At 48.8% G+C, this 115,343-nt stretch carries 94 protein-coding genes, 6 tRNA genes and 1 riboswitch (1 of these 101 running past the window's edge); of the genes, 88 read left to right on the forward strand and 12 right to left on the reverse strand.

What is annotated here, in order from left to right; genetic code table 11:
• The first annotated feature begins 92 nt into the window (after positions 1 to 92).
• From NE619_RS09690 to NE619_RS09715, 6 genes are all read left to right on the forward strand, one after another.
• On the forward strand, positions 93 to 1,412 hold the full coding sequence (locus tag NE619_RS09690) for a replication-associated recombination protein A (RefSeq protein ID WP_256132220.1): 1,320 nt from the start codon (positions 93 to 95) through the stop codon (positions 1,410 to 1,412).
• Positions 1,413 to 1,517: 105 nt separating this feature from the next.
• Positions 1,518 to 2,570 carry a GGDEF domain-containing protein gene (locus NE619_RS09695; protein ID WP_256132221.1) on the forward strand — a complete coding sequence of 351 codons (1,053 nt, stop codon included), beginning with the start codon at positions 1,518 to 1,520 and terminating at the stop codon, positions 2,568 to 2,570.
• Positions 2,571 to 3,214: 644 nt separating this feature from the next.
• Positions 3,215 to 3,358: a hypothetical protein gene (locus NE619_RS09700; RefSeq protein WP_256132222.1), complete on the forward strand. Its 144-nt coding sequence runs from the start codon at positions 3,215 to 3,217 to the stop codon at positions 3,356 to 3,358.
• 241 nt (positions 3,359 to 3,599) lie between these two features.
• Positions 3,600 to 4,352 carry a GNAT family N-acetyltransferase gene (locus tag NE619_RS09705; protein WP_256132223.1) on the forward strand — a complete coding sequence of 251 codons (753 nt, stop codon included), beginning with the start codon at positions 3,600 to 3,602 and terminating at the stop codon, positions 4,350 to 4,352.
• A gap of 39 nt (positions 4,353 to 4,391) precedes the next feature.
• Complete coding sequence (locus NE619_RS09710; protein ID WP_256132224.1) at positions 4,392 to 5,099, forward strand: DUF5131 family protein; 708 nt, start codon at positions 4,392 to 4,394, stop codon at positions 5,097 to 5,099.
• 230 nt (positions 5,100 to 5,329) lie between these two features.
• On the forward strand, positions 5,330 to 6,223 hold the full coding sequence (locus tag NE619_RS09715; RefSeq protein WP_256132225.1) for a helix-turn-helix domain-containing protein: 894 nt from the start codon (positions 5,330 to 5,332) through the stop codon (positions 6,221 to 6,223).
• Between the two features lie 174 nt (positions 6,224 to 6,397).
• Here the strand turns inward: NE619_RS09715 and pyk are convergent, their stop codons facing one another.
• From pyk to NE619_RS09730, 3 genes are read right to left on the reverse strand one after another with little or no spacing between them, the layout of a single operon-like run.
• Positions 6,398 to 7,828: a pyruvate kinase gene (pyk, locus tag NE619_RS09720; RefSeq protein ID WP_256132226.1), complete on the reverse strand. Its 1,431-nt coding sequence runs from the start codon at positions 7,826 to 7,828 to the stop codon at positions 6,398 to 6,400.
• The gene (locus NE619_RS09725) at positions 7,806 to 8,393 is read right to left on the reverse strand and encodes a class I SAM-dependent methyltransferase (protein ID WP_256132227.1); all 588 of its coding nucleotides are present in this window, start codon (positions 8,391 to 8,393) and stop codon (positions 7,806 to 7,808) included. The genes pyk and NE619_RS09725 overlap by 23 nt, the downstream gene beginning before the upstream one ends.
• A gap of 57 nt (positions 8,394 to 8,450) precedes the next feature.
• A complete protein-coding gene (locus tag NE619_RS09730) occupies positions 8,451 to 8,702 on the reverse strand; it encodes a FeoA family protein (RefSeq protein WP_256132228.1) in 252 nt (83 codons plus the stop codon).
• Between the two features lie 223 nt (positions 8,703 to 8,925).
• Here NE619_RS09730 and NE619_RS09735 point away from each other — a divergent pair.
• The 6 genes from NE619_RS09735 (at position 8,926) to NE619_RS09760 (ending at position 9,585) form a co-directional block, all read left to right on the forward strand.
• Positions 8,926 to 9,002: transfer RNA gene (locus NE619_RS09735), tRNA-Met, on the forward strand.
• Positions 9,003 to 9,007: 5 nt separating this feature from the next.
• Positions 9,008 to 9,083 (forward strand) — tRNA-Val (locus NE619_RS09740).
• Between the two features lie 5 nt (positions 9,084 to 9,088).
• A tRNA-Asp gene (locus NE619_RS09745) sits at positions 9,089 to 9,165 on the forward strand.
• Positions 9,166 to 9,306: 141 nt separating this feature from the next.
• Positions 9,307 to 9,382: transfer RNA gene (locus tag NE619_RS09750), tRNA-His, on the forward strand.
• Positions 9,383 to 9,399: 17 nt separating this feature from the next.
• Positions 9,400 to 9,474 (forward strand) — tRNA-Gln (locus NE619_RS09755).
• 36 nt (positions 9,475 to 9,510) lie between these two features.
• Positions 9,511 to 9,585: transfer RNA gene (locus NE619_RS09760), tRNA-Cys, on the forward strand.
• 708 nt (positions 9,586 to 10,293) lie between these two features.
• Here the strand turns inward: NE619_RS09760 and NE619_RS09765 are convergent.
• Positions 10,294 to 10,950, reverse strand: a complete 657-nt coding sequence (locus NE619_RS09765; RefSeq protein ID WP_256132229.1) for a GntR family transcriptional regulator — start codon at positions 10,948 to 10,950, stop codon at positions 10,294 to 10,296.
• A 104-nt stretch (positions 10,951 to 11,054) separates the two neighbouring features.
• Here NE619_RS09765 and NE619_RS09770 point away from each other — a divergent pair, with 104 nt between their 5' ends.
• From NE619_RS09770 to NE619_RS09850, 17 genes are all read left to right on the forward strand, one after another.
• Positions 11,055 to 12,305 carry a M24 family metallopeptidase gene (locus tag NE619_RS09770; RefSeq protein ID WP_256132230.1) on the forward strand — a complete coding sequence of 417 codons (1,251 nt, stop codon included), beginning with the start codon at positions 11,055 to 11,057 and terminating at the stop codon, positions 12,303 to 12,305.
• A gap of 11 nt (positions 12,306 to 12,316) precedes the next feature.
• Positions 12,317 to 13,606: a M24 family metallopeptidase gene (locus NE619_RS09775; RefSeq protein WP_256132231.1), complete on the forward strand. Its 1,290-nt coding sequence runs from the start codon at positions 12,317 to 12,319 to the stop codon at positions 13,604 to 13,606.
• A 13-nt stretch (positions 13,607 to 13,619) separates the two neighbouring features.
• A complete protein-coding gene (locus tag NE619_RS09780; RefSeq protein WP_256132232.1) occupies positions 13,620 to 15,224 on the forward strand; it encodes an APC family permease in 1,605 nt (534 codons plus the stop codon).
• 58 nt (positions 15,225 to 15,282) lie between these two features.
• Positions 15,283 to 16,164, forward strand: a complete 882-nt coding sequence (locus NE619_RS09785) for an NAD(P)-binding domain-containing protein (protein WP_256132233.1) — start codon at positions 15,283 to 15,285, stop codon at positions 16,162 to 16,164.
• 20 nt (positions 16,165 to 16,184) lie between these two features.
• Positions 16,185 to 17,609, forward strand: a complete 1,425-nt coding sequence (locus NE619_RS09790; protein WP_256132234.1) for a four-carbon acid sugar kinase family protein — start codon at positions 16,185 to 16,187, stop codon at positions 17,607 to 17,609.
• Between the two features lie 1,358 nt (positions 17,610 to 18,967).
• Positions 18,968 to 19,390 carry a DUF2000 domain-containing protein gene (locus tag NE619_RS09795; protein WP_256132235.1) on the forward strand — a complete coding sequence of 141 codons (423 nt, stop codon included), beginning with the start codon at positions 18,968 to 18,970 and terminating at the stop codon, positions 19,388 to 19,390.
• Positions 19,391 to 19,508: 118 nt separating this feature from the next.
• On the forward strand, positions 19,509 to 20,465 hold the full coding sequence (locus tag NE619_RS09800; protein ID WP_256132236.1) for a DNA/RNA non-specific endonuclease: 957 nt from the start codon (positions 19,509 to 19,511) through the stop codon (positions 20,463 to 20,465).
• An 81-nt stretch (positions 20,466 to 20,546) separates the two neighbouring features.
• Positions 20,547 to 21,290 carry a Crp/Fnr family transcriptional regulator gene (locus tag NE619_RS09805; RefSeq protein WP_256132237.1) on the forward strand — a complete coding sequence of 248 codons (744 nt, stop codon included), beginning with the start codon at positions 20,547 to 20,549 and terminating at the stop codon, positions 21,288 to 21,290.
• Positions 21,291 to 21,615: 325 nt separating this feature from the next.
• The gene (locus NE619_RS09810; RefSeq protein ID WP_256132238.1) at positions 21,616 to 22,494 is read left to right on the forward strand and encodes an FAD binding domain-containing protein; all 879 of its coding nucleotides are present in this window, start codon (positions 21,616 to 21,618) and stop codon (positions 22,492 to 22,494) included.
• 17 nt (positions 22,495 to 22,511) lie between these two features.
• A complete protein-coding gene (locus tag NE619_RS09815; protein ID WP_256132239.1) occupies positions 22,512 to 22,994 on the forward strand; it encodes a (2Fe-2S)-binding protein in 483 nt (160 codons plus the stop codon).
• Complete coding sequence (locus NE619_RS09820) at positions 22,994 to 25,432, forward strand: xanthine dehydrogenase family protein molybdopterin-binding subunit (protein ID WP_256132240.1); 2,439 nt, start codon at positions 22,994 to 22,996, stop codon at positions 25,430 to 25,432. The genes NE619_RS09815 and NE619_RS09820 overlap by 1 nt, the downstream gene beginning before the upstream one ends.
• Before the next feature lie 31 nt (positions 25,433 to 25,463).
• A complete protein-coding gene (locus NE619_RS09825; protein ID WP_256132241.1) occupies positions 25,464 to 27,101 on the forward strand; it encodes a DUF2201 family putative metallopeptidase in 1,638 nt (545 codons plus the stop codon).
• 17 nt (positions 27,102 to 27,118) lie between these two features.
• Positions 27,119 to 29,050 (forward strand): leucine-rich repeat domain-containing protein, encoded by a 1,932-nt coding sequence (locus NE619_RS09830; RefSeq protein ID WP_256132242.1) that lies wholly within the window; start codon positions 27,119 to 27,121, stop codon positions 29,048 to 29,050.
• Positions 29,051 to 29,075: 25 nt separating this feature from the next.
• Complete coding sequence (locus NE619_RS09835; protein ID WP_256132243.1) at positions 29,076 to 30,581, forward strand: ATP-binding protein; 1,506 nt, start codon at positions 29,076 to 29,078, stop codon at positions 30,579 to 30,581.
• Between the two features lie 25 nt (positions 30,582 to 30,606).
• On the forward strand, positions 30,607 to 31,065 hold the full coding sequence (locus NE619_RS09840) for a hypothetical protein (protein ID WP_256132244.1): 459 nt from the start codon (positions 30,607 to 30,609) through the stop codon (positions 31,063 to 31,065).
• A gap of 49 nt (positions 31,066 to 31,114) precedes the next feature.
• The gene (locus tag NE619_RS09845; RefSeq protein WP_256132245.1) at positions 31,115 to 32,092 is read left to right on the forward strand and encodes a trigger factor family protein; all 978 of its coding nucleotides are present in this window, start codon (positions 31,115 to 31,117) and stop codon (positions 32,090 to 32,092) included.
• Complete coding sequence (locus tag NE619_RS09850) at positions 32,085 to 33,470, forward strand: MATE family efflux transporter (protein ID WP_256132246.1); 1,386 nt, start codon at positions 32,085 to 32,087, stop codon at positions 33,468 to 33,470. Before NE619_RS09845 ends, NE619_RS09850 begins: the two co-directional genes overlap by 8 nt.
• Here the strand turns inward: NE619_RS09850 and NE619_RS09855 are convergent.
• Both NE619_RS09855 and NE619_RS09860 read right to left on the reverse strand, forming a co-directional pair.
• Entirely contained in the window at positions 33,438 to 34,292 is an 855-nt protein-coding gene (locus tag NE619_RS09855) for a TylF/MycF/NovP-related O-methyltransferase (protein ID WP_256132247.1), read from the reverse strand. The two genes, NE619_RS09850 and NE619_RS09855, sit on opposite strands and share 33 nt — an antisense overlap.
• Before the next feature lie 12 nt (positions 34,293 to 34,304).
• Complete coding sequence (locus NE619_RS09860) at positions 34,305 to 34,835, reverse strand: hypothetical protein (RefSeq protein WP_256132248.1); 531 nt, start codon at positions 34,833 to 34,835, stop codon at positions 34,305 to 34,307.
• Between the two features lie 276 nt (positions 34,836 to 35,111).
• Positions 35,112 to 35,226, forward strand: a riboswitch (molybdenum cofactor riboswitch).
• Positions 35,227 to 35,332: 106 nt separating this feature from the next.
• Here NE619_RS09860 and NE619_RS09865 point away from each other — a divergent pair.
• The 4 genes from NE619_RS09865 to NE619_RS09880 are packed head-to-tail and all read left to right on the forward strand — an operon-like array spanning position 35,333 to position 39,143.
• Positions 35,333 to 36,172 (forward strand): class I SAM-dependent methyltransferase, encoded by an 840-nt coding sequence (locus NE619_RS09865; RefSeq protein ID WP_256132249.1) that lies wholly within the window; start codon positions 35,333 to 35,335, stop codon positions 36,170 to 36,172.
• A gap of 54 nt (positions 36,173 to 36,226) precedes the next feature.
• Positions 36,227 to 37,312: an ABC transporter substrate-binding protein gene (locus tag NE619_RS09870; RefSeq protein WP_256132250.1), complete on the forward strand. Its 1,086-nt coding sequence runs from the start codon at positions 36,227 to 36,229 to the stop codon at positions 37,310 to 37,312.
• A gap of 5 nt (positions 37,313 to 37,317) precedes the next feature.
• Positions 37,318 to 38,358 carry a FecCD family ABC transporter permease gene (locus NE619_RS09875; protein ID WP_256132251.1) on the forward strand — a complete coding sequence of 347 codons (1,041 nt, stop codon included), beginning with the start codon at positions 37,318 to 37,320 and terminating at the stop codon, positions 38,356 to 38,358.
• Positions 38,358 to 39,143 (forward strand): ABC transporter ATP-binding protein, encoded by a 786-nt coding sequence (locus NE619_RS09880; RefSeq protein ID WP_256132252.1) that lies wholly within the window; start codon positions 38,358 to 38,360, stop codon positions 39,141 to 39,143. The genes NE619_RS09875 and NE619_RS09880 overlap by 1 nt, the downstream gene beginning before the upstream one ends.
• 288 nt (positions 39,144 to 39,431) lie before the next feature.
• Here the strand turns inward: NE619_RS09880 and spoVG are convergent, their stop codons facing one another.
• Both spoVG and purR read right to left on the reverse strand, forming a co-directional pair.
• A complete protein-coding gene (gene spoVG / locus NE619_RS09885; RefSeq protein ID WP_256132253.1) occupies positions 39,432 to 39,725 on the reverse strand; it encodes a septation regulator SpoVG in 294 nt (97 codons plus the stop codon).
• Between the two features lie 106 nt (positions 39,726 to 39,831).
• On the reverse strand, positions 39,832 to 40,641 hold the full coding sequence (gene purR, locus NE619_RS09890; protein ID WP_256132254.1) for a pur operon repressor: 810 nt from the start codon (positions 40,639 to 40,641) through the stop codon (positions 39,832 to 39,834).
• Positions 40,642 to 40,780: 139 nt separating this feature from the next.
• On the opposite strand from purR, the gene murC reads away from it, so the two are divergent.
• Genes murC through mfd form a run of 5 tightly spaced genes read left to right on the forward strand, consistent with a single transcriptional unit; the run spans position 40,781 to position 47,910 of the window.
• Positions 40,781 to 42,169, forward strand: a complete 1,389-nt coding sequence (murC, locus tag NE619_RS09895) for a UDP-N-acetylmuramate--L-alanine ligase (RefSeq protein WP_256132255.1) — start codon at positions 40,781 to 40,783, stop codon at positions 42,167 to 42,169.
• A gap of 17 nt (positions 42,170 to 42,186) precedes the next feature.
• A complete protein-coding gene (locus NE619_RS09900; RefSeq protein WP_256132256.1) occupies positions 42,187 to 42,888 on the forward strand; it encodes a UDP-N-acetylglucosamine diphosphorylase in 702 nt (233 codons plus the stop codon).
• Between the two features lie 52 nt (positions 42,889 to 42,940).
• Positions 42,941 to 43,891, forward strand: a complete 951-nt coding sequence (locus tag NE619_RS09905) for a ribose-phosphate diphosphokinase (RefSeq protein WP_256132257.1) — start codon at positions 42,941 to 42,943, stop codon at positions 43,889 to 43,891.
• A gap of 19 nt (positions 43,892 to 43,910) precedes the next feature.
• Positions 43,911 to 44,513, forward strand: coding sequence for an aminoacyl-tRNA hydrolase (pth, locus tag NE619_RS09910; RefSeq protein ID WP_256132258.1), 603 nt, complete (start codon positions 43,911 to 43,913; stop codon positions 44,511 to 44,513).
• On the forward strand, positions 44,491 to 47,910 hold the full coding sequence (gene mfd, locus NE619_RS09915; protein ID WP_256132259.1) for a transcription-repair coupling factor: 3,420 nt from the start codon (positions 44,491 to 44,493) through the stop codon (positions 47,908 to 47,910). Before pth ends, mfd begins: the two co-directional genes overlap by 23 nt.
• 98 nt (positions 47,911 to 48,008) lie before the next feature.
• Here the strand turns inward: mfd and NE619_RS09920 are convergent, their stop codons facing one another.
• Both NE619_RS09920 and NE619_RS09925 read right to left on the reverse strand, forming a co-directional pair.
• Complete coding sequence (locus NE619_RS09920) at positions 48,009 to 48,209, reverse strand: DUF3616 domain-containing protein (RefSeq protein ID WP_256132260.1); 201 nt, start codon at positions 48,207 to 48,209, stop codon at positions 48,009 to 48,011.
• A 111-nt stretch (positions 48,210 to 48,320) separates the two neighbouring features.
• Entirely contained in the window at positions 48,321 to 48,497 is a 177-nt protein-coding gene (locus NE619_RS09925; RefSeq protein WP_256132261.1) for a hypothetical protein, read from the reverse strand.
• Between the two features lie 277 nt (positions 48,498 to 48,774).
• On the opposite strand from NE619_RS09925, the gene NE619_RS09930 reads away from it, so the two are divergent.
• The 23 genes from NE619_RS09930 to NE619_RS10045 all read left to right on the forward strand — a co-directional run bounded on the left by NE619_RS09930 (position 48,775) and on the right by NE619_RS10045 (position 76,186).
• Positions 48,775 to 49,149, forward strand: coding sequence for a metallopeptidase family protein (locus NE619_RS09930; protein ID WP_256132262.1), 375 nt, complete (start codon positions 48,775 to 48,777; stop codon positions 49,147 to 49,149).
• Positions 49,150 to 49,902, forward strand: a complete 753-nt coding sequence (gene dapB, locus NE619_RS09935; protein ID WP_256132263.1) for a 4-hydroxy-tetrahydrodipicolinate reductase — start codon at positions 49,150 to 49,152, stop codon at positions 49,900 to 49,902.
• 60 nt (positions 49,903 to 49,962) lie between these two features.
• Complete coding sequence (locus tag NE619_RS09940; RefSeq protein ID WP_305146613.1) at positions 49,963 to 51,552, forward strand: acyl-CoA dehydrogenase family protein; 1,590 nt, start codon at positions 49,963 to 49,965, stop codon at positions 51,550 to 51,552.
• 172 nt (positions 51,553 to 51,724) lie between these two features.
• Positions 51,725 to 53,068: an MATE family efflux transporter gene (locus tag NE619_RS09950; RefSeq protein WP_256132264.1), complete on the forward strand. Its 1,344-nt coding sequence runs from the start codon at positions 51,725 to 51,727 to the stop codon at positions 53,066 to 53,068.
• Positions 53,069 to 53,202: 134 nt separating this feature from the next.
• Positions 53,203 to 54,084: an acetamidase/formamidase family protein gene (locus tag NE619_RS09955; protein WP_256132265.1), complete on the forward strand. Its 882-nt coding sequence runs from the start codon at positions 53,203 to 53,205 to the stop codon at positions 54,082 to 54,084.
• A gap of 17 nt (positions 54,085 to 54,101) precedes the next feature.
• Positions 54,102 to 55,472 carry an APC family permease gene (locus NE619_RS09960; protein WP_256132266.1) on the forward strand — a complete coding sequence of 457 codons (1,371 nt, stop codon included), beginning with the start codon at positions 54,102 to 54,104 and terminating at the stop codon, positions 55,470 to 55,472.
• Positions 55,473 to 55,503: 31 nt separating this feature from the next.
• Positions 55,504 to 56,400 (forward strand): MerR family transcriptional regulator, encoded by an 897-nt coding sequence (locus tag NE619_RS09965; protein ID WP_256132267.1) that lies wholly within the window; start codon positions 55,504 to 55,506, stop codon positions 56,398 to 56,400.
• A gap of 483 nt (positions 56,401 to 56,883) precedes the next feature.
• Positions 56,884 to 59,997, forward strand: a complete 3,114-nt coding sequence (gene ileS, locus NE619_RS09970; RefSeq protein WP_256132268.1) for an isoleucine--tRNA ligase — start codon at positions 56,884 to 56,886, stop codon at positions 59,995 to 59,997.
• A 2,182-nt stretch (positions 59,998 to 62,179) separates the two neighbouring features.
• Positions 62,180 to 62,785, forward strand: coding sequence for a VanZ family protein (locus NE619_RS09975; protein WP_256132269.1), 606 nt, complete (start codon positions 62,180 to 62,182; stop codon positions 62,783 to 62,785).
• A gap of 252 nt (positions 62,786 to 63,037) precedes the next feature.
• Positions 63,038 to 65,764 carry an Ig-like domain-containing protein gene (locus tag NE619_RS09980; RefSeq protein WP_256132270.1) on the forward strand — a complete coding sequence of 909 codons (2,727 nt, stop codon included), beginning with the start codon at positions 63,038 to 63,040 and terminating at the stop codon, positions 65,762 to 65,764.
• A gap of 40 nt (positions 65,765 to 65,804) precedes the next feature.
• Complete coding sequence (locus NE619_RS09985) at positions 65,805 to 66,197, forward strand: hypothetical protein (RefSeq protein ID WP_256132271.1); 393 nt, start codon at positions 65,805 to 65,807, stop codon at positions 66,195 to 66,197.
• 8 nt (positions 66,198 to 66,205) lie between these two features.
• Positions 66,206 to 67,234, forward strand: coding sequence for a 23S rRNA (adenine(2503)-C(2))-methyltransferase RlmN (rlmN, locus tag NE619_RS09990; RefSeq protein ID WP_256132272.1), 1,029 nt, complete (start codon positions 66,206 to 66,208; stop codon positions 67,232 to 67,234).
• 109 nt (positions 67,235 to 67,343) lie between these two features.
• A complete protein-coding gene (gene modA / locus NE619_RS09995) occupies positions 67,344 to 68,141 on the forward strand; it encodes a molybdate ABC transporter substrate-binding protein (protein WP_256132273.1) in 798 nt (265 codons plus the stop codon).
• Between the two features lie 18 nt (positions 68,142 to 68,159).
• The gene (gene modB, locus NE619_RS10000) at positions 68,160 to 68,807 is read left to right on the forward strand and encodes a molybdate ABC transporter permease subunit (protein ID WP_330640708.1); all 648 of its coding nucleotides are present in this window, start codon (positions 68,160 to 68,162) and stop codon (positions 68,805 to 68,807) included.
• A gap of 2 nt (positions 68,808 to 68,809) precedes the next feature.
• Positions 68,810 to 69,469 carry an ATP-binding cassette domain-containing protein gene (locus tag NE619_RS10005; protein WP_256132275.1) on the forward strand — a complete coding sequence of 220 codons (660 nt, stop codon included), beginning with the start codon at positions 68,810 to 68,812 and terminating at the stop codon, positions 69,467 to 69,469.
• Between the two features lie 64 nt (positions 69,470 to 69,533).
• Complete coding sequence (locus tag NE619_RS10010) at positions 69,534 to 70,553, forward strand: molybdopterin-binding protein (protein ID WP_256132276.1); 1,020 nt, start codon at positions 69,534 to 69,536, stop codon at positions 70,551 to 70,553.
• Between the two features lie 121 nt (positions 70,554 to 70,674).
• Positions 70,675 to 71,097, forward strand: coding sequence for a hypothetical protein (locus tag NE619_RS10015; RefSeq protein WP_256132277.1), 423 nt, complete (start codon positions 70,675 to 70,677; stop codon positions 71,095 to 71,097).
• Positions 71,098 to 71,189: 92 nt separating this feature from the next.
• Positions 71,190 to 72,089, forward strand: coding sequence for a DMT family transporter (locus NE619_RS10020; protein WP_256132278.1), 900 nt, complete (start codon positions 71,190 to 71,192; stop codon positions 72,087 to 72,089).
• On the forward strand, positions 72,070 to 72,711 hold the full coding sequence (locus NE619_RS10025; RefSeq protein ID WP_256132279.1) for an NUDIX hydrolase: 642 nt from the start codon (positions 72,070 to 72,072) through the stop codon (positions 72,709 to 72,711). Before NE619_RS10020 ends, NE619_RS10025 begins: the two co-directional genes overlap by 20 nt.
• Complete coding sequence (locus tag NE619_RS10030) at positions 72,704 to 73,510, forward strand: carbon-nitrogen hydrolase family protein (protein ID WP_256132280.1); 807 nt, start codon at positions 72,704 to 72,706, stop codon at positions 73,508 to 73,510. Before NE619_RS10025 ends, NE619_RS10030 begins: the two co-directional genes overlap by 8 nt.
• A gap of 10 nt (positions 73,511 to 73,520) precedes the next feature.
• On the forward strand, positions 73,521 to 74,603 hold the full coding sequence (locus tag NE619_RS10035) for a BMP family ABC transporter substrate-binding protein (RefSeq protein WP_256132281.1): 1,083 nt from the start codon (positions 73,521 to 73,523) through the stop codon (positions 74,601 to 74,603).
• 112 nt (positions 74,604 to 74,715) lie between these two features.
• Complete coding sequence (locus NE619_RS10040) at positions 74,716 to 75,186, forward strand: sigma-70 family RNA polymerase sigma factor (protein ID WP_256132282.1); 471 nt, start codon at positions 74,716 to 74,718, stop codon at positions 75,184 to 75,186.
• Positions 75,179 to 76,186, forward strand: coding sequence for a hypothetical protein (locus NE619_RS10045; RefSeq protein ID WP_256132283.1), 1,008 nt, complete (start codon positions 75,179 to 75,181; stop codon positions 76,184 to 76,186). The genes NE619_RS10040 and NE619_RS10045 overlap by 8 nt, the downstream gene beginning before the upstream one ends.
• A 68-nt stretch (positions 76,187 to 76,254) precedes the next feature.
• On the opposite strand, the gene NE619_RS10050 is transcribed toward NE619_RS10045, so the two are convergent.
• Complete coding sequence (locus NE619_RS10050) at positions 76,255 to 77,655, reverse strand: citrate/2-methylcitrate synthase (RefSeq protein ID WP_330640709.1); 1,401 nt, start codon at positions 77,653 to 77,655, stop codon at positions 76,255 to 76,257.
• 168 nt (positions 77,656 to 77,823) lie between these two features.
• Here NE619_RS10050 and NE619_RS10055 point away from each other — a divergent pair, with 168 nt between their 5' ends.
• The 6 genes from NE619_RS10055 to NE619_RS10080 all read left to right on the forward strand — a co-directional run bounded on the left by NE619_RS10055 (position 77,824) and on the right by NE619_RS10080 (position 86,160).
• Positions 77,824 to 80,214, forward strand: coding sequence for an ATP-binding protein (locus tag NE619_RS10055; RefSeq protein WP_256132284.1), 2,391 nt, complete (start codon positions 77,824 to 77,826; stop codon positions 80,212 to 80,214).
• A gap of 23 nt (positions 80,215 to 80,237) precedes the next feature.
• The gene (locus tag NE619_RS10060; protein ID WP_256132285.1) at positions 80,238 to 80,903 is read left to right on the forward strand and encodes a response regulator transcription factor; all 666 of its coding nucleotides are present in this window, start codon (positions 80,238 to 80,240) and stop codon (positions 80,901 to 80,903) included.
• Complete coding sequence (locus NE619_RS10065; RefSeq protein ID WP_256132286.1) at positions 80,900 to 81,907, forward strand: sensor histidine kinase; 1,008 nt, start codon at positions 80,900 to 80,902, stop codon at positions 81,905 to 81,907. Before NE619_RS10060 ends, NE619_RS10065 begins: the two co-directional genes overlap by 4 nt.
• Before the next feature lie 174 nt (positions 81,908 to 82,081).
• Complete coding sequence (locus tag NE619_RS10070; protein ID WP_256132287.1) at positions 82,082 to 82,849, forward strand: ABC transporter ATP-binding protein; 768 nt, start codon at positions 82,082 to 82,084, stop codon at positions 82,847 to 82,849.
• Entirely contained in the window at positions 82,839 to 84,863 is a 2,025-nt protein-coding gene (locus tag NE619_RS10075) for an FtsX-like permease family protein (RefSeq protein WP_256132288.1), read from the forward strand. Before NE619_RS10070 ends, NE619_RS10075 begins: the two co-directional genes overlap by 11 nt.
• Positions 84,864 to 85,008: 145 nt before the next feature.
• Positions 85,009 to 86,160, forward strand: coding sequence for an MFS transporter (locus tag NE619_RS10080; RefSeq protein WP_256132289.1), 1,152 nt, complete (start codon positions 85,009 to 85,011; stop codon positions 86,158 to 86,160).
• 97 nt (positions 86,161 to 86,257) lie between these two features.
• On the opposite strand, the gene NE619_RS10085 is transcribed toward NE619_RS10080, so the two are convergent.
• Positions 86,258 to 87,388 (reverse strand): hypothetical protein, encoded by a 1,131-nt coding sequence (locus NE619_RS10085; RefSeq protein WP_256132290.1) that lies wholly within the window; start codon positions 87,386 to 87,388, stop codon positions 86,258 to 86,260.
• A 321-nt stretch (positions 87,389 to 87,709) separates the two neighbouring features.
• Between NE619_RS10085 and NE619_RS10090 the strand changes: the two genes are divergently transcribed.
• The 21 genes from NE619_RS10090 to NE619_RS10190 form a co-directional block, all read left to right on the forward strand.
• Positions 87,710 to 90,931 (forward strand): response regulator, encoded by a 3,222-nt coding sequence (locus NE619_RS10090; RefSeq protein WP_256132291.1) that lies wholly within the window; start codon positions 87,710 to 87,712, stop codon positions 90,929 to 90,931.
• 622 nt (positions 90,932 to 91,553) lie between these two features.
• A complete protein-coding gene (locus NE619_RS10095) occupies positions 91,554 to 91,703 on the forward strand; it encodes a hypothetical protein (RefSeq protein ID WP_256132292.1) in 150 nt (49 codons plus the stop codon).
• Positions 91,704 to 91,871: 168 nt separating this feature from the next.
• The gene (locus NE619_RS10100) at positions 91,872 to 92,888 is read left to right on the forward strand and encodes a virulence RhuM family protein (protein ID WP_256132293.1); all 1,017 of its coding nucleotides are present in this window, start codon (positions 91,872 to 91,874) and stop codon (positions 92,886 to 92,888) included.
• A gap of 20 nt (positions 92,889 to 92,908) precedes the next feature.
• Positions 92,909 to 94,891: an excinuclease ABC subunit UvrB gene (uvrB, locus tag NE619_RS10105; RefSeq protein WP_256132294.1), complete on the forward strand. Its 1,983-nt coding sequence runs from the start codon at positions 92,909 to 92,911 to the stop codon at positions 94,889 to 94,891.
• 11 nt (positions 94,892 to 94,902) lie between these two features.
• Positions 94,903 to 97,740 (forward strand): excinuclease ABC subunit UvrA, encoded by a 2,838-nt coding sequence (uvrA, locus tag NE619_RS10110; protein WP_256132295.1) that lies wholly within the window; start codon positions 94,903 to 94,905, stop codon positions 97,738 to 97,740.
• A gap of 632 nt (positions 97,741 to 98,372) precedes the next feature.
• Positions 98,373 to 99,047, forward strand: coding sequence for a hypothetical protein (locus NE619_RS10115; RefSeq protein WP_256132296.1), 675 nt, complete (start codon positions 98,373 to 98,375; stop codon positions 99,045 to 99,047).
• A gap of 24 nt (positions 99,048 to 99,071) precedes the next feature.
• Positions 99,072 to 100,514: a sodium:solute symporter family protein gene (locus NE619_RS10120; protein WP_256132297.1), complete on the forward strand. Its 1,443-nt coding sequence runs from the start codon at positions 99,072 to 99,074 to the stop codon at positions 100,512 to 100,514.
• A gap of 15 nt (positions 100,515 to 100,529) precedes the next feature.
• Positions 100,530 to 100,760, forward strand: coding sequence for a hypothetical protein (locus NE619_RS10125; RefSeq protein WP_256132298.1), 231 nt, complete (start codon positions 100,530 to 100,532; stop codon positions 100,758 to 100,760).
• The gene (locus NE619_RS10130; protein ID WP_256132299.1) at positions 100,757 to 102,364 is read left to right on the forward strand and encodes an amidohydrolase; all 1,608 of its coding nucleotides are present in this window, start codon (positions 100,757 to 100,759) and stop codon (positions 102,362 to 102,364) included. Before NE619_RS10125 ends, NE619_RS10130 begins: the two co-directional genes overlap by 4 nt.
• Before the next feature lie 24 nt (positions 102,365 to 102,388).
• Positions 102,389 to 103,792, forward strand: coding sequence for a sigma-54 interaction domain-containing protein (locus NE619_RS10135; RefSeq protein ID WP_256132300.1), 1,404 nt, complete (start codon positions 102,389 to 102,391; stop codon positions 103,790 to 103,792).
• Positions 103,793 to 104,229: 437 nt separating this feature from the next.
• The gene (locus tag NE619_RS10140) at positions 104,230 to 105,615 is read left to right on the forward strand and encodes a Na+/H+ antiporter NhaC family protein (protein ID WP_256132301.1); all 1,386 of its coding nucleotides are present in this window, start codon (positions 104,230 to 104,232) and stop codon (positions 105,613 to 105,615) included.
• A 43-nt stretch (positions 105,616 to 105,658) separates the two neighbouring features.
• Positions 105,659 to 106,891: a saccharopine dehydrogenase family protein gene (locus tag NE619_RS10145; protein WP_256132302.1), complete on the forward strand. Its 1,233-nt coding sequence runs from the start codon at positions 105,659 to 105,661 to the stop codon at positions 106,889 to 106,891.
• 33 nt (positions 106,892 to 106,924) lie between these two features.
• The gene (locus tag NE619_RS10150) at positions 106,925 to 108,142 is read left to right on the forward strand and encodes a saccharopine dehydrogenase NADP-binding domain-containing protein (RefSeq protein ID WP_256132303.1); all 1,218 of its coding nucleotides are present in this window, start codon (positions 106,925 to 106,927) and stop codon (positions 108,140 to 108,142) included.
• Between the two features lie 220 nt (positions 108,143 to 108,362).
• A complete protein-coding gene (locus tag NE619_RS10155; protein ID WP_256132304.1) occupies positions 108,363 to 109,334 on the forward strand; it encodes a DMT family transporter in 972 nt (323 codons plus the stop codon).
• Positions 109,331 to 110,764, forward strand: coding sequence for a nicotinate phosphoribosyltransferase (locus NE619_RS10160; RefSeq protein WP_256132305.1), 1,434 nt, complete (start codon positions 109,331 to 109,333; stop codon positions 110,762 to 110,764). The genes NE619_RS10155 and NE619_RS10160 overlap by 4 nt, the downstream gene beginning before the upstream one ends.
• A 280-nt stretch (positions 110,765 to 111,044) precedes the next feature.
• On the forward strand, positions 111,045 to 112,037 hold the full coding sequence (locus NE619_RS10165; RefSeq protein ID WP_256132306.1) for a carboxyltransferase domain-containing protein: 993 nt from the start codon (positions 111,045 to 111,047) through the stop codon (positions 112,035 to 112,037).
• 19 nt (positions 112,038 to 112,056) lie between these two features.
• Complete coding sequence (locus tag NE619_RS10170) at positions 112,057 to 113,043, forward strand: biotin-dependent carboxyltransferase family protein (RefSeq protein ID WP_256132307.1); 987 nt, start codon at positions 112,057 to 112,059, stop codon at positions 113,041 to 113,043.
• Positions 113,044 to 113,056: 13 nt separating this feature from the next.
• Entirely contained in the window at positions 113,057 to 113,818 is a 762-nt protein-coding gene (locus NE619_RS10175; protein ID WP_256132308.1) for a 5-oxoprolinase subunit PxpA, read from the forward strand.
• A 27-nt stretch (positions 113,819 to 113,845) separates the two neighbouring features.
• Positions 113,846 to 114,061, forward strand: a complete 216-nt coding sequence (locus tag NE619_RS10180) for an acetyl-CoA carboxylase biotin carboxyl carrier protein subunit (protein WP_256132309.1) — start codon at positions 113,846 to 113,848, stop codon at positions 114,059 to 114,061.
• 55 nt (positions 114,062 to 114,116) lie between these two features.
• Positions 114,117 to 114,617: a DUF1097 domain-containing protein gene (locus NE619_RS10185; RefSeq protein ID WP_256132310.1), complete on the forward strand. Its 501-nt coding sequence runs from the start codon at positions 114,117 to 114,119 to the stop codon at positions 114,615 to 114,617.
• Between the two features lie 35 nt (positions 114,618 to 114,652).
• Positions 114,653 to 115,343, forward strand: partial view of a response regulator gene (locus NE619_RS10190; RefSeq protein ID WP_256132311.1) — the 5' portion only. It continues 158 nt past the right edge of the window; the window shows 691 of its 849 coding nt (coding positions 1-691); the start codon lies at positions 114,653 to 114,655; its stop codon lies beyond the right edge, outside the window.

Below are 115,343 nucleotides of genomic sequence, written 5' to 3' on the forward strand. Positions count from 1 at the left end.
AGTTTGTAATCTGTTCTGCAAACAACTGTTCGTATCCCGCTTTTTATGATAAAATAAGAGAACGGATAAAGTCCTGAAAGAAAGGGAAGCTTATGGAGCAAATTACATTCTTTGAAAACAATGAAACCCAGCCGCTGGCTGCCAGGTTGCGGCCCCAGTCTCTGGATGAATTTGTGGGGCAGCGCCACCTGTTGGGCAAAGGGAAAATCCTGTATCGTTTAATTGAAAGCGATCAGATCTCCTCTATGATTTTCTGGGGGCCTCCGGGCGTGGGCAAAACGACCCTGGCGCGGATCATCGCAGGCCGTACAAAGGCGGCTTTCATTGATTTTTCGGCTGTGACCAGCGGAATTAAAGAGATTCGGGGCGTTATGCAAAAAGCAGAGGAAAACCGACGCTTTGGCGAAAAGACCATCGTCTTTGTCGATGAGATCCACCGCTTTAATAAAGCGCAGCAGGATGCTTTTCTGCCTTTTGTTGAAAAGGGCAGCATTATATTGATCGGGGCGACGACGGAGAATCCTTCCTTTGAGGTTAACGGCGCGCTTCTTTCCCGCTGCAAGGTTTTCGTGCTGCAGTCCCTGAAAACAGAAGAGCTGAAAGATCTGCTGACCCGTGCCCTGAAAAGTCCCCTGGGATTTGGAGAGCAGCATGTTATTATTGACGATAACATGCTGGAGGCAATCGCTGCCTTTGCAAACGGCGATGCGCGGACAGCCCTCTCCACTTTGGAAATGGTGGTGCTCAACGGAGAAGCGGAGGGCGATTCGATCACAGTTACTAAGGAAACGCTGGAGCAGTGCATTTCCAAAAAGTCGCTGCTCTACGATAAAACCGGCGAGGAGCATTACAACATTATTTCGGCCCTGCACAAATCCATGCGCAATTCCGATCCGGACGCAGCCGTATACTGGCTGGCGAGAATGCTGGAAGCAGGCGAAGATCCGCTTTATGTCGCCCGCAGGGTGACCCGGTTTGCCAGCGAAGATATCGGAATGGCTGATCCGCGGGCGCTGGAAATCGCAGTAGCCGCATATCAGGCCTGCCATTTTATCGGTATGCCCGAATGTACCGTACATCTGACGCAGGCTGTGGTTTATATGTCTCTGGCGCCGAAATCCAATGCCCTTTACACGGCTTACGGCCATGCGAAAAGGGATGCGCTGACCCAGCTTTCCGAGCCTGTACCGCTGGTGATCCGCAATGCTCCCACCAAACTGATGAAAGATCTGAAATACGGTGAAGGCTATCAATATGCCCATGACACGGAAGATAAGCTGACCAACATGCAGTGCCTGCCGGACTCCCTTTTAGGCAGAGAGTATTATCAGCCCACGGAGCAGGGGCTGGAAGCAAAGTATAAGGCCAGGCTGGAGCAGATTAAAGCGTGGAAACGGGAGCACGAGAAATGAAGGGCAGAGGTGAAACGCGGAGCATATTGCCCGGATTGCTGAGGCATAGTATAATATAGAGCGTTGGAGACATGGCTGGAAGGAATCGGACACAGGAGGTAAGAGTTGGTTGAAAAGATCAAAGATATTCTATATATGGATCGCTACATTTTAGAGCGTGAAAGCAGAGCTAGAGATCGAAACCAGCGGGGTATCGCAGTGATCGCGGCTGCGGTGTTTGTGGTTATGAGCCTGCTGAACATTAAACAGCATTCTTCGGTAATGCTGGCCACAACAAGCCTCAGTGCGGTTTTTCTGGTAATCGGGTATTTTCTAAGCAAATATAAAGGTAATTCAAAATTCTTGCGTGGAATGTTCTATCTCATTTTTATGGCGGTCTTTACCTTATATACGGTTATGGGCGGAAATGAAGGGTTTGCGGCCCTCTGGCTGCTGGTCGCCACCTACGCGGTAATGATATCGATTGATTTTCGAGTCGGCTTTATCATCAGCGCGTACCACTTTGTTATGCTGATGCTTGTGTTCATCGGCCCGTTGAACGGGCTGCTTCAATATGCATATAACGAAACCTTTATGCTGCGATTCCCCTTCCTGTTTGTGGCTAATTTTGCCTTTGCCACCTATATTGCCATCCGCATCCGCTCGTACCAGTATGCCCTTTTGTTAAAACAGGAGGAACTGGAGTATTTCAACACCATTGATCTCAGTACCGGACTGTTGAATCGAAATCGTTTTATTAAAGATGTAGAAGCTTTTCAGGCCGGCGATTTAAACACGCTTTCTGCGGTTTTTATCGATGTCAATGGTTTGCATGGAATCAATAATCGCCATGGCCATAGTGCGGGAGATTCCATGCTGCGGGAAATTGCAAATTTGTGCAAAGATTATTTTCCCGATAACGACATTTATCGAATGGGCGGCGACGAGTTTCTGATTCTTTGTAAAAATGAAAGCGAAGAAGCCGTGACCACTGCGGCCCGGTTGCTATATGAAGCGGTAGAACAGGCGGGCTATTCCATTTCTTACGGCGTTGAAACGCAGGACGCTGATTTTGATTTGGACAAGGTGGTGAGAGATGCCGATGAGAAGATGATCGCGTTCAAAAAGGAGTATTACCGGTGCCGCAGGGATGAAGCGGAGCGAGTGAGCAGGAATTAAAGACGCTGCAAAAGCAATGGACAAAGGAGGGTGATAAAAGCCCTTCTTTTTCATAATACAGGAAATATCTAATGCGTGGCATTTCCTATATTTCAAACCAGGTCGCAGCTTTTTTAAGCGATGTACATATTTGTTCAACAGCGGATTCGTTTCGTCTTTGTTGTTGAAGCCTTTTCAAGGGTTGCGGTCTCTACTCCTGTTCAAAGGGGCAGTACCGATTGCGATTCTGCGCTCGCAGGCTCTGTATCCTTGAAAAAGGGTCAACAGAGACGTGATTTTTTGCTGCATGTTGATAAAAATAGGAATTTGTCTTTTGGGCAGTTTTTTCAGCCGTGTTTCTTCCACGGAAAAACGGTAGGTAACGCATCTGAGAGGCTGCTAACATGGATGGCCGCCGACACTTGATACGGTACATCAACTTAAGGGGATTAAAAGTTGAAACCATAGGGCAGCAAAGTTTTATAAACTCGCCCAAATACAAGAAATATGTTATCATAATATCTACATCAATTGTGGTGGCGTACTCAAGAAAGGCAAGAAATATATAATGTAAAATATTTACATTATAGTAAAATAATGATAAACTAATAATTGAGCTGGGTAACAGCTTAATTACTCGGGCAAGCGGGAGAAAGGAAGATAAAATGGAAGAAATGACAAAAGAAGAAATGCAGAGATTTCTAATAAAGGAAGCCCAGCGAGGCAGTACAGAGATAGAGGCATACAGAAACCTTATGGAAATTTTGGGAATTGAGTTTCCAAGTGATAAAGAAAAGTCTGCCGAATAAGCAGAGCAAAAGTTGGCAAGGAGAGCGGGCTTGCCACCGCCCTCCGACGGAGATAGCAACTATAGTTAACCGCTTTTGTGTACGAGACAGACTGTTTGAGCACCGATGCCCACACAAAATTGCCTAAAAACTGTAATTTTGCGCTGCATTGACCCTGGCCACGCAGCCCTGCGGCGCCGCCAAAACAGATCCCCATTTTGTAGAAGAACACAGTCCGGCCAGTGAAAATAAGAGGTATCAAATGAGTAATGATTTTATAAACTTAACAGCAGAAAACCTTGCGGATGAACATTTGAGCTGCATTATACGCACCAGGAAGACCCATCCGGGTATTGAAGCAAAACGGCAATGGCTTTCAGACCGGCTGAAAGAAGGCCACGTCTTTCGAAAGCTAGATGAAAAGGCCACGGTCCTTATTGAATACGCGCCCCTTGAAACCGCCTGGGTTCCCGTAATCGGCGACAACTATTACTATCTGTACTGCTTATGGGTTTTGGGCGCCGCCTACAAAGGAAAAGGGTACGGAAAAGCACTGATGGAGTATTGCTTGGCCGATGCCAAAGAAAAGGGCAGATCCGGCGTTTGCATGCTGGGAGCTAAAAAACAAAAATCCTGGCTTTCGGATCAGGCATTTGCCAAAAGCTTTGGCTTTGAGGTTGTGGATACCACCGACTACGGATATGAACTACTCGCCCTTTCCTTTGACGGAACAACGCCGAAGTTTGCGCAAAATGTCAAAAATCCGGAGATTGAAAGCAAAGAACTGACAATTTATTATGATATGCAATGCCCCTATGTCTACCAAGCCATTGAGCGGGTAAAAAAATATTGTGAAGCCAATGATGTTCCTGCCAATTTCATGCAAGTGGACACGCTGCAAAAGGCAAAGGCGCTGCCCTGTGTATTCAACAATTGGGGCGTGTTTTACAAAGGAAAATTCGAGACAGTGAATCTGCTTGATGCAGCATATTTAAAGAGAATTCTCAAAAAGTAAAGCGCACCGTCAACACACAAAGAAGAAGGGGACATCAACATGGCTATGTGGAATCCGTGGCGGGGCTGCCACAAACACAGCGAGGGATGCAAATTCTGCTACATCCATAAGGGTGACAGCAGAAGGAAAGTTGATACCAACGATATCGTAAAGACGAAAAACTTTTCCGCACCCATCGCAAAGACAAAACAGGGAACCTATAAAATGAAGTCGGGACAGACGGTTTATCTCTGCTTTTCCACCGACTTTCTTCTGGAAGACGCGGACCCGTGGCGGGATGAGTGCTGGCAGATGATCCGGGAGCGATCTGACTTGCATTTTCTGTTTCTGACCAAGCGCATAGAACGATTTGAAGCCTGTATGCCGAACGACTGGGGCGATGGCTATGAGAACGTTACGGTCGGCTGTACCATTGAAAACCAGGATCGAGCCGATTACCGGCTTGCGATTTTCGATCGGCTGCCCATCAAGCATAAAAATATTATCTGTCAGCCCCTGCTCGAGAAAATCGACATAGAAAGCCACCTCCACGGCGTTGAATTGGTGGTCGTTGGTGGGGAATCGGACCGGTACGCCCGCCCGCTGGACTATGACTGGGTCCTGAATATCCGGGAGCAATGCGTCCGAAAACACGTACACTTTCAATTCAGGCAGTGCGGGACTCACTTCATTAAAGACAATAAAAACTACACTTTGAACGTACGCTTACTCTGCAGCCAGGCGAGGAAAGCCGGCATTGACTGCTAGAAAAATTCTGCTGTTTTAAAGCACGAAGGAGTAAAAGTACCGCAGGATTGTCCCCATCATCAGGATGATCCTGTATTTTTTTCGGCGATTATTTTTGCAGCTGGCCGCAGCTGCCTGTGTCAGCGCCCTTGCTAAATTTCTCCGGTAGCGGCACCAACGGCAATATGGCAAAATAAGTCGAGAAAGCAGCGGGCAAACACAGTATCATAAGAAGCATAGGAGGTGGGAACATGCAGGAACAGCGCAAGGCCGTACAGAGAATGCAGGATTATATAGAAAAACATATCGCAGAGACCATTACCCTGGCAGATTTGGCGAAAGTATCGCTCTTCTCTCCCTGGTACTCTTATCGGCTGTTCAAGGATTATACGAACTACACGCCAGCCGATTACATCCGACGGTTAAAACTGTCAAAATCGGCATTGCGACTAAGGGATGAGGGCTGCCGGGTAATTGACGCGGCTTTTGACCTGGGTTTTCAGAGCGCTGAAGGCTACCAGAGAGCTTTTTTTCGTGAGTTTGGATGCAATCCCGGCGAATACGTAAAAAGCCCGGTACCGCTGTATTTGTTCACTCCTTATGGAGTCCTATACAACCAGCTTGGAAAGGAGCGTAAACAAATGAGTGAAGTGAAGAATGTGTTTATTCGTATGATTAAAAGGCCTGAAAGAAAAGTGCTGATCAAACGGGGAAAGGATGCAAAAGACTATTTTCAATACTGCGAGGAGGTTGGCTGCGATGTATGGGGACTGCTGACCAGCGTCTCTTCCATAAGCGGAGAGCCGGTATGCCTGTGGCTGCCGGAAAAATACCGCCGTCCGGGGACTTCGCAGTATGTGCAGGGAGTTGAAGTGTCCTTGGATTTCCAGGGGCCGGTTCCCGAAGGCTTTGATATGATTCAGCTGCCGGAAGCTGACTACATAATGTTTCAGGGAGAACCTTTTTCAGAAGAGGATTACTGTCAGGCGATTGAAGAGGTGCAGCAGGCGATTGAGAAGTATGACCTCAGCACCGCAGGCTATGAAAGAGATCCGGAAAACCCCCGGATACAGCTGGAACCGATCGGCAAAAGGGGATACATTGAGATGCTGGCCGTGAAAGAAAAGCCGGCGGCAGGCAAGTAGGCAATCGAAGAAAAGCGCAGGCTGGAAAAAGGAACTTTGCCCGATCCTGTTCGTATAAAAAAGTTTACCCATATTCTCTTGTTTTCAGGAGAATATGGGTAATTTTGCAATGATCGGAGCGCTTCATTTTTAAAGAACAGGCCATTTAGCAGGAAATGGTTTAAAACAGATATTTTATTTGACTGTTTCTACCCGGATCAGGTTCGTTCTTCCGGTACTCTGCAGCGGAAGGCCGGCGCTGATAACAACCGTATCGCCTTCTTTGACGGCTTTCATTTTCTTTGCTCCGCCTTCAGCCTGCTCAAGCAGCATGTCCCACTGATCCTCATATTCGGTCAGAACCGGGTAAACTCCCCAGGAGAGGGCCAACTGGTGGAATGTTTTCTCCTTTGGCGTAGCGGCGACGATGGGCTGGATCGGCCTGAATTTTGACATCTTTTCCGCCGTATAACCGGATCGGGTAATGGCGATGATTGCTTTGGCCTTTAAATCCTGGGCTGTGGTGCAGGCCGCATGTCCAATGGCGTTGGATTTATCTCTGGCGTCCATTTCGTAATCCATGATTTTGTATAGATTGACATCAAAGGCGTCTCTTTCCGCCTGCTTAACGATTTTCGCCATGACCTTTACGGTTTCCACAGGGTATTTCCCCATGGCGCTTTCGCCGGAAAGCATCACAGCCGAGGTTCCGTCAAATACCGCGTTGGCAACATCGGTGATCTCCGCTCTTGTAGGAGTGGGGCTGGCCACCATGGATTCCAGCATTTGAGTGGCAGTGATGACAATTTTCCCCGCCTGGCAGCATTCCTTGATGAATTTTTTCTGAATACCCGGCAGCTTGGCAAAGTTTACTTCTACACCCATGTCGCCTCTGGCGACCATGATGCCGTCGGAATGGGTGAGAATCTGCTTGAAATTGTCAATTCCCTCCATGTTTTCTATCTTGGAAATGATTTTTATTTTTTCTCCACCGTTTTCACTGAGAAAATTCCGGAGATCGATTACGTCCTGCGGCGTACGAACAAAGGATGCGGCAATATAATCTACGTTATTTTCAATTCCGAAAAGCAGATCCCGTTTGTCGGCTTCACTGAGATATTCCAGATCCAGATGTGTTTTCGGAACGTTTACTCCCTTGCGATTACTGATTTTCCCGCCGTTTGTCACCCGGCAGATAACGTCGTCGCCTTCCGTTCTCTGTACCTTTAGCGCAACCCTTCCGTCATCGATCAGAATTGCTGTGCCGGAAGTCACCTGCCTGGGCAGGTCTTTGTAAGTGATGGTGCTCCGCTCCTGATTACCCAGTACGTCGGCAGCCGTCAGGGTAAAGGTTTGACCATTTTCCAAAACGACGCCGTTCTCCTCAAAATCTCCAAGACGAATTTCGGGGCCTTTGGTATCTAGCAGCACTGCCGCAGGCAGTCCCAGACGGTCTCTTACTTTTCGGAATTTGCGGATCATTTCACCATGCCCCTGATGATCCCCGTGAGAAAAGTTGAGACGCGCCACATTCATGCCGGCCAAAAGCATCTTTTCCAGGACTTCTTCACTTGAACTGGCAGGCCCCAGCGTACATACAATTTTAGTCTTCTTCAAATTCAACACCTCTTTTCAACGTTATAAGCAATATTTCAGGCGGATGGTTTTGCTGGTTGAGCATATTGATATATGCGGCATGATAGATTCGTTGATCCAGGCCGCGGGCCAGCTCCAGGACCTTCCGCTTTTCCTCTTCGCCTCCGGGGTGGCCGCTGTACATGGTAATGCACACCAGCCCGTCCACAGACAGAAGTCGGAGCGCTGCCTTAACGGCTTTTACAGTCGTTTCCCCACAGGTAGCGATCTCCTTTGAAGCGGCAGGTAAATATCCCAGATTGAATACAACCGCTTGAACGTTTCCCTTTATATATGCGCCCATGTTTTCGTGGCTGTCCTGTATCAGATGGATGTTTTCAGAATACAGATTCTCCTTTACAAGGGCGGCTTTGGTGCGTTCGATGGCTGTTTTTTGAATATCGAACGCATAGATATCCTTTGCGCCTGCTCTGGCCAGCGCGACCGTATCGTTTCCGTTGCCGCAGGTGGCATCGACTGCCGTCCCTCCGGGGCGAAGGTATTGGGATACGAAAAACATCGCCAGCTGAGTGGTGCTGCGTATTAGATTTTTCATGAAATTATTATAACACAAGTCAGATCTGTTTAGCATTATATCATAGAAGAAATCAGGCTATAAGGCCTGATTTCCTTTTCGTACTATGATTTTTTCGGCATCTTCGCGCCGCAGCGCAAGTACGGCGCCCATCACTTCGTAAGCTGTGGGATTCTGTGCGGGACTTTTGAACAGCGTTTTGACTTTCAGCGACGGAGCGAAGCCGAGATCTATAAATCTGTCTTTTTCCAGTCCACGGGCATTGATGCTGATGATGGTGCCGCTTGCGCCTACTGGAAGGTGGGACAGAGCAAAAATTTCTGAATTCATATAGTATGTTCTCCTTCTCGAATTTAAAAATTATGTAGAATAAGGAGCCCGTATCCAGGGTAATCTAATATAGTATATGAAGACAAAGGGCTGATTGTCACAGGAGTTTTGAGTGTCGAAAAAGAATAAATAATTTTATCTGATTTTATCTGAAAAAATGTGTTGACATATCGACCACGAAATGGTAATATAACTCTTGCAGTTACTTCGAAAGTACTGATGTGGCGGTGTAGCTTAGTTGGCTAGAGCGTCCGGTTCATACCCGGAAGGTCGGAGGTTCGACTCCTCTCGCCGCTACCACTTTCGGGCGCTTAGCTCAGCTGGGAGAGCATCTGCCTTACAAGCAGAGGGTCATAGGTTCGAGCCCTATAGCGCCCACCATTTGCGGTCCGGTAGTTCAGTTGGTTAGAATGCCAGCCTGTCACGCTGGAGGTCGACGGTTCGAGCCCGTTCCGGATCGCCAATTTTTTAAAAATCAGTATTGCATAAGTAGCTGACGGCATATATAATATATTCACCGGAAAAAACAGCGTTGCTGAAAGGTTGAATATATTGAAACTCGCTGCGACGCAGCTTGCGGGTTATAATATATATGCGTTATGTGGTGGGTATCGTCAAGTGGTTAAGACAATGGGTTGTGGCTCCATTATGCGTGGGTTCGAATCCCACTATCCACCCCAATTTTATAAAACTACGATGGGGTATCGCCAAGCGGTAAGGCAATGGATTCTGATTCCATCATGCGCAGGTTCGAATCCTGCTACCCTAGCCAACAAAATTGGCAAAGCCTTGTGCTTTGCCTACATACGGCGACATAGCCAAGTGGTAAGGCAGAGGTCTGCAAAACCTTTATTCCCCAGTTCAAATCTGGGTGTCGCCTCCAAAGATGAAATTCCAATGTTTTCGGACGTTGGAATTTTTCTTTTTGTCAAAGAATGAAGGGAAAAGGCCGCCGCCGGTAAAGGAAATAAAAATTCTGTATTTTTTTGCATAGCAAAATATACAGAATTTTTTGTTATTAAGACTTGCCTAGCAAGATAGTCTGAGGTATAATACCGGTATACCGGTATGCTGGTTAAAACCAAAATTATAACTTATGAGTTACGTCGAGTAAGTTTCACGTATATTCAACCTTGCGGCGAAGCCGGTTCAATTGGTGAATATCGTATAACTTATGAGCTGTCTGGCAAGGAGACGGCCTGGAGCTTTTTTCTTTGAAATTGGGTCAGAGCGGATAAAACCTGTGGGTTTGCGGGTGTTCCAGGTTTAGTTTTGTGAAATTTCCACTTAAGATTGACCCGCAAAGGTAAGAAAGGTTGAAAAAAGGTCCGCTTTTGTCTGTTTTTTATGAGAAAAGATCCGGAAATAATTTAGCGCGTTACAACGCGAAATTGGATAGACGTTTCTATTTAGTCAAACGCAGTCTAAATACAACAAAATGCAGAGAATGGTTTTGAGTTTGCGACCAAATTTCAAATTTATAAGCAAATCCCGCAACCATTGTCCCCAAAGAGACACCTGGTCGCAGAGCAAATTCGAAAAGAGCCGATTCGGGGGCAAGATCATAACCTGCTATGACCTGGCCCGCAGCTTATACAATATCTTCGAGATTGAGTACTTTAGGATTTTCCATATGGAGCATAGTAATATCATAAATATTTGCCAGATCACCGGATTGCATAGCACTTAGTATAGCCTCATGTTCCTTGATCGTGGCCTGCATCCGGCCCTCGTGTTTCAGCGAGAGGACAGCCAGCCGTTTGATTTGGTAGATAAAGCTTCCGAATAATTGGTTAAAGGCTGAATTACCCGCATAGGCAACTGTTTCGATATGAAACTGATTGTCATAATCGACAAACTGATTGATATCTTTGGAGTTTTCCGCAATCTCCCTCTGCAGCTGTAAGTATCCGTTAAGTTTATCGAAAAGAAGACGGGCATGATCGCTATTATAATTCTGCGTGATTTGGTAAGTACAGTAACCTTCGATCGCAGAGCGTACTTGAAAGGTTTCGATAATGTCCTTATGTGTCAGCTGGTGAAGGCAAAATCCCTTACTGGGGATGATATCAATATATTTTTCCTGCGCCAGACGAAGGAGAGCATCCCTTACAGGGGTGCGAGAGATACCAATTTCTTTCGATAATTTTGTTTCAGAATAAATCTGGTCGTATTGAAATTGGTCGTCCAATATTAAAGCCTGAATATAATCATAAGCCGTTTGTTGTAAAGGTTTTGTATTTTGCATAATGAGTTCCTCTTTTCCGGGTTCATTTTACACTATGCAAAAAACCTTCGCAATACCAATATGAATATTTTGTTAATGCTCATGGAACTGAAAGGAGTTAAAACATGTCGAATCAAAAAGTCCAAGTATTGCCAGAATTGGATGTGGTCTACGAAAACACGCGGCTGCCGTTCCCTCTGGCAGAATATCAGGTGAGGCTCACAAAAATTCGCAGAGAAATGGCCGCACGGGAGATTGATTTGCTTTATTTGAGCTCTCCTGAAAGTATGTATTATGTCAGCGGCCTGAATCTGACATGGTACCGGACAGGGGCATCATCCGCGTGGGACGGGTCAAAAGCTGCAGGAATCGCAGTACATGTAGACTATGATTATTTCATTCTGTTCGAGACGGCGGACGAATATGGGCTGGTATCCGGCTCAACCTGCACTGCGGATGTTCGGATCATGGACGAAAGACCTTTTGAATCCGAGGATAAAGGATCAGATCCTTATGACTTCATCACAGACAACCTGAAAGCGGAGGGGTGGCTTACAGGAAAGGTCGCCCTGGAAATGAGATGCTCCAGACCGCCCAGGCATGTAAGTGATATCATGCGGGCAAGATTTGAACAGAAAGGCTGTTCGGTTACAGATGGCACGGATCTGTTAGTAAAAATCCGCAGAAAAAAATCACCCATGGAACTCAATTATATAAGGAAGGCCAGCGCCATAGCCGATATTGGTCATAAAGCTATAGCTGATCAACTTCGCGCCGGCATGACAGAACTGGAGGCGGCAGGTATCTATACCCATGCGATGATGAAGGCGGGAGGCGAAAGTCCGGCCATTGTGGATATGGTTAAAAGCGGAAAGGGGAAGCTTTGGTGCGGCCATGCCCCTGCCGGAAGAAAGCTCATTATGCCCGGCGAACCGGTCCAGGTCGACCTGGCGGGAGTGTATAACCGCTATCATGCTTATATGGGCCGTTGTTATCATATCGGAAAGCCGGATCAGGATTTTGCCGATACCTGCCATAAGGCAAACGTACTGGTCATGGAGGAAGTAAAACGTATATTAAAACCCAATATGCCAGTAAGAGAATTTTACAAAAAACTGATGAAAGTCTGCGAAGAACTGGGTCTGCGGGAAAGCACCAAAAGGATGGGCGGCTATGAACTGGGCATCGCGTTTCCGCCGGACTGGTGCGGTGAATTTGTCCACGGCCCCGATATGATCTATAAAGAGGAGCGTTTTGAAGCGGGGATGGTTATCGCCTTTAAGACCGGCATGGGTGTGGCAGACACCATTCTTTTTACAGAGCACGAAGCCGAAATCCTGACCAACACCACTCATGAACTGAAGATTATTGAATAGGAGGAAGAGGAATGAGCAAATTGATTGAACCGATGAAAGATCTGACTTTGATCAGCGAAGATATGGAACTGCCATTTCCGCTGTATGAATATAAAAATCGCTTGAATAAAATAAGAAAAAAGATGGAGGAAAAAGGCATAGATACCCTCTATTTGACTTTGCCCGAAAACGTTTATTACGTCAGCGGTCTCAAATTAATCTGGTACAGAGCCAATTCCTCCCCGGTGTGGAATGATACAAAGATTACAGGGGCCGCGATTCATGTCAATTCGGATAAGTTTATGATCTTCGATTGCGTTGATGAAGAGGGAGCCGTATATGGAAGCACATGCTGCACAGATCCGAGAATCAAGAACGATATACCGCAGAATGTGATGATGGGGGAAGAACGGGAATGCCCGGCTGCGGGCGAGGACTTCATGGACCTGGTGGTTAAGGATCTTTACAACGAAGGCTGGCTCAAAGGTGTGGTAGCCCTGGAAATGGGGAGTTACCGCCCGCCCAGAACCGTGAGTGAAATCTTTCAGGCAAAACTGGAAGCAAAAGGAGCGAAAATCGTTGATGGAACGGACATTGTTCTCGATATCCGAACAATTAAGTCGCCTCTGGAAATTAACTGCATTGAGAAAGCAGCGCATATTGCAGATATTGGACATAGAGCCATCCGGGAGAACCTTCATGAAGGGATGACCGAACTGGAACTGGTCGCTGAATACACCTCGGCCATGATGAGAGCGGGCGGCGAGAGCATGTCGCTGGTCGATATGTGCCGTTTTGGAACGGGAAAATATTGGTGGGTTCATTCACCTGCGGGAAGGAAAAAGCTGATCCGAAATAATCCGGTGGCAGTGGATCTGTGCGGCGTTTATAATCGATACCATGCCGATCAGGTGCGGGCCTACTCCTTGGGGGAACCGCCAAAAGAAATCGCTGAATCCTACGCAATGGCAGGGAAAATTATGAGACAGGTGGCAAAGATTATCAAGCCCAATTTGTCCATCGATGACTTTTACGATGAGATAACACGATTCATTAAAGACGAGGGTGCCTGGGATGAACAGTACTGGCTCGGCGGCTATGAACTTGGGATCTCCTTTCCTCCCGATTGGGTAGGCAACTTCGTTTATGATCCATATATTGATTCCAATGGCGCCAGGTTCGAACCGGGAATGGTGGTGAATTTTGAAACTGGATTCGGTATTGTGGATACACTTGTTTTTACGGAAAAAGAAGCCAGAATCCTGGGCACGACACCGTGGGAACTGCAGATTGTGGACCCGGATTCTCCTCTGGTGGAATGAAGGGAGGAAAAACATGAAAAAATTCGAAACGGGCGGTGAGATAAAGCAATATCACGTAGGTCTTTTGGCTGCTATTACGATGGTGTTTTCATTGGTGGCCGCAGGAGCGTATGGCGTGGAAGAGATGGTTCCTGCATGCGGGCCCGGCATGACGATTATTTTGCTGTTGGTGATTCCGTTTATCTGGGGCCTGCCTATGGGGTTTGTTTCCGCAGAGCTGGGAGGCGCCCGGCCGGTAGAAGGCGGCTATTATAAATGGGTCCAGGAAGGACTTGGCGAGTTTTGGGGTTTTCAATCCAACTGGTGGCGAACCTGTTCCTGCTATATAGGAAATGCGGAATCAATCGTTTTGGCCAGCGGGTACATAGGAATGGCGCTGGAACTCAATCAAACGGAGACTTATATTTTGCGAGTAGCGCTGGTCATTCTTTTGATTGGTCTGAACATCCGCGGAATTGGAGATGTCAGCGTTGTTACCCGATTTTTTATCCTGTTAGTTCTAACTGCTTTTGGGCTGATTGCCATTCTCGGATTCGTGCATTGGAGCAACAATCCCTTTGATCCGTTCGTACCCGAGGGCATGGGGCTTTTCGAAGCAGCAGCGTCCGGGATCATCATTGGAATGTGGATGTACTCGGGTTACGAAAGCCTATCCACGGTTGCGGGGGAGATCAAGCAGCCCCAAGTAATTCCCAAAGCCTTGGTGATCGCTCTACCGCTGATCATTGCAACCTATGTACTTCCAATTACCGGAGGTCTGGCATCCATCGGACAGTGGGAGAACTGGAGTACGGATCCTTCCGCACCGGTAGGCTATCATACGGTATTAACCAATTATCTGGGATCTTGGACTGGCATCGTCTTTCTCTTTATTTCTGCCGGGGCAATGGCAGCTTTATGCAATGCGTATATTGCCACCAGCTCAAGAGGGTTTTTCACGTTGTCCCATGACAGGTTAGCGCCGCCGATTCTGGTCAAGGTATCAAAAAAAAGGGGCGTACCTTACGTTCCAATCTTAATCATGGGCGCAGTAGATATCATTATGTGCCAGTTTGACTTCACTGCGATTGTAGTAATCGATGTATTTTTCTTCATGACCTCGTATATCGTCATTTATATCGCAGCTATTCGGTTGAGAAAAACAATTCCCGATGAGGAGAGAACCTTCAAGCTTCCTGTCAGCGACGGCGTATTTACAGTTATCTGTATTGTTCCCATCATTTTGGCAGTCTGCGCTTTGTTTGTCAATGGTGCCGATTACTTTATCGGCGGAGTTATAGGACTTGTCAGCGGCCCGGTTATATATGTATTCTGGAAAAGAAGATATGGGGGATTGGCTGTGAGCGATCCTGATCATTATCCGCTGAATCCAAGGACAAAGCTGGGTCGAGGAGATCTAAAGCGAATCGGAAATTTGTGCTTGATGCTTGCGACCGTAGGTCTGGCAGGGCGTTTTTTCCTTCCATGGTACGAAGCCGGGGGAGAAAGCTATTATGATGAGACTTACGGAATGGACCAGATGTTTGACACCTTCATGTGGGTGCTCACAGTGGCGACGATCGTCTTATATGCAGCAGCGATCATCCTTCTTCGTACTGCGAAAAAAATTGATCAATAGCGCTTATATGGAAAAAAGGATACTGGGCAACAACAGGTTGCCGGAAAGAGGGATGTATATGAAGAAAATAGGTTTTATTGGATTGGGAATTATGGGTAGGCCAATGGCGCTGAATCTCCTTCGTGCTGGCGCGGATGTTCTGGTAAATGACGCGGACAATAACGTCCTGCGGATGGCAAAGGAACAGGGGATTCATACTGGTACGATTTCGGCGGTCGGCAGGGAATGCGACTTGGTTTTTATGATTCTGCCCAATGGAGATATCGTAAAGGAAGTTATCTTTGGAGAGGGGGGACTGACTTCTTCAATAAAGAAACCGCAAGTGATCTGCGATATGAGTTCGGTAACACCGGCTGAATCCCAATACTGTCATAAGCGGCTGGAACAGATGGGTATTGGCTTTGCGGATGCTCCGGTCAGCGGCGGCGAGCCGAAAGCTATTGATGGAACCCTGTCCTTTATGGTTGGCGGCGATGAGCAGAGCTATCAACTTTTAAAGCCGTATTTTGAAATTATGGGCAGTAGTTCTGTTCTTATCGGCGGATCCGGCAGCGGAAGCATTGCCAAACTGGCAAATCAAATTATAGTCAATCTGTCCATTGCCGCAGTTTCGGAGGCTTTCGTCCTGGTAAAAAAGGCTGGTGCAGATCCGCGAAAAGTATATGAAGCGATCCGGGGAGGATTGGCCGGCAGCGAAGTTCTGGATGCCAAACTACCAATGATTCTGAAACGGGATTTTACACCTGGGGGAAAGATTGCCATCAATCACAAGGATATTAAGAACGTACTGGAGACAGCAAAGGATCAAAAGATTCCGCTACCGTTCACAGCGCAGCTTTTTCAGGTTATGCAGGCGCTGGATGTCAGCGGAAACATGGAAGACGATCATTGCGGCATCATTCAGTATTTTGAAAGGCTGGCAGGAGTGGAAGTCGGTTGAAGCTTGAAGAGGGAGATAAGATGAAAAAAACAGAACTTGAAAGAGGCAGCGTTCAAATATGTTCCTTAAAACAAATGGGCGACATAGACCATATCTTACAAAAAGAGATTGAAAAAAATGATAAAAAGCTTGTTGTACTGGACGATGATCCCACAGGAACGCAGACCGTGCATGGAGTTTCGGTATATACGGACTGGAGTAAAAGCAGCATCAGCGCAGGCTTTGACGAACCCAATAAGCTGTTTTACATTTTGACAAATTCGAGAGCTATGACAGAATCGGAAACCAAGACCCTGCACGAAGAAATAGGCAAAACGATTTTAGCAGTTTCTAAAGAAAAAGGGAAAGACTTTATTATCATAAGCAGGAGCGATTCCACGCTCAGAGGCCATTTCCCTTTGGAAACCAGCACCCTGCGATCGGTATTGGAACAAGAATTTCCTGTGGACGGGGAAATCTTATGTCCCTTCTTCCTGGAAGGCGGGAGATTGACGATTGACGATGTTCACTACGTAAAAGAAGGGGAGAATTTGATTCCTGCAGGGAATACGGAATTCGCAAAAGACAAAACCTTTGGATACCGTTCCTCCAATTTAAAAGCGTATATTGAAGAGAAAACGTCCGGGGCATTTGCTGCCGAAGCTGTAAGTTCGATTTCTTTGGAAATGCTCCGAAATGGCGAACTGGATAAAATTGAAAGCCTGCTGCTCCAGATAAGGGATTATCATAAAGTGATTGTCAATGCGGTGGACTATCAGGATTTGAAGGTGTTCTGCACCGCTTTCTATCGGGCGGTCGGTAAAGGGAAATCTTTTCTGATTCGTTCGGCAGCATCTATTGTAAAGGTTTTAGGAGGAATCAGCGATGCCGCGCTGCTCAATAGAAGGCAGTTGCCTGCTGGAGGGGGAGATGCCGGGGGACTTATTATAGTCGGTTCATACGCAGAGAAAACAACCAGGCAGCTGAATGAACTCAAAAGACTGAAAAATGCTGTTTTTATTCAATTCGACTCCGACTGCGTTTTGGATGAAATTGCACTTGCTGGCGAACAAAAGCGTGTTGCGAGCGAGGCGGAAAAGGAGCTTAAAGAGGGTAAAACAGCTGTGATTTTTACCAAGCGCCAGCCTTTACAAGTTGAAGGTGATACCAAAGAAGCTGTGTTAATCCGCTCTGTAAAAATATCGGATGCGCTTTCATCGATTGTCAGCCGCGTGGAAACGGTCCCCAGGTTTGTCATTGCCAAGGGAGGCATCACTTCCAGCGATATAGCCACAAAAGCGCTGAAGATCAGGAGAGCAACCGTGCTGGGGCAAATCAAGCCTGGTATTCCCGTTTGGAAAAGTGAATCTGAGGGTGCGTATAAAAATATACCCTATATCATCTTCCCCGGGAATGTCGGCAAGGACGGGACCTTACTGGAAGTGGCTAAACTGCTGGGCTGTTAGCTTAGGCAGTAAGGGATTATTAGCTATCCGGCCAGTACGGGCCGGACAGCGGTAATTCACTTTTTTCACAAGCAAAATGATATTTCTTTTGGAAACAAACAGCCGAGCATCCGTTTCAGTTTCTTCTATGAAGATAAAAGCACATCGCTTTATTGACTTGGCTCCTCGCATAGCATATAATACAGGTAAGAAAAGAGTTACCGATGAACGGTCGCTCCAAAATGGTTAAAGTAAAAGCACTCGTCCGATTTTGAAGGTTGGGACGGGTGTTTTACTTTATATAAAAACTAACGCTTAATCTTAACGACTAAGGCGATAACCGTACAAAGTACAAGTGTGTAGGTCATAAGACCGTCAAATGTTATGTACATGGCATCACCTCCCCTTGCAGGGGGCAACCGCCCACCGTGTCTCTGGTAACTCTTGATGATAGTATAACTGATAGACGGTAGAGTGTAAACTATAAGTATACATAATCATTCACAGATACGATATACCTTTTAAATCAATGCCGCTACAACATGGAAACCAGTAGAGCCTGCGACCAAGGCGTTCCTTTTGGCCCAATGGTGGCGGGATTTACTGGCAAAATCAAGATTTGGTCGCAAACGCCGTAAATATTTTTGAAGCATGCACAAGGTGATGACTTCGATAATTACCAAACAGAAAGCAAACAACTCTGAAATTGAAGCTAAACAACCTAAAGTTTTAAACACTAAGCTATATGAACAATTGAGTTTGTGTCATATTACATACTGGTATCATAAACAAAGTTAATTGACGATGAAGATAAAAGCACATCACTTTATTGACTTGGCTCCTCGCATAGCATATAATACAGATAAGAAAAGAGTTACCGATGAACGGTCGCTCCAAGATGTTTAGAGTAAAAGCACTCGTCCAGTCTTGAAGGTGAGGACGGGTGTTTTACTTTATGTAAAAACTAACGCTTAATCTTAAATCAATGCCGCTACAACATGGAAACCAGTAGAGCTTGCGACCAAGGCGTTTCTTTTGGCCCAATGGTGGCGGGATTTGTCGGCAAAATCAAAATCTGGTCGCCAACTTCTCCAATTTCACAAACGCCGCAAACGCCGCAAACCTGCGGCTAATTTAATCTCTGCATCTTAACTATCCTCAAGCTCATTGATCCCAACGAGTTTGAGGATACTTTTTTTCTATGACGGGCATTCTAAAGGGCGATGCCACCCGCAAAGAACGAAAAGGATAATATCTTACAAGCCTTTTGGAATATGAAATGGTACAATGACTTTCGAAAAGAAGGCATCAGGGAAACATCCCACCCGGCTTTGAGGGGGCTGCCTGAAAGTAACGTGTCTAAGAAAAGAGGTTAAACAATGGATTCAAAAAATGAGAAATGCGTGATGATAATTGACGAAAATTTACCGCTGGGCATTATTGCAAATACAGCGGCAATTATGGGGATTACCCTTGGCAAAGAGATGCCGGAAGTGGTCGGGGCTGATGTGACCGACCAGACTGGAAATCAGCACCTCGGCATTATAACGTTTCCTGTACCAATACTGAGAGGCTCGTCGGAGATTATTAAAGAAATAAGAGAAAAGCTTTATCAGCCGGAATTTCAGGATTTGATCGTGGTTGATTTTTCTGATTTGGCGCAGGGATGCAAAACCTATGATGACTTTATTGAAAAGATGGCCGATACGCCGGAAGACGCTTTGCAATATTTTGGCCTTGCGATTTGCGGCACGAAAAAGAAGGTGAACAAACTTACCGGCAGTATGCCGCTTTTACGATAGCGATGGCTTCCGCGAAAAACAAGAGAATAATCAGTTCGCCTTCGTAAAATTTGTGAGAACAGGTCCAGACTCTATGTTATAATTAAAATGGCATAGAGAGGAGTATAAAGGAACATAAATGAGAAAAACTACTTATTTTAACAGCAGCGACGAGAAGAACTATGGAAGGCACAACTACCGGATTCTCATAGCGCTGACACTATGCGTTTGTCTGCTGCTGGCCGGATGTACGAATGGCGGAAATGAAGCCTTAAAATCAGGAGACGCGGCAGGCGATCCCACCATATCGCTTGAGGATATACCACAATATCAGGGAACCCCATATCAGAAAATAAACGGAAATGAACCGTATTTTGAAGAGGCCGATTTAACAACGGACGCCTTTGAAACTTACAGCGACCCCGATAATCTGGGGCGATGCGGCACAGCCTATGCCTGTGTAGGGAAAGAGCTTATGCCGACGGAAGAGCGTGGATCTATCGGCATGGTAAAGCCGACCGGGTGGCATACGGTCAAATACGGAAACGTCGATGGCAAATATCTGTACAACCGCTGTCATTTGATCGGTTACCAGCTGACGGCGGAGAACGCCAATGAAAAAAATCTCATCACGGGCACCCGTTACCTCAATATCGAAGGGATGCTCCCCTTTGAAAACCAGGTGGCTGATTACATAAAAGAAACAAACAACCATGTTTTGTACAGAGTCACACCGATCTACAGCGGCGACAATCTGCTGGCCAGCGGCGTTCTTATGGAAGCGAAATCCGTAGAGGATAAAGGAGAAGGGATCACGTTTAATGTCTACGCCTACAATGTCCAGCCGGGCATTGCAATTGACTACCGCACAGGAGAAAGCCATCAGGAGGGCCAGACGGAAAGCAAGCAGCAGACGGAGGCTTCTGCGGATGAGAGTGCGCAGGAATATATTGTAAATGTCAATTCGGATGTTTTCCATAGGCCGGATTGTGCAAGCGTAAAGAAAATGGCGGAGAAGAATAAAGAACGCTTTCAGGGAAGGCGAAGCGTCATGATCGAACAGGGACTGAAGCCCTGTAAAAACTGCCAGCCGTAAAAAGATTTTGCTGGGGAATCATCGCTGAAATATGTTAAAATTAACATAGGCCATGCGGAACAGATTTACGGGAGGTATACGATGGATGATAAAAAAAGAACCGGAACCCTGTTTGAAAGTACCCCAAGCTACATCTTTATGCACAGCGGCGAAGAAAACCCGTCGCGGTTTTTACATATGCGGCGCTGCATTGACAAACTGGAACGTTTGGGAGAAACGCAGAGCTTTCCTAAAAATCATACGATTATCCGGGCGGGGAAAATCCCGGAATGCTGCTATCTGGTAAAAAGCGGGCAGGTGGTAGCGGTGACGGAAACCGAATCGGGAAACGAATTGTTTTTCTGTATCATGGAGACCAATGCTTTGTTTGGAGAAATGAATATGCTGTTTGAGCGGATTCTTCCCATCACCTTTCGGACAACGGTTCCTACGGAACTGATTCGCATTGAAAAACAGGCACTGAAAGAAGCCTTCAAAAACGACAGTGATATCGCAATGGCGATCCTGGAGTACGCAGCGGATAAATTTTTTGCGGCCATCGACGAAAATCAGAAGATGAAGAGTCACAACGCGACCTGGCGGCTGTGCGATTTGCTGCTGAGCCTGGCAGAACAATACGGCGTTGCCTATGACAATAAGACGCTGATTCAAAAGAAATTCAGTATTGAAATCATCACCAGTATGCTGGGAGTGAACCGGGCTACCACGGTGCGGGCCATTAAATCGCTGAAGGATCTTGGCCTGATCGAAACGATAAACGGATATTATTGCATACGTGATATTGAACTGCTCAAGACGCATCAGGAGACGATTACCTCGCTGTAAGCGCGATGCGGGCAGGCGGCAAAGCTGCCATGCATGAGCGGCCGGATAAGAAAGAGATACGATATACGTGTGTTTAGCAAAAGGACGTTGGAATTCCAACGTCCTTTTGCTATGCCATCAAAGGCGGAGCAGCAGAAACGTGCAGATAGCGAAACGACGATGACCTGGCCTTATAACCGCTTTAACATTGGGGTAGTCCCGCATAAAAAAGCAGGCGCATTTGCGCCTCCCTACGCAAATACATATTGTTAAAAAAACAGAAAAATCGCAAAATGACAGTAACGAAGGCAAATGTGGCTAAATTATTTTTTAAGGAGGAATAGGAATGGCTTTACCAAACTTTGATTACATCGCTGCCAAAAGTCTCAGGGAAGCATCGGAACTCGTCTGCAACCACGGCGAGAGGTGCGTTCTGATGGCTGGCGGGACAGATGTCATTTTGCTCATCAAGGACAGCGTCTTAAAAGATGTGGATACGGTTATTGACCTGAAAGACATCCCGGAACTGGACCGGCTGGAATTTGTAGAGGGAGAAGGATTGAAAGTGGGGGCATTGACCAAACTTTTCACAATCCAGACCTCGCAGGCAGTAGAAGAAAAAATGCCCGCAGTAGCGGACGCCGCTCACTATGTGGCTTCCGCCCAGATACGGCGCAAGGGTACCATGGCGGGAAACATCTGCAACGCGTCGCCGTCTGCGGACACTGCTCCGATTTTGCTGGCAATGAACGCTGTTGTTAAAACTTACAGTAAGAACGGTGGAAGAACGATTCCCATTGACGACTTTTTTACAGGGGTCAAAAAGACCTGCCTGAAAAAAGAAGAAGGAGAGATCGTAACGGAAATCGATATTCCTGAATTAAAGGCAGGCGAAGGCTCCGCCTATTTTAAACACGCTGTCCGCAAAGCCATGGACCTGGCTATCATCGGCTCCGGCGCATGGGTAAAAATGGACGGAAACAAAATCGCAGGCTGCCGGATCGCCATGGGCGGCGTAGGAGTAACTCCGCTGCGGGCGAAAAAAGCGGAACAGTTCCTGATCGGCGGGGAAGCGACAGAAGAGCGGTTCGCGGAGGCGGGAGTCATCGCATCCGGTGAATGCAGCCCGATTTCAGACGTTCGAGCTTCGGCAGAATACCGCAGTGACATGATCCGTGTATTTACAAAACGCGCATTGAAAAAAGCCGTAGAAACTTTGGCATAAAAGGAGGAAACGCAGACATGAAACGAATTATCAAGTTTAAACTAAACGGCGAGGATGTCGAAGTGCTGGCGCAGGACAACATTACAATGGTCGATTTCCTCCGCAAAGAATTACAGCTGACAGGAACCAAAAGAGGCTGTGAAGAAGGGGAATGCGGAGCCTGTACCATTCTCCTGGACGGCGCAGCAGTCGATTCCTGCATGATGCTGGCCGTGGAAGCCGACGGACATGAAGTGGTAACTATTGAGGGACTGCAAAAAGACGGCGTCCTTCATCCCCTGCAGAGAGAGTTCATTGACAAGTGGGCGCTCCAGTGCGGATTCTGCACACCGGGGATGATCATGTCAGCCGTATCCCTGCTCAGTGAAAATCCACATCCAACAGAAAAAGAAATTCGCGACGCCATTGCCGGCAACCTGTGCCGCTGCACGGGCTATACCAAAATCGTCGAGGCCATCGACGCTGCGGCAAAGGTCATGGCTAAGGAGGTGCATGCATAATGGCAATAAAATCAAAAGATTACTACGCTGAAATAGAAAGCGTATACAAAAAGCCGGAAGATTACGAGCTGGCGGGGAAAGGAAATGCCTACGTCCGCATCGACGCGGAAGCAAAGGTAACGGGAAAAGCCATCTATACCGACGACGTAAGCTTCCCGGACATGTACTACTGCAAACTGGTACATAGCCCTTACGCCCACGCCCTGATTAAGAGCATCGACTTTTCGGAAGCATTGAAGGTTCCGGGGGTAAAAGGCGTGCTGACCGGTAAGGACTTTCCGGAAGGCCATAACCTGGGAAACCCGGAAGCCTTCAAAGAACTGGCGGACAAAGAGCCGCTGTGCCGGAAAAAGGTCCGCATGATCGGCGATGAAGTGGCGGCAGTCTGCGCCACTACCGAAGAAATCGCAACAGAAGCGGCCAAACTGGTAAAGGTAGAATACGAGCCGCTGCAGCCGGTACTGGATCCCTTTGATTCCATGCAGCCGGACGCGCCGGCCATCCACTACCCGGACAGCAGCAACCTCTCAATTTTTACGGTTATGAACGCGGGTGATCCGGATAAGGCCTTTGAAGAAGCCGACTATACGGACAAACGCTACTATAAAACGCAGGAAATGGTTCACGCGGCCATCGAACCTCATGGCGCGGTAGCCAAGTATGAAAACGGGGAGTGGACCGTATGGTCGACAACCCAGGGCGCGTATGTGAGCCGCTACTGGATCGCCTGGGGACTGGGCGTACCGGAAAGTCAGGTTCGCCTGATAAAGCCCATGGTCGGCGGCGGCTTCGGCGGCAAGCTGGACGTGTTCGCCCATGAACTCTGCCCGTGCAAATTTGCTCAGATGACCGGCCATCCGGTTAAATGCGTATTGAAAAGGGACGAAGTATTCATGTGTACCCGTACCCGTCATCCGATTTCCTTTGAGCTGGAGAGCGCTTTTACGAAAGAAGGAAAACTGCTGGCCAAAAGATGCAAGCACATCTTAGATGGCGGTGCTTATGGCGGTTCCGGCATTGCGGCCAATACCTTGTCGCTGATTTGCGCCACCTTCCCATACAAGGTAGAGAACATCGACATGCATGCCAGAAGGCCCTATACCAATCATCCGGCATCTGGTGCCATGCGTGGATATTCCGCCTGTCAGGTTCACTTTGCCCACGAAATCCACATGGACGAGGCGGCCAACGACCTGGGAATTGATCCGTTGGAGATCCGGCGTATCAATGAAATCACCCCTTACTACACAGGTCCGACAGGGCTGGAATTTACCTCCTGCAAATTTGAGGAATGCCTGGTAGCCTGTGCAGAAGCAGTTGATTGGAAGAACAGAGAGCGGTATCCGATTGGAAGCGGCCAGGCGCTGGGCCTGTCGGGATCAGGCTTCATGTCCGGAACAGGCTTCCCGGTACTGGTGACGCCTCATTACTGCTCCTCATCGACGATTGTCCGTCTCAACCGTGAAGGCTATGCAGTTGTATTTTCAGGTGCCAATGACATCGGGCAGGGCTGCGATACGGTCATGACCATGATTGTAGCCGAAGAACTGGGACTGCGCATGGACGAGGTCAAGCTGATTCAGTCCGATACCACCAGCACTCCCTGGGATGCGGGCTCCTTCGGTTCCCGAGTGACCTTCCTGGGCGGAAATGCCTGCCGGAGAGCCGTGGGCGACGCCAAACTCAAGCTGCTCAAACACTGGGCCGAGGAATGGGGCTGCAAGCCGAGTGACATCACCATGAAGGACCACAGAGTCTTTGTTAAGGGCGATGCGGAAAAGAACATTTCCTACAACGAAGCCTGCTTCGGCTATGAAGAAAAGAACTTCGGGCGCTGTGTAGCCGGCGTCGGCTCCTTTGCCCATGAAGGGGATAAAGACATCTACGTTAAGAACGTAGGAAACTACGCCACGGCATATTCCTTCTCTGCGTCCGCGGCCAAGGTAACCGTGGATAAAGAGACCGGCCAGGTTGAACTGGATGACTTCGTATTCGGCCATGACTGCGGACGTCCGCTTAATATCCGCGCTGTCGAAGGCCAGATCGAAGGCTCCGTACTCCTGGGCTTTGGTTTCAGCTGCTTTGAAGAATGTATCTACGATGAAGAGGGCAGGCACAAGAACCCGAGCTTCCGGGATTATCGATTCCCGACTGCTCTGGATATGCCGCCGATCAAAACGATCATTTGCAGCGAGTATGATCCGGAAGGCCCCATGGGAGCCAAAGAAGCGGGCGAAGGAAGTACCGCTCCAGTAGGTTCAGCCATCGGCAATGCCATCAACTATGCCACCGGTCTGACACTCAAGGAGCTGCCCATCACGCCGGAAAAGCTCTGGAGAGCGCTGCGGGAAAATGAAAAGACCGGCAGAAAAGAATTCGGCGCCGAGGATCTTCCTGAGAAGTTCGCCAATATGCCTCCGCTTCCGCAGAGAGACTGATGGTCCTGAGACGTTGCGGCAGGAGAAAGCGATGACTGAGAAGAATCGGATTTTGGAAAATAAAGAGTGGGAAGTGAGTTCTGCGCAGCTGCGCAGAACTCACGGTTATGCGGAGCCCAAGGAACAGAAAGAGCTGTTTCGCCGGGCCCACGAAGCAGAGGAGCTGGCAAGTGAAATCCTCAGATTAGCACGGAGCACGCTCTTGATCAACCTGCGGTTTTTGGAATCGGCCCTTGTGAGAGTTGTTTCGGAAAATGAAACCGCCACTTCGGAAATGGCAACAGACGGCCAGTTCCTCTATTATAATTCCGTACATGTATGCCGCCAATTCAGAAAGGCGAAGGAAATACCGGTGCGGGATTATTTGCATATCGTTCTCCACTGTCTCTTCCGCCATCTTTTTGTCGGCAAAAAAGTCAAGAGCGACCTGTGGGACCTTTGCTGCGATATTGCGGTGGAAAGTTTGATCACAGATTTAGGCATAAAAGCCCTGTATTGTGAGCGGCAGGAGCGACAGAAGTGGCTGGTCGAAAAGCTGAGAGCGGAGCTTCCGAGATTGACCGCCGAGCGGCTGTACCATTATTTCCTCAATCAGGAAGAAATACCGCCCGGTGAATGGCAGCGGATCAGAGAGGCTTTCTACGCCGATGACCATAAGATCTGGCATAACCGTCCCGAACTTTCCGGCGAAAACGGAAAAGGGGACCAGCGGGACAGCTACGCTCCGGAAGATGGGGAAAATGTCGATCCGAACACTGCGTACAGCGGTGAAGACGAGATGGAACCCCAGACAGAGGAAACAGGGGAAGAACGATCCGCAGACGGCGGCGCTGAGAACGATGCCGGCAGTCCGGGCGAGGGAGAGAAGGGTACAGGAGATCCCAATAAGGAAAAAGAAGACAAAGACAAATCTGCTATGGCCCCGGAAGACATCGAGCGGATGTGGAAAGAAATATCCGAGCGGATACAAGTGGATCTGGAGACTTTTTCCGGAACCTGGGGAGACGGAGCGGGCGATATGAGGCAGGCACTGGCGGAGATTAACCGGGAGACTTACGATTACGCCCAACTACTGAAACGTTTTGCCGTGCTGGGAGAGAATATGGAAATCAACGATGATGAATTCGATTATATTTTTTACACCTACGGTATGGCGCTTTACCAAAACATGCCGCTGGTAGAACCCCTGGAATATAAAGAGGTAAAACGAGTGCGTGAGTTTGTAATCGCCCTGGATACCTCCGAATCCGTGTCGGGAGAGCTGGTACAGAAATTCGTCACCAAGACGTGGAATATCCTAAAGCAGAGCGAAAATTTCTTTACAAAAGTAAACGTACACATCATTCAATGCGGTGCCCGGGTGGAAGAAGACACCAGGATCACCAGCGACAGGGAATTCGACGCATATATAGAAAGTATGGTCCTGAAAGGCTTTGGTGGAACCGATTTTCGCCCCACGTTCACCTATGTGGACAGTCTGATCAAACAGCATGAATTTCAAAATTTCAAAGGATTGATCTATTTTACGGACGGATACGGAACCTTTCCTGCCATGCCGCCGGACTATGAAGCCGCGTTCGTCTTTGTGGACCAAAAACGAGAAATCCCCGATGTGCCGCCATGGGCAATTAAAATCATGCTGACAGAAGCACAGATCCGGTTATTTTAAAAAAGCAAGTGAGCAAAATGGAAAACAAGGAATTTGAGATTAAGGATGGAATCCTGATTAAATACAATGGCAAAGAACCTTATGTGACCGTGCCGGATGAAGTAACAGTCATAGGCGAAGGCGCTTTCCGCGATTGCAGGGAACTGAGAGAAGTGACGCTGCCCCGCAGCGTGGAGAAAATTCTGGACGAAGCGTTTCAGTGGTGCGCGAACCTTATCAGTGTTCAGGCAACCGACAGCCTGATTTATGTGGGCAGAGACTGCTTCATCGGTACGCCCTTTTATCAATACTACAGCGAAAATGAAACAGATTGGAATGAAGATTTTCTGTTTTTAGGAAAGTGCCTGGTGAAAGCCCGCAGAAATATACGGCAGGCTAAGATCCCCGCAGGGACGAAGATGATCGCCGCCGACGCCTTTGGCGAGCGGGTTCTCCTATCGGAGCTGGTTATCCCCGACAGCGTGGACTATATCGGCTGGCGAGCCTTTTCCGATTGTACGGGGCTGACCGGTGTCCATATTCCCGGCAGCGTTAGGGTGCTGGGCTGGCACTGCTTTAAAGGCTGCACAAGGCTTTGGGACGTGCGGCTGGAAGAAGGATTGGAAACTATTGAAAACGGCGTGTTCTCCGGGTGCAGAAGACTAAATCGCATTGTCTTTCCAAAGAGCGTGGTCCGGATTGCGGGATGGACCTTTTTTTCCTGTGGAAACCTGGAAACCGTACAATTCCTTGGAAGGGTAAAGGATATAAATGACTGGGCGTTTTCGGGGTGCGCGGGCCTGCGGAATGTGGTGCTGCCGGACAGCCTGGAGCGTGTAGGTGTGGATGCGTTTTATGAATGCACCAATCTGGAAGTGATGCTTCCTGATAGCGTCAGATGCATTGAGCGGAGAGCTTTTTTCGCGAACCGTTGCCTGACAAAGCTGATGCTGCCGGATAAACTGGAGTTTCTGGGAGACAGCGCTTTTTACGGCTGCGCGGGTCTGGAGGAACTGCGGGTCGGCAGCAGACTGAGAGAATTGCCGGAGCATGCGTTTTTTGGATGCGGCCGACTGGCCAGGCTGGAGCTGGCACCGGGGCTGAAAAGGATCGGAGACAGCGCTTTTGAAAACTGCAGGCATCTGGAAGAGGCGGAGCTTCCGCCAGGGGTGGAGCGGATCGGAGCACAAGCGTTTTCGGGATGTGGAAGTTTGAAAAAAACGACAATCCCGGATAGCGTGAAGGAAATCGGCCCGGGAGCGTTCTGCGGCTGCCGGGAGCTGACAGAGGTCGTGATTTCAAAAGCGGTTGAGCAAATTGGAGGCGGTGTCTTTGACGACTGTCAGGCGCTGAAAGATGAGGAAGGTTTTATTCTCATCGATCGCTGGTGCTATGGGTATATTGGAACGGCAACAGAGCTGAATCTGCCTGAACGGGCGACAGCCGTCGCAGCAGGAGCCTTTCGGGATAAGGCGGCGTATAAGCGAATTCGGCTGCCGGAGACGGTTAAGCTAGTGGGAAATGGCGCTTTCAATGGCTGCGGCCGGCTGGAGCATATCCAGCTGTCAGCAGAAGTCAGAACGCTGGGAAACGATCCTTTTGCGGGCTGCGAAAATCTGACGGTCATTGTGGCGCCGGGAATGGTTCCTGGTGAATTTGAAGAAACACGGGATGTATTGGCGGCTGTTATGGGATTTTGTGAAAACGAAAGCCTGTATGGGGAGACGGCAAACCCATACAGGGCTTATGCGGAGCAGAATCTGATTTCGGTGCTAAACCGGGCGGTTGACTGCAATTTGCTACCCGCAGTAACATACTTTACAGAACACAAACTGATCGATGCGGAGCTGTTTAATATCACACTTGAACGCGCCCAGTCCCAAAAGCACATGGAGATCATCGCGGCGCTGCTGGATTATCGAAGCAGCAGTTTAACGGAATTTTCCGCATTTGACAAGTACAGGATTTGAGACAGGAGAAAAGTGAGGAAAGGCTATGAATATCGCGCAGGCAAAAGAACAGATCATGAATGCCATGACGGCTTATTTTACAAAAGATGAATTGGGAAATCCCCGCATCCCGGTGGAAAAACAGAGGCCGGTGTTTCTGATCGGACCTCCGGGGGTAGGAAAAACTGCCATCATGGAGCAGATCGCCGCAGAGCTGGGCGTGGGACTTGTCTCTTATTCCATGACCCATCACACCAGACAGAGCGCTCTTGGACTTCCCTATATTACAGAAAAAGAATATGAAGGTTTTTCCTATCAGGTTTCCGAATATACCATGAGTGAAATCATCGGCTCAGTCTATGAACTGATGCGAAACACCGGTCTGCATGAAGGCATTCTGTTTCTGGACGAAATCAACTGTATTTCGGAAACACTGGCTCCCTGTATGCTCCAGTTTCTGCAATACAAAGTATTCGGGCAGCATCAGGTGCCGCCGGGATGGATTGTGGTTACTGCCGGTAACCCGCCGGAATACAACAAGTCAGTTCGGGATTTCGATATTGTCACTTGGGATAGATTAAAGCGGATTGACGTGGAACCTGATTATGAGGCATGGAAAGCTTATGCCAATAAGAAAGGTGTCCATCCGGCGGTTATGACCTATTTGTCGGCCCGGAAAAAAGATTTTTACAAGGTGGAAAGCACTGTGGACGGAAGGAATTTTGTAACCGCGCGCAGCTGGGACGATCTTTCGGAAATGATCCGGCTCTATGAAGAAAACAGTCTCAAGGTGGATGAACGCCTGATCTGTCAGTATTTGCAGGATGCCAAGACGGCCAAAGAATTCGCCATCTATTATGATCTGTTCAATAAATACCGCAGCGATTATAAGATTGAGGAAATCATGGACGGAAGGGCGGATGAGGCGATTGTTTTCAGAGCCAGCCAGGCGGCGATTGATGAGCGGCTGTCCCTTCTGGGGCTGTTGTTTGATGCCGTCACTTCAAAGCTGCGCAGTGTATGCGAGCAGGAAGATGTGCTGGATCTCTTGACTGCCGAGCTAAAGAAGATTAAAGAAGCGCTGCCGGACCGGGAAGGCAAGGTGTCGGATTTGCTGGAGGAACATATAGCCGCGCTGGAGGAAAAGCTGGAAAGCGGGCGAAAAGCCTCATCCATGTCCGCGGCCAGCCGGAAATCCATGCAGCGAGCCATCGCAAGACTGGAGGACTTTCGGGCGGCTGCAATGAGAGAAAGGGCGGCGGACTTTGAGACAGTAAGGACGGCTTTTGGAACCCTGGTGTCGGATTTGAAGCTTCTGGCCGGGAAAGCGGGAGCAGCGCTGGAGCATAGCTTCGGTTTTTGCGAAAAGGCTTTTGGCGATGGCGATGAGATCCTGCTCTTTGTCACAGAGCTGACCGTCAATTATTACAGCGCGAGATTTATCGGTCATTACGGCTGTGACAAATATTATCTCCACAATAAAGAGCTGCAGTTTCAAGAGCGGCAGCAGGAGTTAATAAAACGGGTAAATAAGATGGATTGGGAATGGTAGTACCGATCGTTTGAAGGAGGAAACTATGGGCAAATACAGTACGATTGAAGAACAGAAGAAGGTCTGCTTACCACTGATCGAGGAGGAGCGAAAGGCCTATATCAAAGCGGAGCACGGACGTTTGCAGGGCGTGATGAATACTGCCTATTGGGACAGCGAAGCCGGAGAATATGTGATTTTCCATTCTCTGCCTGACTTAAATCCGGCCCTGGACGAAGTAGGTGACCCCTACGATCTGACCATGGAAGAGATCGCGCTGCTTCCAAGTCTGAAAAAGCGGATTGAACGTGTACAGACGTACAGCTATCTAAAGCTCTATCCGGTATTTCCGGAAGAAAGGGAGCGGCTGACGCTCCTGGGACAGATGAAGACCAAGCTGGATCTGGGAAAGCTCTGTACAGACGAGGAAGTCGAAGCGCTCATCTCGGGGCACCAGCGATTTATCCACTATAAGCTGGATGATGCCGTTGAAGTAATTATGTGAAAGGGGAACAGCCATGAAAACTTTGCGGAAAGAAATAAAGGAAAATCGTATGACAGTTACGATCCAGGCGGCTCCCGATGAATATCGAATGGCAGCAGGAGAGTCCATAGAAACAGCTGTGCAGCTGTTTTTCGATCGATTCCTTGCAGCGGAAAAGCTTCGGATTATCGGTAAACCACAGGTGACGGAAGTCTGCTGTCCACCGGACAAGAGCCTGGAGTTTACGGTAAAGGCCGATTTGTACCCGGAGGTGCGTTTGGGACAGTACAAGGGCATTCAAGCTTCTGTGAAGCGGGAAGAAAACGAAATGGCCTTTATGGATCAGGTCTTGAATATTGCCTGTGACAATATGGACGCCGATGTGACCGAGCCTCTGATCGCACAAAAATTAGACGCCATGATCGCCCAGGAAAAACTGAATATCCATCAGGATTCCATCTACTATCTTTTAGCTGACACCACTGCGGTGCTGACAGACGTCTATCACATAGCGGGCAGCTACAGGCCGGCCGAGCAGGTCAAGGCTGAAGCTTTGGATATTATGCTGCAAGCCGTATCTTCGGATAATCAGGAGCAGGAGGTTCCCTTTATAAAAGCGCAGATGAAAGCCATGGCTGCCAGATACAACGATCTTTCCGAGGATTTTGACCGGCAGATCGACGAGGCTTTTGAGCGGCGCAGGACAAAGAAGGCGGCCATGACGGGAGACGACATTGCGGATGAGGCCTTCACTGCTTACCTGGGTACCATCGGCCTTGATGAAGAGAAGCTGCGAAAGGAGCGCCGCCGGGAAGCCGTGCGGGCAGTACGCTGTGATCTGTTGTTTGACGCCGTAGCCCAGGCAGAGCGGCTTACCGTTTATCAGGATGAAATGGACGCAGAACTGAATCAGATCGCCCGTCAGTATCAGATGGAATTGGAGGACGTAATCGAAGGAGTGGATCCGGAGCCGATTCGCTGGAAGCTGCTGCGGGACCGGGCCTGCAAACTGATCCTTGAAAGCGCAGTCTGCGGGGACAATGCGTAGCCTGAAGCTGGGACCGGAAGCAATGGAGCACGGCGATTTAAAAAGGCTTTTGGTCAGCTTTTGTGTTCCGTCACTTTTAAGCAGTCTGGTGACTTCTGTCTATAATATTGTGGACCAACTTTTCATCGGAAATGCGATGGGAATCCTGGGAAATGCCGCTACTAATGTGGTATTTCCGGCCGTCACGCTGATCACGGCGCTGTCTTTGATGTGCGGTGTCGGCACCTCCGCAGTCATGAACCTGGCCCTGGGCAATGGAGATATGGAGAAAGCCAGACACGCCGCCGGCTGCGGGATCGGTCTGATGATTCTGTGCGGCGGGGTGGTTTCCGCGGCAATGCTGATTTTTACCGAACCACTGCTGTATCTATTCGGGTGTACTGATGCGGTGCTGCCCTACGCGATGCCCTATGCCAGAATTACGGCAGTCGCCTATATCTTTTCGCTCATAGGGACGGCAGGCCCGTTTCTTTTGCGTGCCGATGGAAGTCCGGGATTCGCCCTGGTCTGTACCGTGGCCGGTTCCGTACTGAATGTGGCGCTGGATGCGCTTTTCATTTTCGGCTTTCATTGGGGGATCCGGGGAGCAGCCTGGGCAACAGTGATCAGTCAGCTGGTCAGCGCGGCGATGGTTCTGGTGTACCTGCCCCATTTTAAAACGCTGCGTCTGGACCGCAGCGCGTATAAACCCAATGGAAAACTGTATCTGAATATCGCCGCCCTGGGAGCAGGGCCTATGTTCAATTTTTTGACGCAGGCGCTGGTGCAGATCTTCCTCAACGGAGCTCTGCGAACCTATGGCGGGGCCAGCATCTACGGCAGCGAAACTGCGCTGGCTGTGGCCGGAGTCGCCAATAAAGTCAACACCATTGCCGTAGCAGTGGTTACGGGGCTTTCCAATGGTATGCAGCCGATTGTCAGTTATAATTACGGCAAAGGCAACTATAAACGCGTGGCGGAAACAGGCAAGCTGGTCATAAAGGTGATTCTGATTGTTTCCTTTGTGATCTTTCTCTGCTATCAGCTTATTCCCAGGCAGATCACAGCGCTGTTCGGTGACGGAGATGACGACTATTTTGCGTTTGCGGCTTCCTATTTTCGTATCTTTCTGATGCTGATCTGCGTCAACGGCCTGCAAAGCTCGGTAGGAGGATTTTTTTCTGCCCAGGGAAAACCAAAGCAGAGCATACTGATTTCTTTGACAAGACAGGTCCTCATGCTGCCGCCGCTGCTGATAATTCTGCCGCGGTTCTTCGGACTGAACGGAGTCCTTTGGGCAGGGCCTATCGCTGATTTTGCCATGGCGGTTCTGGCGGGCTTCCTGCTGAGGAACCAGCTCAACGAGCTAAGGATGAACGATGACCGCACTGCCGTGTAAATCGCACAGCGGCAGGAGCAGCAAAGATCCGCAGTTCTTTTCATAATCGGCGACCGCCTGCCTGGCTCCGCGAAACCGTCCGTTGTTATAGTCATGAAGCAGAATCATGCCTCCCGGATTGAGCCGGGGATAGAAGTATTCCAGACCGGCTGAGAGCGGAGCATAGAGATCGGCATCGAGACTGACAAGCGCATAGCGTTCTTCCTTTAGACCGGCAGATGTCTTTGGAAAGTAGCCTTTGCGGATTACCACCCGGTCAGGATGAGGCATGCGTGAAAGGACTGCTTCGGCAGAGGTATCGGAAAAATCACCCGCCGCCGCTTTGGAGCAGCCCAGTTCCATTTCTGTGGCAATATCCCTTGAGTCAAAACCCTGAAACGTATCGAAGAGATACAGTCTGCGCTCAGGAAAACGTTGGTTGAGTACGCAGGCGGTATCTCCTTTGTATACGCCCAGTTCGGCGATACTGCCGGGAATGTTCTGTTCTGTGATGCGTTCTGCCATGCGCAGCAGGGTGGCTGTGCGGATATCCAATTGCCGGTATAAATCGTGAAGGTGAATAAATGTTCCGCAAAAGCCGGCCAGATCAGCCTGCTGCCGCAGCTCCCGGCCGCGCATGGAATCGATGACACCAATCAGCGCAAACTGAGGCTCCAGCCGGATGGCCTGTTCAACAGACATGACGGGAATCCGGCCGATCCTAGTGCCGTGAAGCTCCGGATTGTTATCTCCGAAGGCTAAAAGAGTCAGGTATGAGTGATTGAGGAGATTGCTGAAGGCGCGGCCTGCCTGGCCGGCCCCCAGCATGACAGCAGTATACATAGGTGCTCCTTTTCAGTGAGGTTGTCGTTGGGGAGATGTTTCCGTTTCCAATTCGCCCACTATTTTTCCGGCGATCTTTACCGCTATTTTCGTCACAATAAAAGCAAAGATAAAAGCCAAAACGAACATGATCGGCCAGTCCCGCAGGAAGGTGGACCAGAAGATCGCAGAGACACTTGGCGCCGCACCGGCAGCAACAGCAGCCGCGATGGATTCGTTGGCGAAAATGTTCACTGCGGCCAGCACCAGACACGCCGCTGTGTTGAAAAAGAAGGTTGCCACAAAGTTCTCCAAAAGGATATGGGGCAGGGTGTTCGGTGTCAGATGAAGTCTGCGGCCAAGAGCGAAAGCCCAATCGGTCATCGGAAGGATCATGCCTGTGATGCTGATGGTCAGAAACGCGGTCCCCCAGTTTTTGATCCATAAGGGTACGGTAAAGGCCAGATGGTCAACAAAAATGGCCGCGGTAGCCATCATCAGGGAGAGACAGAGCGCAACAATGGAGGCAATAATCATGCCCACATGATTCTTGTAAAAGTTCATACGAAGCTCCTTTCCAAAAGGTCGGGGAAAGCAATAATTTACATACGAAGGGTATAGTGGCTGTAGGACTTTTACATCTGCCTTCAATTTAAGACAAGGATGGGAAAATAACAAGTTGTATATGCAACGGCAGGCGCATTTGCGCAGGAAATAAAACGATATTGCCTGCAAGCATCATCTTGCGCCATAACTGGTACAAATATGTGGTATTGGAAAAATCATGTAAAATCCTGTTGAAATTTAAGAAAATCGTGTGATAAAGTAAATATGAAAATTAAATAAAATATGTTCCGAACTGATTTGTCTAAGGGTCAACTATGAGAAATCAGTCGATGGGTATAGCTGGAAACGGATGTGCCTCCCGGTGGAAAGGAATGTAAGCAATTTATATTACAGTTTCCTTTGATGAAAACTGTTTTTTTTTTGGCATCATTCAAAAATGTCCGAAGAGAAACCGTTTAAACCAAGCAGGAAATCTGACGTTAGGGAGAGTAGATATGAATGGATTGATTAATTGGAGCGAGCTTTACAAACGAACGGCAGGGAGAAAACCCCCGAAGGACGACAGCGTCGATCTGGCGGAAGTCTGGGGCAGAAGCGCCGATATGTATGACCGTATGGCGAAAATGGAAAAGCCGTACACCCAGATGCAGATCGACCGGATCCTGGCGGGACCGGAAGACAGCGTAATGGATATCGGCTGCGGGCCTGGCCGGCTTACCGTGCCATTGGCTCAAAAAGCAGGACGGGTCACTGCGCTGGATCTGGCGCCCAGAATGCTGGAGTACTGCGAAAAGAATGTAAGAGCAGCGGGCCTCGACAATGTCACGATTAAAGAAATGGATTGGGAGACCGCCCAGCTGGGAAAGGATTTTGAAAAACATGACGTAGTGGTTGTTTCCCGTACTGTAGCCTTAAACGATTTGATTCGCTTAAATCAGACGGCCAATAAATATGTGTTTTTGCTCAGCTTTGCCCAAATGCCCAGCCTGAAAATCATTCGCGACGACCTTTTCCGGGGAATCGAAGAGGGTTTGATGCAGCCCAGGGAAGACAGGATGTTTGGATACAATCTGACCTTTAACATGCTCTATGATTTAGGGATCAACCCCAATGTGAATGTGATCACCGACGGATTTACCAAGGATTTTGAAAGCCGGGAAGCTGCCTATGACGATCTGAGGCTGCTGGGAGAGGTGCCTCCCGAAAAAATGGACATCTTCCGCCGCAACGTAGATCCGTGGCTGAAAGAAAACCCGCAGGGCGGTGTTACTTTCCGCAGGGAGACAAAGACTTATATCATTTGGTGGGAGCCGGTGGAATTAGAAGGAAAATGAACGGCCTGCTTATAGGCTGGTTTTATTTAAAACTTTAACTAAGAGGAGGAAGAAATGAAGAAAAAGTTATTATTGTTGATGGTAGTTATGGTATTGGCATTGGGATCCCTCGCAGGATGCGGAGCTTCGGAGTCTGCGGAGAAGCCGGCCGAAGGAACGAAAACCGTAAAAGATATGACAGGCGCGGATGTTACAGTTCCGGAAGAAGTGAAAACTCTGATCAATTGCTGGCCCTCCAGCACGCAGATGACAGTGACCCTGGGCGCTGTGGACAAGCTGGCGGGCGTGATGGGAGCACTGCAGTCTCCGTCCTTTACCTGGCTTCAGACTGTCGCGCCGCAGATCAAAGATGTTCCGGCCATATCCGATGACAAGGGCGGCGCTAATGTAGAAGAAATGTTAAAGATAAATCCGGATCTGGTTGTTACCAGCGGAGAAGAGGATGCGCAGGATTTCAGAGACGCAGGGCTGAATGCGGCGTGCATGATGTTTGACAGCTATGACGGACTGAAAAAGTCCGTTACCGCTATGGGAGAAATGCTCGGCAAGAAAGAACAGGAGACGGCGGACAAGTATGTGGAATACCTGAACGGAAACATTTCAAAGGTTGAAAATGCTCTGAAGGATCTAAAAGATGAGGACAGACCGGTCGTTCACTATATCGACGGACAGCAGGGCGAAAGCATTTATACGACGGCAGGTACCGGAACAATCATGAATGAATGGATCGATATCGCGGGCGGAAAGATCTCCACAGAAGGTATCGCAGAAGGAATGACCCAGGAGATCACGGCTGAACAGCTGCTCAAGGTGGATCCGGATATCATTGTAGTGGGCGGTATCAATCAGGCTAAAGCGTACAAACAGTTTATGAACGACAAAACCATGAAAGACCTGAAAGCTGTAAAAAACGGAAAGGTTTACCGTATTCCTCAGGGAACGTTCCAGTGGTGCAGGTTCAGTTCGGAATCGGCGCTGCAGGTGCTGTGGGCGGCTAAAACGATTCACCCGGACCAGTTCAAGGATCTGGACCTGGCAAAAGAAACAAAAGCGTTTTACAAAGAGTATTTCAATTACGATCTGTCCGATGATGAAGTGAATGCGATCCTCGCAGGGAAAAACGCGCCGGATGGTGAATAAAGAATATGAAGCGGACGATTGATGACAGGAGAAACTACGGCCTGCTGCCGAAACGGAACTACATGCTTTTATTACTGGCGCTTCTTGCGGCGGTAATCATAGTGTCCCTCTGTCTGGGGCGGTATTTCGTTTCCATCGAAACAGTAGTCAAGGTGCTGGGGTCCCATCTGCTGCCTCTGGAGCAGACCTGGGAACGAGTGGAATTCAATATAGTGATGAATCTGCGCCTTCCGCGGATACTGGGAGCGGCTCTGGTAGGCAGCGCGCTTGCGCTTTCAGGAGCAACTTATCAGGGGATTTTCAAGAATCCCCTGGTTTCTCCCGATCTTCTCGGCGTATCCGCCGGAGCATGTGTGGGTTCGGCTATTGGCATTTTGCTTCATGTGGGCTCCCTTTGGATACAGATTCTGGCTTTCATCGGGGGCATCGCTGCCGTAGCGCTGACTACGGGAATTCCAAAGCTGATGCGCAGGACCTCTGCGGTGACACTGGTGCTGGCCGGCGTAATTGTGGGCGGTTTTATGAACTCGCTCATTGGCCTGATGAAGTATTTGGCGGACCCGGAAACGGAGCTGGCGGAAATGACTTACTGGCAGCTGGGAAGCCTGGCCAATATCAAGTATCCGGATCTGCTCAGTGTAGGGCCGGTGATTATTATTTCCGGCAGCATACTGCTGGCAATGCGGTGGAGAATTAACATTTTGTCAATGGGCGAAGATGAAGCCCGGATACTGGGAATGAATATCCGCAGAGAGCGGAATATCGCAATCCTCTGTGCCACCCTTATGACAGCATCGGCAGTCTGTATCAGCGGTACAATCGGGTGGATCGGTTTAGTGATTCCCCATTTGGCCAGAAGGCTGGCCGGCGCCGATAATCGGCGGGTGCTTCCGGTGTCCTGCGCCATAAGCGCCGTATTCCTGATCTTCATTGATACCATTGCCCGAACCCTGACCGGAGCAGAGCTGCCTCTTGGGGTGCTCACCGGATTTATCGGAGCGCCTTTTTTTGCGTGGATCATGATCAGAGAAAGGAACGATGTGTAATGAAGGATGTTTTGCTGGAAGTAAAAAATGCCTCTTTTTCCTATAAAGGTGGGCGCATCATCTTTCATGATGTGAACCTGTCTCTCCATAAAGGTGAAATCTTTACTATTCTGGGGCCCAACGGCGCCGGTAAATCGACATTGCTGAACAGCATCGTCCGGTTGCTCAAGCTGAACGAAGGAGAAATCCTTTTGAATGGCAAAACAATAACCTCGATGAGAGAGCGGGACATCGCGAAGATGATCGCGTATGTGTCTCAGAGCAGCATGTCCACCTTTGACTATTCGGTGCGGGAATATATTGTGATGGGCCGGGCGGCCCATATCGGCATTTTCGGCAAGCCGGGAAAAGAGGATTATGCCATTGCCGACGCGATTATAGAAAAAATGAATATCCAACATCTGTCCCAGAAGCTGTACATGCAGATCAGCGGCGGTGAAAGGCAGCAGGCATGTGTGGCAAGGGCCCTTGTGCAGCAGCCTGAAATCATTATCTTTGACGAGCCCACGTCTGCCTTGGATTATGGAAACCAGTTAAAGACGCTGGCATTAATCAGAGAATTGTCGGAGCACGGCTACGGTGTGATTATGACGACCCATAATCCGGATCATGTGATTCTTCTGGGCGGAACAGCGGGAATTCTGGACCGGGGCGGCAGGATGAAAAGCGGCCCGGCGGAAGAAATGCTGGATGAAACCTATCTCAGTGAGCTGTACAGGGCGAATTTGAAGCTGGTCTATGTGGATGATGTGAAAAGAAAGGCCTGCCTGGCCATGCGCTTTTAACTTGTCAGGTCTGTTTTATATGTTATCCATTTCCTCTTGAAAATAAGAGAAAATGGATAACTTTTGTTTTTTGGCCGGACCCTGGGGCCGATCTTCCGTATCCGGCCCCAGGATTACAACATTTCAGATTCCAGGACAAAAAGATACCGCCGGTCATATTATGATCGGCGGCGCATAAATATAAATATGTTCCCTTATAAAAGGATGCAGGGAGCATTTCCCTTTATGCTGCTCCTTTTACGGTATGATAGCCTAATAATAAAGTATGTATAATTGCACGCTTTAACGCTATTCCTCCGTAGAATTTTCTTCCATGGCTTGCTTTTCTGCTAAAACTCTTTCGTATTCCGCAAAAATCGCTTCCTTAATCTTGTTCCTTGTTTCGGATACGAGCGGGTGGGCAATATCACGGAAGTCTCCTTCTCCCATTTTTCTGCTCGGCATTGCGATAAACAATCCGTTCTGTCCTTCAATGATTTTGATATCATGCACCACAAATTCATCGTCGAACGTAATCGATACAACGGCTTTCATTTTTCCTTCATCGTTTACTTTTCTTACTCTCACATCAGTAATGTTCATTCTTTGTTACCACCCTTTCATGCTCAAATTCATTCTGACAATTTTGTGCACTTAAATACACTTATAGGTATTATACATGAAATAGAATAAGTTTACAAGGAACTTTTTAAAAAATCTGACTATTTGGAAAGACCTCCACCGTCCGGCTTTCCTCATCCACATTGCCTAAATAGACGAGCGGGATGTAGTCGGCGATCTTTTTCTTTTCCGGAGCAATATTTGCAATAGCCACACCGATTCCCACTACCTGTGTGTCGAATTCCGATAGAATATCGCTGATTCCCTTGACGCTGCCGCCGCCGCGCATAAAGTCGTCTATAATCAGCGCCCGCGAACCGCTGAGGGCAGCTCGTTTGGAGATGGACATTTTCTGCATCCGTTCCGATGAACCGGAGAGATAGTTGATGCTCATAGTCGCCCCCTCGGAAATCTTCGCTTCCCGGCGGACAACTACAGAGGGAAGGTTGAGAAATTCAGCTGTTTTCAGGGCAAGCGGAATGCCTTTTGTTTCAATAGTCACAATGTAATCGGCGCCGCACTGACGAAATTTGCGGGCAAAGATCTGTGCCATCTCCTTGACGATGACCGGATCGAACATGATGTCGGACGTATATAAAAAGCCGCCGCCCAGGACCCGGCTTTCCTCCCGCAGCATCCGGCAGAGCTTGTCCTGAAACTGCAGGCCCTTTTCCTTGGAAATGAAAGGCACGTAACGAACGCCTCCCGATGCGCCGGGAATTGTTTCAACCATACCCAGGCCGGTGAACGCCGCGATTTCCCGTGCGGCTGCGATGTCTTCACTGATGCTGGATTTGGCCGCGCCGAACAAATCGCAGAAATAATTAAGGGCAAAGATCTTGTTAGGTGAATTGGAGATGATCTCCATAAAGGCACCTACTCTCTGGCTTCTTTTCATAAGGCTTTCCTCCTGAAATTCGAACGGATAAGGCGTATATATAAGATAATATTCGTTTTTTATTTTTTTGTCAATTAGAGCGCATTTTTTTGTGCAATTATGGTATAATCTTCTTATCATGACTAGGAGGGAAAAGACAATGGTGAGATTATCTGACTGTAAGCAGATACATTGCATTGGGATTGGGGGCATTGGCCTTTCCGCCATTGCTGAAATTTTGTTATCCAGAGGATACAAGGTCACTGGCTCGGACATGAGGGAAAGTGACATTACCGAAAGGCTCATGAAAGACGGAGCCGATATATTTTTAGGCCATAGAGCAAAGAACGTAGAAGGAGCGGACCTGATAGTCTACTCCGCCGCAGTAGGGGCAGACAATCCGGAGCTTGCGAAAGCAAAGGAACTGGGAATCCCTACCGCATCCAGAGCGGAGATACTGGGACTTCTCATGAGTGAGTATGAAAACAGCATTGCTATTTCAGGAACTCACGGAAAAACTACGACAACCTCTATGGTTTCTTTAATTCTGAAAAACGCGGAGGAAGACCCGACGATTCTGGTGGGCGGCAATCTGCCGGAGATCGGAGGCAATGTCAAGGTGGGGCACAGCCAGCATTTTGTGACCGAGGCCTGTGAATACATGGACAGTTTCCTGTCCCTGCGGCCGAAAATCGAGATCATTCTCAATATCGATTCCGACCACCTGGACTATTTCAAGGATATCGAGCATATTGCCAGATCCTTTGAAAAATTCGCTTCTCTGGTGCCGGAAAACGGTACCATTATTGCCTACGACGCAAATCCTTTTGTAAAAAGCGTTGTCCAGGATATGCCCAATGTGATGACCTTTGGCTTTAACGAGAGCTGCGACTATCACGTCAGCGACATCACGTTCAATGCCGACGGCATGCCGGACTTTTATGTGAATCGCGGAGAGGAAACGCTGTGCCGCATTCAGCTTTCCATTCCGGGCGAACACAATATACTCAATGCGCTGGCGGCCTTTGCCTGCTGCCATATACTGGGCGTTTCCGCGGACAAGATCGCTGCCACCCTGGAAACCTTCACGGGTACTCAGCGGAGATTCGATATTCTGGGAACTACCAGCCATGGCATCAAGATCATCGATGACTACGCCCATCACCCCACGGAAATAAAGGCAACTCTTTCCGCGGTGAAGAACATGAGACATAATAAGATGTGGTGCCTCTTCCAGCCCCATACCTATACCAGGACCATGGCCCTGTTCGACGAATTCGCCGAATCCTTTGAGGCGGCGGACAAGGTTGTACTGGCGGAAATCTACGCGGCGCGGGAGAAAAACATCTACAAAATCAGCTCCAAAGGACTGGTAAGCAAGATCAAGGAAGCTTACCCGGATAAGGACGCTTATTTCTTTGAAGACTTCGAAGAAATCGCGAACTTCGTGTACAACAACGCAGAACCGGGCGATCTGGTTATCACCATGGGAGCCGGCGATATATACAAAGTAGGAGAGATGATTCTTGAAAAGGATCGAAAATTCTAAAGCTTTTAGGGGGATTTATGAATTTACAGGAATATGAAGCAATTGAGAAAAAACGGCTGGAGATCAATCTGAAACATATGGAAAACGGTGTTAATTTTATCGACCTTCGGGCTGCGTATATCGATGAAACGGTAGAAATCGGAACAGGAACCACCATTTACCCTTGCGTTGTACTGGAGGGCAGTGTTAAAATCGGTGAGGACTGCGTTATCGGACAGAATACCCGTATTGTGGATTCTGAAATCGGAAACGGGACTCAGATTCAGAGCTCTGTGATTCTGGAAAGCAAAGTGGGCAATGAAACAAAGGTGGGCCCGTTTGCCTACCTGAGGCCGGGCAGCGATATCGGCAGCAAATGCAAGGTCGGTGACTTTGTAGAGATCAAGAATTCTTCCATGGGAGACGGCGCGAAAGCGTCCCATCTCACGTATGTGGGAGATTCGGATGTGGGCAGGAACGTAAATCTGGGCTGCGGCGTGGTGTTTGTCAATTACGACGGCAGTCAGAAATATCGCTCTACCGTTAAAGACGGGGCCTTCATCGGATGCAACAGCAATCTGGTCTCACCGGTAACCGTTGAGGAAGGCGCTTATGTCGCGGCAGGAAGCACCGTTACCCACGATGTGCCGGGCGGCGCGCTGTATGTGGCAAGGCCCAAGGCCAGGACGCTGGAAGGCTGGGTCGAAAAAAGAGGAATACTGAATAAGAAGAAAAAATAAGAAACGTTTTTGCGAAAGAAGAAGTAGGAGAAAGAAGAGGTAAAGAGTACAGATGAAAAATGGAGCGTTTTCAGATTACAAAGTATTTGCAGGAAATTCACACCTGGAACTGGCGGAAGAGATTGCGTCGATCATGGGTAAGCCCCTGGGAAAAGCGACTGTAACGAAATTCAGCGACGGAGAAATTTCCGTAAACCTTTGGGAGACCGTAAGAGGAATTGACACATATATCGTTCAGTCCACCTGTGATCCGGTCAACAACAACCTGATGGAAATTCTGATTATGATTGACGCTATGAAACGGGCTTCCGCAGGAAGAATCAATGCCGTTATTCCTTATTACGGCTATGCGAGACAGGACCGCAAAGCTAAGGCCAGAGATCCGATTACGGCAAAGCTGGTGGCAAACCTCTTAATGGCTGCCGGTGCTGACCGTGTTCTGACCATGGACCTCCATGCGGCGCAGATTCAGGGATACTTTGACATCCCGGTGGATCACCTCGTGGGCCTGCCGATTCTCATCAAGTATTTCAAAGAAAAGGCCATGGACGATATCGTTGTCGTATCTCCGGACCACGGCAGCGTAACCAGAGCCAGAAGCATGGCGGAGCCTCTCAACGCTCCTATCGCTATCGTCGATAAGAGACGGCCGGAACCCAACAAGAGCGAGATCATGAACATCATCGGAGACATCGAGGGCAAGAACTGTATTCTGGTAGACGATATGATCGACACGGCCGGAACCATTACCAACGCGGCCAACGCGCTCAAAGATCTGGGCGCCAAGAGCGTCGTAGCCTGTGCGACTCACCCGATCCTCTCAGGACCGGCAAAGGAACGACTGGAATCCTCAGCGATCGAAGAACTGGTACTGCTCAATACGGTTCCCATTCCGGAGGAAAGAAGAATCAGCAAAATGAAGATGCTGTCGGTCGCGCCTCTCTTCGCGGAAGCCATGACCAGAGTCTTTACCAATGATTCCATCAGCAGGCTCTTTGACTAAGACAGAGGAGCAGCAATTTATGTACATTATTGCAGGTCTGGGAAATCCGGGAAAGCGATATGAAAATACCCGGCATAATATCGGGTTCATCGCGCTGGATCTCCTGGCAGAAAGAAACGACATTAAAATCAATAAAATAAAACATAAAGCTTTGGTCGGAGAGGGACGTATCTCCGGCCAAAAGGTTTTATTGGTCAAACCGCAGACCTTTATGAATCTTTCCGGCCAGTCCCTCAGGGAAGTCATGGATTACTACAGAGAAGAGCCTGAACACCTTGTGGTCATCTATGACGATATTGATATTCCCACAGGGACCATCCGTATCCGCAAAAAAGGCAGCGCCGGCACCCATAACGGCATGCGTTCCATTGTCGGCGACCTGAAATCGGATCAGTTCCCAAGGATACGCATCGGCATGGGCAGCAGTCAGAAGGGCGATCTGCGGAACTTTGTGATCGGCGGATTTTCCAAAGAAGAGAAAGAACCGCTGGAGGAAGCGGTCAGGCGGGCGGTGCTGGCGGCGGAATGTATTGTTGAAAAGGGCATAGATAAGGCCATGAATGAATACAATATAAGACAGAAGGCCGCAGGAGAAGACAATGATAAAAAAGGGAATGATTAATATTACAGGAGCTGCCGAAAGCCGGGTAGCTCCTGTTATTGGGAAGATTTTAAAAGACGAAGCAAAGGGCCAGTGCCTGGTGGTGGTTCCCTCTTATATAAGAGCGAAGCGCCTGGCTACAGACCTTTCTTTTTTTGTAGACAAAAACATCTACGTTCTGCCTCCCGAAGAGGAAGGCTTTATCCGCTATGAAGCCAAAAACCACGACCAGATGCTGCAGAGGCTGAGGATATTGAAAGCGCTGAGGACGGGAGAGGACTGCCTTGTGGTAGCGCCGGCCACCGGCGCCATTCGCAAACTTCCGCCCCATGAGAGCTTTGATGAAAGCTCGGTTAAACTGACCCTGGGAGAGGATATTGATCTGGATCAGGTGAAGGAAAAGCTGGTTCGTATGGGATACGAGCGGGTGCCTGTGGTGGATGCAAAGGGCGAGTTCAGCATACGGGGAGCCATCATTGATATCTTCACAGCCGACGCGGAGGCCCCTTACCGGGTGGAGCTTTTTGATACGGAAATCGATTCCATCCGAAGCTTTGACCTGGACACCCAGCGCTCCATCGAGAACCTGAAATTCATAGAAGTTTATCCGGCGGAACAGCTGCTAAAGGACCGGACAATCTTTGAAAAAGCAGCTGTCAGGATCAAACAGGCCTACGGGGGACAGATCCGTAAATTCACAGGAGAAGGCGTCAGTGAAGAGGATCTGGAGCGGGGAGAAAATCTCAGACAGAGACGGGACCAGCTGATTGAGTTCGCGGAGAACTGCATGAATCTGCAGCAGCTGGAAAATTTCCTATACTATTTTTATGATGAAACCGAATATATCTGGGACTATATGCAGCAGCCGGTAATCATGATCGACGATCCGGCCCGCTGCTACGAGAATCTGGAAGCAAGGGACAGGGAAACGGTGGATGATTTTCAGACTTTGCTGGAAAGAGGCCAGGCGGTTCCGGGGGACCTGAAACATTTTTCCAATAAAAGCGATTTCCTGCACCTCTATGATTTGGACAGGGCGTATCTGTTCACACCGTTTCAGAAGACCATCAAGGGCGTGGAGTCTCTGGCGGAGATCCGCAATGTAGTGAGCAAGCCGACTCTGGTGTTCAACGGCAAAATGGACCTTCTGGAATCGGAGGTCCGTTCCTATCTGAAAAACGGCTATAAGGTAACCATCGTCTGCGCCAATGAGGAACGGGTTTCCAATATGGAGGAATTCCTGGAGCGGGCGGGCCTTCTCAGCCGGGTATGGGTAAAGCTGGGGAACCTCACCGGGGGAATCGACTTTCCCGAAGAGAAATTCTGCTATATCTGGGATGGAGATATTTTCGGAACGCCCAAAAAGAAGAAGAGAAAGAAAAAGGCGGCGGGAAGCGCCGGCCAGCCCATCAAGTCCTTTGCCGATATGCAGAAGGGCGACTATGTGGTTCATGAAAATCACGGTATCGGTAAATTCATGGGCATCGAGCAGCTGACCGTCCAGAATGTCAAAAAAGACTACCTCAAGATCAAATACAGCGGACAGGATATCCTTTATGTGCCGGTGGAGCAGATGGATATCATCCAGAAATACGTGGGAGCCGATACGGGAAATCCTAAACTCAACAAGCTTTCCGGCAGCGAGTGGAAGACGACTAAGGCCAAGGCCAAGGCAGCCATCGCCAATATGGCCAAAGAGCTGCTGGAAGTGTCGGCGGCGAGGCAGCTGGAAAAAGGGCACGCCTTTTCAACGGATACAGTCTGGCAGAAGGAATTCGAGGATAGTTTTCCCTATACGGAGACCGACGATCAGCTTCGCTGCATCGAAGAGATTAAACAGGATATGGAAAAGGATACGGCCATGGACCGGCTGCTCTGCGGCGACGTGGGCTTCGGCAAGACGGAAGTGGCGGCCAGGGCCATGTTCAAATGCGCTGCCGACGGCAAACAGGCGGCGGTTCTGGTTCCCACTACGATTTTAGCCAATCAGCATTACTATACTTTGAAGGAACGGTTTGAAAAGTTTCCCTTTAAGGTCGAGATGCTCTCCCGTTTTCGCAGCGACGCCCAGCAGAAAGCAGTCATCGACGGATTGGAAAAGGGCAGCGTGGATGTGGTGATCGGGACCCACAGGATTCTTTCCAAGGACGTGAAATTCAAGGACCTGGGCCTGCTGGTCATCGACGAAGAGCAGCGGTTCGGCGTTCAGCACAAAGAGGTAATCAAACAGCTGCGGAAAAACGTGGATGTGCTGACCTTATCGGCCACGCCAATCCCCCGGACCCTCCATATGTCCCTTGTGGGTATCAAGGACATGAGCGTCATCGAGGAGCCGCCGGAGGAACGGTATCCGGTCCAGACTTATGTGCTGGAGCAGGAAGATATGCTGATCCGGGATGCCATTGAAAAGGAGCTGGACCGGGGCGGTCAGGTCTATGTGGTCTTTAACCGGGTAAAGGGTATCAATAAGCTGGCGGCCCATATTGAAGAGCTGGTTCCCCAGGCGCAGGTGGCCGTGGGGCACGGCCAGATGAACGAACATCATCTGGAGGATGTGATTATGGGATTCGTTCAGGGAGAGTCCAACGTGCTGGTAGCTACGACTATCATTGAGTCGGGCATCGACATCCCCAATGTCAACACCATGGTGATTCTCGACGCGGATCGGTTCGGACTGTCTCAGCTGTATCAGCTGAGGGGAAGAGTCGGGCGTTCTAATCGCATGTCCTATGCCTATCTCATGTTCCAAAAGGACAAGAGCCTTTCGGAAGTAGCAGAAAAGAGACTGCGGGCCATCAAGGAGTTCACCGAGTTTGGCGCCGGGTTTAAAGTAGCCATGCGCGACCTGGAAATCCGGGGTGCGGGAAATCTTCTGGGTACCGAGCAGCACGGTCATATGATGAACATTGGTTACGAGCTGTACTGCAAGCTGGTGGACGATGCGGTAAGGGCTTTGGGAGGAGAAGTGGTCAACCCGGACAGAGAAGAAGCTTCCATCGAACTGAACGTAACGGCGCTGATTCCGGATCGCTACATTTCCGATGAAGTGCTTAAGCTGCAGATGTATAAGAAGATCGCCACAGTGGCGAGCGATGCCGATGAAGAAGAGATCATTGATGAGCTGATCGACCGTTTTGGAGAGATCCCGCGGGATACTATGAATTTGATTACCATATCCAGAATTCGCTCCATGGCTGAAAAGCTCTGTATTACCAGGATTCATGAGGAGGGCAGCAAAGTCATCTTTAATTTTGCCCAGGAAAACGGGCTGAGCGCCAAATCGCTGTCCGCCCTGTCCGCAAAGTACGGCATGCGCCTCTTCATTCACGGCGGTGTCAAACCCTTTGTACGGTTTACTCCGTCCAGCAAGAAACGCCTGCCGGAAATTCTGGAGTTTTTACAGGTGGCCGAGGGATAGGAGCGGAACCAAGCGGCTGCAAGCCCATGCGTTCCATATAAAAAGAGCCTCGAAAGGCTCTTTTTATATGGAACGCTTAGCACAATATAGATGAATGTTCATTTTCCTGTCTTGACTTTTCTTTTCTTCTTTTCCTTTTCCAAGTCATTGGGAAGATAAATTACCGTTGCCGATTCGTCTTTGTGGTCAGGGTCCTCCTCTTTCGGCTTTTTACGGGTAAAGCTATCTGAATGACCGGTAAAATACATGTAAGCTAACAGGCCCGCTACGACGAGCAGCCCTAAAATGATAAGCGGCATACCTGACCCTCCTTTCGCAATATCCAATTTCTATATGGATTCAGTCGTTCACATTGATGTAAAGAGAGGTAAACGCACCGCTTGCCTCTCTATGCGTCAACTTGTTCCAGTTTAAATAATATGTCTCTTTTTCTTTTCCCGCTCTATATCAGTCGGCAGATAGATGACTGGGGCAGCCTTGTCTGCTTTTCCATTGGAAGAAGCAGAGCCGCGTTTTCTGTTTCCCATGATCTCAATCAGAGCGAAGAGCCCTCCCAAGATCAATACTCCCAAAATTATAAGTGGCATAACGAGCCCTCCTTTGATTTTCGGATAAAGTCTGCAACTTCCCCATACATATATGAAACGTTTACTTAATTCTATTTTACCACGTTTTTTTCAGAATTACCTCTAAATTTTCGAAAAATTTTATTTATTTGGATGGGAAGAATAATCATGCGGACGATATCGTTTTGCTCTAATAGTTTGCGCATAACAGCGGCAATTAATTCTCAAACCTTTGGAATTGTTCCGTTGCCTGATGGAGCGAAAAAGGATATACTGTATAAAGGAAAGGAGCGGCGCTATGGTAACCATTGACGAAGCACAGATCATGCTGGATGAGATAGCCGAAGAGCTGCCGGCGGGGATTTACAAGGATCTCAACGGGGGAATCCTTTTATTGCCAGAAGCAAAAATGAGTCCCCACGCGATCAGCAACGATCTGTACATTTTAGGCGAATATCAAAGCGGCGGCAGTATGGGCCGATTGATTAAGATTTATTACGGATCCTTCGCAAAGCTTTTCGGTCATTTGGAAGGCGACGCTTTTAAATCCAGGCTGAGGGAAACGCTGTTTCACGAATTCACCCACCATCTGGAAGGACTGGCAGGTGAAAAAGGTCTGGAAATCGAGGATGAAAAGCAGCTGAGGAGATATCGAAAGGAAAGAGGTCTTTAAATGGTAAATATCGTTATTACGGCTCCCCGCGGGCATATGGACGGACTGATAGTCAAGGCTGCCTGTGAGCGGGACGACATAAGGATTGTCGGCGGGCTGGGACCTGCCGGAAGAGATTATATCGGCAAAGATATCGGACTTGCGGCGGGCCTGGGAAGAGAGATCGGCGCGCTGGTCTATGATGATCTTACGGAGATTATCGACCGGTGCGACCTGGTCGTGGACTTTTCCAGGGTAGAGCTTTCCATGGAAGTTCTTTCCGTATGCAAAAAATATAAAAAAGGATTTTTATGCGGTACCACTGGCTTTTCGGCGGAGCAGGAAAAAGCGCTGCTGGCGGCAGGGAAGGAAATCCCCATGATGAAGGCGGCCAACACTTCTTACGTGGTTAACGTTATGCGCAAGCTGCTGGGAATCGCCGCGGAGGCTCTGGGCGATAAAGCGAAGATAGAGATCATCGACCTCCACAGCCAGAACAAGCTGGACGCTCCCAGCGGAACGGCTCTGGAACTGGGAGAAGAGATCACCGCAAGATCGGACAAGAAGATGGAGGATATTGCCTTCCACTCTGTGCGGGCCGGAGACACGCCCTCCAGCCATAAAGTGATTTTTGGGTGCATGGGCGAGATGATGGAGATTTCCCACCACGCCTATAACTGGGAGTGCTATGCCAGAGGCGCCTGCGACGCGATGGTCTATATGGCGGAGCATGGGCCGGGACTTTATACGATGGAAGATGTGATCGGGCTGTAGGAATGCGGGCCCGGGCATATATAAAGGCAAGAAAAAAGATGAGTTTTATAGGAGGAAAAAATGGATTTTGGTTATTCGGACGAGCAGCTACAGTTGAAAGAGACGCTTCGGGAGTTTGCGGAGAGGGAGATCGTGCCTATTCAGGATAAGATGGATCGGGATGCCGAGTACCCGCTGGACACCGTAAAAAAGCTGGGGAAAATGGGTATGCTGGGTATGCCTTTTCCAAAGGAATACGGCGGAGCGGGCCTGGACTATGTGACGTATGTCATGGCGGTGGAAGAGATCTCTAAGCTCTGTCCGTCTCACGGAGTTATCGTTCAGACACACAATGCTTTGTGCTGCTGGCCGATTTTTACCTATGGCACGGAGGAGCAAAAGCAAAAATACCTTCCTGACCTTTTAAGCGGCAATAAGATCGGCGCTTTCGGGCTGACGGAGCCCAATGCGGGAACCGATGCGGCTATGCAGCAGACGATTGCGGAGGATAAGGGCGACCACTGGCTGCTCAACGGCTCCAAGATCTTCATCTCCGGAGGCGGAATCGCGGATGTCTATGTAGTCATGGCGATGACGGATCAGTCCAAAGGAACGAAGGGCATCAGTGCTTTCATCGTAGAAAAGGGAATGCCGGGATTCTATAAAGGCAAGACTGAGGATAAGATGGGAATCCGCGGGTCCATCGCATCAGAGCTGGTGTTTGACGATTGTGTCGTGCCCAAAGAAAACCTGCTGGGAGGGCTGGGAAAAGGCTTTAAGGTTGCCATGACCTCTCTGGACGTGGGACGTCTGGGCATCGCGGCGCAGGCGCTGGGCATCGCTCAGGGCGGGTTTGACAGGACTGTGGAATACATGAAGCACAGGGAGCAGTTCGGCAAAAAGCTCAGCGGTTTTCAGGCCATGGCTTTTGAGATGGCGGAGTTGGAAACCAAGATCGACGGCGCGCGGCTGCTGCTTTACAAGGCGGCGGATATCCGGGAAAGAGGTCTGCCGGACACCACCGTATCGGCGGCAAAGGCCAAGCTGGCCTGCTCGACGACGGCCATGGAGGTGACAGTTAAAGCCGTTCAGTTCCACGGCGGCTACGGATATATCAGGGATCTGCCCATCGAGCGTTATATGAGAGACGCCAAGATCACAGAGATCTACGAAGGAACTTCGGAAGTGATGAAGCTGGTCATTTCCGGGCAGATTTTTAAAAAAGATAAAAAACAGGTTAAAGAGGAAAAGCAGCCGGTGGTGCTGTGCGATACGGCGGAAGAGCTGATTGAGGCGTTAAAGGACGTGAAAAAGGATGAAATCATCTGCTCCGGCGGCAGAGGCTTCAAACGCACGGAGGATCTGCAGCTGGTGAAGGATCTGGCTCAGGCAGTGGGCGGCAGCGTAGGCGCTTCCCGGGGAGCCGTATCCATGGGCTGGATCGATGAGCAGTATCAGGTGGGGCTGACAGGCCGCACGGTGACTCCGGACATTTATTTTGCCTGCGGAATTTCAGGCATGAACCAGCATCTGGCCGGTATGAAAGAAGCTTCCGTAATCGTTGCCATCAACAAGAATCCTAAAGCGGCGATTTTCAAGGCAGCGGATTATGGGATCGTTGGCGATGTGTATGAGGTGCTGCCGCAGCTGATCGAAAAATGGGGAAAATAATTGTTTTCAGGGGAGAAAAAATTGGGAGCAGGGACAAAAAATAATTGAAATTGTAGGGCCTGTATGATAAATTAGACATGCAACAGATAGTATATGATTTTGATTATATGCTGGATAAGGTGATCGGGAGACTGGTTATGTTATTCAGCTTTTTTGTTGATACGGAGGAGTTATGAAGGATGAAAGAGCGTTAATAACCGGACGGATTGTTCCGACTCTGCTTGCTTTTGCGGCGCCGTTTCTGCTGGCCAGTATTCTGCAGGCTCTGTATGGGGCCGTGGATCTTCTGGTGGTGGGACAGTTCGCCGATTCGGCAGGCGTTTCAGCGGTAGCTATCGGCGGCCAGGTCATGCAGACCATCACGGGTATCGTTTTGGGAATCAGCACCGGGGGAACGGTGGTAATCGGCCAGTTCGTGGGGGCCAGACGAAAGAAAGACGCAGCCATTGCCGTGGGGAATCTAACGGCTTTGTTCCTCTTGATCGCAGTGGTTTTAACTGCTGTAATGCTGCTTTTCGTAAGACCGATTACTGAGATCATGCAGACGCCGCCGGAGGCTTTTGAATATACGATTCAGTACATAACCATCTGTGCGCTGGGGGTTCCCTTTATTGTAGGCTATAACGGGGTCAGTGGTGTTTTCAGAGGGTTTGGCGACTCCAAATCGCCGCTGTATTTTATTGCCCTGGCCTGCGTGATCAATATTGGGCTGGATCTGCTGCTGATCGCGGGCTTTCATCTGGGAGCTGTGGGAGCGGCGATTGCCACGGTTGCGGCCCAGGGAGTCAGCTTTCTGGCAGGCATCTTCTATTTGATGAAGAAAGGGCTTCCGGTTCCTTTCCGTATGGGATATATTGGTTTTAAAGGCGGCCAGGCTTTCCGCATCCTCAAGATCGGCAGCCCCATAGCCGTTCAGGACGCGCTGGTAAACGTTTCTTTTCTGATTATCACTGCCATCATCAACACCATGGGCCTGGTGGCATCGGCCGCTGTGGGAATTGATGAGAAAATCATCGTCTTTGCCATGCTGGTACCGACTTCCTTCGCATCGGCAGTAGCCGTTATGACCGCCCAGAATGTGGGAGCGAGGCGTATGGACCGGGCGAAAAAGAGCCTCTGGGTCGGTGTGGGACTATCGTTTCTTTTCGGGCTGGCTATATGGATTTATTGTCAGTTTTACCCGGAGACACTGACCGCGCTTTTCAGCAAGGACCCGGAGGTAATTTATACGGCAGGACTGTATCTGCAAAACTATACCATCGACTGTATGCTGGTGGCTTTTATCTTCTGTGCCAACTCGTTTTTCAGCGGCTGCGGCTATTCGCTATTTTCGCTGATTCACAGCCTGCTGGCTACTTTTGGCGTCCGTGTTCCTGTCTCCTATTTTCTCAGCAGGATGCCGGGAGTCACCCTGTTTGAAATGGGATTCGTGCCGCCGCTGGCCAGTTGTCTGTCCATTGTGCTTTGCCTGATTTATTTGCGAGTGGGCAAGGGCTTTAAAAATGAACGAAGATAAAAAAGAGGGTACCTGAAAAAGGGTACCTCTTTTTTTGAGAAAATTCTTGACTCTAAAGTAAACTTTAGGGTTAGCATGAAGATGTATGGACGGGGTAGATTAAGAGAAATATACATAGAAAGCGGAGGAAAAATATGAAAACGATCGAAGCGGTTGTCAGCACTTTTTCAAAAGAGCATGAACCGTGCTGCACGGTGCGGCCCGGGGAAACGGTACTGTTCAAAACATTGGACTGCTATTCGGGGAATATCCGGACGGAGAACGATTATCCGGAGGACATTACCGACGGCGATGCGGATCTGGCGACGGGTCTGGTGTATGTGGAAGGCGCGGAAAAGGGAGATGTTCTCGTTGTCGATATCCTGGATATTGATGTAGATGATCAGGGCGTGTGCTGCAATATCGGCGGCCCCCTTATGGAGCACTCTGTTCCCCGTACGAAGATCATTCCGGTAAAAAACCGGATCGCGGAATTCAACGACATCAAATGGGAAGTGGATCCGATGCTGGGCGTCATCGGCGTGGCGCCGGAGGAAGGCGAATTTCTCTGTTTCCTGCCGGGAAATCACGGCGGAAATATGGACAGCAAGATGATAAAAAGAGGTTCCAGAGTATATCTGCCGGTTCAGGTACCAGGCGCGCTTTTCGGTATTGGCGATGTCCACGCTTCTCAGGGAGACTGCGAGCTCTGTGGAAACGGCATTGAAATCGCGGCGGATGTTACGGTTAAGATCTCCCTTCTTAAAAATTTTGAGCTTCATTGGCCCATGACCGAGACAAAAGACAAATGGTATGTCAATGTGGCGGCGCCGGATTATGAGACTGCTCTCAAACAGGCGTGCCTGGAATTGCAGCGGCTGATGGTGGATGCTTACGGCTGGGATGAGACGGATGTGTTCCTGTACTTATCGCTGCAGGGAGACATTGAGATCAACCAGTTCACCCTGCCGTGTCCCATCGACATGATTTTGAGAGCCGGTGTCCCCAAGATAGCGGGCAGAGAATTAATTAAATAAAGGAGGCGAGAACAGCAATGAACAGCAATGCGGCCGGACAGGCCCCATCAAATGGTGGACAGGTTCAGCTGAAACGTACGCTCAAGCTGAAGGACCTGGTCTTTTATGGAATGATTATGATGGTGCTTATCGCACCTATGGCAGTATTCGGAGAAATCGAGCAGGCCAGCGGCGGAATGACGCCCTTTGTTTATTTGGTCGGCGTTATAGCCATGGTATTCACGGCTCTGAGCTATATGCAGATGAGCCGGCGTTTCCCGGTGGGCGGATCGGTTTACGCTTACGTACAGCGGGGAATCAATCATCATGTGGGCTTTGTGGCAGGATGGATGATCCTTTTGGACTACATATTTGTTCCAGCCCTTTTATACGCGCTGGTTTCCAACATCTGTGTGGAGACCTTTCCGGGAATCCCGGGCGTGGCATGGATCATCGTGTTTATCCTGATCAACACGCTCATCAATGTGCGGGGGATCGATTATACGGCGAAAGCCGATATCATCCTGTTCTTTATTGAGCTGGTGGTAGTAGTCATTTTCCTGATCGGAGGGATCAGCTTTATCGCCGGAGGCGGCGGAACGGGAGGATTCTCCATTGAACCTATGTACCAGCCGGGCAAGATCAACCTCAACTTTATCGCTTCCGCATGCACCATAGCGGCACTCTCCTTCCTGGGGTTTGACGGCATCAGTACGCTGGCGGAGGAAGCGCTGGAACCGGCAAGAGATATCGGCAAGGCGATTATGATCGCCCTGATCAGTATTGGGCTCCTCTTCATTGTAGAGACCTATGTAGCCTGCCTCATCCTTCCGGATTGGCAGCATACGGATATCGCGGCCGGATTTTATGACGCGGCCGCCCTTGCATTGGGTGAATGGTTCAGAATTGTAATGGTAGGCGTGACTATCGTTGCGGCAGGTATCGCCAATACCATGGTAGCCCAGTCCTCTGCGGCAAGGCTGCTCTACACCATGGGCAGAGACCGGGTGATTCCGCATATCTTTGCCAAGGTGCATCCTAAATTCCGTACCCCATATGTGGGGATTTATCTGCTGTCCATCTTCTCTTTAGTGATTGCGGTTGCGGTTCCTATCGATACATTGGTGAGACTGGTTAATTTCGGAGCGCTGGGATCCTTTATCATGCTCAATTTCGCGACCTTCTTCTACTTCTTCATTAAAGAGAAAAAAAGGGGAGGGACAGGATTTATAAAGAACCTGGTATGCCCGTTCCTGGGAATGGCTATTTTAATTTATGTGTTCACAGGATTTGACTACATCAGTTATATCGTAGGATTCGGATGGCTTATCATAGGAGTTGTCATCGGATTTATCAAGTCGAAAGGATATAAAGAAGTTCCGGAAGCCTTTAAAAACATCGAGTTATAGGATATAATTCAGGAAAAAGGCTGGGGAAGACATGTATTCCATTGGAAAATTATCAAAACTCACCGGACTGAGTATCCCCACTCTCAGGCATTACGATCAGATGGGGATTCTCGTCCCGGCATACAGAAACGAAACTACCGGATACCGTTACTATGATGAAGAGCAGATGCTGCAGGTCCAGCTGATTAAAAACATGAAAATGCTGGGCTTTTCGCTGGATGATATGAGGATGATTCTGGTTAAAAAGGATCTTTCCTGTTTTCGGGAAAAAGTAAGCGAGATCAGACACAAGATTGAGCTGCAGCTGCAGGCCGTCAGCGATATCGACAATTATCTGTCCAACGGCGAGTATATTCTGCGGGAATATTATTCCAAAGGAAGCCGGGCGTTTTATGACAGCTATCCGGCGGAGCTGCGGACCATGCCGGCCGCCGACGTTCTGTGCATGGAAACGGAAGCCCCTTTTCGCAGCATGCCGTTTTTTACCCAGTGCTGTCTTGAAATTCAGAACATGCGGGACCATCTTGGCGTTCTGCAGACTGGGGCTTTGCTGCTGATCCCGCGAACGAGGAACATCCGCAGCTTTATTCGGGGAGAAGGCGGATTTTCCCTTTGCATGCCCATCCAATATCGGGAGGGCTGCGGCAGGGAAGCGGTCCGGCACTTTAAAAGGGTGCGGGTTGCGTCCATCCTCAGCGTCGGCAGCTATGAGGCGCTGGAGAAGATTTACGATACTCTTCTCGCCTGGGTCAGCGAAAACCGGCTGCTTCCGGCGGGAAAGCTGGTTCTTCAATGCCTTTTGGAACCCAGCGACACGATGAAATCCGACCAATATATCTTCCGTCTCAATCTGCCGGTGGTTACAGAGGAGCAGAGCAGGGAAAAGCTGCCGGAGCTGCCCGTGGAGTTCGAGTGGGAGCTGATATGAAAACAGAGCAGGAATCCGTTGTCCGGCGTGGGGCCGGCAGCGGATTCTTTTGAAAGAGCCGGTTGAAAAGACCATCGGTCAGGGCGCATTTATCCCTTGACTTTAAAGCCGCAAGCATATAAAATATCAACGTATATGAAGTAAATAAAAAAGGCGCAGATGAAGACAGTAGCACCGCGTAAAATCCTTACAGAGAGATGTTTTTAGCTGAGAGAACATCGGTGAAGCGGACCGTGAAGATCACTTCGGAGTCTTATTCCCTAAAATGAAGAGGCAGCGCTTTTGCTGCAACCAGGGTGGTACCGCGGTATTTTATCGTCCCTGATTCTCAATATCTGAGAGTCAGGGCTTTTTTTCGGGACAAATCCAGGATAAAAAGGCAAAAATCCGCAAAAGGAAGGCCGCTGGACAGGACCTGACAGAAATACGGCCGCCTCAAAGATCCAGATAACTATAAGGTTAAAAATAGAAAGGAAAAGGGATATGTTTAAAAACTTATCGGAAAAACCCATAGCCCAGCTGCAGATGGAGCAGGCGGAGCAGTGGGAAAAAGAAGATCTTCTCCACAAATGCGTGACAACAAGAGAGGGACAGCCGTCCTTTATCTTTTACGAAGGCCCTCCGACAGCCAACGGAAGACCGGGAATACACCACGTTATTGCCAGGACGCTGAAGGACTCGGTGTGCCGCTACAAGACCATGCAGGGCTTCGAGGTAAGGCGTAAGGCCGGCTGGGATACCCACGGTCTGCCTGTTGAGATCGAGGTGGAAAAACAGCTGCAAATGAGCGGCAAGCAGGATATCGAGAAATACGGTATCAAGGAATTCAACGAAAAGTGCCGGGAGTCCGTTTTCACTTATGAAAGCATGTGGCGGGAAATGACCAAGAGGATGGGATACCTCATCGACCTGGACAACCCGTATATCACCCTGGACAACAACTTCATCGAGACCGGCTGGTGGATTCTCAAGGAATTTTTCAAGGAAGGGCTGATCTATGAAGGTCACAAAATCCTGCCTTACTGCCCGCGCTGCGGAACGGGACTGGCTTCCCACGAAGTGGCCCAGGGATATAAAGAAGTAAAGGTTAATACCATCACCGCCAAGTTCAAGCGCAAGGATGCGGATGAATACTTCCTGGCCTGGACGACGACTCCATGGACGCTGGCTTCCAACGTTTCTCTGACCGTGGGACCGGACGTGGACTATGTAAAAGTAAAGATGACAGAGGGCGATGAAGAGGGCAAGGTTTTCTATGTTGCCAAGGTTCTGGCCGATAAGGTTCTGGGCGCGGAAAAATACGAAGTGCTGGAAGAAATGAAGGGCAAGGATCTGGAATACATCGAATACGAACAGCTGATGCCTTTCGTAAAACCGGATAAAAAAGCCTTCTTTGTGACCTGCGCCGATTATGTAACCATTGAAGACGGTACAGGTATCGTCCACACGGCCCCGGCTTTCGGTGAAGACGACTATCAGACCGGCCGCCGTTATGGGCTGCCAGTAGTTAACCCAGTAGATGAAGAAGGTAAATATACAGAAACACCTTGGGCAGGCCGTTTTGTAATGGAGGACGGACTGGACATCGACATTATCAAATGGCTGGCAGGCGAGGACAAAATTTTCGGCAAAGAAAAGATTGAGCATAACTATCCCCACTGCTGGAGATGCGGAACGCCGCTGGTTTATTACGCAAAGCCCAGCTGGTACATTGAAATGAGCAAGCTGAAGGATCAGCTGGTAGCCAATAACAATACCGTCAACTGGTTCCCGGATTTTGTCGGCGAAAAGCGGTTCGGCAACTGGCTGGAAGAAGTAAAGGACTGGGCGATTTCCAGAAACCGTTACTGGGGTACGCCGATTCCCATCTGGCGCTGCGAGTGCGGCCATCTGGAATGCATCGGCAGCAGAGCTGAGCTGGTGGAAAAGGCTCAGGAGGACATCGACGAAAGCATCGAGCTGCACAGACCGTATGTGGATGACGTGCATCTGACCTGTCCGGTTTGCGGAAAGACCATGAGCCGTATTCCGGAGGTTATGGACTGCTGGTTCGACAGCGGCTCCATGCCCTTTGCCCAGCAGCATTATCCGTTTGAAAATAAAGAGAAGTTTGACGAAGAGCTGTTCCCGGCTGATTTCATCTGCGAAGGCATCGACCAGACCAGAGGCTGGTTCTACTCACTGATGGCGATTTCCACCTTTATCAAGGGCAAAGCGCCATATAAAAACGTGCTGGTTAACGATTTGATTCTGGATAAGAACGGCAAGAAGATGAGTAAGTCCAAGGGAAATACCGTTGATCCGTTCCAGCTTTTCGATAAATACGGCGCCGACGCCACCAGATGGTATCTGCTCCACGTTTCGCCGGCCTGGTCGCCGACCAGATTCGATGAGGACGGCCTGGTGGAAATCGTCAGCAAGTTCTTCGGCACTTTGAAGAATGTATATAATTTCTTCGTGCTGTATTCCAACCAGGACAATATCGATCCGTCCAAGCTTTCCGTGGCTTATGACAAGCGCCCTGAGCTGGACAGATGGATCATTTCCAAATACAACAAGCTGGTCAAGGAAGTGACCGAGGAAATGGATCGTTACGACCACATGAAATCTGTGCGCAAGATTCAGGAATTTGTGGTGGAAGATCTGTCCAACTGGTATATCCGCCGGGCAAGAAGGAGATTCTGGGGCGAAGAGTTAAATGACGATAAGAAGTCGGTATATGCGACCACTTATGAAGTGCTGGTGGGCATCTCCAAGCTGATCGCTCCGTTCGCACCGTTTATTGCCGATGAGATTTTTGTTAATCTGACCGGTGAGGAATCAGTTCACATCGCTTACTTCCCGAAGGCCGATGAAAGCCTGATGGACAGCAAGGTTGAAGAGCGAATGGATCTGGTCCGTGATCTTGTGGGCCTGGGCCGCGGAACCCGTGAGAAGGAAAGAATCAAGGTGCGCCAGCCGCTGGGAGAAATTCTGGTGGATGGAAAATATGAAACGCTGATTGGCGATCTGACCCCGCTCATCATGGAAGAACTGAATGTGAAGCGGGTAGTCTTTGAAAAAGAGCTGGATCAGTATATGAATTACAGCTTGAAGCCAAACTTCAAGGTTGCCGGTCCGATACTGGGCAAGAATATCAAGGCTTTCGGCGGTGCATTGGCAAAAGCCGATGCGGCCAGTGTGGTTGCTGAGCTTGAAGCAAATGGCAAGATCAGTCTGGATCTCAACGGCGAAATGACAGAGGTTACGGCTGATATGGTGGACACTAAGATCAGCGCCAAGGAGGGGTTTGCTGTAGCCATGGAAAATAACGTATTTACGATCCTGGATACGACTCTGACCAAAGAACTGATCGATGAAGGTCTGGCAAGAGAGCTGGTTTCCAAGGTGCAGCAGTTGAGAAAGCAGAATGATTTTGAGATGATGGATAATATCAAAATCACCATCGACGCTGACGAAGATGTTGCGGCAGCTGTGGAAGCTTATAAGGATTATATTATGAAAGAAACGCTGGCGGTGGAAATGGAGACAGGCAGCGGATTGAAAGAATATGATTTGAATGGGCATAAGACTGGTATCACTGTAGAAAAGAAGTAAGAAATAGTTCTCGCTACGGCAAGGTCCTCGACCCGCGCTTGCGTTGCGTTGCAACGCCGCGGGCCTGCGGAGTTTGCCTGCGCGAGAACTATTTCTTTTTGGGAAAGTAAGGCTTTGATTGAGGAGGGCATCTGCGGAGCAGATGCGGGTTGGTTTGGGAGATAAAAAGGGGAGATTTCTGCTTTGCGACCAAGGTGTTTTTTTAGGGGTAATGGTCGCGGGATTTGTTAGTAGGAGTAGGATTTGGTCGCAAATCCGCAGCTTGCAACCGGGCTGCGGGTTTGCAGCTTGCCCTTGAAGCCTGTTAAGAAACTCAGCCACGCATCCAATGCGTGGTTTTATTTATAACTTATGTAACTTACGGGCTGCGCGGCAGGCAGCGGCTCATATGAACCGCTGCCCAAAAGGCAAATCGCTATTTTTATCAACATGCAGCGGAAATTCAGGTTCTTGTTGAGCTTTTTTCAGGGTTACAGAGCCTGAGAACGCAGAAATTCGAGCAATATGCGATTTTGAGCAGGTACAGAGGCCGCAAACCTTGGAAATACCTCAACAACCAAGGCAAAACGAATCCATTGTTGAGCAAATGTGCATATTGTCAGAAAAGGTCTCGACGGACCAACACCGTATCAGCTCGGCCAGAATCGTATCATTTGCCAGCTGCGGTAACCTTTCGAAAAATTGATGCAAAGTTACGCAAAGTTGTGGGCCCTGCGGGTACTCGAAAACGTAAAAAGTGAAGATTTGTGCTACGGGCTCTTTTGAGGGCTGTAAGATTGTTGAAAAATGCGTAACCTTTTGAAAAAATCAGGATAAGTTACCAGAGCTGCTCCCTTTGGTGAGTGGCTTGCGACCAAGGTGTTTTTTTAGGGGCAATGGTCGCGGGATTTGTTAGTGGAATTAGGATTTGGTCGCAAACCCGCAGCTTGCAACCGGGCTGTGCAGTAGGAATCGGCTCATATGAAACACCGCCCAAAAGGCAAATCGCTATTTTTATCAACACGCAATGGAAAAATCGAGTTCTTGTTGAGCTTTTTTTAAGGTTACAGAGCCTGAGAGCGCAGAAATTCGAGCAATATGTGATTTTGAACAGGTGCAGAGGCCGCAAACCTTGGAAACACCTCAACAACCAAGGCAAAACGAATCCATTGTTGAGCAAATGTGCATATTGGCAAAAAAGGTCTCGCCTGGCCAACGCCGTATCTGCTCGGCCAGAATCGTATCATTTGCCAGTTGCGGTAACTTTTCGAAAAATTGATGCAAAGTTACGCAAAGTTGTGGGCCCTGCGGGTACTCGAAAACGTAAAAGGTGAAGATTTGTGCTACGAGCTCTTTTGAGGGCCGTAGGATCGTTGAAAAATGCGTAACCTTTTGAAAAAATCAGGATAAGTTACCAGAGCTGCTCTTTTGGTGAGTGGCTTGCAAATTGTAAGATGCGAGCCAGTCCGAGCATCTTACACCATTCTGTGTTTTGCGACCAAGGTGTTTTTTCGGGGCCAATGGTCGCGGGATTTTCTGGTAAAATTGAAATTTGGTCGCAAACTCAAAACCATTTTCTGTTCTCTGCTGCATCAGGGGTGCTTTCTTTCAGGAGGGAACGCCTATTTACTTTTGCGTAGTAATGTGCTGAATTGATTCCGGAGCTTTCATCAAAGAAGCGAGGCAAGAGCGGATCTTTTTTCAACGTTTCTTACCCTTGAGGGTCAATCTTAAGTGGAAATTTTATAAAAATAAATCCGTAATACCCGCAAACCCACAGATTTTGTCCGCTCTGGTCCAATTCTAAAGCAAAAAGCGCCGGGCCAGGTCGGGGGCCGGCATGGGCCAGACCATCTTCGCGCCAGACAGACCATAAGTTCCACGCATATTCAACCTTACGGCAACGCCGTACAAATTGGGTAGAATCGTATAAGATGTGAGTCACGTCGAGCATCTTTCACTTATTCTATACCTTGCGGCAACGCCGATACAAATCTGGTCAGAATAGTATAAAATGCAATCCGCATCGTGCATCTTTCACCCCCTGATTCGAAGGAATCAGGGGACATTTTCCCTGCAACTTGAAAAATTAAGAATTTGCCAATAAAATATTAACCTTTTTGTTTTATTTTTATAAAAGTTTTCTGTTATTCTATTTACAATGGGAATGACATTGTAAGCGGGCAAGGGGAGGAGCAGGCTTATGTATACGATAGTTGGTTTGCTGATTGATGGAATTTTAATTGCTGTTTTGGTGGTGCCGATCATATGGATCTGGCAGAGAATGTTCTACAAGGAGCTGGGGGCAAAGCATCGGTGGCTGGCGGCGCTTTTTGGCTGCTATATAGCGGAAATTTTCGCGGTTACGGGGATTCCGTCCGTTTGGCGGCTGAATGCGGATTTGTCTGTAAATCTGGTGCCCTTCGACGCCCTGCATACCAGCCCGATTCAGTATTGCCTCAACATTATACTTTTCATCCCGATGGGAATTCTCGCGCCGCTCATCTGGCATAAGTTCGGCTGCTTGAGAATGATCCTGCTATTGGGCGGCGGTTTATCCTGTTTTATTGAATTTATGCAAATGTTCAATTTCAGAGCCACCGATGTGGACGACCTCATTGCGAATACCGCAGGTGCTGTAATCGGCTTTGTGATCGCAAAGCTGATTGCGGGGAAACGGATAAAAAGAGAACAATCCGGCCTGTGCCGCCAGGGAAGAGAAGTGCTGGCGCTGTGCGCACTGATTTTTTTGATCAACTTCACCATCCAGCCTCTGTTATCCGAGTGGGTATGGTCGTTTATCGTTTAAAGCAAAAGGATGAGCAGCTGCGCCCCGATGACCGATCGCCACACATTCCGGCAATTCCCGCCTGAAAGAACTATGCCTTGACAAGGATTCGTAGTATAATAATATCCAATGAGAAGTGAGCTTTGCGAGAGTTTATTCGCGGCCGATAGCAGACAGCGGCCCGGACTTCTGTCCCCATACGCATCTGTATGGAGGGAAGCGACATCTCTTTTGTTATTTTAAGGTTGCATAAAGATAAAGAGGAGAGGAAGCATGAAAGCATCTAATTATGGCGGTAGGTTTACGGCGTTTATCCTTGTTTTGCTGCTGCTTGCCACACAGACAGCGGGGATGGCGTCCGTTTTCGGGGCGGAAAAAAGTTCGCTGTCGCCTGTTTATGTTTCATCGGAGGCAGCTGATTCAGGAAAGGGAAACGGCACAGAACAGAGTCCCTATAAAGATATACAGGATGCGTACAACGCCGTGTCAGATGGCGGAACCATCGTGATTAAGGGCAGCTATGTAAGTCAAGAAGAGGAACGCACGCCGTCTAAAAATATTACCATTAAAGGAGACAGCGCAGATGCGGCCTGGGTCGTGCGGTATGGTCTCAGCCTGGGCGGCAATTTGACTCTGGACAGCTTGAAGCTGGAGACAACTTCAACGGATCCTAGCGGCCGCTGTATTTATGTGAACGGATATTCCTTTACCATGACGGACACGGCCCAGTGCTACGTCAATAAAAACGACAAGCAAAAGGCCTACATTTATGCCGGAAGCGAAACCGGAAAGGAAATAACGGATCGCAAAGCGGCAATCAATTTGGGCGGCGGACATTTTAAGGCTGTCTACGGGTACGGCAGCAACAAGGCTCCGGTAGAGCAGGGCGTGGATATAACGCTCCGAGATAAAGCGACCGCCGATGCGGTGGAAGGCTTGTCGGAGAGCAGAGATCATACGACTTTGACAATTTCCGCAACGCAATATTTTACCAGCAATCTGAAACACATCGGTAAGCTGAAGCTGATGGCAGGAAAAACAACGGTCCACATGCTGGAGAACGTAAAAGATGTTGAGCTGGGGCCGGGGAGTGAGCTAAACATCACCGGTCAGCAAAAGCTCAGGATAGAAGGAAATCTGATTTTCCGTGGAACCATCAGCTGTGGTGCGGACATATCAGTTGTCGGCGCGATTACCGGAGCGGGAACGATCAGCAACGGATTTGTCGGAACCATAACCGGCTCGCAGGTTTCTGATGCGACGATTGCCTTTTCCAACACAACTTGGGATTGGGAATTGGTAAAGACTGAACCGGGCAGATGGGTCAGCAGGCCCAAAGATACGAGTGCAACGCTTTATGTGAATGGTAAGGCGGATGCGTCAGGCGATGGACAGAGCGCCGAGACTCCCTTTAAAACCATGGCGGAAGTAACAGCGGCGGCAGAGAACCTGAATAAGGAACAGGTACATGTGGCGGTGTTCGGTGATACAACGTGGGATCAGGAAGCCGTGCTGTCAGGAAAAACATTTACTTTTTACGGTCAGAACGATGCCAAACTGATCTTCCGGAAGCCTTTGAAGGTAACCTCCGATACTATCTTTCAAAATATTCATTTGGACTTTGACACCCCTGAAAAAGAAACGGATATTGTGATAGCTGGCGCTGTGCTGAGTTTTAGTCAGGCAGTAGCTACAGGAAACGTGCCGCCGGATATAACGACAGCTGACGGTCCCAAAGATAATCAGCTTTCCATAGAAAGCGGCAGTTTTGGCAATATAACGGATCCGGCGAAAGCGGGGACGTTCGATTTTCTCGGTGGGGAAATCAGCGGCACGATTTCGGGATGGTCGATGTTAAATGCAGGCGGTCTGGAAGATGATCAAATCGGATTGAACGCCGAGGTCAGCGGCCCGATCAGGGATATAGAATTTTTTTCCTTGGAGGCTAAATGCGACAATTTCATATTGAAGAATTCCGCAAAAGTGGGAGACCTGGAGGCCAATGGTCAAACCTTGCGGATCCTGTCGGGAAAGACCTTGGAGGCTGGTTCGCTTTGGGGGAGTTTGAATTTAATCGTTATTCCCGCAAATGAAGCCCCTGAGCTGCAGGAGGGCTCTTATTTGAGTTTTGGCGAGGTGGAAGACCAAGCGGAGGTGAAACTGAAGGACACATATGGGTACGAGCTGGAGAAAACCATTGGGGATAAGGTTACAACATATGGCCTCAAGCTTGTACCGCAGCTGGAAACGCCTGCACCTAAAGAGATAAAAGTAGAAAGCGTTTCTTTAAATACGTCTTCTAAAACACTGAACGCGGGAAGTTCCTTTCAGTTAATAGCTGCTGTTTCTCCGTCCAATGCCAGCAACCGCACGCTGACATGGACCTCTTCCAATCCTTCCGTAGCAGCTGTCACCGGCGGAAGGGTGACGGCTAAAAATGGCGGAACGGCAGTAATCACGGCATCTTCATCAGACGGGAGCCAGCGGACGGCCGCCTGCCGAATTGTCGTACCGTATCGGATTGTCTATGTACTCAACGGTGGGAACAACAGCAGCGCCAATCCAGCCACCTACTATGGAACAACGGTTTCCTTGCGGGATCCAACTCGTGCAGGGTATACCTTCGGAGGCTGGTACGGAGACGGCGGCTACACGAACAGAGTCGCATCCTTTTCCGGCGGCGATTATACCTTATACGCAAAATGGATAAAAGTGAACGTTTCCAAAACAAAGATTAAAAGTTTAAAGAAAACATCGAAGACTAAGATGAAAGTTTCTTATAAAAAGATCAGCGGGGCAGCCGGCTATCAGATCGCCTATTCCACCAGCAAAAAGTTCAGAAAGAAACAGACCAAATATACTACGACCAAGGCCACAAGCAAAAAACTGACTAAGCTGAAAAAAGGCAAAAGGTACTACGTCAAGGTGCGGGCTTACAAGAAGGATTCCGCGGGCAAAAAGATTTATGGAAAATATAGCGCTGTGAAATCCAAAAAATAAAGGACACCGTTACGTTTTAAGATAAAGAAGGAGGACAATTATGAGCGCACCCATTGAAAAGCTCAGAGAAGTCGCCAAAATCCCAATGAACGACCATCTGGCCATCTTTGACCATTACGTAGTTTTGGGAAGGGACCTGGAACGGATGGCTATTAAATTCGGCTACGATATCCCGGTTATCATCACCATATTGGAGGGCTACGGAGAGACGGTCTGCGAGGAATCCTGCGGCAGGCTGAGACATCTTTCGCAGCTTTTAGTAAAGGAATATATCGCACACTTTTACCCGGGGATCGCTTCGGAAAATCCGCAGAACGACTGGATCAATATCGAGGCGTACCTGGACCTCCGCCATCCGGGATGGAGAGGCGAGGTGCAGAAGCAAAAAGTTGCGGAAAAGAAGCGTATGAGCAGGAACAGAGGGTTATATTAAGGAGACAAATGATAAATTTAAAAGACTTGACGATAAACGAACTGGAAGATTTTTTTCAGCAACAGGGAGAGAAAAAATTTCGCGCAAAGCAGGTGTTTTCCTGGATTTACCGGGGCGCTCGGTCCTTTGAGGAAATGACGGATCTTTCCAAAGGCCTGCGGCAGGCCCTGAGCCAAAGAGCGGAGCTGGACAGCCTGCGTATCCTGCGCGTACAAAAATCCGGGAAAGACGGCACCCGCAAATACCTGCTGGGACTTGCGGACGGCAACACCATAGAAAGCGTCTTCATGAAATACAAATACGGCAATTCCATCTGCGTATCCTCCCAGGCAGGGTGCAGAATGGGATGCCGTTTTTGCGCCTCGGGAATGGACGGGCTGAAACGGAATTTGACGCCGGGAGAGATAGCGGACCAGATTCTGACCATAGAACGGGATACGGGCGAGACCATCAACCATGTGGTCGTTATGGGAACCGGCGAACCCTTCGATAACTACGACAACCTATTGAAATTCATCCGCAATATCCACGAAAAGGAGGGGCTCAATATCAGCCTGCGCAACATTACGGTTTCCACTTGCGGACTGGTGCCGAAAATCCGGGAATTTGCCGAAGACATGAAACAGGTCAACCTGGCAGTTTCCCTCCACAGCGCGGACGATGGGACGCGCCAGTCCATGATGCCGATCAACAAAAGCTACCCGGTGGACCAGCTGCTGGCAGCTTGCCGCCGGTACACAGAGGAAACGGGACGCAGGATCACCTTTGAATACGCGCTGGTGAAAGGAAAGAACGATACCAAAGAGCAGATTGACCTCTTGGCCGGTAAACTGAAAGGGATGCTGTGCCACGTAAACCTGATTCCCCTCAACGAAGTACGGGAAAGCGGCCTTTACGGCAGCAACCGGAAACAGGCGCTGGAGATTGCCGCCTACCTGGAAGCAAGAGGAATCCCTGCTACGGTGCGAAGGGAGCTGGGAGCGGATATTGACGCGGCCTGCGGTCAGCTGCGGCTGGGAGAACTGGAAAAATTTTGAGAAAATTTAAAAAATGTTGTCCGAGCAACATACTTTTTTTCAAAATAGTGGTAAACTTCTTTTTGTGAGCGAGCTCATAGTTTGTACGATCACAAAAGGAGAAACGACTATGAAAGTAAAAAAGTTAAGTCTATTGCTGGCACTGATGCTGCTAACAGCCTGCATCTTTGCGGGATGCGGCGATTCCAAAGAGGAGGCGGCAAAGAGCGAAGAAGGTGGGGAAATAACCGTACTGGCAGCGGCCAGCCTGACCGACGCACTCAATGAAATTATCACAGAATATAACAAGGACTGTAAGGACAAAATCAAGACCAGCTATGCCGGCTCCGGCGACCTGGTGCAGCAGATCAAGGGCAATGCGCCCTGCGACCTGTTCATTTCCGCCTCCAAGAAGAACATGGATGAGCTGGAGGAAGCCGATTTTATCGACAAGGAATCCAGAAAAGATCTTCTCGGCAACACCCTGACCCTGATCGCAACCAAAGAAGCGGCCGGTAAGGTGACCATGGATGCCCTGACAACAGATGCGGTAAAGCAGATTGCCATCGGCGAACCGGAAACAGTTCCGGCAGGAAAATACGCGACCCAGGTTTTTGAGAACATGAAGATCACCGATAAAGTAGAAAAGAAGATCGTAAAAGCCAAAGACGTAAGGGCCGTGCTTAACTACGTTGAAACAGGAAACGTGGAATGCGGATTCGTCTATAAGACCGACGCTATGCTGCTGGACAAAGACAAGGGCGAAATGGTCGCAGAAGTAAAAGACAGTCTTCACGACCCCATCGTTTATCCGGCGGCCATTATGAAAGACTCCCAGCAGGCCGAAGCTGCCGAGAATTTCTACAAATTCATACAGGAAGATTATGCGAAGGGCGTATTTGAAAAATACGGGTTTACGGTAAAATAAGGGATGCTGGCTCCGGTAGTGCTATCACTAAAAGTCGCGGCCATCGCGACCATATTCGCCTTTATCCTGGGAGTGTTTTTCGCCTATATACTGACAAAAAAGAACGTACCCTTTAAAAGCATCTGGGAGACGATTCTGATCCTTCCCATGATCCTGCCGCCTTCCATCGTTGGATATCTGCTGCTGAAGCTGTTCGGCAAAAGGGGCCCGCTGGGCGCCTTTTTGCTGGACACCTTTGGCGTTCAGGTGGTGTTTACGTGGGTGGCCTGTGTGATCGCGGCCTGCGTGGTGGCGTTGCCTCTGATGTACCAGAATGTCAAGGCAGCGTTTCAAAGCGTGGATGAGACTTATGAACTGGCGGCCCAGACCCTGGGAAGCGGGGAATGGAAAGCTTTCTGGACGGTGCTGTTTCCTTTGGCAAGACCGGGCGTTGTCAGCGGGATCATCCTCACCTTTGCCAGGGCCATGGGCGAGTTCGGCGCAACCCTGATGCTGGCCGGAAATATTGAAGGGGAAACCCAGACTATCCCCACGGCCATTTACTACGCAGTAGCTACAGGAAAAGAAGATCAGGCCAATACGCTGGTGGCGGTGATGACCGTATTCAGTTTTCTGATGATTTTCGGACTCAACGCCTGGCTGAAAAAGAAAAATTATAAGGTGTAACCATGTGTACCTATTTCAAAATAAAAAAACAATTGGATCGGTTTTCCGTTGATGTGGAGTATTCCTTTGATAAAGGGGTGCTGGTCATCCAGGGAGAATCCGGCGCCGGAAAAACGACGGTGCTCAACTGCATATCGGGACTCAAGCAGCCGGATGAAGGAAAAGTCATCATTGAGGAACAATTGGTTTTTGATGGAAAAACTAATATTCCGGTGCGAAACAGGCAAGTCGGATATTTGTTTCAGAATTACGCGCTGTTTCCCAATATGACTGTGGAGAAAAACGTGACCTACGGGATTAAAAACAAAAAAGAGTACAGGGATCGGGAAAAACGAAAAGAGCTTTTGGATTACGCGGACTACATTATGGAAACCTTTGGGATCACCCACCTGAAAAAACGGTACCCCGGCAATATTTCAGGCGGCGAAAAGCAAAGGGTAGCCCTGGCGCGGGCCATCGTGACCCAGCCCAGGCTGCTGCTCTTAGACGAGCCCTTTTCCGCGCTGGACGTAAAAACCAAGGAGGTTGTCTATGAAGAATTCGCAGCCTTCAAGGAGACTCTTGGAATTCCCACCATACTCATCACCCACGATCCAAGAGAAAGCGAGCTGTTTGCCGATCATCGAATTTTCATGAAAGACGGCACGATTCAGGAGCAATAGACCCGAGCCTTCCCGGCTGGAAATTTTTAAAATTATTATTAAATGAAGAAGAGGTTTATACAACATGAAAGAAATTGAAGTGCAAAAGGCAGTGGGAACCGTACTTGCTCACGACCTGACACAGATTATACCGGGCGAGTACAAAGGTCCTAAATTTAAAAAAGGTCATGTCATCAAAGAAGAGGACATTGAGGTGCTCCTTTCCATGGGCAAAAAACATCTCTATGTGGTGGAAAAAGACGACACGGATGTCCACGAAAACGAAGCGGCGCTGCGAATCGCCAAAAAAGCGGCGGGCCCTGGGATTGGGCTGACGGAGCCCAGCGAAGGAAAGATTGAATTGATCGCGGAAGAACGGGGCCTTTTGAAAGTGGACAGCGAGCTTCTGATCGACCTCATTGACCAGGATGAGATCATGTTTGCCAGCATCCACGAAAACATTGTGGTGGAGCCGGGGCAGAAGCTGGCAGGAACCAGGGTCATTCCTCTCTTTGTGGATGAAGCCGTTGTCAAACAGGCGGAAGGCGTGCTGGACAGAGGAACGCTCATCAGGATCGAACCTCTGCGCAGCCTGAAAATCGGTGTGGTGACCACGGGCAGCGAAGTTTATTCGGGAAAAATCGAGGACGCCTTCGGGCCCGTACTGGTGAAAAAGTTCGGCGAACTGGGCAGTACTGTGGTAAAACAGCTCTTTGCCGATGACGATGAGGAGATGATCGCAGACTGTATCCGTCAGCTGATCGACATGGGCGTGGATATGATCGGCGTTACCGGCGGCATGTCCGTGGACCCGGACGACAGAACGCCTTCCGGCATCAAGAGAGCCGGCGGCTATATCGTGACCTATGGCGCTCCGGTACTGCCGGGAGCCATGTTCATGCTCTCCTACATCGACGATATTCCGGTGGTGGGACTGCCGGGCTGCGTGATGTACAGCAGGACCAGCGTGTTCGATCTGATCGTCCCAAGACTCTTGGCCGGAGAAGTGATTACCAGAAGAGATATCAAAAAACTGGGTCACGGCGGACTCTGCCTCAACTGCAAAGAGTGCACCTATCCAAACTGCGGATACGGCAAAGCCTGATCCGCACGGGATTTTCCCCAAGAAATAAATTAAGAATTGCTGTTGCCCCAACTGGCCGGGTAGTGTATAATATATTTCAACATAAACAATCACGTAAGTACAGAAAAGGGAGGGCTTTGCTATGGTGAAATTATTAATTGGACATAAGGGAAGCGGCAAAACGAAGCAGATGATCGACTTAGCAAATGACAAAGTTGAAGAAAGTAACGGCAGTGTCATTTTTATAAATAAAAACCACAGGTTAATGTATGATCTCAGCCATAAGATTCGTGTAATCTGCATGGAGGACTTCGAATATATTACCAACAGCGATGAATACATCGGTTTTATCTACGGAATCATCAGTTCCGACCACGACATCGAAACCATGTTCATCGACAGCATCTTAAAGCATGCGGATGTTACATTGGGCGATCTGCCTGAGTTCATCGACAGAATCAAGAAAATTTCCAAGAACTACGATATCGAATTCGTAGTGAGCCTGAGCGCCGAAAAGGAAGAGATGATCGGAGTTGACTTTACAGACTGTGAGATTTTAAACTAATTCAGCCTGCGGGTAACATATCGTACATAGCGGAAACGGCGGTGTTTATCACCGCCTTTTTCAATGACACAAAGAATTTGGAGTGAGGTAAAATGAAGAAAGTTTATTTTTTTGTGGTATTAACAGCGTTTTTGTTCGGCACCATGGAGGTGGCGCTAAAGCTGGCAGGAAGTGAGATGGATTCCTTCCAGCTGACCTTTCTGCGGTTCATGATCGGCGGTCTTTTACTGCTGCCCTTTGCCATAGCGGAAGTCAGGCGAAATCATGTAAAACTGGAACTAAAGGATTTCGCTTATCTTTTATATGTGGGAATTTTGGGAATTCCGCTGAGCATGCTGTTTTTCCAGATGGGCGTGATGCATTCCAACGCGGCCACCGCATCGGTGCTGATTTCCATCAACCCGCTGTTTACCATGATTTTTGCTCACTTTATGACGGATGAAAAAATGACAAAAAATAAAGTCCTTGTACTTTTGGTTGGACTTCTGGGCATCATATTCATGATTAAACCATGGCATATGCAAGAGGGAAATACGGTTCTGGGCGTGATCCTCATGCTGCTGGCCGCCCTGTTTTTCGGTCTTTATACGGTGGCTGGAAAAATCAGCGTGCGGAAGATGGGCATTATGGCCCAGACCAGTATCAGCTTTATACTGGGATCCCTGGTACTGCTGGTGGTAATGCTCTTTATGGGACGGCCGATCGTAGCGGGAATCGTCGATAACTGGATGGTAGTGGCTTATATCAGTATCTTTGTCACAGGGCTGGGCTACTTCTGCTATTTCATGGCCATCAAGCTGTCCGACGCCACTACCGGCTCCATTGCCTTTTTCCTCAAGCCGGCCATCGCACCGGTTATGGCGGTGATCGTTCTGGGCGAATCCATTCTCTGGAACACGTACATAGGAATCGTTCTGATTTTAATCGCATCCTATATGAATATAAGAGGAACACGAAAAGAGGCGCAGTTGAATGAAAACCATAACCCTTGATAAAATTGAAAAGCTCTTTGAAAAACGAACTCCCCGGGTCATCGGAAGACATAATTATTTTTCCGTGCTGGTGCCCCTGGTCCAAAAGGACGGGGAGCTTTATCTTTTGTATGAAGTAAGGGCCGAACATATGAAACGGCAGCCGGGAGAGGTCTGCTTTCCCGGAGGGCAGGTGGAAGATGGCGAATCCTTTGAAGCCTGCGCGGTGAGAGAGACGATGGAGGAGCTGGGCATTGGCCGGGAAGATATACAGGTCATAAGCCAGCTGGATACCCTTTATACCTACAGCAACTTTACAATGTTCTCTTTTTTAGGTACTATAAAGGAGGAAAGCCTGTGGCAGCCGGAGCTGAATCCGGATGAGGTCAAAGAGATCTTTCTGGTGCCCCTCAGCTATCTTTGGGAACACGAACCGGCTGTTTACAAGATGAAGGTGGCGCCGATGGTGGGAGAAGATTTTCCTTATGAAAAAATCAAATTCTCCAAAGGCTATAACTGGCGCAAAGGCACTACGGAAGTCCCGATTTATGAATTTGAAAACCGGGTTATCTGGGGGCTTACCGGCAGAATTACCCGAAATTTCATTGAAACACTGAAAAGTCAGGAGGCGGAAGATGTTTAAAATTGCATTGTGTCAGATGATGGGTTCTATGGATAAAGAAAAAAGCAAAGAAAAGGCTGGCGCCATGGTGCGGGAGGCCGCTGAGAACGGCGCGCAGGTGGTCGCGCTGCCGGAAATGTGGAACTGTCCATATTCCAACGATTATTTCCGGGACTACGCGGAACCGGAAGACGGCCCTTCGGTAAAATTCCTTTCCGATCTGGCAAGGGGAAACGATATTTATCTGATCGGCGGTTCTATTTCTGAGCTGGACGACAATAAAGTATATAATACCTCTTTCAGTTTTGACCGGCAGGGAAAGCGGATCGGCAAACACAGAAAGGTGCATCTTTTCGACATCGACGTGAAGGGCGGCATTCGCTTCATGGAATCAGATACTTTAAGTCCGGGGGACAAAGCGACGGTAATCGATACGGAATACTGCAAAATCGGCGTGGCTATCTGCTATGATGTTCGTTTCCCGGAATTGTCGCGGAAGATGGCCCTTGCGGGCGCAAAGTTGATCGTGTTGCCGGCGGCCTTTAACCTGACCACAGGACCGGCTCACTGGGACCTGACCATGCGGGCCAGAGCGCTGGATAATCAGGTCTATTTCGCCGCGGCATCGCCTGCCAGAGACATGGACGGCGTATACCAGGCTTACGGCAGCTCCTGCATCGCTACGCCGTGGGGCGAATTTCTGGCTAAGGCCGATGAAAAAGAGACAATCGTATACGGAGACATTGATCTGGACTATGTGGAAGCCATCCGTCAGCAGCTGCCGCTGCTCAAACATCGAAGGGAAGAAATCTATAAATAGGGAGATTGCGATGAAAATAAAAAAGCTCTTGGCTGTTGTTACTGCTGTTATTCTGATTGCCGGACTGTCCGGATGCGGGCAGAAAAAGGAAGAAAAGCCTGTGACCTATGAGATTGCGATGCTGTCCGATACGGCCACCATTGAGGATGGATCGTTCAATGAGGCGGTATGGCAGGGGATCGAAGCTTTTGTCGAAGAAAATCCGGTTTCCTACAAATCGTATTTGACTACAGAAGCGGCAACTGATGCCTATCTTAGGACTGTAGAGGAAGCCATCGACGGCGGCGCAAAACTGGTTATTACGGCAGGTGCGTCCTTTGATGAAACCATCTATGAGGCTCAGTCGGAGCATCCGGAAATCTCCTTCGTGCTGCTGGACGGACAGCCAAAGGGCGGAGAAAAAGGGGATACGGAAGTGCGGAAGAATACGGTTGCCGTTACTTTTGCAGAGGAACAGGCGGGATATCTGGCAGGCTACGCCGCAGTGAAGGAAGGCTATAAAAAGCTGGGCTTTGCCGGCGGCAAAGAGCTGCCTCCGGTGCAGAGATTCGGTTATGGCTTTGTCCAGGGAGCGGATGCTGCGGCCAAGGATATGGGAACTTCGAATGTACGAATAAAATATGGGTATACGGGAACCTTTGATGCGGACGCCGCAGTGGAACAGCAGGCGGCAGACTGGTATCAGGACGGAACGGAAGTGATCTTTGCCTGTGCCGGCGGTGCGGGCAGATCGATCATGAAAGCGGCTGAGGCGGCTGGGGGTTATGTGATCGGCGTTGATACGGATCAAAGCAAAGAATCGGAAACCGTTCTTATCGCTGCTGTGAAAAACATTGATTCAACCATCAATGACATACTCTGGGGCTTTTACGGCGATGAAGAATTCGCCGGAGGGCAGACTGTGAAGCTGGACGCTGAAAATGGAGGTGTGGGACTTTCCATAGCTTCCAGCAGGATGAAAAATTTCACCAAGGATGATTACAACCGCGTTTTCAGCAAGCTGGAGAACAAAAACGTTACCGTAAAAGGGGATGGCATCACTGATGTCAAAGAACTGGAAACCAATAGGGTGAAACTTGATATGGCAAAATAGAAAGCATTTCCAAAAGGGCTATTGTCAGTTAAAGCAATAGCCCTTTTTTTGCGCTTTATGAAAAATTTAAGGCCGCTGAGTTGTATATAAGGTAAAAGGAGGGAAGAAAAATATGGATGTGTGTATTCAAAAAGCAGTGGCCGACTACGGAGAGACTGTTGCCAGAGCCGCCTTTACTTACCTGAAAAATGTTCATGATGCGGAGGATATTGCTCAGGAAGTATTTCTGGTCTTGCTTCAGAAAGAGCCGCGCATTGAAAATGAGGCTCATTTGAAGGCGTGGCTTCTCCGTGTGGCCGCAAATAAGTGCAAGAACTATCTGAAATCGGGATGGAATCGCAGCCGCGAACCGCTCCCGGACAATCTGGAGTATCTGGAAGAGAAGGAGAGTCAGGTGCTTTCTGCAGTTTTGTCCCTTGAGATAAAATACAGAGTACCGATCTACCTTTACTACTACGAAGGATATTCCATGAAGGAGATTGCCGGAATTTTGTACAGCCGGAGCGCGACAATCGGTACAAGACTGGCCAGGGGAAGGGAACAATTGGGAAGAATTTTGAGAGAGGAGTGGGAGCATGAGTAAAGATATTTATCAAAAGGCGATGAATCATATAGCGTTCAGCGAAGATCTGGACCAGAAGATACTCAGGTATGTAAAGAATACAGAAAACAAAAAAGCGCGGCGCCGTAAGAAATGGATGGCTTCTGCGGTAGCGGCCGCCGCATGTTTGGTCTGCCTTTTGGCAGGGATATTATTCTTTACAGGAAAAGACGGAGCGGAGATTGTGCAGCCAGGCGGCGGACAGGGGGAAAATCAGCTTCCGGTAATCACTTTTTCCTTTGCGGCTGAGGGCGCGGGGGGAGGAGAGGACTTCGGTTTTCTGGTAATAAAAAAGGGGGATTCTTTAAAGCAGGGGAATCCTACCCTGAACAATGTGGACGAAATCAAGCAGCTGCCGGTTTTTAAGCAGGAAAAGGGAAAAATTTGTGCCGCCATAGAGGATGGTGTCGCTTTAAAGGACATAAAAAAGCAGATGGAGTTTTCTCAGGAGAAAAAGGAGAGTGAGACTTTTTATAGCTTTGATGGAAAGAGCGGAGAAACGTACTGGAATTATTTTGAGGGCAAAGAGGCTTCGCTTGCGGAAGAACTGCTCAATTACGAGTTTAAACGTATTGAAGGTGTCGATCGTACATCTGAAGAAGGCAATGATTCATCACTTCTCAATTACTACCGAATACCCGGGGAAAAGGTGGGAGACTATCCCATTATTACGGGCAAAGAGGCTGAGGAAAAGCTGAGGCAGGGTAAATTCTTCGCTTTCGGTGGTGAAGAAACTGTGGCGAAAACGGCGGAGATTTTATCGGTGGAGATAACCTACATGAAAGACGAGTATCAGACCTATATTCAGCCGGTCTACAAATTCGTCATAACAGATAAGAGCTGGGAAAAAGGGCTGAAAACCGTTATGAAAGAAAACGGCTGCAGGAATCCAGGCGAGTTTACATCTGTCAGCGAGGTCTATGTGCCGGCCCTGCCGGACCAGTATCTAAAGATTACGGAGCCAGAACTGCATATGAATTAATTTGTTATTAAAAAACGATCAAAACGGCTCTCTTCAAGAGACTGCTTTGATCGTTTTATATTTGTTTTCTATTTTCTTTCCTTGATTGGCTTATAGTCCAAATGCTCCTGCACACAGTTATAAGCCGGACGCATGAGCTTTTTGCCGGCGATCAATTCTTCCAGTCTATGAGCGCACCAGCCGGAAAGCCTTGCGGTGGCAAAGAGCGGGGTTGCGATATCGGTTGGGATATCCAGAGCGCTGTAGACAAAGCCGGAATAAAGATCCACATTGGCTGGCATCGGCTTTTCTACGCCGTTGATTTCCGCATACAGCTCCGGTACCTTTTTCTCGATAAAATCGCAGAGCATGAAATCATCCACCAGATCCTTGCTGACAGCCAGCTGCTTGGCCATTCCCTTTAAGACCTTCGCTCTGGGGTCGGAAAGAGTGTAAATCGCGTGGCCCATTCCGTAGACCAGGCCGGTTTTATCGTTGGCCTGCTTGCGCAGGACTTTTACCAGATAGTCTTCTACTTGTTTATAGTTGGTGATGTCCTTGACATTGCGCTTTAAATCCTGAATCATATTGATTACGGCAATATTGGCCCCGCCATGCTTTGGACCTTTCAGAGCGCTGACTGCCGCTGAAATCGTCGCATAGGTATCCGTTCCTGAAGACGAGATCAGATGGGTAGTAAAGGATGAATTGTTTCCGCCACCGTGCTCCGCATGGAGGATCATCGCGATGTCCAAAAGCTTTGCCTCCAGATCCGTATACTGGCCCGTAGGGCGAATCATGCGGAGAATGTTTTCCGCTGTGCTCAGTTCCGGGATCGGATAGTGGAGGTGAAGACTTTTGTTGTCAAAGGTTGACGATTTGGCCTGATATGCGTAAGCGATCAGCGTAGGAAAATAGCCGATCAGGTCGATGGACTGACGAAGTACGTTTTCGATGGACGTATCATCAGGGTTGTCATCATAGCAATAAAGTGCCAGCACGCTGCGCGCCAGCTTATTCATAATACTTCTGGAAGGCGCGGTAAGAATCATATCCCTGGCAAAACCCACGGGAAGTTCCCGTTTTTCGCCTAAAAGAGTGTTAAAATCATTTAGTTGTTTCTGAGTAGGAAGCTGTCCGAACATAAGCAAATATGTAACTTCTTCAAAGCCAAAACGACCTTCCTTGATGCAGCTGTGCACCAAATCTTCGATGCTGTAGCCTCTGTAGTAGAGCTTTCCTTCCATAGGAACTTTTTCTTTGTTTTCATTGACCGAGTATCCCAGGACCTCTCCGATTCTGGTAAGCCCGACCACAACGCCCGTACCGTTGGAATTACGGAGACCACGCTTTACGTTGTGCTTGATGTAAAGATCGCTGTCGATCACGTTTTTCGCCTCAAGTTCCTGGGCCATTTTATGAATAAAGTTGGAAGGATCATTGCTAGCAGAAAGCCTAGCTTCACGTTTCTTTTTCATTCTTTCTAACAATTCGAATAACTCCTTTCCTATGTGCAAATTAGTCACATATAAGAATAATATTATACCATAATGAAGCGATAATTGGAAGATGAAACTCAAATATTTATACTATCTTGTTTTTATGATATACTATATGTAAATTACGCTTTCATACTAAAAAAGAAAGGAAAACGGTCGATGGACGGGAAAAATCTAGTCAGAATATTGGACTCTATGACTGAGACGGGAATCTATGTAATAAAACAGGATTCCCACGAACTGCTGTACTTCAATCGCCGTGTAAAAGAGGTCAGTCCGGAAGCGCAGCTGGGCATGAAGTGTCATGAACTTTGGGAGGGAAGCTGTGAAAACTGTCCGCTGACGGACCTGGGCGACAGGGATTCCAATCATACGATTCAATACAATGACCCCTTCGGAGAAATCATAGACACGAGAGCCGACCGAGCCCTTTGGGACGGCCATATTCCGGCCTTTGTGATAACCGTATCGCCGCACAAGCTGAACTTTGAAGAGGAACAGGGACAGGAGACGATAGAAGAAATGTACCGGCAGAGTCTGGTGACGGTATTCGGGGAATGTATCATCGCAAACCTGACGGCGGATTACTATGTGAACTGCCAGAAAGATACCCTGTGGACAGAGATTCCGGTAAGCGGACATTTTGACAACGAAAATAGAAAGTACGCGAAGATAACGATCCATCCGGATGATCTCGCCGCCTTTGAAGCGAATTTTACCAGGGATGCCATGATCGCGCAGTTTGCGGAGGGGAAAGAACAGATTTCCAAGAGGCTGCGGCGGCTGATGGATGATGGCGTTTATCATATGGTAGAGTTTACTGCGGCCAAGATACGCCAGACTGATGAGAGCCAGTGCTGGTGCGTACTAATCTTCCATGACGTCAATACCTCTTACCTGCAGGAGCAGCGGAGGAATGTGGAGATGAGCCAGCTGGCCGCGGCAGCGAGACTGGCTTTTGAAAAGCTCTTTGCGGTGAATTTGACAGGGAACAGCTATCACAGGGTCGAACGCGTCGGTTTTCCCGCCAGGAACGTTCATCGGTCGGGGCGCTTTGACAGACTGATTGAATCGGGAGTATCGACCGTAGACTCCGATTTTCGCGATGAATTCATACGAAAATTTTCCAGAACAAATATTCTGCAAGCTTTTGCAAATGGAGAAAAGAAGGTGGAAATGGAGCTGCGGCAGACGGATGCTGACGGGGTCTGGCGCTGGAAGTCCATACAGATCGTACAGGTGGAAAGTTCCTATACGGAGGATGTTTTGGGAATCGCCATGATTAACGATATTGATGAGGTGCGGCGCAGGCAGGAGGAAAACCTGGAAAAGGAAAAACGGGCAAAAGCGCTTTTGGAAGAAACGCTGGAAAAGGCAGAGGCCGCCAACCGGGCCAAAAGCCAATTCCTGTCGCAGATGAGCCATGACATTCGAACGCCTATGAATGCGATCATAGGCATGACTTCTCTGGCGCGGATCCATATGGCGGATACGGAAAAACTGGAGGATTATCTGCAAAAGATAGAAGCTTCCGGCACGCATTTAATGGGGCTGATTAATGAGGTGCTGGAGGTCAATAAGATCGAAAGCGGAGCGACAGAACTGGAAAATACGGATTTCAGTTTAGAGACTCTGCTGCAGCAAGTGGAGAATATGCTGCAGCAGGCTGTTCAGGCGAAAAGGCAGCGGCTCACGGTCGATCTGCAGGAGGGTACGCATTTATATGTATCCGGCGATGAACAGAAGCTGCGGCAGATACTGGTCAATATCGTGGAGAACGCATCCAAATACACGCCGGATTTTGGAGATATTCAGCTTACTCTCAGAGAACTGAAAAAAGAAGAGGAGCGGATGGGAACTTATCAGTTCGTGATAAAGGACAATGGAATCGGGATGACAAAGGAATATATGGAGCATATATTTGAACCTTTCAGCCGGGCCAATGATCCGCGAATTCAAAAAATTTCCGGGACAGGCCTGGGACTTACGATCGTCCATAATCTGGTAAGCATGATGGGAGGAGAGATTGAAGCGGAAAGCGAATACGAAAAAGGAACTTCCTTTACCATAACCCTGTGTCTTGAGAAAAAAGGCGCTTTACGGCAGGAATATTTTGAAGAAAGCACCGCTGCCGTGGGAAAAACTTATATAGGGATGCGGGCCCTCTTAGTAGATGATAATGAACTGAACAGGCAGATTGCGGCAGAAATGCTGGAACTGCTGGGAGTAACGGTGGAGATCGCCGAAAACGGCCAGGAAGCGGTGGACGCTGTAGTACATAACGTTCCGATGTATTATGATCTGGTATTCATGGATATTCAAATGCCTGTTATGGACGGCTATGAGGCTGTCAGGGCAATAAGAGGCTCCGGCAAAGAGCGGATCGACGAACTGCCGATTCTTGCCATGACCGCAGATGCCTTTTTGGAGGATATAAAGAAAAGCAGACTGGCAGGAATGGATGGACATATCACCAAGCCCATCAGCATCGATGCGCTGAAAAGCGCCCTTGAAAAGTGCAGGTCTTGGAAATTAAAACATTTGGAATAGAACGGAAGCTCCGGGAGGCAGCAATGGAGAGAATTTTAATTGTAGAAGATGAAGAAAAGATCAGAGAGGAGCTTCGGACCGCTCTGGAGAAAAAAGGATATACCTGTACGCTGATTGAGGAGTTTGAGGATGCGGCGGGGCAAATCGTAAGAGAGGCCCCGGATCTGGTACTGCTGGATCTGAATCTGCCCGTTCAGGATGGATTCTATATCTGTCAGGAAGTGCGCAAACAGCTGGATGTCCCCATCATTGTGGTCACCAGCTCCAGCAGTGACATGGATGAGCTGATGAGCCTCAATCTGGGAGCTGACGACTATATTACAAAACCCTTCAACATGCATATCCTGCTGGCCCATATTTCCACCGTACTGCACAGAGCTTACGGAAGAAAAGCAACTGTGACCCTGACCCATAAGGGGCTGACTCTGGATGTCCTCAAAGGGCGAATTTCCTATCAGGGAAGAGAAACAGACCTTACAAAAAACGAGCTGGGCATCCTGCGGATGCTGATGGAGAACGCCGGGCAGATTATCTCGCGGACCGATCTGATCTGCCATCTGTGGGAGATGGAAGAGTTTGTAGAAGACAGCACCTTGACGGTGAACATCAACCGGCTGCGGAGAAAGCTGGCGGATATCGGACTTGAGGATTATTTGCTTACAAAGCGCGGCCTGGGGTATATGGTATGAGCGTCTGGGAGTATATAAAGGATAAATGGGTGGCCATATGTATCGGCCTTCTGGTATGTATGCTTTCTGCTATGTTTATGCTGGTCATGGAGGTAGCGATGCCTGTCGCTGTGGCGGTGGAAGTGATTTTCTTCGCAGGTTTTGCCAGCATGATCGGTTATGATTGTTTTCGAAAGAAGACTTATTACGATGAACTGGAACGGACCTGGGAGGGACTGGATGAAAAAACTTATCTTTCTGAGATCATCGAAGAGCCCGGGTTTTATGACGGAAAAGTCTTGTATCGGCTGGTAAAGGACAACGGCAAATACCTGAACGATGTGATTGCGGACCAGCAGCGGGAAATGATGGACTACAAGGAGTATGTGCAGACATGGGTCCATGAGATCAAGACGCCTATCGCAGTGGAGCGTCTGCTTATAGAAAACAACAGGAACCCGCTTACTTCCAGCCTGGAGGAAGAGGTGGGCAGAATTGAAGGCTATGTGGAACAGCTGCTCTTCTATACCAAGAGCGGCAGTCTGGAATCGGATTATCTGATCCAGCCGGTGAACCTGAAATCTCTGGTTATGGAAGTGATTCGCAGACATTCCAAAATGATGGTGGGGGCCGGAGTCTTTCCCAAAATGGACAACCTGGACTATGAGGTGCTGACAGATCCCAAATGGATGGAATTCATTCTGGGACAGATTCTCACCAATTCCGTGAAATACCGCGATAAGAAAAAGCGGCCGTTTCTGTTCTTCACTGCGGAAGAAGAGGATGGCGACATGCTGCGGCTGACAGTGGCGGACAACGGCATTGGTATCCCCGCCAGCGACATTCCCCGAGTCTTCACAAAGGGATTTACCGGAGAAAATGGCAGGAATCTTAAAAGGTCAACAGGGATGGGGCTTTATCTGTGCAGAGAGCTGTGCGATAAAATGGAAATCCCTCTGGACCTTCAATCCAGGGCAGGTGAAGGGACAGAGCTGGTTCTTCGCCTGAAACGCAATAGGAGCTGAATATACGAAACGATAGCTGAAAAACAGGGCGGGTCTGATCCGCTGGGCAGCTGTCGTTTTTTAATACAATCAGGTTACAGAAATGTAATACAACCGTTAGGTAAATCTGTGGAAGCGCGGCTTGGGCAATGGTACACTGAGCGTAACAAATGAGAGAAGAAGGAGGAATATAAAATGCGTACAGTTTTGAGGGTGGAAAACCTTGAAAAATTTTATAAAAATAAGGGCAGCCTGACGAAGGCGGTCAATCACATCAGCTTTGAGGTACAGCAGGGTGAATATGTCGGAATCATGGGGGCATCGGGCAGCGGAAAGACGACTCTGCTCAATTGTATTTCGACGATCGACCATGCGACAGCGGGGCATATTATCATTAACGGCAAGAACGTCACAGGAATGAAGGAACGAAGCCTGGCGAAATTCCGCCGTGAAGAGCTGGGGTTCATCTTTCAGGATTTCAATCTTTTAGATACCCTGACAGGGAGAGATAATATTGCGCTGGCGCTGGCGATTCTGGGAGAAAAGCCGGCGCTGATCGACAAAAAAATCGATGCCCTGGCAGCCGAGCTGGGAATTAAAGAGATTATAGAAAAATATCCCTATGAAATGTCAGGCGGACAACAGCAGAGAGTGGCCTGCGCCAGGGCCATCATAACAGACCCTTCCCTCATACTGGCCGACGAGCCTACGGGAGCGCTGGATTCGCGCTCTGCGGAAATGCTTTTAAACAGTCTGGAAATGCTCAATGAGAAAAAGAAAGCCACGATTCTGATGGTTACCCACGATGCTTTTACAGCCAGCCACTGCGGGCGTATCCTGTTTCTGAAAGACGGCAAAATCTTCAACGAGCTGATTCGCGGTGACGATACGAGAAAAGAATTTTTCCTGAAAATTATGCAGGTGGTATCCTTAATGGGAGGTGAGAGGAATCATGCGGTCTAAGAAACGAATCTCTGAAAAGGTTTTTAAAGAACTGGCCTCAAAAAATGTAAAGAAAAGTGCTAAAGACTATTTTATCTATTTCTTTACCCTGACCTTTGCTGTCTGCCTTTTCTATACCTTCAACTCCATCGAAGCCCAGTTCAGCAGCCTGGGACTCCATGATTCACTCAATTATCTGGCTGCTTCCCAATGGGCCATGGCAGGTGTCTCGGTTTTCGTCTGCATCATCATAGGATTTCTGGTGGTATACGCCAACCGATTTTTGATGAAACGGAGGAAGCGGGAATTCGGAATTTATTCGGTACTCGGTATGGATAAGAAGGATTTGGAGCATCTGCTGATGAAGGAGACGCTGCGGATCGGTGGCGCTGCCCTTGTCTTTGGCTTTCTGCTGGGAATCGTCCTTTCCCAGGGACTGTCCATGATTACGGCAAAGATGGCAAATGCAGGGTTGGATCACTACAGTTTTATCATTTCCGGAAAAGCCCTGCTGGAGGCAGTCGTCTTTTTCGGTCTGACTTTCCTCTTTGTCCACCTCTTCAATGTGCGGGAGATCAGGAAAAAGAAATTAATCGAGCTTCTTTCTGATGGCCGGAAAAACGAGGAGATTAAGGAGGCCTCTAAAGGAAATGTGCTTATGGGAATCCTCTCAATTTTGCTGATGATCGCAGGATACCTGTCCATGTTCAAATTGTTTGATGATGACCTTAAGCAATCGGTTATGGTTGGAGGCGGGTTGCTGTCGGTGGGAACGGTACTGTTCTTCCTGTCTGTGGCAGGGGTAATGATGAAGGTCTTGAAGAAGAGAAAGGGGATATACTATCGAAAGCTGAATCTCTTTGTTGTCAATCAGCTGAGCAGTCGGATGAAGGCTGCCGGAATATCCATTGCCGTCGTATGTGTTCTCATGTACCTGTCTGTGTCTGTCATGGGGGTCGGCATGGGCATGGGGCAAAGCTCGATCAGCGAAAAGAAACAAATGGCGCCTTATGACGTAAGCGTGATATATTATTACGAAGGCGGTATGAAGAATGAAATCATTGACCGCGGCTCCGTTGAATCCGAACTGGAAAAACAAAAGGCGCAGCTGCCCGAACATCTGAAAAAAACAGCGGAAATTACGCTGTACAAAGAGAAAAAGCTGACAAGCAGTAAGCTGTTTTTAAAGGGATACACAGCAAACAGAAATGAGCAGAAGTTCTTTGGAAAAGCGCCCGTTGTGATGATTGGACTTTCTGATTACAACAAGATTAGAAAGCTGCAGGGAGAAAAGCCGATCACACTGGAGAAAAACCAGTATGCGATTTCCTATAATGAGCCGATGGCAGAGAAGGCATTGAATCATTATATGACATCGGAAGCGCAGGCCGTTAAGGTGGGGGGAGAATCTCTGTCGCTGAAACCGCAGGGCCTCTATAAAACGACTCTCTATAATCGAAATGTATTGCTGGATTCGGGGACGCTGATTGTACCGCAGAATTTACTGAAAAATGAAAGTCCGCTTATGAAGACCTTGAACGGTATGTTCCAGACGGGCGACGAGGAGGCATACGCGACTTTCTTACAAGACAGGAGGAACACGGAAGACTTCGATTTTCAGAGTCGGACAGATATTTATGTAGAAGCCCTGTCCAACCAGCTGACGGCTTCTTATATCGGAGTCTACCTGGGCATTGTATTTCTGGTGACAGCAGGAGCAGTACTAGCCCTGCAGCAGCTGATTCAGTCCTCTGACAATCAGAGAAGGTATGCCCTGCTCTACAAACTGGGGGCAGGAGCTAAGGCTATGAAGCGTTCGCTTTTGGCGCAGCTGGAAATTTACTTCGGCCTGCCGTTTGCTTTGGCAGCTGTCCATTCCGCCATCATTATGGGAGGAATGTTCCGCGGCATCCCTTATCTTACCGGAGCGGATGTGGCGAGGAATGTGATCTTCGCAGCAGGTGTGGCGGTTACCGTGTATGGCATTTACTTCATAACCACTTATGCGGCCAGCAAGAGAATTCTGAAAGTGTAAAAGGGCGTGTTCGCCCTTTTACACAGCTGGTTTGTCATACGAATTCCCATGGTGATTTTCTTTCTTGACAATCAAAAAACCTTATGTTAAAATACCGAATCTTTTGCGCACTAAAAGGTTAAAGATGCCATAGAGGAGGATTTTAATGAAACGAATTTTATGGGCTATTTTGATGATTGCGGTCAGTACCAATCTGCCGGCGCCGCTGTTCCCGGTTTATCAGCAGCAATATGGTCTTAACCCATTGGCGATCACGGCACTGTTTGCCGTTTACGCGGCGTGTCTGCTGCCGCTGCTTTTGGTTTCGGGATCTCTTGCTGACAGGCGGGGAAATAAACAGGTGGTGGCAATCGGTCTGTTATGCGCGGTCCTTTCCGCCGGATGTTTTTTGATTGCGGCAGGTCCGGTGATGCTGTATATCGCACGTGTTCTGGAGGGGTTTGCAGTAGGCTGTTTTATGGGAACGAGCAACGCTTTTCTTGTAGAAAACAGTAAGGGGAACGTACAGAACGCATTGGGCTATGCCAGTATGTTCAACATGTTTGGGTTTGGTTTTGGTCCGCTTCTCTGCGGCCTGATCGCACAGTACATACCGTTTTTTTCTTATCAGCTGCCATTTTTGCTTTTGCTCATCGCCCTTCTTTCGGCGCTGCTGATGCTGCTTCCGATCAAAAGCGAAAAAAAGCCTGCTTCGACATCGGCGAAAAGGAGCCGAATCAGTCTGGGAGTGCCTGATGAAAACAAGCAGGTCTTCTGGTTTTTTATTGCTCCGGCCGCATTTCTTATGCTGGCGCTGAATGGCGTTGTAATTTCGTTGGTCCCCACTTATGTAAAAACACTGTTTCATACATCGAATCTGTCATATTCGGGAGTGCTGCTCTTTATAATGCTGTTTGGTTCGGGGGTGGCACAGCTGATTCGCAGGCCGGGCAGAGCGGAAAAACGGATTCAGTGGGGGATTCTTTTTCTGATTCTGGGAACCTGGGGAATGATCGCCGCGGCGCCTTTTTCCAGCATTGCTCTGCTTCTTTTAAGCATGCTTCTTCAGGCGCTGGGGACTGGCTGGACGTTCCAGAGTGCCCTGCGAATGACCGGCGAGATCAGTACGCCGGAAAACCGCAGCCGTATTATTTCCACCTTCTATGTGTGCGCCTACAGCGGCATGGCTTTTCCCACCATTGGGATCGGGCTTTTATCGACCCTGTGGGACCTCAATACGGCGCTTTTTGCCTTTGGCATCCTGCTTACTGCTGCCGGCGCGGCGGTGGTGATACGATCGATACGCAAAAAGATATGAGTGATTAAAAAAGGTACCGGACAAATCCTGTGATTTGCCCGGTACCTTTTTAGAAATATGTACGGGGGAATTTCCCAATCTATCGGAGAATCTGCGATTATTTCCATTTGAGGGCATAGCCGCCGCATTCGCGCTTATCTTTTGTATAGACCTTTACATAGTAGGTGCCCTTGGAAAGACGTCCGTATTTTGTCTTGCTCAAAATATAATTATCGGTCTCGCCCTTTTTATATTTCAGGCCTTTTACTTTCTTTCCCTTCTTATTGTACACATCCAGATAGCATTGATTCGTCATCTGGTTCTGCAGGTAGAACTTTACTTTTCCCGATTTTTTAACTTTAACTTTATACCAGTCGTGGCCCTTCTTTCCGGATAAAACGTAACCCCTGACCTTTTTGTTCCGCTTTACGGTTACTGCCTTTTTCCTGGTGGCTCCGCTTTTTTCTTTAATTTTCGTATTTTTCACGCTGAGCCAGAATGGGCGGTCATCGGCCGGGCCAAGGTTCTTTAGCCGCAGATAATAAGTCTTGCCTTTTTTGACGCCAAAATACACAGGAGAGTCAATATCATACATCTTTAGAACACTTCTGGAAATCTGCTGTTTCTTGCTGTTCAAAAGAGAGAATTTCACATCGTTCTCTCCGGCATAGAGGGACACTTTGATGGTGCCTGTCTCTTTGGCGGTAAACTTATAGGACTGGGATTTGGCATTCGGGTTGAAACCAAAATATTCTTTTTTACTTATGCTGATGGTGCGATCCGCAGACGGATATAACCGCACCTTCAAATCAAAGGCTGCGTTAAAAGAACCGGACTTTCCGTAAACCGCGAAATAGCACTTTTCCCCGGTGACTCCGGAGTCTGTCAGAAGATGCTGTTCATCTTTTTTCATAGGTAATTTGGCTTCCCATTTGTCGTTAAGCTCTTCTTTTGTGCCGCAATCATACCAGATATCACCCGTTCCCTGAGAATTTTCAACGATTAAATCGATTGTCCCGCTTTCAGAAAAGGGAATTTCATAGAGCGCTCCGTGGTGTCCGTTGAAAAGGACAGGACTGCTGTTCGAAACCTGGCAGGTTGTCTTAGGGATACTTTCGTTTGGATTATAGACCTTTGTTGGCTGCAGGACTGCTGTGGGCTCGAGGCTTTCGGCAGCCAGGGCTGTTGCCGGAATCAGCGTTACGAGAAGCATGACTCCGGTTATCAGAGCTGTAATTTTCTTTTTCATACTTTCCTCCTTTTTTTACACAATAGAATTCACACTCAAATTATAACATGTCTTCTGAACTAATGCAATTTTCAGATAAATACTTGTGAGAAGGTACGGAACTGCTACAGCGATGTTTATACGTTTTATTTTATACTTTCGCGCCCTTTTCCCGGGAGGGGATACCGCGCGGAATCTTGATTTGTATGGGGGTGCGTGCTATACTGATACGTATATGGACAGTGTGCGCTTTAGCCGCAATTTGTCAATACGCATAAGTATTCGGAGAGGGGAAACGTTGATAATTCATTGCTCCGCTGTACATTTGGAAAGGATAAAAAGATGGGAAACGCACAGACGGTGAGCGGGACTGTAGATACATTTTGCCGGGCATGGCTTGAACAACGGGATGCCATAGGGGCGGCGGCATTTTTAGCAGAAGAAATTAGTTTTATCGGGCCTGGTGAGGGCGAGTACGCCAACGGAAAGGTCGATATGACTCAATATATTCGCCAGGATATTCAGGAGCTGACAGAACCGTTTTCATGTGAAACTTCAGTAATCCATGAGCACATGTTTGATGAACATGTTTGCAGTCTGTCCGCGACGCTTACCCTGAAAAATTCTCAATATACCTGGAGGCTGCGTGGATTCTTCGTTTTGGCCCGGCGGTATGAACGCTGGCTGATTCACGATCTGCATATTGCGGAACCGGGCAGCAGCCAGCGGGGGCAGGAACACTACCCCAAAACTCTGGTGATGGAAAATATTGTTCGCCAGCGGCAGCAGCTTCTGAACGATTCTCTGCCCGGGGGCATGATGGGTGGATATATTGAGGAAGGGTTTCCTTTCTACTTTATCAACCGCCAGATGCTGGACTACCTGGGCTATGAGAACGAAGCGGAATTCGTCACTGATATCGGCGGCCTGATTTCCAACTGCATGCACCCGGATGATCGTGCGGTGGTGGATGCGGCGGTAGGCCGCGGATTGGAGAGCAACAGCCAGTACACAGTGGAATACCGGATGAAGAAAAAGGACGGCTCTTACATATGGGTGCATGACACCGGGCTGAGGATGACCGCGGAAGATGGGCGGAGCGCGATTACTTCCGTATGCATTGATATTACAGAGGAAAAACTGCTTCAGGAGCGTGCTAAGGAGCTTTACGAAAAGGAAATCGCCTATTTTGCGGAGCTGACTGTTGCGGAAGGGGCCATGCAGGGACGCATTAATGTTACCAGGAACCAAGTGGAAAGCTATGTGGCAACTTCGGATGTGGCAGTCGCTACGGTAGGTGACACCTACGACAATACGATTGAACATTTGGCTTCTTCCGCCGCGGACCTAAAGCAGGGGAATGAGGTTCGCCGTGTTCTTAAACGTGAGAAAGTCCTCGATGATTATGCTAAGGGGGAAACGGACTATCATTTTGAATTCCTGCGGCAGCGTAACGGTGGGTCGGGAGCTTTCTGGGGAAGTACCAATCTGCGGACCTGCCTTAACCCTAAGACTGGCGATGTTGTGATGTTTTTCTACACCGTGGATATCACAGAACAGAAGCTGCAGAAACAGCTTTTGGAAAATGTATCCAAATTGGATTATGATATTATTACGGAGATCGACTTGCAGACAGGCAAGTATCGTCTGGCGGCATATGAGGACCGGAAAAAGCTGACGATTCCGCTAAAGGGGGATTTTCAAAAGGAAATCAGCCTTGTGGCGGACAGATATATGGACGAGGCAGCCCGGGCAGAGTTCCTCGAGAAACTCAATTTTGATTATATGAGAGCGGAACTGTCGGAAAACGGAGTCTATACTTTTATTTTGGAAGTCCAGGAGGCGCGAGGCAAACGGGTCAAGAGGTTCCAGGTATTCTATATCAGTGAGGAGCTGGACAGGGTCTGCATGACCCGTGCCGATGTGACTGACGTAATGCGGCAGGGGCAGCGGCAGAAAGAAGAACTGTCCGCGGCTCTGGCAGCTGCCGAACAGGCCAACGCCGCCAAGTCGGATTTTCTTTCGCGCATGAGCCACGAAATCAGAACTCCTATGAACGCGATTATCGGTATGAGTACTATCGCAGCCCAATCCATCGGCAATGATGAGCAGGTAGCGGATTGTATTTCTAAGATCGGCATTTCCTCCCGTTTTCTCCTGTCCCTTATCAATGATATTTTGGACATGAGCCGGATTGAAAGCGGCAAAATGCTGCTGAAAAATGAGAAGATTCCGACGGAGGAGTTCCTTCAAGGCATCAATTCTATCTGCTATACGCAGGCGGCGTCGAAGGGCCTGGACTACGAGTGTATCGTAGACCCGGTATTGGACGATTACTACATTGGCGATGCTATGAAACTCCAGCAAGTGCTGATTAATATTTTAAGCAATGCCATCAAATTTACAAGTGAAGGCGGTCGTGTAGCATTCTCTGTGGAGCAGCGCAGCAAGACAAAGAATGGTGCAGCGCTTCGATTCATTGTCAACGATACGGGTACGGGTATGAGTGAAGATTTTCTCCCACACATCTTTGAGGCGTTTTCTCAGGAGAGCACCGGTACTACGGCGCTCTATGGGGGCACCGGTCTGGGAATGGCTATCTCCAAGAATATCATCGATATGATGGGAGGCAAGATCACCGTGCGGTCCATTAAGGATATCGGTACGGAATTTACCGTGGATGTGAAGCTGGGCATTACTGAGGAAGAGAAGCTGCGGCACAAACAGAAGAAGCATGATTATAATTTTTCCTATTTGAAAACGCTGGTGGTGGATGACGATGTGGCGGTCTGCGAAAGCGCTGTTTCCACATTGAGAGAGCTTGGAATTACGGCAAAATGGGTGGACAGCGGCCGCAAAGCGGTAGAGCTGGTAAAGACCCAATGGGAAGCACATAAATATTTTGATATGATTCTCATCGACTGGAAGATGCCGGACATGGACGGTATTGAAACGGCACGGCAGGTGCGTGCTATCGTAGGTCCGGAGGTTACCATTATTATTATGACCGCTTACGATTGGAGCGCGATTGAGCATGAGGCCAGGCTGGCCGGCGTTAACCTGCTTATGAGCAAACCCATGTTCAAATCAGCGCTGGTATCGGCTTTCTCCAAAGCATTGGGACAAAAGGAGGAGCAGGAACAGAAAGGGGACAAGGAGGATTTTAATTTTATAGGAAAACGGATTTTGCTGGTGGAGGACAATGCGATCAATACTGAGGTTGCCGCCGCGCTGCTGGAGACCAGCGGGTTTGAGGTGGATACCGCAGAGAACGGATTACAGGCGCTGGAGATCTTCACCAGAAGCCAGGCGGGGTATTATGACGCAATCCTGATGGATATTCGGATGCCCCTGATGGACGGCCTGACGGCGACGAGGAATATCCGGCATCTGAGCAATGCGGATGCTAAGACAATCCCCATTATCGCCATGACTGCCAACGCATTCGACGATGACATCGAAAAATCCAAGGAAGCGGGAATGAACGCCCACCTGGCAAAGCCCATCGAACCCATGCGGCTATACCAGACTCTTTATGATTTTATTTTTGGGAAAGAGGAGTAAGCAACCGGTGCGCTGTGCAAGGAAATTTCCCTATATAGAAATCAAGGAAGCACAGAACGAACGTTTCTTTTATCCTGTGTTTCCTTGTTTTTTGTGCTGGAATGAAAGGAAAATAAGGTTTCAATTTGGGATATGGAATTTTTTTGAAATATGCATATTTGTTCAACAACGGATTCCTTTCTGCTTTGTTGTTGATGTATTTTCAAGGGTTGCGGTCTCTGTTCCTGTTCAAAGCTGCATATTAATCGAGATTCTACGCTCACATGCTCTGTATCCTTGAGAAAAGTTCAACAAGAACCTGACTTTTCGCTGCGTGTTGATAAAAATAGCAATTTGTCTTTTTTGCAGTTTTCCATATGAGCCGATTCTTGCGGCATAACTTGCTGCAAGGCAGAAAATGCTGGGCAGGGTGGGCTTATTAATTGAAATTACAAAGTGACTTGAAGCGGTAAAAGGACAGCAAAAACAGTAATGCGTGTTATGAATGAATTGATCTGTTTTTATGGAAAATGTTATAATTAGTTAAATCCAGAGGATACTTATTACGATATGCGCATATCCAGCAGGTTAAACATTGTGATATTAGCAGATTTTTTCTAAATTAGTTAAGGAGAATGTTTGGATGAATAATGATGGACAACTAATGACTTTAGGACCATTTATATTGCTTATTATTGTAGCAGTTTTTGTTATTGCGGGTGTAGTAGTATATAAATGTTTAAAAAAACCGAATCAAGAAAAAAAGAATATTAATAAAAATCCAGAAAAGTGAAATCAGTAACTAATTCTGGTGGACAAGTATAACTGTTAAAGAAGTACAGAACAAATGTTCCTTTTTGTTCTGTACTTTTTAATTTTTCTGTGCTAGAATGGAAGGAAAATGAGGGTATCTGTAAAATTATTAGTTTGGCAAGAACAGCTATGATAGGAGAAAATTTGTATGAGCGAATTTCCCTTTATTATTTATAAATCGCAGCAAGAAGATGTGTCTGTTAATGCGCTAATGAAGAATGAAACAATTTGGCTGACCCAAAAAGGAATGGCAGAGTTATTTGGAATTGATAAATCAGGGATTAGCAGACATTTGAAAAATATTTTTGAAAGTGGAGAACTAGATGAAAAAGTGGTTGTTGCAAAAATTGCAATACCCACTCAGCACGGAGCTATCCCTGATAAAGTCCAGAACTCCTTAACAAATTATTATAATTTAGATGCCATTATATCGGTTGGTTATCGGGTTGACTCTATGCGCGCTACACATTTTCGCATATGGGCTACGGGTGTATTAAAGGACTTTATAATCAAAGGATTCGCAATGGATGATGAGCGGTTGAAACAGGGGAAAACAGCCTTTGGGAATGATTATTTCAGAGAGCTGTTGGAGAGAGTACGGTCAATTCGAGCCAGTGAGCGAAGAATTTGGCAGCAGGTTACAGACATCTTTGCAGAATGCAGTATTGATTATGACAAAAACGCTGAGATAACACATCAGTTTTATGCTATGGTGCAAAATAAATTTCATTATGCAATTGCCGGACAAACAGCCGCTGAGATCGTTTATACAAAGGCAGACCATACAAAAGATCATATGGGCCTTACAACCTGGAAGGCTGCACCGGATGGGCGGGTATTAAAATCAGATGTTTCAATTGCTAAAAATTACTTGAACGAGAAACAAATTAGAAGTTTAGAAAGAGCAGTGACAGGATACTTTGATTATATAGAGGATTTGATTGAGCGCGAAAATACGTTTACTATGGAGGAATTTGCCAGCAGCGTCAATGCGTTTCTTGAATTCAGAAGATACGATATCTTACCGGATAAGGGCAGGATATCAAGTAGACAGGCGAAAGAAAAGGCAGAAGCTGAATATGAACTATTTAGTAAGACGCAGAATATTGAATCTGATTTTGATAAACAGGTAAAAAAACTATTGGAAGAAAAATCGAATCAGTAAACCAAGGGAGAGAAAAATAAATGCGTGAAGAACGACGTTTTGAAATAGCTTCAGAATACAAGCCCATGGGCGACCAGCCACAGGCAATCGAAAAACTGGCGCAGGGCATCATGGAGGGAAAAGAACATCAGACCCTGATGGGGGTCACCGGTTCCGGAAAAACCTTTACCATGGCCAATATCATACAAAAAGTACAAAAACCGACGCTGGTTATTTCCCACAACAAAACACTGGCCGCACAGCTCCACGGAGAATTCAAGGAGTTTTTCCCGGACAACGCGGTGGAATACTTTGTGTCCTACTACGACTACTACCAGCCGGAGGCTTACGTGCCTTCCACAGACACATATATCGAAAAAGACTCCGACATCAACGATGAAATTGAAAAACTGCGCCACTCGGCGACAGCAGCCCTGTCGGAACGGCGGGACGTTATCATCGTAGCCAGCGTTTCCTGTATTTACGGATTGGGAAGTCCGGTGGATTACGAGAATCAGGTGCTTTCCCTGCGCCCGGGCATGGAAAAGAACCGTCAGGAAATCCTCCGGCGTCTGGTGGACATCCAGTACACCCGCAACGACATGGGTTTTACCAGAGGAACCTTCCGGGTACGGGGGGATGTGGTGGATATCTATCCGGCCGGAGCTGAAAACGCCGTCAGAGTCGAGCTTTTCGGCGATGAGGTGGAAACCATCAAGGAACTCAATCCGGTTACAGGCGAGATCATCGGGCTGCGCAACCATGTTGCCGTATATCCGGCGTCTCATTACGTTACCACAAAAGAAAAGATTGAAGAGGCGGCCCTGACCATCGGCGCAGAGCTGGAAGAACGGGTTCAGTGGTTCAAGGACCGGGGCAAGCTGATCGAAGCCCAGAGAATCGAACAGCGGACCCGCTACGATATCGAAATGCTGCGGGAGATCGGCAGCTGCAAGGGAATCGAAAACTATTCCCGTCATCTCAACGGCCTGCCGCCGGGAACCCGCCCTTATACGCTGATCGACTATTTCCCCGACGATTTTCTGATTATGATCGACGAGTCTCACGTGATGCTGCCCCAGCTGCGGGCCATGTACGCCGGGGACCGTTCGCGGAAGAGCTCACTGGTGGAATACGGTTTCCGTTTGCCTTCGGCGCTGGACAACCGTCCTCTTCAATTCGAAGAATTCCAAAAGCTGGCCAACCAGTGCGTTTACGTCAGCGCTACGCCGGGTCCTTACGAAAAGGAACAGAGCGGCGGTATCACAGCGGAACAGATCATTCGTCCGACTGGCCTTTTGGACCCATTGATTCAGGTGCAGAAGAGCGAAGGCCAGATCGACCATCTGATCGGAGAGATCAATAAAACCGTAGAAAAGGAAGAAAAGGTTCTGGTGACGACTCTGACCAAAAAAATGGCCGAGAGCCTTACAGATTATCTGAAAAATGCCGGAATCCGTGTTAGATATCTCCATTCTGAGGTAGATACATTGGAGCGGATGGAAATCATTCGGGATCTGCGAATGAATGTTTTCGACGTGCTGGTAGGCATCAACCTGCTGCGGGAAGGACTGGACATTCCGGAGGTTTCCCTGGTGGCTATTTTAGACGCAGACAAGCAGGGTTTCCTGCGTACCGAGACTTCGCTGATCCAGACCATCGGCCGTGCGGCCAGACATTCGGAGGGCCGAGTCATCATGTATGCCGATGAAATCAGTCCGGCCATGAAGGTTTCCATTGAAGAGACGGAGCGGCGGCGCAAGATTCAGGACGCTTATAACAAGGAACACGGAATCACGCCGCAGACCATTAAAAAATCGGTGCGGGCAGTAATCGAGGCCACCAAGGTGGCGGAGGACGAAGCCCAGTATCAGGGAAAGAGTCCGCTGGAGCTGACGAAGAAAGAACTGGCGGCTTATGTAAAGCAGCTGGAAAAGGAAATGAAACAGGCGGCGGCCGATTTGCAGTTCGAGCGGGCGGCCATGCTGCGTGACCAGATTTTCGAATATAAAGTAAAACTATAAGAGGATAAGAGATGACAAAAGACATTCACATTAAAGGAGCAAATGAAAACAATTTAAAAAATATTGATGTAACCATTCCCAGGGATCAGATGGTGGTGCTGACGGGGCTTTCCGGATCGGGAAAATCCTCGCTGGCCTTTGATACCATTTACGCAGAGGGTCAGCGGCGCTATGTAGAGAGCCTTTCCTCCTATGCCAGACAGTTTCTGGGACAGATGGAAAAGCCCAACGTGGAATATATCGAAGGCCTTTCACCGGCCATTTCCATCGACCAGAAGACCACCAGTAAAAACCCCAGATCCACGGTGGGAACTGTAACCGAAATCTACGACTATCTGCGGCTTTTGTACGCCCGTATCGGGGTGCCCCACTGCCCGGTCTGCGGCAAGGAAATATCCAGCCAGTCGGTGGATCAGATTGTGGATTTGCTGATGGACTTGGGCGAAAAGACCAGAATTACCATGCTGGCCCCGGTGGTACGCCAGAGAAAGGGCGAACATGAAAAGATTCTGGAGCGGATTCGCAAGGAAGGTTTTACCAGAGTCAGAGTGGATGGAGAGATCCGGCAGATTAACGAAGAAGATATCAAACTGGAAAAGAATTTAAAACATATCATTGAGATCGTGATTGACCGAATTATCGTCAAGGAAGGGGCGGAAAGCCGTCTGGCGGAAGCCTGCGAGCTGGCTATTTCCCACGGCGACGGTTTGATCGTGGCCCATATCAAACAGGACGATGAAGAATACGACCGGATCTTCAGTACCAGTCTGGCCTGTCCGGAGCACGGAGTCAGCATCGCTGAGCTGGAGCCGCGGATGTTTTCCTTTAACAATCCTTTCGGCGCCTGCCCGGACTGCAAAGGGCTGGGGTTCATCCAGAGGATTGACCCGGATCTGATCATCACCAAACAGGATGTCAGCATACCGGACGGCTGCCTTTCCACGATCTTCGCCTCCATGGAGTTTTCAGGCTTTTACCGGCAGATGATCGAGGCTCTGGCTGAGTATCACGGTGTCGATATCAATACCCCATACAACAAGCTGCCGAAGAAATTTAAAAAAGAGCTGTTATACGGAACAGGTACCCGCCATCTCAAGTATTACTATACCAGCCGCAGCAACGGTACCAAGTCCTATCGGGATCACCCATTTGAGGGCGTGATTAATAATCTGGAGCGCAGATACCGTGAAACCAACTCCGAGTTTATTAAGGAGAAGATGAGCAAATACATGACCATAACGCCTTGCGATACCTGCGGAGGCAGGCGTCTGAGGCCGGAGATTCTGGCTGTCACAGTAGGCGGCAAAAATATTATGGAATTCTGCGAGCTGTCGGTACGTGACGCCTATGAATTTGTTGAAGGACTGCAGCTTACAGAGAGGGAGCTGATGATCGCCAATCAGGTTCTCAAGGAAGTCAAGGCCAGACTCAATTTCCTCATAGATGTGGGCCTGGACTACCTGACCCTTTCCAGAGCTTCCGCGACCCTTTCCGGCGGCGAATCGCAGCGTATCCGGCTGGCCACACAGATCGGCTCCAGTTTGGTGGGCGTTTTGTATATTCTGGACGAGCCCAGCATCGGCCTGCACCAGAAGGATAATGAAAAGCTGCTGGCTACCCTGCGCCACCTGACCGACATCGGCAACACTCTCATTGTGGTGGAACACGATGAGGACACCATGTACGCTGCGGACCATATCGTGGATATCGGTCCGGGAGCCGGCCTTCACGGCGGTGAGCTGGTAGCCGAAGGCACGGTGGAGGACATCAAAAAGAATAAAAGGTCCATCACCGGACAGTATCTGAGCGGTGCGAAAAAAATCGAAGTGCCGAAGGCCCGCCGCAAGGGAAACGGGCTCAAAATTCAGATCAAAGGCGCTGCGGAGAACAATCTGAAAAAGATCAACGTGAACATCCCCCTGGGCAAGCTGGTCTGTGTTACTGGAGTTTCCGGTTCAGGAAAGAGCAGCCTGGTCAATGAGATTCTTTATAAAGGAGTGGCTGCTGAAACTAACGGGCTGAAAGCCAAAGCCGGCGCTCATAAAAAGATTTTGGGAATTGAAAATATCGACAAAGTAATCGATATCAATCAGTCGCCCATCGGCAGAACGCCTCGCTCCAATCCGGCTACTTATACCGGCGTGTTTACGCCGATTCGGGACCTGTTTGCCCAGCTGCCGGAGGCCAAACTGAGGGGATACGAAAAGGGCCGGTTCAGCTTTAACGTAAAGGGCGGCCGCTGCGAAGCCTGCAGCGGAGACGGCATCATTAAGATTGAAATGCACTTCCTGCCAGACGTGTACGTGCCCTGTGAAGTCTGCAAAGGCAAGCGCTACAACCGGGAGACTCTGGAAGTAAAATATAAAGGGAAGAGCATCTTTGACGTATTGGATATGAACGTGACGGAAGCATTGGAATTTTTCCAGCACATCCCGTCTATTTCCAGACAGCTGGAGACCCTGGAGCAGGTGGGCCTGGGCTACATCAAGCTGGGACAGCCTTCAACGCAGCTTTCCGGCGGTGAGGCCCAGAGGATTAAGCTGGCTTCGGAGCTGTCCAAACGAAGCACCGGCAAGACGCTGTACATCCTGGACGAGCCGACTACAGGGCTGCATTTTGCCGACGTGGACAAGCTGCTGCAAGTTCTGGACACCTTGGTGGATGCAGGAAACACGGTAGTTGTTATCGAACACAATCTGGACGTAATCAAACGGGCCGATCATATTATTGACTTGGGGCCGGACGGCGGATTCCGCGGCGGCGAGATCGTGGCCGAGGGAACCCCGGAAGAGGTGGCGGAGGTAGAAGCGTCCTATACGGGTCAGTTTTTGAAAAAGATGTTGAAATAAAGTTGTGATGTAGGGAAATCTTTGGTCTGACAGGAAACTGGAAGCTGGCCTGGCGCTTTTTGTTTTGAAATTGGATCGGAGCGGATAAAATATGTGGACTTGCAGGTTTTACGGATTTTTTTCTTGGAAATTTCCACTTAAGATTGGCCTGCAAGGGTAAGAAACGTTGAAAAAAGATCCGCTTTTATCTCCCTCTTTGGTTGGAAGATCCGAAATTGCTTTAACACGTTACAATCCGAAATTAGATAGACGTTTCTTATCCGGCAGAATGCGGTCTTTTTTAACGAATTGTGCGTATTGTTAAAAAAGGTTGTGCCGCAAGGCAACAAATAGTATACCAAGTTGCATTTTCGCAACTCGCAGATGCATCAGAGCAACCAAGCGCGCATATAAGTTCAGAAAATTCAAAAACGTTAGAAAATACTCTCTTACAGCTATTTAAAAGCAGATAAGTACTCAAATTACAGCAAAAAAGTGTTTCAAAAATAAAACAGTGTTCCAAAGGCGCAAAACGACAATTGACTAAACTCGTTGAAATTTCAACGAGTTTTCTTTTTTTTGCCTTGGTACGGGTCTTGCAACATATATAAGTCAGAAGTTATTTCACGGCGTAAAAGAAAGGAGTGGATCATGTGCAGCAGGAAAAAACGATTGTAAAGAGGCTCGAAAAACTCGAAAAAGCAGTTCAGCCTGAGCACGCGGGCAGTCGGCGAAAAGATGCGGGTGCGCAGTACTTTACAGAGGCGGTGTGCAGCAGAAATGAGGCCATCGAAAGCAAGCTCAAACTGCTCAGAGGAAGTTTTTTCGGCCGGCCCATCGTAAAGTTTGAAGTGAAAAACGTAACGGACGTATGGGTGCCCTATTGCTATCTGGAATACGATTTTGCCGTAGAACGCAACATCATGTTCCGGAAGAAGGGGCTTATGAAGACCGGAAAGGTGGGACTCGTCTTTGATATGAACGAAATGCATCCTTTCCAGTACGACCTGTATGAAAGCGGAGAACTGCCGCTGAAAAAGGGCCGCGTGGACGGAAAACAGCGAAAGCTGCTGGAATGCTCCAATTCTATGCATGATGTCAAAGCAAAGGCAGAGGAATATCTCCAGTTTCGTGTCATGAAAAAGTTCTACGGAACGGAGGCGCGGCTGAGACTGGATAAGGAACGGCCGTTTTTCAGACCCGCAGTTGAGATCGAGGTCCTATACAAAGGAAAGAATTCAAATCTCAGATATGCGTATCTGGATGAATTCGCTGTGGAAAGTGAACACGTTTTAGGACTGAAATATCGGGTGGACAATAACTTTTAAATATTGAGAAAGGCGGAATTTTTTATGATTAATTTTGCAGAGATATGGTCCAAACTGGACTGGATGATCATTGTAGCTTATTTCGCAGTCATTATATTAGTCGGGCTGGTCATGCGCAAAAGGGCCAGCAAAAATATGAAGAGTTTCTTCGTAGCTTCCAGAAGGCTTACGATCCCGGTCCTTGTAGGCGTCGGGGCGGCCAGCTGGTACGATTCCTGGACCATAGTCGGCTTGGCCGAATGCGGTACCACCATGGGAATCTGTATTATCTTCATCTATGTAATTCCCACGGCCATCCTCAGATTGCCGCTGGCCGTATGGATCGGGCCCCTGGTTCGGAATAAGATTCCCGACTGGGTTATCACCATGCCGGATCTGATGGCTTACATGTATGACAAAAAGACAAAGCTGGTTATGGCGCTGGGAATGCTGCCGCCGTTTTTATATGAAGCGGCTCTTTTGACAGCCGGCGGGCAGGTAGTCGCCTATGTGACAGGGATGAACATGTGGGTAGCTTTTGCAATACTCGGGGTCATCATTATTTTCTATACTTCCCTGTCAGGACTTTGGGGTCTGGCTGTAACCGATATGATGCAGTTTGTGGTAATGTCCGTTGCCGCGGGCGTTCTCTGCTTTGGCATCTATGCTCACTTCCAGGGCTTCGGCAGCCTGTTCGACCAGGTGGAAGCAGTCAATCCCGACTTCATGACCATAACCGGAGGCAACGGCTTTATGGCCATACTGGGATGGGTAATCAGCGCGCTGGCTATGTACGCCAATTCCCAGTCTTATCAGCGGTTTGGATCTTCCAAATCGGGTGGAGACATCAAGGTTTCCTATACCTGCATCATGATCTTCGGGCTCTTCTTTAGTACGGTAATGGTTATCGCGGGTATGGCAGCCCTGGTTATTTTCCCGGAAGCAGCGGCGGCAGCTCCGTCAGAAGCTTTCTGGGGCGTTGTTTTCACCACTTTGCCCATTGGACTGAGAGGTCTGTTCGTAGCGGCGCTGCTTTCAGCTGTCATGTCAACGGTCAGCGCGGATTATCTGATTGCAGGAGCGGTGGTCATTCACGATATACTGAAAGGCTTCTTCAAGCCGGCCCTCAGTGACAAGGCGGAAGTCCTGGGAACCCGTGTGGTAATCTGGTGCATCGGCATCTTTATGATCGTTGCCACTTATTTCTGGCAGGACGGCATTTCCAAGGCTTACTACTACTGCGGAGGATTCCAGGTAGCGGCCTTTATCGTTCCGCTGATGTTCGGACTCTTCTACAAGAAGAAGACTGCGGCAGCCGGATTCTGGAGCCTGGTACTCACCATCATCGCCTATGCGGTATGGCAGTTCGCTCTGGGAATTCCATGGGGTATCCCCACGAATCTGGCCTGCATTATTTTCAGTATGATCGTGTATGTCGTAGTTGCCAAGATCACATATAAAGGTGAAAAAAACACATCCGTAGCGTGAGGAAAGGCAGGTAGAATGATGAAAAAAGAATTGAGCGAAGCAAAAAAAACGAGATTAGCGTATATCTGGGCAATTATAGCTCTGGTATCTTCCGTAGTCCTGGGAGCGCTGGTGGCAGCGGGATCGGATCAGATACTGCCGATCTTCCTGGGGCTGGCCACCATACTTTACGGGCCGATAACGGCTTTCCTCTATATTCGGGAAGTGAGGAACGGCGTATTCAGAGTGGAGGATGATGAAAAATGAGAAAAAAAGCTTTACGCTGCAAACATATTTATACGGGACTGTCGGAGGAGCTGACAGACGGTTATGTAATATGGGAAGATGGTACCATTCTTTTCGTGGGAAACGAATCGGATGCAGAGCCTTACCTGGATGGGGAGACAGAGATCCTCAGGTTCGACGATAATTTCATCATGCCGGGATTCCACGATTTTCACGTTCATCTGATGTCCGGCGCGCTGATGGAACGAGACGGAATATTGCGGTACGCCAATATAGAAGAAGAGGCGGTGCGGATGCTTTGGGAAAAGAATAAAGACCGCCGCTCAAAGGATTGGATCCTGGGAGGGGCCTGGGATAATTTCCGGTGGCCGGAAAATAAGCTTCCTTCCAAAGAAAGTCTGGATGTATACTTCAAAGATATCCCTGTATTTTTACTGAACAAAGAATGTCATGGGGCCTGGGCCAACAGCGAAGCGCTGCGCAGATTTAAAATTACCAGGGACACGCCGGATCCGGAAAACGGGAGTTTTTTCCGAAATTCCGACGGCGAACCGACCGGTTATGTCCATGAAGCTGCGGTAATTCCCATGTTAAAGGGCATTCTAAAGGACATGAGTTTGGAATCAATGGCCGATTATGCGGAATCTTTTGCGGAGAAGGCGAATACATATGGAATAACATCCGTAGGGGACTTGCCTCTGTATGGAATACGCGCGGACCGGGCCTACAAGCTGCTGGAAGAGCAGGGCAGGTTAAAGGTACGGATCAATTTCTGCATAGCGATGATGGAGGACCTGACGGAAATCTTCAGCGCCAGAGAAGAATATACGTCGGATCTGCTTCGGTTTATCGGAGTAAAAGATTTTCTTGACGGAACGCCCATGGGCCATACGGGTTTCATGCTGGAACCTTATACGGATATGCCGGAATTTCGCAGTAGCCCGATGATCGAGCCGGAGGTCCTCAAAGCACGGGTAGCCCTGCTGGCGGCAAATGATATCAAAGTACGGCTTCATGCCTGCGGCGACGGGGCGGTCAGGCTGGGTCTGGATGCCTTTGCCTATGCCCGGGACGCACTTGGGGAACGGGGCCTGAGACACTGCATCGAGCATATTGAATCCATCTCTCCGGAAGATATCAAACGGTTCGGCGATTTGAACGTGATCGCTTCCGTGCAGCCGGATCATCTGCCGAAATACGATTTCGATGGCCATCCGTTTCATCGAATGATTGGAGAAGAGCGGATGCGCTATTCCTGGCCCTTCCGTTCATTGGCCGAAAATGGCGCGGTATTGGCCCTTGGAACCGACTATCCGGTAACGGAGCTGAACCCGCTGCGAGGCGTTTACCGGGCAGTGACGCGTTTGACCGATGATGGAGAACCGAAAGGCGGCTTCTCGCCGGATGAAAAGCTGTCTGTCCACGAAAGTCTCAGGGCGTACACCTATGGCAGCGCCTATGCGGCGGGCAGAGAAAAGGAGACAGGAAGTCTCTGTCCGGGTATGCTGGCGGACCTGGCGGTTTTGGAAGAAAACCCGTTCGCCTGTGCTTTTGACAGGGATAAAATGTTTGGCATGAAGGTTTTGATGACAATTGTAGGCGGAGAGGCGGTGTATACCGGATAATCTGATTTTAGACAGGAGGCACGTATGGATAGACTTAGGGAAGAAGAACTGCTGGTTGAATATTATGATGAGATCCTGAATATCATGAATACGATTAAGGTGGGCGTGTTCATTACGGACGGCGAGGGGAATGTGCTGTTGGTAAACAAGGACTCTCAGCGCACGGGAGGCCTGGAACTGGAAGAGATCCTGGGGAAAAATATGCAGGAGCTTTTGGAACAGGGGTACGTGGATGAATCTTCGGTGCTGAAAGCTCTGGAGACAAAGAGTGAGTACCGGATGATACAGACGCTGGGGGACGGCAGCAGCATTTATCTGACGGCGGTGCCCTATTACAAGGACGGCACAATCCGGCTGGTGGTATGTACGGAAAGGGATATCACGGAAACCAGGGTTCTGGAAAGCCTCCTGGAAGAGAGCAAAGAGCTTTCGGAAAAACAGAAAAAAGAGCTGGAGTACCTGAGAGCCAAAAGCAATGGCAGCAGTCCTGACATTATCGCAGAGAGCCCGAAGATGAGAGAGATCATCCATACGGTGGAGCGGGTGGCTCAGCTGGACACGACCGTCTTGATCTGCGGCGAATCCGGTGTAGGAAAAGAAGTGATCGCCGACTACATATTTAACAAAAGTAATCGGACGGAAAAGCCGTTTGTCAAGATCAATTGCGCGGCCATACCGGAAAACCTCCTGGAATCGGAACTGTTTGGCTATGAAAAGGGCGCTTTTACGGGGGCCGATACAAAGGGAAAGGTGGGAATCTTTGAAATGGCGCAGGAAGGGACGCTCTTTTTAGACGAGATCGCAGAGATCCCCATGCGCCTGCAGGCAAAGCTGCTGCGGGTCCTCCAGGAAAAGGAGATCCGCAGACTGGGCGGCAAGCAGACTGTCAGCGTCAACGTGCGCATTATAGCGGCCACCAATGTGAACCTCAAGCAGGCGGTAGAGGAAGGGACCTTCCGGGAAGACCTGTATTACCGGCTCAACGTGGTTCCCATTGAAGTACCGCCCCTCAGGGAGAGAAAAGAGGATATACGCGCCCTGACGGAACACTTTGTACGCATGTTCTGCGAAGAATATCACACGAAAAAGCAGGTATCCGTGGAAGCCATGGCGGAATTGATGCACGCTCCCTGGCACGGAAATATCCGTGAACTGAGAAACATGATCGAACGATTGATCGTCAGCTTCGACGGTGAACAGATTACTTCCAGGCAGGTGAAAAATCTGCTCTTTGCCAGCGACCGATCGAAAAACATACTGGTGGAGGAAAAACTGTCCCTGGAAGAACTGATGGGTGAGTACGAGCGAGAGCTGCTGCTGAGTTATCTGGAAAAGTATTCAACGGCCGCGGAAGTGGCGAGAAAACTCAGGGTAAATAAATCCACCATCAGCCGAAAATTAAAAAAATACAATATCGCGCAAAAATAAAATTAAAAAACAGATCAAACTTTTTTCCCGGGATTGATCTGTTTTTTTGCAAAAAGGCTCTTCTGCGCAGGATTTTGAAAAACCTGGTTGCATCGAAGCAACCAATTTAGTTGCCTTGGCGCAACCAAAACCAGCAGAAATACCCGTCAGAATTCTTTGTTTTGCAACGATTTCAAAAATGGAAACAAATTAGTTGTAATTTCACAGCAAGAAACGGTTGCTTTTAAACAACTTCTAGGAGTTGGCAGGTTTTTTAGAAAATTTTGAAAATGGCTGAATTTCAATGGTTGGAAGCATTTGGGAGAGTTGGCACTGTTCTTGCTCTATATAGGGGCGTGCACATAAATTTCCGCAAGTATATCCGGGCAGCCTGCATGCGGCGGAAAGAAACGGACGTTATTGCTTGGAGAAGTAAAGAAAGGTGTGAGGAAAACGATATGGATAATTTCGGAATACTAACCTTGATTCCTCCCATTGTCATTATCATCTTTGCGTTAGTGACGAAAAGGACCTTTGAAGCACTTTTGATCGGTGCGGTCATCGGTTTTTTCATGACAGACAAATGGGGCGTTCTGGGTGCGACGCTGGACGGATTTTCCACAACAGCTGCTGAGAACATATGGATGGTCCTGGTATTCGGTCTTCTGGGAGGGTATACCTTCCTGCTGCAGAGATCGAAAGGCTCCTATGGTTTCGGAAGATTTGTGAGAAGGTTCGCCAACTCGGAGAAGAAAACATTAATTATCGGATGGATACTGGGAATTATCGTATTTATGGATGATTACTTAAATATCTTAACTATATCCACATCCCTTCGGGAAACCTGCGACAGACAGAAGACCCCGAGAGAAATGCTGGCTTACGTGATTGACTCCACAGGAGCTCCGGTCTGCGTGCTGATTCCTCTCTCCACATGGGCCGTATTCTATGCGGGCGTAGTCGGAGACGAAGCGGGGATGGCTTCCTACGGAAGCGGAATGGACATTTATATGTCATCCATTCCATTCATTTTATACGGCTGGATGGCCGTAATCGTAGTACCGCTGGTAATCCTGGGTGTCATACCGAAAATCTTCGGCATGAAAAAAGCATATAAACGGGTACAGGAAACAGGAAGAGTTTACTCGGAGCAGAGCGACAAATACAATCAGGGTATAACGGAGTTCGATAAGCTGATGGAAGACAAAGGAATTTCTGATGAAGAAGAGCAGGGACACATTTTGTACTTTATCATTCCTCTGGCAGTGGTAATCGCAGTGACCTTATATACCGATGACCTGCTGATCGGCCTGGCGACGGCCCTGGTGGTGATGGCCATCATGTATCTGCCGACCAAAGCCATTTCATTCGGAGATTTCTGCGAATCCTTTGCTTCCGGATTCGCTTCCATGGTGCCAATGATGTTCATCACCATCGGAGCGCTGACCGTAAAGCTTTCCATGGATGGGATCGGTCTGCCTGATTTTGTAATCAACGCCGTACTGCCGTACATGAACGGAGCGCTGTTCCCGGCAATCACATTCATTGTAGTAGCGGGGCTGTCCTTTGTTACAGGCAGCAACTGGGGAATTCCGGCTCTCACGGTTCCGATCCTCATTCCGCTGGCACTGGCAGGCGGGGCCAATCCGCTGGTCGTATTCGGCGCTATCATTTCCGGAGGAACCTTCGGAAGCCATGCGTGCTTCTATTCGGACGCTACGGTACTTACTTCGCAGACCTGCGGAATTGAAAATCTGGAACATGCGTTTACACAGTTCCCATACGCGATTATTTCCGCCGGACTGGCATTTATTGGGTTTATCATATGCGGATTCGCATTGTAAATAGTTAGAGAAACTTTGAAGAGAATTAAAGGAGGATTTTAAAATGAAAGCACTCGTATTAGGCGCAGGACTGCAGGGTATTGCAACAACTTTGGATCTGGCGTGGAATAAGAATATTGAAAAGATCACTTTAGGAGATTTTGATGTCAATCAGGCAAAAAAGGTTGCGGACCTGTGTAACTCCAAATACGGACACAGGGTTGATCCGGTGTTCTGCGATGTTAACGATAAGCCTGCTCTTGTGGAACTGATCAAGGCGCATGACGTTTGCATCAATATTGTAAATTACTACTATAACTGCGCGATCATGGAAGCCTGTCTGGAAGCCAAGAGAGATTACATCGATATCGGCGGACTCTATGTAGAGACTGTAAAACAGGTGAAATATGATCAGCAGTTCAAGGATGCCGGCCTGCTGGCGATCATCGGTATCGGCGGAACTCCGGGCGTTACCAACGTATGCGCGGCATGGGCAGCGGAACAGCTGGATACAATCGACACCATCGATTTCTTCTGCGGCTGCGACGACTGGGGCAAGAGCGAAAAGACCTTTGAGGTTACATATTCCATCGAAACCATCATGGACGAATTCCACATGAAGCCGATCCAGTACATCGACGGCGAATACGTGGAAGTAGAACCGAGAAGCGGCGGCGTTATGGTTCAGTATCCGAAACCAATCGGCGAACAGTACGCATATTATCTGATGCACTCCGAACAGGGTACGATTCCGGAATCCTTCAAAGATAAAGGTCTGAAGAACTGCAGATACAAGCTGGGATTCAGCGAAGAAGTGCTCAATACGCTTAAATTCCTCCACGGTCTGGGATTCAGCAAGCAGGAAACCGTTAACTTTGAAGGCCATGATATCAAACCGGTTAAAATTCTTAAGAAGCTGATGGAACTGCAGCCGGACGATCCTAACGCAGAGATTAATGACTGCGACGTAATCAAGACCGTTGCCATTGGAACGAAGGACGGCAAGAAGGTTCAGTATGAGCTGGATATGATCTGCAGACCGGTTAAGGAATGGCCGGAACTGATGGGCGCGCAGGTATACATCGGCGGAGCGGCCGCATGGGCGACAGAGCTGCTGAGAAAAGGCGTCATCACCGCAAAGGGCGCATTGGCACCTGAGCTGTGCATTCCGCCGGTTCCCTTCTTTGAAGAAGCAGCTAAGCGTGAAATGTATGTAAGAGTAACCAAACAGGAACTGCTGGGAAGCGACGACTGGGACGCAGCTATGAAAAAAGAGCTGGTAAACCAGGGAAGATAGATCATAGATCGTTAGTAGGAAAGGAGCAGGCTAATGAAAGTTTTAATCGTAGGAGCAGGCGGCCAGGGAGGCCCTTGCGCATCAATTTTAGCCAGAGATAACGCTGTAGAAGAGATTCGCCTCGCGGATCTGGACCTGTCCGTTGCACAGAAGGTGGCGGATAAGATAGACAGTCCTAAAATCAAGGTGGCGGCTGTGGACGCCACGAAATCGGGAGAAGTAGCTCAGCTGGCGGAGGGCGTGGACGTAGTCATGGACTTCGTAATGCCCTGGATGGCGACTTATGTAATGAAGGGCGCGCTCACAGCAAAGGCCCATTATGTGAATTCCGCTTTCGATACCCCATTCTGGGAAGAAATCGCAGCTGGCAAGACCAGAGAAGAGCTGACACTGTGCAAGGACTTTGAAGCCGCAGGACTGACCGCTCTCCTGGGATGCGGCATGGCTCCGGGATTCATCAATGTGCTCATCCGCGAGCAGACCGATAAAATGGATAAGGTCGACAGCATTAAGATTCGGCTGGGAAAAGCTAAGACCGGAGGCGGACAGTACGATGATATCATTGTTCCCTGGAATCCGGGCTGGGCGCCGATTCAGGCCCTCAAAGACTGTGCTGACAGCGCCATCTGCTTTGATGAAGGCAAATACGGATATGTAGAGCCTTACGCAGGAATCGAAGAGTGGCCTTTTGAAGAGCCAGTGGGGAAAAAGCTGGTATCTCACCACTCTCACGAGGAACCTTATTCTCTGCCGCTGACTATCGGAAAAGGACTGCAGTACTGTGACTTTAAGTACTACGTATGCTACCATCCGGCTGCCCTTGTAAGTCTGGGTCTGGCTTCCAGCGAAGAGATCGACGTAAAGGGCACGAAAATTAAACCGATCGACGTGTGCGCGGCGGTTCTGCCAAAGGCCGGCAACGCCTTCCTGACAGAAGACCCGTCCAAGTTCGAATACACGGATAAACATGTATTTATGTCCATGCAGGCGGAAGTAAAGGGCGAAAAGGACGGAAAGCAGGTAACCTGTCTGGTTGACTGTCCGCAGATGACCACTCCCTGCCAGCCGATCTACGATCTGTTCGGAACGACGCTGGTCAATGTAGCGCTTCCTGCCGTATGCGGAGCAAAGCAGATCACAGAAGGCGCGCAGCGCGGTGTGATTTTCGCGGAACAGCTGGATCCGCAGCGCTATCTTGAGATCCTCCGGGGAACCGGTTATCCGTATCAATGGAAAGTTACTGCAAAATAGCAGCCACTTTAAATCTTTACCTTTTAACATTTTCAAGAACAGCAGCGGAAGCTTTTGCGGCCGCTGCTGTTCCTTGCGCAGAAAAAATACGTATACAGAGCTTTTCTTACCGGGAAATTTGACAGGAATCGACATACAGGGGTTTACAATTTGCAACTTTTCGATGTAAAATGAGTATCAAACGGCATTGTTAAGGTAACTGTATAAAGTAGGTGAAAGTTTGTGTACGCAAGATAAAGCAGAAGTAATAGAAACCAATGATCGCAGCGGCAGCGGTGCGGAAGAGTCGAAACGGGCAAAGAAGGAAAGAACTCTGACCTATATGCTCATGACCTTTCTGGTCATTGCCTGGGGCTTCGATTATGTAGTGGCAAAGCATGCCCTGGTGCTTTTGGAACCGCTGACGCTCTTATTTTTAAAGTATTCCATCGGCCTAGTGCTGGTCCTCTGCATCAAATTAAAGACAGAGAGAAAGAGCATTATAAGGAAAAAGGATATCCCGCTGTTCATTCTATGCTCCATCTGCGGTGAAATCATTTATTATTTCTGTGAATATACGGCTATGGATTATATTCCGGTATCGCTGGTGTCCATTGTGCTGGCATTTGTGCCGGCGTTTTCGATTATCATTGAAAAGGTCCTCTTCAAACGGTCTGTCACCAAGGCTATGGTCATCGGCATCGCCGTGTGCATCTTCGGCGTTGTTCTGATTATCGGCGTGGACTTTGAGCTGCTTTTTCAGGGACGGATCGTCGGATATCTTCTGGCCTTTGGAGCGGTTTTTTCCTGGAACGCCTATAACTTCCTGACCGCTTCGCTCCATGACAGATACAGCAGCATAACGCTCACCTGTACCCAGCTGATCTGTACGGCGCTGTTGATCCTGCCGTACGCGATTCATACCATGCCGTCATTTCAGGCTTTTACACCGACCATAATCGGTGGTATAATATATCTCGGCTTGGTAAATGCCGGATTAGGATTTATGATTACCGTAAGATCGCTGCATGTGCTGGGGCCCACTTCTACGGCACTGTTTTCCAACTTCCTGCCGATCACCAGCACGTTTTTCGGATGGATACTTTTGAACGAATCCATTTCCGGACTGCAGATCATAGGCGGGATCATTGTGGTCGCGGCAGCTTGCGTTGTAATTAAAGAGAAAGGAAAAACGGAGGAATTATCCCGATGATTGAGAAACTGAACCTGACGATGCTTACCGACTTTTATGAGATAACCATGGCAAACGGCTATTTTGAGTCGGATATGGCTGATGACATCGCCTACTTTGACATGTTCTTCAGACAGAACCCCGATGGAGGCGGCTATGCCATCATGGCCGGGCTGGAGCAGGTTATAAACTATCTGAACAACTTGAAATTTACAGATGAAGATATTGAGTTCCTGAGAGAAAAGGACATGTTCAGCGATCGCTTTTTAGAATACCTGAGAAATTTCGATTTTGTATGTGATGTCTGGGCAATTGAGGAAGGAACGCCGATCTTTCCGGGAGAACCCATGGTCACAGTGAGAGGGCCGGTGATTCAGGCGCAGTTCGTGGAAACGATGATTCTCTTGCTGATTAACCATCAGAGTCTGATTGCGACAAAGGCGAACCGCATCGTAAGGGCCGCCGGCGGCAGGCCGGTCATGGAATTCGGAACCAGAAGAGCCCACGGTGTATCGGCGGCCATTTACGGGGCAAGAGCCGCTTATATAGGCGGATGCGCGGGCACGGCATGCGCTATCGCAGACCGGGACTACGGTGTGGCCGCACTGGGTACTATGGCGCACAGCTGGGTACAGATGTATCCCAGCGAGTACGAGGCCTTCCGCAAATACGCGGAAATCTACCCGGATAACTGCACGCTGCTGGTGGATACTTACAATGTGCTCAAATCCGGTGTGCCGGCGGCGATCCGCGTCTTTGATGAGATGCAGCCAAAGAATAAGGGTATCCGTATTGACAGCGGAGATGTGGCGTATCTGACCAAGCAGGCGCGAAAGATGCTGGACGAAGCGGGCCATGAGGACTGTAAGATCGTGGTTTCCAATTCTCTGGATGAATATATCATACAGGATGTAATCGTGGAAGGCGCCTGCATTGATTCTTTCGGCGTGGGAGAACGACTGATTACTTCCAAGTCCGAGCCGGTGTTCGGAGGCGTATACAAGCTGTCAGCTCTGGAAAAGGACGGCGTGATGATCCCCAAGATCAAGATCAGTGAAAACGTAGAAAAAATTACCAACCCTGGCTTTAAGACTGTATATCGTCTCTTCGACAGGGATACGGACAAGGCCATGGCTGATGTTATTACTTTGGACGGTGAGCCGGCGCCGGCGGGAGACGGCTACGTGATCTTTGATCCGCAGGCCATCTGGAAACGAAAAAAGCTGGATAATTTCTATGCCAAAAATTTGCGGGTGCAGATATTCGATAAAGGCAAATGTGTCTATGACAGTCCTTCCATCGATGAAATTAAAGAATACTGCAGCAGGCAGGTAGCCACTCTCTGGGATGAGACTCTGCGCTTTGAAAAGCCGCAGACGTATTATGTGGACCTTTCCAAAGAATTATGGGAGATGAAAAACCATTTGATTGAAGAATTCAATAAACTGTAATTGAATGACAGACAAAGAATATTTGTGATAAAAAAACGGGCTCTTGGACCCGTTTTTTTAGTACCATAAAATATTAACAAAATATTACCAAAATTCTGAAAATAAATTGACAGGGCAGTCTGCCTAAGGTACAATAACCTTAAATAAACCTTAAAGTTTAATGCTGATGTTTTTTTGACTATTTGATTTGCCAACCAGTTGATATTTCTGGAATATCAACAAAGTCTACCGCTGAAAAGAATCGGCGGAGCCAACTTTGTTCGAAAGAAGGAGGAAAAAAATGAATGAAAAACAAAAAGCGTATTCTACCATACTGAGGTCCCTGCCTCCGACGGACGCACGGACGGAAGTGCTGTTCCGGCAGGCAGGAGACGGCTTTCTGCAGGTGGAATACGGATATGAACAGCGTCTGTACGTGCCGGATTCCTTCCGCATACTCGCAATCGACGCCCAGGTAAAAGAAAAAAAGATCGAAGGGCTCATTGAGACAGTTCCCGGCCTTAGGACCAATATGTTCCATTTCGATTCCACAGTACTGGATATTGATAAGCTGATCGATGAGATCGCGGAATGTGAAGAGCAGCTGAACTCCCTGGAAGAAATGGTTATCCCCTCCAGACTGATTAAATTGCCGGTTGCCTTTGAAGATACGGAGACCAAGAAAGCCGTAGAAAAATATCTTCAGCTGATCCGCGCCGATGCTCCCAATTGCGAAAACGGATACAACCTTGAGTATATTGCCCAATGCAACGGTGTCACAGTACAGGAGGCGAAAGAAAAGTTTATGGAAACCGAGTGGTTCAACAGCGGCTGCGGATTCTGGCCGGGCGGAGGTTTTTTCTGGCCCCTGGACCCAAGATGCGCCCTTGTAGTGCCCAAGTACAATCCGCCGAGGACCTGGACTCCGGAAGGCGCAGTGGGGCTGGGCGGGCCATGCGCTTTTACGTATACAACGCCGACCGGAGGCGGGTATCAGCTGATGGGCAGAACCATACCGACCTTCCAGTTTGCCATGAAGCATCCCCAGTTTGCGGATACGCCGTTCCTGTATCGGAACGCGGACAGAATTAAATTCTATGAGGTATCGGAGAAAGAGGTACTGGACATCTATGAACACGTCCATGACAAGACGGACTATCAGTACGATATTGAAGACGGCCAGATTATTGTCAAGGACTATATCGACTGGCTGAATTCCGATGAGATTAAAGCAGAGACAGATCGTTTCAATGCTAAGAGAACCGCGGGACTTGCAAAAGCTCCAAAACTTTAGGAAGGAGGTATGACAGAAGATGTTGAGAATCATACAAGGAGGCGTACAGGCTGTTGTGGAAGACTGGCCGGGCAGGCTGGGCTATCTGGGCGCGGGAATGGCGCCGGCAGGAGCTATGGACAACGTAGCCCTCGAACTGGGAAATCTGCTGGTGGGCAATGAGCCCGGCGAAGCCGGTATTGAAATCGCCGTGGGCATGTTCAGCGCCCGTTTTGAGGCGGACACGGTGATTGCCGTAACCGGTGCGGATTTGAAACCCACAATCAACGGCAGGGAAATCCCCATGTGGGAATCCATAAAGGTAAAGGAAGGGGACAAGCTGAAATTCGGAACCTATGGCGAAAAGGGCTTTCGTGCGTACCTGACGGCTGCCGGCGGGGTTGATGTGCCGGTATACCTTGGCAGCAAATCAACCTGCCTGTTCGGCGGATACGGAGGATTTGAAGGCCGGCCCCTGAAGACCGACGATGTGATAAAATTCGGTGAGCTTAAAGAACCCGAAGACAAGCTGGTGGGAAGGAAAGTAAAAGCGGACCGGATTCCCGAATATTCCAATGAGATTGAACTGCGCCTGATTCCGGGGATGAACGCTTATCCGGATTTTGTGACAGAAGAAGGAATGGACTATCTGTTCAGCGCCAGACATAAATTCTCGGTCAATTCCAATCGTTCAGCCTGCAGGCTGGATCCGCTGCCCGATTACTTCTTTGCCAGGGAGGACGGGGGAGCCGGAGGTTCGCATCCGTCCAATATTATCGACCATGCGTACAATATGAGAGGTGCCATTAACGTTACGGGGAACACGCCGTCGCTGCTGACCGCAGACGGGCCAACCTTAGGCGGATTCATGTGCTGCGGCAATGTCATCAACGCAGACCTGTGGAAGATCGGCCAGGCTGCGCCGGACAGGGACTGCGCTAAATTTGTTTTATCCACTTTGGAGGAAGCCATCGAAGCGAGAAAGGCTCAGAGAGAGTGGCTGTCGATGGATTCGATCCTGGTGTAAGGAGGTTTTGAAAATGCTTAAAATCGATGTAAATGTTGACATGGGAGAAAGCTTTGGCCGTTATACGCTCGGAAGTGATGAAGAGCTGATGAAATACATTTCCTCAGCAAACGTTGCCACCTGTTTCCACGCCGGTGATCCGTCGGTGATGGAACAGACGATCAAATGGGCAAAACAATACGATGTAGCGGTAGGCGCGCATATCGGGCTGCCGGACAAACAGGGGTTCGGGCGGCGTCAGATGGACATTACGCCTGAGGAACTGAGGGCCGATACACTCTTCCAGATCGCGGCCATTGACGGCGTAGCGAAGACCTATGGCCTGAAGCTTCAGCACGTAAAGCCCCACGGAATTCTGTACCGGATGGTGTCGGAATATGAACAGTACATAGAACCGTTCCTGCAGGCTGTGAAAGACTATAATCCGGAGCTGTATATCATGCTTCCGCCGAACACGCCTGCATTTGGCAAGGGAAAAGAAATGGGGCTGAAAATGGTGGGCGAAGCGCTCATTGATTTGAGCTATGATGAAGAGGGTAATTGGGTAATAGAGCGTACGAAGATCGCCAGAAGTCCGCAGGAGGTCGCCAAACGGGCAGTTTCCGTAGCAACGCAGAAAAAGATCGCTACCATCAAAGGCAAAATGATTGATATCGATGCCTGCACGGTATGCATCCATGGCGATGCTCCAAATGCTGTGGAGGAAGCCAAAGTCGTAAAGGAGGTTCTGGAGCAAAATCAGGTAGAGATTGCAAACCTTTTCAAAATTGTTTAAACTATATGGATAAGGAGATGGACGATTATGGGATATCGGATTACAGCGCCGCTTCCCGGCTCTATATGGGAAGTGAAGGTTAAAGAAGGAGATCAGATTAAAGAGAACCAGGTAGTTATTATTCTCGAAGCCATGAAGATGGAGAATGAGATCCCCGCCGATTTTGACGGAACGGTGAAAAAAATCTACGTAGAAAAAGGACAAACCGTAAAGACGGGAGAACTCCTGGCAGAAGTGGACTGATAAGCCGGAGGGGCCGGCCTTTCACAGGCCGGCCCAGGTTTAAGGAGGACCAGCTATGAAGCCAAGGATTCCTATCGAAGTAGTTGTAGGCGTTTTGGGCGGCGTTTCCTGCCTGGTCACGATTTCAGGTTTGGGACTGCCTGTCTGGGCGCTGTTTATCGGATGGGCCTGGTATTTTGCTCTGGGGGCGGTCCCCAGCGCGTTCAAACAGATTGTACCGGCCGTTTTCCCGGGAGCGCTTTTGGCGGCGGCATGTATATGGCTCATGGACGTCTTTGATGGACTGGGTTTTACCGGAATGCCCAACATGATTGTATTCGTCGCATTGACCGTTTTCCTGCTCATGTGCTCTCTGCGTATTCCGATTTTTTCCGCAAGCCTTCCGGCATTCAACGCTTATTCCAGCATGTTTGCCCTGTATGCCATCGGCTCTTTTCCGGATCTGCCCTGCGGTCCAATACTCAGCTGCTGCCTGTGGGCTGTGATCGGCAATCTGCTGGGACCGGTTTTCGGGTGGCTGAGCATTGTTCTGCAATTTCCGAAAAAAGAAGAATAAGACTTATAAAAACAAGTAAAGCGAAGAGAGATAATATGAAAAGCATTGTAGTATTCAGCCAAAGGAAACGACTGGCTTTACTGATAGCCAAACACATAGAACGAATTGATCCGCAGATCAAGGTATATGAATATACGGATCCGGTGGATGCCCTTTCTTTTGTCGCAGAAAAGGAGGGCAGCTTTGGGGGCATCGTTGTCGATGTGGATTCCCAGGCCTGCGATGATCTCAGATTCATGAAGATCCTTCGGGGCCTGAACCGGTCCCTCTCGATTATATTTGTTTCCAAAAGTGGAAGATTTGCGGTGGAAGCCTTTGAATATGAGGTTTCCGACTATCTTACCCTGCCCATAAAAAAAGAACGGCTGGAAGAAGCCATTGAAAAGCTGATTGAAAAAAACAGCCGGAAGAACGGGAATCAGGTCTATATTCGGACCTTCGGTTCCTTTGAGGTGGCCGTGAGAGGTGTTACGATTCCCTGGAAGAATTCCAAAACCAAGGAATTGCTGGCTTTTCTGGTGGACAGCCGCGGCGATAATGTGAGCAGTGAAAAGATACAGAAAACATTATGGCCCGAAGCCGATGCGGAAAAAGCCGCGTCCAACTACCATACTACCCTGCATAACCTGAGAAAAAAACTCGGCCGCTGCGGGCTGAGCCATTTGCTGGAGGGATCAAGGGGAAGTCAAAGGGTTAATGTTGATGCTTTTGAATGTGATCTCTATG

The sequence above is a fragment of the Anaerovorax odorimutans genome (assembly GCF_024459955.1).
In the GTDB taxonomy this organism is placed as follows: domain Bacteria; phylum Bacillota; class Clostridia; order Peptostreptococcales; family Anaerovoracaceae; genus Hominibacterium; species Hominibacterium odorimutans_A.

Coding starts and splice junctions, on each gene's coding strand:
- NE619_RS09690 (WP_256132220.1), top strand. CDS start 93: ATGGAGCAAATTACATTCTTTGAAAACAATGAAACCCAGCCGCTGGCT.
- NE619_RS09700 (WP_256132222.1), top strand. CDS start 3,215: ATGGAAGAAATGACAAAAGAAGAAATGCAGAGATTTCTAATAAAGGAA.
- NE619_RS09705 (WP_256132223.1), top strand. CDS start 3,600: ATGAGTAATGATTTTATAAACTTAACAGCAGAAAACCTTGCGGATGAA.
- NE619_RS09710 (WP_256132224.1), top strand. CDS start 4,392: ATGGCTATGTGGAATCCGTGGCGGGGCTGCCACAAACACAGCGAGGGA.
- NE619_RS09715 (WP_256132225.1), top strand. CDS start 5,330: ATGCAGGAACAGCGCAAGGCCGTACAGAGAATGCAGGATTATATAGAA.
- NE619_RS09725 (WP_256132227.1), bottom strand. CDS start 8,393: ATGAAAAATCTAATACGCAGCACCACTCAGCTGGCGATGTTTTTCGTA.
- NE619_RS09730 (WP_256132228.1), bottom strand. CDS start 8,702: ATGAATTCAGAAATTTTTGCTCTGTCCCACCTTCCAGTAGGCGCAAGC.
- NE619_RS09765 (WP_256132229.1), bottom strand. CDS start 10,950: ATGCAAAATACAAAACCTTTACAACAAACGGCTTATGATTATATTCAG.
- NE619_RS09770 (WP_256132230.1), top strand. CDS start 11,055: ATGTCGAATCAAAAAGTCCAAGTATTGCCAGAATTGGATGTGGTCTAC.
- NE619_RS09775 (WP_256132231.1), top strand. CDS start 12,317: ATGAGCAAATTGATTGAACCGATGAAAGATCTGACTTTGATCAGCGAA.
- NE619_RS09780 (WP_256132232.1), top strand. CDS start 13,620: ATGAAAAAATTCGAAACGGGCGGTGAGATAAAGCAATATCACGTAGGT.
- NE619_RS09785 (WP_256132233.1), top strand. CDS start 15,283: ATGAAGAAAATAGGTTTTATTGGATTGGGAATTATGGGTAGGCCAATG.
- NE619_RS09790 (WP_256132234.1), top strand. CDS start 16,185: ATGAAAAAAACAGAACTTGAAAGAGGCAGCGTTCAAATATGTTCCTTA.
- NE619_RS09795 (WP_256132235.1), top strand. CDS start 18,968: ATGGATTCAAAAAATGAGAAATGCGTGATGATAATTGACGAAAATTTA.
- NE619_RS09800 (WP_256132236.1), top strand. CDS start 19,509: ATGAGAAAAACTACTTATTTTAACAGCAGCGACGAGAAGAACTATGGA.
- NE619_RS09805 (WP_256132237.1), top strand. CDS start 20,547: ATGGATGATAAAAAAAGAACCGGAACCCTGTTTGAAAGTACCCCAAGC.
- NE619_RS09810 (WP_256132238.1), top strand. CDS start 21,616: ATGGCTTTACCAAACTTTGATTACATCGCTGCCAAAAGTCTCAGGGAA.
- NE619_RS09815 (WP_256132239.1), top strand. CDS start 22,512: ATGAAACGAATTATCAAGTTTAAACTAAACGGCGAGGATGTCGAAGTG.
- NE619_RS09820 (WP_256132240.1), top strand. CDS start 22,994: ATGGCAATAAAATCAAAAGATTACTACGCTGAAATAGAAAGCGTATAC.
- NE619_RS09825 (WP_256132241.1), top strand. CDS start 25,464: ATGACTGAGAAGAATCGGATTTTGGAAAATAAAGAGTGGGAAGTGAGT.
- NE619_RS09830 (WP_256132242.1), top strand. CDS start 27,119: ATGGAAAACAAGGAATTTGAGATTAAGGATGGAATCCTGATTAAATAC.
- NE619_RS09835 (WP_256132243.1), top strand. CDS start 29,076: ATGAATATCGCGCAGGCAAAAGAACAGATCATGAATGCCATGACGGCT.
- NE619_RS09840 (WP_256132244.1), top strand. CDS start 30,607: ATGGGCAAATACAGTACGATTGAAGAACAGAAGAAGGTCTGCTTACCA.
- NE619_RS09845 (WP_256132245.1), top strand. CDS start 31,115: ATGACAGTTACGATCCAGGCGGCTCCCGATGAATATCGAATGGCAGCA.
- NE619_RS09850 (WP_256132246.1), top strand. CDS start 32,085: ATGCGTAGCCTGAAGCTGGGACCGGAAGCAATGGAGCACGGCGATTTA.
- NE619_RS09855 (WP_256132247.1), bottom strand. CDS start 34,292: ATGTATACTGCTGTCATGCTGGGGGCCGGCCAGGCAGGCCGCGCCTTC.
- NE619_RS09860 (WP_256132248.1), bottom strand. CDS start 34,835: ATGAACTTTTACAAGAATCATGTGGGCATGATTATTGCCTCCATTGTT.
- NE619_RS09865 (WP_256132249.1), top strand. CDS start 35,333: ATGAATGGATTGATTAATTGGAGCGAGCTTTACAAACGAACGGCAGGG.
- NE619_RS09870 (WP_256132250.1), top strand. CDS start 36,227: ATGAAGAAAAAGTTATTATTGTTGATGGTAGTTATGGTATTGGCATTG.
- NE619_RS09875 (WP_256132251.1), top strand. CDS start 37,318: ATGAAGCGGACGATTGATGACAGGAGAAACTACGGCCTGCTGCCGAAA.
- NE619_RS09880 (WP_256132252.1), top strand. CDS start 38,358: ATGAAGGATGTTTTGCTGGAAGTAAAAAATGCCTCTTTTTCCTATAAA.
- spoVG (WP_256132253.1), bottom strand. CDS start 39,725: ATGAACATTACTGATGTGAGAGTAAGAAAAGTAAACGATGAAGGAAAA.
- purR (WP_256132254.1), bottom strand. CDS start 40,641: ATGAAAAGAAGCCAGAGAGTAGGTGCCTTTATGGAGATCATCTCCAAT.
- murC (WP_256132255.1), top strand. CDS start 40,781: ATGGTGAGATTATCTGACTGTAAGCAGATACATTGCATTGGGATTGGG.
- NE619_RS09900 (WP_256132256.1), top strand. CDS start 42,187: ATGAATTTACAGGAATATGAAGCAATTGAGAAAAAACGGCTGGAGATC.
- NE619_RS09905 (WP_256132257.1), top strand. CDS start 42,941: ATGAAAAATGGAGCGTTTTCAGATTACAAAGTATTTGCAGGAAATTCA.
- pth (WP_256132258.1), top strand. CDS start 43,911: ATGTACATTATTGCAGGTCTGGGAAATCCGGGAAAGCGATATGAAAAT.
- mfd (WP_256132259.1), top strand. CDS start 44,491: ATGATAAAAAAGGGAATGATTAATATTACAGGAGCTGCCGAAAGCCGG.
- NE619_RS09920 (WP_256132260.1), bottom strand. CDS start 48,209: ATGCCGCTTATCATTTTAGGGCTGCTCGTCGTAGCGGGCCTGTTAGCT.
- NE619_RS09925 (WP_256132261.1), bottom strand. CDS start 48,497: ATGCCACTTATAATTTTGGGAGTATTGATCTTGGGAGGGCTCTTCGCT.
- NE619_RS09930 (WP_256132262.1), top strand. CDS start 48,775: ATGGTAACCATTGACGAAGCACAGATCATGCTGGATGAGATAGCCGAA.
- dapB (WP_256132263.1), top strand. CDS start 49,150: ATGGTAAATATCGTTATTACGGCTCCCCGCGGGCATATGGACGGACTG.
- NE619_RS09940 (WP_305146613.1), top strand. CDS start 49,963: ATGGATTTTGGTTATTCGGACGAGCAGCTACAGTTGAAAGAGACGCTT.
- NE619_RS09950 (WP_256132264.1), top strand. CDS start 51,725: ATGAAGGATGAAAGAGCGTTAATAACCGGACGGATTGTTCCGACTCTG.
- NE619_RS09955 (WP_256132265.1), top strand. CDS start 53,203: ATGAAAACGATCGAAGCGGTTGTCAGCACTTTTTCAAAAGAGCATGAA.
- NE619_RS09960 (WP_256132266.1), top strand. CDS start 54,102: ATGAACAGCAATGCGGCCGGACAGGCCCCATCAAATGGTGGACAGGTT.
- NE619_RS09965 (WP_256132267.1), top strand. CDS start 55,504: ATGTATTCCATTGGAAAATTATCAAAACTCACCGGACTGAGTATCCCC.
- ileS (WP_256132268.1), top strand. CDS start 56,884: ATGTTTAAAAACTTATCGGAAAAACCCATAGCCCAGCTGCAGATGGAG.
- NE619_RS09975 (WP_256132269.1), top strand. CDS start 62,180: ATGTATACGATAGTTGGTTTGCTGATTGATGGAATTTTAATTGCTGTT.
- NE619_RS09980 (WP_256132270.1), top strand. CDS start 63,038: ATGAAAGCATCTAATTATGGCGGTAGGTTTACGGCGTTTATCCTTGTT.
- NE619_RS09985 (WP_256132271.1), top strand. CDS start 65,805: ATGAGCGCACCCATTGAAAAGCTCAGAGAAGTCGCCAAAATCCCAATG.
- rlmN (WP_256132272.1), top strand. CDS start 66,206: ATGATAAATTTAAAAGACTTGACGATAAACGAACTGGAAGATTTTTTT.
- modA (WP_256132273.1), top strand. CDS start 67,344: ATGAAAGTAAAAAAGTTAAGTCTATTGCTGGCACTGATGCTGCTAACA.
- NE619_RS10005 (WP_256132275.1), top strand. CDS start 68,810: ATGTGTACCTATTTCAAAATAAAAAAACAATTGGATCGGTTTTCCGTT.
- NE619_RS10010 (WP_256132276.1), top strand. CDS start 69,534: ATGAAAGAAATTGAAGTGCAAAAGGCAGTGGGAACCGTACTTGCTCAC.
- NE619_RS10015 (WP_256132277.1), top strand. CDS start 70,675: ATGGTGAAATTATTAATTGGACATAAGGGAAGCGGCAAAACGAAGCAG.
- NE619_RS10020 (WP_256132278.1), top strand. CDS start 71,190: ATGAAGAAAGTTTATTTTTTTGTGGTATTAACAGCGTTTTTGTTCGGC.
- NE619_RS10025 (WP_256132279.1), top strand. CDS start 72,070: ATGAAAACCATAACCCTTGATAAAATTGAAAAGCTCTTTGAAAAACGA.
- NE619_RS10030 (WP_256132280.1), top strand. CDS start 72,704: ATGTTTAAAATTGCATTGTGTCAGATGATGGGTTCTATGGATAAAGAA.
- NE619_RS10035 (WP_256132281.1), top strand. CDS start 73,521: ATGAAAATAAAAAAGCTCTTGGCTGTTGTTACTGCTGTTATTCTGATT.
- NE619_RS10040 (WP_256132282.1), top strand. CDS start 74,716: ATGGATGTGTGTATTCAAAAAGCAGTGGCCGACTACGGAGAGACTGTT.
- NE619_RS10045 (WP_256132283.1), top strand. CDS start 75,179: ATGAGTAAAGATATTTATCAAAAGGCGATGAATCATATAGCGTTCAGC.
- NE619_RS10055 (WP_256132284.1), top strand. CDS start 77,824: ATGGACGGGAAAAATCTAGTCAGAATATTGGACTCTATGACTGAGACG.
- NE619_RS10060 (WP_256132285.1), top strand. CDS start 80,238: ATGGAGAGAATTTTAATTGTAGAAGATGAAGAAAAGATCAGAGAGGAG.
- NE619_RS10065 (WP_256132286.1), top strand. CDS start 80,900: ATGAGCGTCTGGGAGTATATAAAGGATAAATGGGTGGCCATATGTATC.
- NE619_RS10070 (WP_256132287.1), top strand. CDS start 82,082: ATGCGTACAGTTTTGAGGGTGGAAAACCTTGAAAAATTTTATAAAAAT.
- NE619_RS10075 (WP_256132288.1), top strand. CDS start 82,839: ATGCGGTCTAAGAAACGAATCTCTGAAAAGGTTTTTAAAGAACTGGCC.
- NE619_RS10080 (WP_256132289.1), top strand. CDS start 85,009: ATGAAACGAATTTTATGGGCTATTTTGATGATTGCGGTCAGTACCAAT.
- NE619_RS10085 (WP_256132290.1), bottom strand. CDS start 87,388: ATGAAAAAGAAAATTACAGCTCTGATAACCGGAGTCATGCTTCTCGTA.
- NE619_RS10090 (WP_256132291.1), top strand. CDS start 87,710: ATGGGAAACGCACAGACGGTGAGCGGGACTGTAGATACATTTTGCCGG.
- NE619_RS10095 (WP_256132292.1), top strand. CDS start 91,554: ATGAATAATGATGGACAACTAATGACTTTAGGACCATTTATATTGCTT.
- NE619_RS10100 (WP_256132293.1), top strand. CDS start 91,872: ATGAGCGAATTTCCCTTTATTATTTATAAATCGCAGCAAGAAGATGTG.
- uvrB (WP_256132294.1), top strand. CDS start 92,909: ATGCGTGAAGAACGACGTTTTGAAATAGCTTCAGAATACAAGCCCATG.
- uvrA (WP_256132295.1), top strand. CDS start 94,903: ATGACAAAAGACATTCACATTAAAGGAGCAAATGAAAACAATTTAAAA.
- NE619_RS10120 (WP_256132297.1), top strand. CDS start 99,072: ATGATTAATTTTGCAGAGATATGGTCCAAACTGGACTGGATGATCATT.
- NE619_RS10125 (WP_256132298.1), top strand. CDS start 100,530: ATGATGAAAAAAGAATTGAGCGAAGCAAAAAAAACGAGATTAGCGTAT.
- NE619_RS10130 (WP_256132299.1), top strand. CDS start 100,757: ATGAGAAAAAAAGCTTTACGCTGCAAACATATTTATACGGGACTGTCG.
- NE619_RS10135 (WP_256132300.1), top strand. CDS start 102,389: ATGGATAGACTTAGGGAAGAAGAACTGCTGGTTGAATATTATGATGAG.
- NE619_RS10140 (WP_256132301.1), top strand. CDS start 104,230: ATGGATAATTTCGGAATACTAACCTTGATTCCTCCCATTGTCATTATC.
- NE619_RS10145 (WP_256132302.1), top strand. CDS start 105,659: ATGAAAGCACTCGTATTAGGCGCAGGACTGCAGGGTATTGCAACAACT.
- NE619_RS10150 (WP_256132303.1), top strand. CDS start 106,925: ATGAAAGTTTTAATCGTAGGAGCAGGCGGCCAGGGAGGCCCTTGCGCA.
- NE619_RS10160 (WP_256132305.1), top strand. CDS start 109,331: ATGATTGAGAAACTGAACCTGACGATGCTTACCGACTTTTATGAGATA.
- NE619_RS10165 (WP_256132306.1), top strand. CDS start 111,045: ATGAATGAAAAACAAAAAGCGTATTCTACCATACTGAGGTCCCTGCCT.
- NE619_RS10170 (WP_256132307.1), top strand. CDS start 112,057: ATGTTGAGAATCATACAAGGAGGCGTACAGGCTGTTGTGGAAGACTGG.
- NE619_RS10175 (WP_256132308.1), top strand. CDS start 113,057: ATGCTTAAAATCGATGTAAATGTTGACATGGGAGAAAGCTTTGGCCGT.
- NE619_RS10180 (WP_256132309.1), top strand. CDS start 113,846: ATGGGATATCGGATTACAGCGCCGCTTCCCGGCTCTATATGGGAAGTG.
- NE619_RS10185 (WP_256132310.1), top strand. CDS start 114,117: ATGAAGCCAAGGATTCCTATCGAAGTAGTTGTAGGCGTTTTGGGCGGC.